The 114,139-nt window shown below is 71.3% G+C and carries 97 protein-coding genes, 1 other RNA gene and 2 pseudogenes (2 of these 100 only partly in view); 48 read left to right on the plus strand and 52 right to left on the minus strand.

Annotated features, from left to right (window positions below):
* On the plus strand, positions 1-872 hold the 3' portion of the coding sequence (locus AC07F3_RS08245) for an ATP-binding cassette domain-containing protein (RefSeq protein ID WP_479111628.1). It extends 784 nt beyond the left edge of the window; the window shows 872 of its 1,656 coding nt (coding positions 785-1,656); its start codon lies off the left edge, out of view; the stop codon is at positions 870-872.
* A pseudogene (locus tag AC07F3_RS08250) lies at positions 872-2,254 on the plus strand (ATP-binding cassette domain-containing protein); the annotation flags it as partial. The gene AC07F3_RS08245 and the pseudogene AC07F3_RS08250, both read left to right, overlap by 1 nt.
* A gap of 213 nt (positions 2,255-2,467) precedes the next feature.
* Here the strand turns inward: AC07F3_RS08250 and AC07F3_RS08255 are convergent.
* Both AC07F3_RS08255 and AC07F3_RS08260 read right to left on the minus strand, forming a co-directional pair.
* Entirely contained in the window at positions 2,468-3,076 is a 609-nt protein-coding gene (locus AC07F3_RS08255) for a response regulator transcription factor (protein WP_479111630.1), read from the minus strand.
* A gap of 440 nt (positions 3,077-3,516) precedes the next feature.
* Entirely contained in the window at positions 3,517-4,131 is a 615-nt protein-coding gene (locus tag AC07F3_RS08260; protein WP_479111632.1) for a TetR family transcriptional regulator, read from the minus strand.
* 245 nt (positions 4,132-4,376) lie between these two features.
* On the opposite strand from AC07F3_RS08260, the gene AC07F3_RS08265 reads away from it, so the two are divergent.
* The 4 genes from AC07F3_RS08265 to AC07F3_RS08280 all read left to right on the plus strand — a co-directional run bounded on the left by AC07F3_RS08265 (position 4,377) and on the right by AC07F3_RS08280 (position 8,696).
* Positions 4,377-5,699, plus strand: a complete 1,323-nt coding sequence (locus AC07F3_RS08265) for a glycosyltransferase family 4 protein (protein ID WP_479111634.1) — start codon at positions 4,377-4,379, stop codon at positions 5,697-5,699.
* A 156-nt stretch (positions 5,700-5,855) separates the two neighbouring features.
* Positions 5,856-6,611, plus strand: a complete 756-nt coding sequence (locus tag AC07F3_RS08270; RefSeq protein ID WP_479111636.1) for a class I SAM-dependent methyltransferase — start codon at positions 5,856-5,858, stop codon at positions 6,609-6,611.
* Positions 6,608-7,684, plus strand: coding sequence for a prenyltransferase (locus tag AC07F3_RS08275; RefSeq protein ID WP_479111637.1), 1,077 nt, complete (start codon positions 6,608-6,610; stop codon positions 7,682-7,684). Before AC07F3_RS08270 ends, AC07F3_RS08275 begins: the two co-directional genes overlap by 4 nt.
* A 442-nt stretch (positions 7,685-8,126) precedes the next feature.
* Positions 8,127-8,696, plus strand: coding sequence for a hypothetical protein (locus AC07F3_RS08280; protein WP_479111639.1), 570 nt, complete (start codon positions 8,127-8,129; stop codon positions 8,694-8,696).
* A gap of 39 nt (positions 8,697-8,735) precedes the next feature.
* Here AC07F3_RS08280 and AC07F3_RS08285 read toward each other — a convergent pair whose 3' ends face one another.
* The 4 genes from AC07F3_RS08285 to AC07F3_RS08300 form a co-directional block, all read right to left on the minus strand.
* Positions 8,736-9,746 (minus strand): LLM class F420-dependent oxidoreductase, encoded by a 1,011-nt coding sequence (locus AC07F3_RS08285; protein WP_479111641.1) that lies wholly within the window; start codon positions 9,744-9,746, stop codon positions 8,736-8,738.
* Positions 9,747-9,846: 100 nt separating this feature from the next.
* Positions 9,847-10,698, minus strand: coding sequence for a hypothetical protein (locus tag AC07F3_RS08290; protein WP_479111643.1), 852 nt, complete (start codon positions 10,696-10,698; stop codon positions 9,847-9,849).
* 144 nt (positions 10,699-10,842) lie between these two features.
* Entirely contained in the window at positions 10,843-11,829 is a 987-nt protein-coding gene (locus tag AC07F3_RS08295; RefSeq protein WP_479111645.1) for an N-acetylmuramoyl-L-alanine amidase, read from the minus strand.
* 104 nt (positions 11,830-11,933) lie between these two features.
* On the minus strand, positions 11,934-12,527 hold the full coding sequence (locus AC07F3_RS08300; protein WP_479111938.1) for a class I SAM-dependent methyltransferase: 594 nt from the start codon (positions 12,525-12,527) through the stop codon (positions 11,934-11,936).
* Positions 12,528-12,750: 223 nt separating this feature from the next.
* Here AC07F3_RS08300 and AC07F3_RS08305 point away from each other — a divergent pair, with 223 nt between their 5' ends.
* The 3 genes from AC07F3_RS08305 (at position 12,751) to AC07F3_RS08315 (ending at position 17,697) form a co-directional block, all read left to right on the plus strand.
* Positions 12,751-14,910 carry an acyl-CoA dehydrogenase gene (locus AC07F3_RS08305; protein ID WP_479111647.1) on the plus strand — a complete coding sequence of 720 codons (2,160 nt, stop codon included), beginning with the start codon at positions 12,751-12,753 and terminating at the stop codon, positions 14,908-14,910.
* A gap of 14 nt (positions 14,911-14,924) precedes the next feature.
* Positions 14,925-16,112 carry a lipid-transfer protein gene (locus AC07F3_RS08310; RefSeq protein WP_479111649.1) on the plus strand — a complete coding sequence of 396 codons (1,188 nt, stop codon included), beginning with the start codon at positions 14,925-14,927 and terminating at the stop codon, positions 16,110-16,112.
* 154 nt (positions 16,113-16,266) lie between these two features.
* Positions 16,267-17,697 (plus strand): MFS transporter, encoded by a 1,431-nt coding sequence (locus AC07F3_RS08315; protein ID WP_479111650.1) that lies wholly within the window; start codon positions 16,267-16,269, stop codon positions 17,695-17,697.
* Between the two features lie 3 nt (positions 17,698-17,700).
* On the opposite strand, the gene AC07F3_RS08320 is transcribed toward AC07F3_RS08315, so the two are convergent.
* Genes AC07F3_RS08320 through AC07F3_RS08335 form a run of 4 tightly spaced genes read right to left on the minus strand, consistent with a single transcriptional unit; the run spans position 17,701 to position 21,256 of the window.
* Positions 17,701-18,333, minus strand: coding sequence for a response regulator (locus AC07F3_RS08320; protein ID WP_479111940.1), 633 nt, complete (start codon positions 18,331-18,333; stop codon positions 17,701-17,703).
* A 35-nt stretch (positions 18,334-18,368) separates the two neighbouring features.
* On the minus strand, positions 18,369-19,571 hold the full coding sequence (locus AC07F3_RS08325) for a histidine kinase (RefSeq protein ID WP_479111652.1): 1,203 nt from the start codon (positions 19,569-19,571) through the stop codon (positions 18,369-18,371).
* A 54-nt stretch (positions 19,572-19,625) separates the two neighbouring features.
* Entirely contained in the window at positions 19,626-20,351 is a 726-nt protein-coding gene (locus AC07F3_RS08330; RefSeq protein ID WP_479111654.1) for an ABC transporter permease, read from the minus strand.
* Complete coding sequence (locus tag AC07F3_RS08335; RefSeq protein WP_479111942.1) at positions 20,351-21,256, minus strand: ABC transporter ATP-binding protein; 906 nt, start codon at positions 21,254-21,256, stop codon at positions 20,351-20,353. The genes AC07F3_RS08330 and AC07F3_RS08335 overlap by 1 nt, the downstream gene beginning before the upstream one ends.
* A 321-nt stretch (positions 21,257-21,577) precedes the next feature.
* Here AC07F3_RS08335 and AC07F3_RS08340 point away from each other — a divergent pair, with 321 nt between their 5' ends.
* Genes AC07F3_RS08340 through AC07F3_RS08350 form a run of 3 tightly spaced genes read left to right on the plus strand, consistent with a single transcriptional unit; the run spans position 21,578 to position 24,530 of the window.
* On the plus strand, positions 21,578-22,432 hold the full coding sequence (locus tag AC07F3_RS08340) for a MaoC/PaaZ C-terminal domain-containing protein (RefSeq protein WP_479111656.1): 855 nt from the start codon (positions 21,578-21,580) through the stop codon (positions 22,430-22,432).
* Between the two features lie 34 nt (positions 22,433-22,466).
* Positions 22,467-23,543 (plus strand): Zn-dependent alcohol dehydrogenase, encoded by a 1,077-nt coding sequence (locus AC07F3_RS08345; protein WP_479111657.1) that lies wholly within the window; start codon positions 22,467-22,469, stop codon positions 23,541-23,543.
* Positions 23,544-23,585: 42 nt separating this feature from the next.
* Complete coding sequence (locus tag AC07F3_RS08350) at positions 23,586-24,530, plus strand: 3-oxoacyl-ACP reductase (protein WP_479111659.1); 945 nt, start codon at positions 23,586-23,588, stop codon at positions 24,528-24,530.
* 65 nt (positions 24,531-24,595) lie between these two features.
* On the opposite strand, the gene AC07F3_RS08355 is transcribed toward AC07F3_RS08350, so the two are convergent.
* Positions 24,596-24,739 (minus strand): hypothetical protein, encoded by a 144-nt coding sequence (locus tag AC07F3_RS08355; RefSeq protein ID WP_479111660.1) that lies wholly within the window; start codon positions 24,737-24,739, stop codon positions 24,596-24,598.
* 55 nt (positions 24,740-24,794) lie between these two features.
* On the minus strand, positions 24,795-25,913 hold the full coding sequence (locus tag AC07F3_RS08360) for a hypothetical protein (RefSeq protein ID WP_479111662.1): 1,119 nt from the start codon (positions 25,911-25,913) through the stop codon (positions 24,795-24,797).
* Between the two features lie 226 nt (positions 25,914-26,139).
* Here AC07F3_RS08360 and AC07F3_RS08365 point away from each other — a divergent pair, with 226 nt between their 5' ends.
* The 4 genes from AC07F3_RS08365 to AC07F3_RS08380 are packed head-to-tail and all read left to right on the plus strand — an operon-like array spanning position 26,140 to position 30,146.
* A complete protein-coding gene (locus AC07F3_RS08365; protein WP_479111664.1) occupies positions 26,140-27,201 on the plus strand; it encodes an ABC transporter substrate-binding protein in 1,062 nt (353 codons plus the stop codon).
* 48 nt (positions 27,202-27,249) lie between these two features.
* A complete protein-coding gene (locus AC07F3_RS08370; protein WP_479111666.1) occupies positions 27,250-28,098 on the plus strand; it encodes a Nif3-like dinuclear metal center hexameric protein in 849 nt (282 codons plus the stop codon).
* Positions 28,095-28,838 carry a zinc ribbon domain-containing protein gene (locus tag AC07F3_RS08375; RefSeq protein WP_479111944.1) on the plus strand — a complete coding sequence of 248 codons (744 nt, stop codon included), beginning with the start codon at positions 28,095-28,097 and terminating at the stop codon, positions 28,836-28,838. Before AC07F3_RS08370 ends, AC07F3_RS08375 begins: the two co-directional genes overlap by 4 nt.
* Positions 28,839-30,146, plus strand: a complete 1,308-nt coding sequence (locus AC07F3_RS08380) for a bifunctional RNase H/acid phosphatase (protein WP_479111668.1) — start codon at positions 28,839-28,841, stop codon at positions 30,144-30,146.
* Between the two features lie 312 nt (positions 30,147-30,458).
* Here the strand turns inward: AC07F3_RS08380 and eda are convergent, their stop codons facing one another.
* Positions 30,459-31,106, minus strand: a complete 648-nt coding sequence (eda, locus tag AC07F3_RS08385) for a bifunctional 4-hydroxy-2-oxoglutarate aldolase/2-dehydro-3-deoxy-phosphogluconate aldolase (RefSeq protein ID WP_479111670.1) — start codon at positions 31,104-31,106, stop codon at positions 30,459-30,461.
* A gap of 71 nt (positions 31,107-31,177) precedes the next feature.
* Positions 31,178-31,978: a peroxide stress protein YaaA gene (gene yaaA, locus AC07F3_RS08390; protein WP_479111672.1), complete on the minus strand. Its 801-nt coding sequence runs from the start codon at positions 31,976-31,978 to the stop codon at positions 31,178-31,180.
* 190 nt (positions 31,979-32,168) lie between these two features.
* Here yaaA and AC07F3_RS08395 point away from each other — a divergent pair, with 190 nt between their 5' ends.
* The gene (locus AC07F3_RS08395) at positions 32,169-33,611 is read left to right on the plus strand and encodes an RNB domain-containing ribonuclease (RefSeq protein ID WP_479111674.1); all 1,443 of its coding nucleotides are present in this window, start codon (positions 32,169-32,171) and stop codon (positions 33,609-33,611) included.
* 13 nt (positions 33,612-33,624) lie between these two features.
* Here AC07F3_RS08395 and AC07F3_RS08400 read toward each other — a convergent pair whose 3' ends face one another.
* Both AC07F3_RS08400 and AC07F3_RS08405 read right to left on the minus strand, forming a co-directional pair.
* Positions 33,625-34,233 (minus strand): hypothetical protein, encoded by a 609-nt coding sequence (locus AC07F3_RS08400; protein ID WP_479111676.1) that lies wholly within the window; start codon positions 34,231-34,233, stop codon positions 33,625-33,627.
* Positions 34,230-35,009: a MerR family transcriptional regulator gene (locus AC07F3_RS08405; RefSeq protein ID WP_479111677.1), complete on the minus strand. Its 780-nt coding sequence runs from the start codon at positions 35,007-35,009 to the stop codon at positions 34,230-34,232. Before AC07F3_RS08405 ends, AC07F3_RS08400 begins: the two co-directional genes overlap by 4 nt.
* A 108-nt stretch (positions 35,010-35,117) precedes the next feature.
* Here AC07F3_RS08405 and rnpB point away from each other — a divergent pair.
* Positions 35,118-35,517: RNase P RNA component class A (gene rnpB / locus AC07F3_RS08410), an RNA gene on the plus strand.
* 407 nt (positions 35,518-35,924) lie between these two features.
* Here rnpB and AC07F3_RS08415 read toward each other — a convergent pair.
* The 6 genes from AC07F3_RS08415 to AC07F3_RS08440 all read right to left on the minus strand — a co-directional run bounded on the left by AC07F3_RS08415 (position 35,925) and on the right by AC07F3_RS08440 (position 46,230).
* Positions 35,925-37,103: a DNA cytosine methyltransferase gene (locus tag AC07F3_RS08415; RefSeq protein ID WP_479111679.1), complete on the minus strand. Its 1,179-nt coding sequence runs from the start codon at positions 37,101-37,103 to the stop codon at positions 35,925-35,927.
* 724 nt (positions 37,104-37,827) lie between these two features.
* A complete protein-coding gene (locus AC07F3_RS08420) occupies positions 37,828-38,145 on the minus strand; it encodes a hypothetical protein (RefSeq protein WP_479111681.1) in 318 nt (105 codons plus the stop codon).
* A 315-nt stretch (positions 38,146-38,460) separates the two neighbouring features.
* On the minus strand, positions 38,461-39,561 hold the full coding sequence (locus AC07F3_RS08425; protein ID WP_479111682.1) for a DEAD/DEAH box helicase: 1,101 nt from the start codon (positions 39,559-39,561) through the stop codon (positions 38,461-38,463).
* Positions 39,558-41,450, minus strand: coding sequence for a DrmB family protein (gene drmB, locus AC07F3_RS08430; RefSeq protein ID WP_479111684.1), 1,893 nt, complete (start codon positions 41,448-41,450; stop codon positions 39,558-39,560). The genes AC07F3_RS08425 and drmB overlap by 4 nt, the downstream gene beginning before the upstream one ends.
* Positions 41,451-41,455: 5 nt before the next feature.
* The gene (locus AC07F3_RS08435) at positions 41,456-44,617 is read right to left on the minus strand and encodes a helicase-related protein (protein ID WP_479111686.1); all 3,162 of its coding nucleotides are present in this window, start codon (positions 44,615-44,617) and stop codon (positions 41,456-41,458) included.
* Complete coding sequence (locus AC07F3_RS08440) at positions 44,614-46,230, minus strand: nuclease-related domain-containing DEAD/DEAH box helicase (protein WP_479111688.1); 1,617 nt, start codon at positions 46,228-46,230, stop codon at positions 44,614-44,616. Before AC07F3_RS08440 ends, AC07F3_RS08435 begins: the two co-directional genes overlap by 4 nt.
* Positions 46,231-46,938: 708 nt before the next feature.
* Here AC07F3_RS08440 and AC07F3_RS08445 point away from each other — a divergent pair.
* From AC07F3_RS08445 to AC07F3_RS08485, 9 genes and pseudogenes are all read left to right on the plus strand, one after another.
* Positions 46,939-47,607: pseudogene (locus AC07F3_RS08445) on the plus strand (sigma-70 family RNA polymerase sigma factor); the annotation flags it as partial.
* A gap of 222 nt (positions 47,608-47,829) precedes the next feature.
* The gene (locus AC07F3_RS08450; protein ID WP_479111946.1) at positions 47,830-49,959 is read left to right on the plus strand and encodes a transcriptional regulator; all 2,130 of its coding nucleotides are present in this window, start codon (positions 47,830-47,832) and stop codon (positions 49,957-49,959) included.
* Positions 49,956-50,948, plus strand: coding sequence for a hypothetical protein (locus AC07F3_RS08455; RefSeq protein WP_479111690.1), 993 nt, complete (start codon positions 49,956-49,958; stop codon positions 50,946-50,948). Before AC07F3_RS08450 ends, AC07F3_RS08455 begins: the two co-directional genes overlap by 4 nt.
* The gene (locus AC07F3_RS08460) at positions 50,945-51,832 is read left to right on the plus strand and encodes a DUF6339 family protein (RefSeq protein WP_479111691.1); all 888 of its coding nucleotides are present in this window, start codon (positions 50,945-50,947) and stop codon (positions 51,830-51,832) included. Before AC07F3_RS08455 ends, AC07F3_RS08460 begins: the two co-directional genes overlap by 4 nt.
* Before the next feature lie 642 nt (positions 51,833-52,474).
* On the plus strand, positions 52,475-52,798 hold the full coding sequence (locus AC07F3_RS08465; RefSeq protein WP_479111693.1) for a hypothetical protein: 324 nt from the start codon (positions 52,475-52,477) through the stop codon (positions 52,796-52,798).
* A gap of 254 nt (positions 52,799-53,052) precedes the next feature.
* Positions 53,053-53,373: a hypothetical protein gene (locus AC07F3_RS08470; RefSeq protein WP_479111695.1), complete on the plus strand. Its 321-nt coding sequence runs from the start codon at positions 53,053-53,055 to the stop codon at positions 53,371-53,373.
* 326 nt (positions 53,374-53,699) lie between these two features.
* Positions 53,700-53,894 (plus strand): hypothetical protein, encoded by a 195-nt coding sequence (locus AC07F3_RS08475; RefSeq protein WP_147267279.1) that lies wholly within the window; start codon positions 53,700-53,702, stop codon positions 53,892-53,894.
* Complete coding sequence (locus tag AC07F3_RS08480; protein WP_479111697.1) at positions 53,887-54,612, plus strand: hypothetical protein; 726 nt, start codon at positions 53,887-53,889, stop codon at positions 54,610-54,612. Before AC07F3_RS08475 ends, AC07F3_RS08480 begins: the two co-directional genes overlap by 8 nt.
* Positions 54,609-55,886: a sensor histidine kinase gene (locus tag AC07F3_RS08485; RefSeq protein ID WP_479111699.1), complete on the plus strand. Its 1,278-nt coding sequence runs from the start codon at positions 54,609-54,611 to the stop codon at positions 55,884-55,886. The genes AC07F3_RS08480 and AC07F3_RS08485 overlap by 4 nt, the downstream gene beginning before the upstream one ends.
* A 12-nt stretch (positions 55,887-55,898) precedes the next feature.
* Here AC07F3_RS08485 and AC07F3_RS08490 read toward each other — a convergent pair whose 3' ends face one another.
* Positions 55,899-56,231, minus strand: coding sequence for a MazG-like family protein (locus tag AC07F3_RS08490; protein WP_479111700.1), 333 nt, complete (start codon positions 56,229-56,231; stop codon positions 55,899-55,901).
* Between the two features lie 136 nt (positions 56,232-56,367).
* Here AC07F3_RS08490 and AC07F3_RS08495 point away from each other — a divergent pair, with 136 nt between their 5' ends.
* Positions 56,368-56,691 (plus strand): nuclear transport factor 2 family protein, encoded by a 324-nt coding sequence (locus tag AC07F3_RS08495; RefSeq protein ID WP_479111702.1) that lies wholly within the window; start codon positions 56,368-56,370, stop codon positions 56,689-56,691.
* Positions 56,692-56,720: 29 nt separating this feature from the next.
* Here the strand turns inward: AC07F3_RS08495 and AC07F3_RS08500 are convergent, their stop codons facing one another.
* Positions 56,721-57,599 (minus strand): PhzF family phenazine biosynthesis protein, encoded by an 879-nt coding sequence (locus tag AC07F3_RS08500; RefSeq protein WP_479111704.1) that lies wholly within the window; start codon positions 57,597-57,599, stop codon positions 56,721-56,723.
* Positions 57,600-57,693: 94 nt separating this feature from the next.
* Positions 57,694-58,455, minus strand: coding sequence for an SDR family oxidoreductase (locus AC07F3_RS08505; protein ID WP_479111706.1), 762 nt, complete (start codon positions 58,453-58,455; stop codon positions 57,694-57,696).
* Positions 58,456-58,641: 186 nt separating this feature from the next.
* Here AC07F3_RS08505 and AC07F3_RS08510 point away from each other — a divergent pair, with 186 nt between their 5' ends.
* Positions 58,642-59,970, plus strand: coding sequence for a Bcr/CflA family multidrug efflux MFS transporter (locus tag AC07F3_RS08510; protein WP_479111708.1), 1,329 nt, complete (start codon positions 58,642-58,644; stop codon positions 59,968-59,970).
* A 9-nt stretch (positions 59,971-59,979) separates the two neighbouring features.
* Positions 59,980-60,999, plus strand: a complete 1,020-nt coding sequence (locus AC07F3_RS08515) for a small ribosomal subunit Rsm22 family protein (protein ID WP_479111710.1) — start codon at positions 59,980-59,982, stop codon at positions 60,997-60,999.
* Between the two features lie 28 nt (positions 61,000-61,027).
* Here AC07F3_RS08515 and ddaH read toward each other — a convergent pair whose 3' ends face one another.
* Positions 61,028-61,927 (minus strand): dimethylargininase, encoded by a 900-nt coding sequence (gene ddaH, locus AC07F3_RS08520; protein ID WP_479111712.1) that lies wholly within the window; start codon positions 61,925-61,927, stop codon positions 61,028-61,030.
* A gap of 344 nt (positions 61,928-62,271) precedes the next feature.
* On the opposite strand from ddaH, the gene AC07F3_RS08525 reads away from it, so the two are divergent.
* On the plus strand, positions 62,272-63,009 hold the full coding sequence (locus AC07F3_RS08525; protein ID WP_479111714.1) for a bifunctional DNA primase/polymerase: 738 nt from the start codon (positions 62,272-62,274) through the stop codon (positions 63,007-63,009).
* A gap of 221 nt (positions 63,010-63,230) precedes the next feature.
* Here the strand turns inward: AC07F3_RS08525 and AC07F3_RS08530 are convergent, their stop codons facing one another.
* Genes AC07F3_RS08530 through efeO form a run of 4 tightly spaced genes read right to left on the minus strand, consistent with a single transcriptional unit; the run spans position 63,231 to position 67,508 of the window.
* Positions 63,231-64,202 (minus strand): SCO2278 family lipoprotein, encoded by a 972-nt coding sequence (locus tag AC07F3_RS08530; protein ID WP_479111948.1) that lies wholly within the window; start codon positions 64,200-64,202, stop codon positions 63,231-63,233.
* Positions 64,090-65,064, minus strand: coding sequence for an iron uptake transporter permease EfeU (gene efeU / locus AC07F3_RS08535; RefSeq protein WP_479111716.1), 975 nt, complete (start codon positions 65,062-65,064; stop codon positions 64,090-64,092). Before efeU ends, AC07F3_RS08530 begins: the two co-directional genes overlap by 113 nt.
* Before the next feature lie 9 nt (positions 65,065-65,073).
* Complete coding sequence (gene efeB / locus AC07F3_RS08540) at positions 65,074-66,336, minus strand: iron uptake transporter deferrochelatase/peroxidase subunit (protein WP_479111717.1); 1,263 nt, start codon at positions 66,334-66,336, stop codon at positions 65,074-65,076.
* Positions 66,337-66,362: 26 nt separating this feature from the next.
* Positions 66,363-67,508, minus strand: a complete 1,146-nt coding sequence (gene efeO, locus AC07F3_RS08545; RefSeq protein WP_479111719.1) for an iron uptake system protein EfeO — start codon at positions 67,506-67,508, stop codon at positions 66,363-66,365.
* A 191-nt stretch (positions 67,509-67,699) separates the two neighbouring features.
* Here efeO and AC07F3_RS08550 point away from each other — a divergent pair, with 191 nt between their 5' ends.
* Positions 67,700-68,404: a PhzF family phenazine biosynthesis protein gene (locus tag AC07F3_RS08550; RefSeq protein ID WP_479111721.1), complete on the plus strand. Its 705-nt coding sequence runs from the start codon at positions 67,700-67,702 to the stop codon at positions 68,402-68,404.
* Here the strand turns inward: AC07F3_RS08550 and AC07F3_RS08555 are convergent.
* A complete protein-coding gene (locus tag AC07F3_RS08555) occupies positions 68,394-69,056 on the minus strand; it encodes a biliverdin-producing heme oxygenase (RefSeq protein WP_479111723.1) in 663 nt (220 codons plus the stop codon). The two genes, AC07F3_RS08550 and AC07F3_RS08555, sit on opposite strands and share 11 nt — an antisense overlap.
* 155 nt (positions 69,057-69,211) lie before the next feature.
* Positions 69,212-70,081: a type I methionyl aminopeptidase gene (gene map / locus AC07F3_RS08560; RefSeq protein WP_479111725.1), complete on the minus strand. Its 870-nt coding sequence runs from the start codon at positions 70,079-70,081 to the stop codon at positions 69,212-69,214.
* 76 nt (positions 70,082-70,157) lie between these two features.
* On the opposite strand from map, the gene AC07F3_RS08565 reads away from it, so the two are divergent.
* Entirely contained in the window at positions 70,158-70,388 is a 231-nt protein-coding gene (locus AC07F3_RS08565) for a hypothetical protein (RefSeq protein ID WP_479111727.1), read from the plus strand.
* A gap of 21 nt (positions 70,389-70,409) precedes the next feature.
* Here AC07F3_RS08565 and AC07F3_RS08570 read toward each other — a convergent pair whose 3' ends face one another.
* Positions 70,410-71,012, minus strand: a complete 603-nt coding sequence (locus tag AC07F3_RS08570; protein ID WP_114035561.1) for a hypothetical protein — start codon at positions 71,010-71,012, stop codon at positions 70,410-70,412.
* Between the two features lie 93 nt (positions 71,013-71,105).
* Between AC07F3_RS08570 and npdG the strand changes: the two genes are divergently transcribed.
* Positions 71,106-71,819, plus strand: coding sequence for an NADPH-dependent F420 reductase (npdG, locus tag AC07F3_RS08575; RefSeq protein ID WP_479111729.1), 714 nt, complete (start codon positions 71,106-71,108; stop codon positions 71,817-71,819).
* Positions 71,820-71,932: 113 nt separating this feature from the next.
* Positions 71,933-72,109: a hypothetical protein gene (locus AC07F3_RS08580; RefSeq protein ID WP_189389198.1), complete on the plus strand. Its 177-nt coding sequence runs from the start codon at positions 71,933-71,935 to the stop codon at positions 72,107-72,109.
* On the opposite strand, the gene AC07F3_RS08585 is transcribed toward AC07F3_RS08580, so the two are convergent.
* Entirely contained in the window at positions 72,093-72,896 is an 804-nt protein-coding gene (locus tag AC07F3_RS08585; protein WP_479111731.1) for a site-2 protease family protein, read from the minus strand. The genes AC07F3_RS08580 and AC07F3_RS08585 overlap by 17 nt on opposite strands.
* 139 nt (positions 72,897-73,035) lie before the next feature.
* On the opposite strand from AC07F3_RS08585, the gene AC07F3_RS08590 reads away from it, so the two are divergent.
* Positions 73,036-76,323, plus strand: a complete 3,288-nt coding sequence (locus AC07F3_RS08590) for an AfsR/SARP family transcriptional regulator (protein ID WP_479111733.1) — start codon at positions 73,036-73,038, stop codon at positions 76,321-76,323.
* Between the two features lie 13 nt (positions 76,324-76,336).
* Here AC07F3_RS08590 and AC07F3_RS08595 read toward each other — a convergent pair whose 3' ends face one another.
* From AC07F3_RS08595 to panB, 3 genes are all read right to left on the minus strand, one after another.
* A complete protein-coding gene (locus AC07F3_RS08595; protein WP_479111735.1) occupies positions 76,337-77,191 on the minus strand; it encodes an ABC transporter permease in 855 nt (284 codons plus the stop codon).
* Complete coding sequence (locus AC07F3_RS08600) at positions 77,188-78,225, minus strand: ATP-binding cassette domain-containing protein (protein ID WP_479111737.1); 1,038 nt, start codon at positions 78,223-78,225, stop codon at positions 77,188-77,190. The genes AC07F3_RS08595 and AC07F3_RS08600 overlap by 4 nt, the downstream gene beginning before the upstream one ends.
* A gap of 174 nt (positions 78,226-78,399) precedes the next feature.
* Positions 78,400-79,278 carry a 3-methyl-2-oxobutanoate hydroxymethyltransferase gene (gene panB, locus AC07F3_RS08605; protein WP_479111739.1) on the minus strand — a complete coding sequence of 293 codons (879 nt, stop codon included), beginning with the start codon at positions 79,276-79,278 and terminating at the stop codon, positions 78,400-78,402.
* Between the two features lie 198 nt (positions 79,279-79,476).
* Between panB and AC07F3_RS08610 the strand changes: the two genes are divergently transcribed.
* From AC07F3_RS08610 to AC07F3_RS08620, 3 genes are all read left to right on the plus strand, one after another.
* Positions 79,477-81,084: an MFS transporter gene (locus tag AC07F3_RS08610; RefSeq protein ID WP_479111741.1), complete on the plus strand. Its 1,608-nt coding sequence runs from the start codon at positions 79,477-79,479 to the stop codon at positions 81,082-81,084.
* 61 nt (positions 81,085-81,145) lie between these two features.
* On the plus strand, positions 81,146-81,757 hold the full coding sequence (locus tag AC07F3_RS08615; protein ID WP_479111950.1) for a TetR/AcrR family transcriptional regulator: 612 nt from the start codon (positions 81,146-81,148) through the stop codon (positions 81,755-81,757).
* Positions 81,758-81,938: 181 nt separating this feature from the next.
* Positions 81,939-82,961, plus strand: coding sequence for an endonuclease/exonuclease/phosphatase family protein (locus tag AC07F3_RS08620; protein WP_479111743.1), 1,023 nt, complete (start codon positions 81,939-81,941; stop codon positions 82,959-82,961).
* 16 nt (positions 82,962-82,977) lie between these two features.
* On the opposite strand, the gene AC07F3_RS08625 is transcribed toward AC07F3_RS08620, so the two are convergent.
* A complete protein-coding gene (locus AC07F3_RS08625) occupies positions 82,978-84,738 on the minus strand; it encodes an NAD+ synthase (protein WP_479111745.1) in 1,761 nt (586 codons plus the stop codon).
* A gap of 77 nt (positions 84,739-84,815) precedes the next feature.
* Complete coding sequence (locus AC07F3_RS08630; RefSeq protein WP_479111747.1) at positions 84,816-85,661, minus strand: DUF4190 domain-containing protein; 846 nt, start codon at positions 85,659-85,661, stop codon at positions 84,816-84,818.
* 84 nt (positions 85,662-85,745) lie between these two features.
* Between AC07F3_RS08630 and gadC the strand changes: the two genes are divergently transcribed.
* The 3 genes from gadC to AC07F3_RS08645 are packed head-to-tail and all read left to right on the plus strand — an operon-like array spanning position 85,746 to position 88,737.
* The gene (gene gadC / locus AC07F3_RS08635) at positions 85,746-87,179 is read left to right on the plus strand and encodes a glutamate/gamma-aminobutyrate antiporter GadC (RefSeq protein WP_479111748.1); all 1,434 of its coding nucleotides are present in this window, start codon (positions 85,746-85,748) and stop codon (positions 87,177-87,179) included.
* 32 nt (positions 87,180-87,211) lie between these two features.
* The gene (locus tag AC07F3_RS08640) at positions 87,212-87,892 is read left to right on the plus strand and encodes a DUF998 domain-containing protein (RefSeq protein WP_479111750.1); all 681 of its coding nucleotides are present in this window, start codon (positions 87,212-87,214) and stop codon (positions 87,890-87,892) included.
* The gene (locus AC07F3_RS08645; protein ID WP_479111752.1) at positions 87,889-88,737 is read left to right on the plus strand and encodes an alpha/beta hydrolase; all 849 of its coding nucleotides are present in this window, start codon (positions 87,889-87,891) and stop codon (positions 88,735-88,737) included. The genes AC07F3_RS08640 and AC07F3_RS08645 overlap by 4 nt, the downstream gene beginning before the upstream one ends.
* Positions 88,738-89,381: 644 nt before the next feature.
* Here the strand turns inward: AC07F3_RS08645 and AC07F3_RS08650 are convergent.
* The 5 genes from AC07F3_RS08650 to AC07F3_RS08670 all read right to left on the minus strand — a co-directional run bounded on the left by AC07F3_RS08650 (position 89,382) and on the right by AC07F3_RS08670 (position 95,280).
* On the minus strand, positions 89,382-91,340 hold the full coding sequence (locus tag AC07F3_RS08650; RefSeq protein WP_479111754.1) for a S53 family peptidase: 1,959 nt from the start codon (positions 91,338-91,340) through the stop codon (positions 89,382-89,384).
* A 137-nt stretch (positions 91,341-91,477) separates the two neighbouring features.
* Positions 91,478-92,119 (minus strand): DUF305 domain-containing protein, encoded by a 642-nt coding sequence (locus AC07F3_RS08655; protein ID WP_479111756.1) that lies wholly within the window; start codon positions 92,117-92,119, stop codon positions 91,478-91,480.
* On the minus strand, positions 92,116-92,802 hold the full coding sequence (locus AC07F3_RS08660; RefSeq protein ID WP_479111757.1) for a DUF3105 domain-containing protein: 687 nt from the start codon (positions 92,800-92,802) through the stop codon (positions 92,116-92,118). The genes AC07F3_RS08655 and AC07F3_RS08660 overlap by 4 nt, the downstream gene beginning before the upstream one ends.
* Positions 92,803-92,866: 64 nt before the next feature.
* Positions 92,867-93,223: a hypothetical protein gene (locus tag AC07F3_RS08665; RefSeq protein ID WP_479111759.1), complete on the minus strand. Its 357-nt coding sequence runs from the start codon at positions 93,221-93,223 to the stop codon at positions 92,867-92,869.
* Positions 93,224-93,303: 80 nt separating this feature from the next.
* Positions 93,304-95,280: an APC family permease gene (locus tag AC07F3_RS08670; protein ID WP_479111761.1), complete on the minus strand. Its 1,977-nt coding sequence runs from the start codon at positions 95,278-95,280 to the stop codon at positions 93,304-93,306.
* 238 nt (positions 95,281-95,518) lie between these two features.
* On the opposite strand from AC07F3_RS08670, the gene AC07F3_RS08675 reads away from it, so the two are divergent.
* On the plus strand, positions 95,519-96,880 hold the full coding sequence (locus AC07F3_RS08675) for a glutamine synthetase family protein (protein WP_114035578.1): 1,362 nt from the start codon (positions 95,519-95,521) through the stop codon (positions 96,878-96,880).
* A gap of 38 nt (positions 96,881-96,918) precedes the next feature.
* On the opposite strand, the gene AC07F3_RS08680 is transcribed toward AC07F3_RS08675, so the two are convergent.
* Entirely contained in the window at positions 96,919-98,181 is a 1,263-nt protein-coding gene (locus AC07F3_RS08680) for a cysteine desulfurase (RefSeq protein WP_479111763.1), read from the minus strand.
* A gap of 86 nt (positions 98,182-98,267) precedes the next feature.
* On the opposite strand from AC07F3_RS08680, the gene AC07F3_RS08685 reads away from it, so the two are divergent.
* Positions 98,268-98,867, plus strand: coding sequence for a CGNR zinc finger domain-containing protein (locus AC07F3_RS08685; protein WP_479111765.1), 600 nt, complete (start codon positions 98,268-98,270; stop codon positions 98,865-98,867).
* Between the two features lie 32 nt (positions 98,868-98,899).
* A complete protein-coding gene (locus tag AC07F3_RS08690; protein WP_479111767.1) occupies positions 98,900-99,259 on the plus strand; it encodes a 5-carboxymethyl-2-hydroxymuconate Delta-isomerase in 360 nt (119 codons plus the stop codon).
* Between the two features lie 50 nt (positions 99,260-99,309).
* Here AC07F3_RS08690 and AC07F3_RS08695 read toward each other — a convergent pair whose 3' ends face one another.
* From AC07F3_RS08695 to AC07F3_RS08705, 3 genes are read right to left on the minus strand one after another with little or no spacing between them, the layout of a single operon-like run.
* Positions 99,310-100,335 (minus strand): TolB-like translocation protein, encoded by a 1,026-nt coding sequence (locus tag AC07F3_RS08695; protein ID WP_479111769.1) that lies wholly within the window; start codon positions 100,333-100,335, stop codon positions 99,310-99,312.
* A complete protein-coding gene (locus tag AC07F3_RS08700; protein WP_479111771.1) occupies positions 100,332-101,600 on the minus strand; it encodes an MFS transporter in 1,269 nt (422 codons plus the stop codon). Before AC07F3_RS08700 ends, AC07F3_RS08695 begins: the two co-directional genes overlap by 4 nt.
* A 1-nt stretch (position 101,601) precedes the next feature.
* The gene (locus tag AC07F3_RS08705) at positions 101,602-102,489 is read right to left on the minus strand and encodes an alkaline phosphatase family protein (protein WP_479111952.1); all 888 of its coding nucleotides are present in this window, start codon (positions 102,487-102,489) and stop codon (positions 101,602-101,604) included.
* Between the two features lie 194 nt (positions 102,490-102,683).
* On the opposite strand from AC07F3_RS08705, the gene AC07F3_RS08710 reads away from it, so the two are divergent.
* A complete protein-coding gene (locus AC07F3_RS08710; protein ID WP_479111773.1) occupies positions 102,684-103,787 on the plus strand; it encodes an acyltransferase family protein in 1,104 nt (367 codons plus the stop codon).
* A 24-nt stretch (positions 103,788-103,811) separates the two neighbouring features.
* On the opposite strand, the gene AC07F3_RS08715 is transcribed toward AC07F3_RS08710, so the two are convergent.
* The gene (locus tag AC07F3_RS08715; RefSeq protein ID WP_479111775.1) at positions 103,812-105,917 is read right to left on the minus strand and encodes a PIG-L family deacetylase; all 2,106 of its coding nucleotides are present in this window, start codon (positions 105,915-105,917) and stop codon (positions 103,812-103,814) included.
* A 570-nt stretch (positions 105,918-106,487) separates the two neighbouring features.
* Between AC07F3_RS08715 and AC07F3_RS08720 the strand changes: the two genes are divergently transcribed.
* Positions 106,488-109,481 carry a bifunctional [glutamine synthetase] adenylyltransferase/[glutamine synthetase]-adenylyl-L-tyrosine phosphorylase gene (locus AC07F3_RS08720; protein ID WP_479111777.1) on the plus strand — a complete coding sequence of 998 codons (2,994 nt, stop codon included), beginning with the start codon at positions 106,488-106,490 and terminating at the stop codon, positions 109,479-109,481.
* A 66-nt stretch (positions 109,482-109,547) separates the two neighbouring features.
* Here AC07F3_RS08720 and AC07F3_RS08725 read toward each other — a convergent pair whose 3' ends face one another.
* The 3 genes from AC07F3_RS08725 to AC07F3_RS08735 all read right to left on the minus strand — a co-directional run bounded on the left by AC07F3_RS08725 (position 109,548) and on the right by AC07F3_RS08735 (position 113,220).
* Positions 109,548-110,459: a phosphatase PAP2 family protein gene (locus AC07F3_RS08725; protein WP_479111779.1), complete on the minus strand. Its 912-nt coding sequence runs from the start codon at positions 110,457-110,459 to the stop codon at positions 109,548-109,550.
* A gap of 102 nt (positions 110,460-110,561) precedes the next feature.
* Positions 110,562-111,590 carry a LacI family DNA-binding transcriptional regulator gene (locus AC07F3_RS08730; protein WP_479111781.1) on the minus strand — a complete coding sequence of 343 codons (1,029 nt, stop codon included), beginning with the start codon at positions 111,588-111,590 and terminating at the stop codon, positions 110,562-110,564.
* Between the two features lie 25 nt (positions 111,591-111,615).
* Positions 111,616-113,220 (minus strand): glycoside hydrolase family 13 protein, encoded by a 1,605-nt coding sequence (locus tag AC07F3_RS08735; RefSeq protein ID WP_479111782.1) that lies wholly within the window; start codon positions 113,218-113,220, stop codon positions 111,616-111,618.
* Positions 113,221-113,508: 288 nt separating this feature from the next.
* On the opposite strand from AC07F3_RS08735, the gene AC07F3_RS08740 reads away from it, so the two are divergent.
* Positions 113,509-114,139, plus strand: the 5' portion of a protein-coding gene (locus AC07F3_RS08740) for an extracellular solute-binding protein (RefSeq protein ID WP_479111784.1). 644 nt of this gene lie beyond the right edge of the window; only the first 631 of its 1,275 coding nucleotides appear in the window; its start codon is at positions 113,509-113,511; its stop codon lies beyond the right edge, outside the window.

Below are 114,139 nucleotides of genomic sequence, written 5' to 3' on the forward strand. Positions count from 1 at the left end.
TGAGCGTCGGCGGCCTCCTCGCCGCCTGGCGCTACGCCGCGCTCGCCACCGGCACCGGAGCCCTGGTCGGCATGGTCAACACCCTGACCCGCGGCCGCACCGCCGTGGCCCGCCTCCAGGACGTCCTGGGCACGCCCATCACGGCGTACGGAAGCACCGAACTTCCGCCTGGAAAAGGCGAGTTGACCTTTCGGGGCGTCACGCACGGGCCCTTGCGCGGGCTCGATCTGACGGTGCCGGGCGGGGCCGTCGTCGCCGTCGTCGGACGGTCCGGCAGCGGCAAGTCCGCGCTCGCGGCCGTCGCGGGCCGGCTCGCCGACCCCGAGTCGGGCACGGTCGCCCTCGACGGCGTACCCCTGCCCTCCCTGGCCCGCGCCGGGCTGCGCCGGGCGGTCGGCTACGCCTTCGCCCGCCCCGCACTGCTCGGCGGCACGGTGGGCGGCACCATCGCGTACGGGGTCGACGACCCGGGCGAGGACGCGGTGCGCGCCGCCGCCCGCGCGGCCTGCGCCGACGCCTTCGTCCGCACGATGCCCGACGGCTATGCGACCCCTTGCGCGAGCGCGCCGCTGTCCGGCGGCGAGGCCCAACGCCTGGGCCTGGCACGGGCGTTCGCGCACCCCGGTCGGCTGCTGATCCTGGACGACGCCACCTCCAGCCTCGACTCCGCCACCGAACTCAAGGTCTCCCAGGCGCTGCTGCACGGCAGCGGCACCCACCTGATCATCGCGCTGCGCGCCTCGACGGCGGCGCGCGCGGACCTCGTGGTGTGGCTGGAGGACGGCCGGGCGCGGGCCGTCGCACCCCACCACGAGCTCTACCGGATCGCGGACTACCGCGCGGTGTTCGGGGAGGTCGAGGCCGCGTGCTGATGAGCCTGCTGTGGCGGCGCAAGCGGGTGCTGCTGCGCCTCGCCGGATGGTCCCTGCTCGAATCCGCCCAGACCTTCCTGCTCGGCTTCGCCCTCGCCCGCGCCCTCGACGACGGCTTCCTCGCGGGCCGCGCCGCCACCGGCACCGGATGGCTCGCGGCGGCCGCCGTCGCCGTGTTCGCCGGAGCCTGGGGAACCCACCGGGTGTACGGGACGGTCGCCGACTTCGTGGAGCCCGTACGGGACGGCCTGGTGCGGGCGGTGGTGACGCGCGGCCTGCGCGAGGCGGACGACGCCGCCCTGTCCCGCCTCACCCAGCAGGTGGAGCTGGCCAGGGACACCCTCGCCGGACTCGTCCTCGTCTCCCGCACCTTCGTCTTCACCGCCGCAGGGGCTCTCTTCGGCCTGTTCGCCCTCGCGCCCGTGCTGCTCGCGGTGGTCGCGGGCCCGCTGGTCGTGGGGCTCGCCCTGTTCGCCGCGACCCTCGGCCCGCTGGCCCGCCGCCAGGAGGACCTCCTGGCCGCCGACGAACGCCTGGCCGCCGAACTCGGCCTGATCGCGGGCGGGTTGAGGGACATCGCGGCATCGGGCGCCCACGAGCGGGCGGCCGCGAGCGCCGGGGAGCGGATCGACGACGAGTACCGCGCGGCCCGCTCGCTCGCCCTCTGGGGCGTGGCCCGGACCTTCGCCGTGGGGATCGGCGGACGCCTGCCCCTGGTGCTGCTCCTGGTCGGCGCGCCCTGGCTGCTGCGCCACGGGGTCACCGCGGGCGGCCTGGCGGGCGCGCTCGCCTACCTCACCCAGTCCCTGCTGCCCGCCCTCCAGGCCCTGGTGCAGGGGCTCGGCACCTCGGGCGCCCGGCTGACGGTCGTGCTGCGCAGGCTGACCGAGGGGGAGGAGGAAGGCCCGGCCCCGGTGCCGTACGGGCCCGACGGGTGGCCGGTGCGGCTGCGCGGGGTCGTCTTCGCCTACGGGCCCGGCGCGGACCCCGTCATCGACCGGCTCGACCTGGCCGTGCCGGCCGGCGAGCGGCTCGCGGTGGCCGGGCCCAGCGGCATCGGCAAGTCCACCCTGCTCGCACTGATCGCCGGGGTGCTCCGGCCGGACGCGGGCGAGGTGATCCGGGGCTGCGACCGGGTGCTCGTGCCGCAGGAGGCGTACGTGTTCACCGGCACCCTCCGCGAGAACCTCGGCTACTTCTGCGACCGGCTCCCGGACGACGAGACCCTGCGGGAGTCGGCCGACGCGGTCGGGGCGGGGCCGCTCCTGGAGCGGCTCGGCGGGCTCGACGCCGTGCTCGATCCCGCCGCCCTGTCCGCCGCCGAGCGCCAGCTCGTCGCGCTGGCGCGGGCCCATGTCTCGCCCGCGCCCCTGGTACTGCTCGACGAGGCGACCTGTCATCTCGACCCGGCGGCCGAGGCGCGCGCGGAGCGGGCGTTCACCGGACGCACCCTCGTGGTGGTCGCCCATCGCACCGGTTCGGCGCGGCGCGCGGACCGCGTACTGCTGATGGACGGGGCCCGCGCGGAACTCGGCACCCACGAGGAACTCCTGGCCCGCTCCGCGTTCTACCGCGACCTCACCGGAACCGGTCCCTCACACCCATCCCTCCCCCTGGGAAATCCGTATCGCGTCGACCCGGTTGCGTGCCCCGGTCTTGCGGGTGATGGCGGCCATGTAATTGCGCACGGTGCCGTTGGAAAGATGCAGTCGGAGCGCGATGTCGGAGACCGAGGCTCCTTCCGCAGCGAGTGAAAGAACGCTCAACTCCCTTTGAGTGAGCGGCATTTCGGCGGCCCTGAGGAAACTGAAGCCGAGAGAGTCGTCGACGAACCGTTTCCCCTCGGCCACCTGTCTGATGGCGAAGATCAGGCGCTCGGGTGTGCCCCCCTTGTCCACATAGCCGCGCGCGTTGGCGTCGGCGGCTCGTTTCAACGGTCCCGGACGGTGCGTGTCGGCCAGCACCAGCAGTCGGCATTTCCCGGTGCCGGGACGGCAGCCGGTGAGTTCGCCGAGCGGGGCGATGCCGTAGGACTCGGAGCAGTCCAGGTCGGCGGCACAGACGTCCGGGCTCAATAATCGCGCCAATGCCGCGGCGCCGCGCCACGGGGCGTGGTGGACCTCCAAGTCCGATTCGCGTGAGAGGCGGTCGGCCAAGGCCGACCGCAACAGACACGCGTCGTGCACGAGAAGTACCCGGATCACGTTTCCAGCTCCTCCCAGGGTCACCGCTACCGGTGCCTTCGTTGGGCACGCAACGATTCTGGGCGGCGGTTACCCCCGTCACGGTCCGGCCGAACGGATCGGTGGGGGGCACTGGGGGCGCGCACCAGCGCACGCGGGGCGCGACACGCGCCGCCGGGGCGCACGAAACGGGGGTGCTCCGGCCCCCGAATCCCCCCGCTGGCCAGGGAGTTGAGCCTGTCATGGCCGGTGCGGAGGGGGGAGCGCGTCGCCCGCTGGGAGGGCCGGTATTCGACCGCGGACCGTGCGTGGCTGGTCGCGCAGTTCCCCGCGCCCCTTGGCGGGGCTGGTCCCGGCGGGGTCTTTTCGGACCCTTCGGTCGGGGAGGGCCGGTATTCGGCCGCGGATCGTGCGTGGCTGGGCGCGCGGTTCCTCGCGGTCCTTGGAGGGGTCGGTGCTGCTTACTCCGGCGGGGCGGTCAGGTCGATCAGTTTGCACACCGTCTCGATGTCGATCTTGACCTGGGCGATGGACGCGCGGCCGGACAGCCAGGTGATCAGGGCCGAGTGCCAGGTGTGCTCGATGACCCGGACCGCGGAGAGCTGCTCCGGGGTCGGGTGGTCCAGGCCCATCGCGTCCAGGATGATCGCCGTGGTCTGCCGCGAGACGGTGTCCACCTCGGGGCTCACCGAGCGGTCCGCGAACGTGAGGGCCCGCACCATCGCGTCCGCCAGGTGCGGCTCGCGCTGGAGTGCGCGGAAGGCGCGCATGAGGGTTTCGGCCACCCGGTCCGCGGACGCCTCGCCGGAGGGTGGATGCTTGCGCAGGGTGCCGTGCAGGTGCTGGAGCTGGTCCTGCATGGTGGCGACCAGGAGGTGGATCTTGGACGGGAAGTAGCGGTACAGGGTGCCGAGCGCGACGCCCGCGGCCTCGGCCACCTCGCGCATCTGGACCGCGTCGAAGCCGCCCCGGCTGGCCAGCTGGGCGCTCGCGTGCAGGATCCGACGGCGCCGGGCCTCCTGGCGCTCCGTCAGGGGCGGGGCGGCCGCGGTGGCCGCCTTGACTTCCGCTGTCATGTGTCCCGTTCCGTTTGTCCGGTTCTCCGGTGTTCTCTGCCACGGTGTTCGGCGGCCCAGCATGGCAGGGGCCCCGTCGTGGCGCGAATCACCTGATCCGGCTCTTACAGTCGCGCTACCTGCCGGTAGATTCGAAGCTCCTTGAGTGATCAAAGAACGCTCAAGAAGGATCAAGTCTGGAACTTGTTCTAGATTAGCGCGAGCGGTTACGCTCCGGCGAAACGCAGTGATGAAGGGGGCCGCGAGTGACCGCTGAGGCCATAGAGGCAAGCCCCCGCACCGGGGACGCGGGCCCTGCGGGCGACCGCCCGCTGCGGATCGCGCTCCTCACCTACAAGGGGAACCCGTTCTGCGGCGGCCAGGGCGTCTACGTGCGCCACCTCTCGCGCGAACTCGCCCGGCTCGGCCACAGCGTCGAGGTCATCGGCGCCCAGCCCTACCCTGTGCTCGACGAGGGCGTGCCCCTCACCGAGCTCGCCAGCATGGACCTCTACCGCTCGCCCGACCCGTTCCGCACGCCCGCCAAGGACGAGTACCGGGACTGGATCGACCGCCTGGAGGTCGCCACCATGCGCACCGGCGGCTTCCCCGAGCCGCTCACCTTCTCGCTGCGCGCCCGGCGCCATCTGGCCGCCCGGCGGGGCGAGTTCGACGTCGTGCACGACAACCAGACCCTCGGGTACGGGCTGCTCGCCGACGTGGGCGCGCCCCTGGTCACCACGATCCACCACCCCATCACCGTGGACCGGCAGCTGGAACTGGACGCGGCCCCCGACTGGAAGCGCCGCGCCTCGGTGCGCCGCTGGTACGGCTTCACCCGCATGCAGAAGCGGGTCGCCCGTCGGCTGCCCTCCGTGCTGACCGTCTCCGGCACCTCCAAGGGCGAGATCGTCGACCACCTCGGGGTGCGCGAGGACCGCATCCAGGTGGTGCACATCGGCGCCGACACCACCCTGTGGTCGCCCGACCCCGCCGTCGCCGAGGTGCCCGGCCGCATCGTCACCACCTCCAGCGCCGACGTGCCGCTCAAGGGCCTGGTCTTCCTCGTCGAGGCGCTCGCCAAGCTGCGCACCGAGCACCCCGAGGCCCACCTCGTCGTGGTCGGCAAACGCGCCGAGGACGGCCCGGTCGCCCAGGCCATCGAGAAGTACGGGCTCGGCGACGCCGTCCAGTTCGTCAAGGGCATCACCGACGCCGAACTGGTCGACCTCGTACGGTCCGCGCAGGTCAGCTGCGTCCCCTCGCTGTACGAGGGCTTCTCGCTGCCCGCCGCCGAAGCCATGGCCACCGCCACCCCGCTGCTCGCCACGACCGGCGGCGCGATCCCGGAGGTCGCCGGCACCGACGGCGAGACCTGCCTCGCGGTGCCGCCCGGGGACGCGGGAGCCCTGGCGGCCGGACTCGCCCGGCTGCTCGGCGACCCGGCGCTGCGGGCCCGGCTCGGCGCGGCCGGCCGCGAACGCGTCCTGGAACGCTTCACCTGGGCCCGCGCCGCCCAGGGCACCGCCGAGCTCTACCGCGAGGCGATCGCCGCCCAGGGCCGCTCGGCCCGGAAGGCAGCCAGGTGACCCGGAGCACGAACCCCGGGCGCCCCGCGCCCGTCCCCCCGGGCCGCCCCGTGCCCCAGACGCCGGGCCGCACCGCGGCCCAAGGGGGTGCCTGGTGACGCGGCACCCCCGACACCCCGGCCGACCCCATCCCCCCGTCCGCGAAAGCAGGCATCCGTGCTGACCGTCGACTTCTCCCGCTTCCCGCTCGCCCCGGGCGACCGCGTGCTCGACCTGGGCTGCGGCGCGGGCCGGCACGCCTTCGAGTGCTACCGGCGCGGCGCCCAGGTCGTGGCCCTCGACCAGAACGGCGAGGAGATCCGCGAGGTCGCCAAGTGGTTCGCCGCGATGAAGGAGGCCGGGGAGGCCCCCGAGGGCGCCACCGCCACCGCCATGGAGGGCGACGCGCTCAACCTGCCGTTCCCCGACGAGTCCTTCGACGTCGTGATCATCTCCGAGGTCATGGAGCACATCCCCGACGACAAGGGCGTGCTCGCCGAGATGGTCCGCGTCCTGAGGCCCGGCGGCCGCATCGCGGTCACCGTGCCGCGGTACGGGCCGGAGAAGGTGTGCTGGGCGCTGTCCGACGAGTACCACGAGGTCGAGGGCGGCCACATCCGCATCTACAAGGCGGACGAGCTCATCGGCAAGATGAAGCAGGCGGGCCTCAAGCCGTACGGCACCCACCACGCGCACGCGCTGCACTCGCCGTACTGGTGGCTCAAGTGCGCCTTCGGGGTCGACAACGACAAGGCGCTGCCGGTCAAGGCGTACCACCAGCTGCTGGTCTGGGACATCATGAAGACGCCCGGCATCAGCACGCTCACCCGGCTCGCCGAGCGGGCGCTCAACCCGGTCGTCGGCAAGAGCTTCGTGGCGTACGCGACCAAGCCGCACCTGCCCGTGCTGCCGGGAAAGAGCGCTGCCAAGTGACCTCGCCGGAGCGCACCGAACACCTCGTGCTGCCCGGGGTGCTCACCGCCGGGCAGGCCGGACGGACGGTCACCGCCCTGCTCACCGCGCAGCGCGACGACGGAGCCATCCCCTGGTTCCGCGGCCACCACCTCGACCCCTGGGACCACACCGAGGCCGCGATGGCGCTGGACGCGGCGGGCGAACACGCCGCCGCCGAGCGCGCCTACGACTGGCTCGCCCGGCACCAGAACGAGGACGGCTCCTGGTACGCCGCCTACCACGACGGCGAGCACGACAACGTCACCGACCGCGGCCGCGAGTCCAACTTCGTCGCCTATGTCGCGGTCGGCGTCTGGCACCACTACCTGGCCACCGGCGACGACACCTTCCTCGACCGCATGTGGCCCACGGTCTACGCGGCCGTCGAATGGGTCCTCGCCCTCCAGCAGAGCGGCGGGCAGATCGGCTGGAAGCGCGAGGAGGACGGCGCGGCCGTCGCCGACGCGCTGCTCACCGGCAGCTCCTCCGTGCACCACGCCCTGCGCTGCGCGCTCGCCATCGCCGAACAGCGCGAAGAGCCGCAGCCCGACTGGGAGTTGGCGACCGGCGCGCTCGCCCACGCCATCCAGCACCATCCCGAGCGCTTCCTCGACAAGTCCCGCTACTCGATGGACTGGTACTACCCGGTGCTCGGCGGCGCCCTCACCGGCGCGGCCGCCAAGGCCCGCATCGAGTCGATGTGGGACGACTTCGTGGTGCCCGGCCTCGGAGTGCGCTGCGTGCTGCCCAACCCGTGGGTCACCGGCGGCGAGAGCTGCGAACTGGCCCTCGCGCTCTGGGCGATGGGGGAGTCCGACCGGGCGCTCGACATCCTCCAGTCCATCCGGCACCTGCGCGACGAGGCGACGGGCATGTACTGGACGGGCTACGTCTTCGAGGGCAACCGCGCGGTGTGGCCCGAGGAGCTCACGACGTGGACAGCGGGCTCACTGCTCCTCGCGGTGGCCGCCCTGGGCGGCGACGAGGCCACCACCGCGGTCTTCGGCGCCACCCACCTCCCCCGAGGCCTCCCCCCTTCCTGCTGCGAATAGCCCACTGCACGGATGCGGTCACCGCATGCTGCCAGGGGCGCGGGCTTCTCCACGCGGATGGGATCACCGCATGCCGCCAAGGGGCGCGGGGAACTGCGCGAGCAACTGGCCACGGCCCGCAGCCGAAGGGGCCAGGGTGCGGGGGCTCACCACCCGGATGGGTGGAGCTGCACGCTGCCAAGGGGCGCGGGGAACTGCGCGAGCAACCGGGCACGGTCCGCAGCCGAAGGGGCCAGGGTGCGGGGGCTCACCACGCGGATGGGGGGAGCTGCACGCTGCCAAGGGGCGCGGGGAACTGCGCGACAGGCCCCCACCGGCCCGCGGGTGAAGCCCCCCACCCCCCAGCCCCGCGGAAGCGACCCGTACGGAGTCGCCCGGGTGGCGCAGCGCGGTGGGCCGGGTGAGGCTGCCGGGGAGGCCGAAACATCCCCCGGAGGTCATCGTGCCCAGTACGTTCCCCATCCGCCGCATAGTCGTGGCGGTCGTCCTTTCCTGCGCCGTCCTGGTGTCGACGACCGCCTGCGGAGGAGAGACCAAGTCCACTCAGGCCGCCGCGCTGACCGTGGCCGAGAGCAACCCGTCGCCGACCGCGTCGGCCGAGCGGCAGAAGCTGGCCAAGACGCGCTTCGTCGCCAACGCGGGCCTCGCGGCCGGCGCCGCCTACCAGTGGATCGTGAAGCCGTTCAAGGCGGGCAAGTTCAAGAAGGGCGCCAAGGGCCGCACCTTCGCCCTCGTCAAGGCGGGTCTGGCGGGCGCGTTCACGTACAACCGCCTGAAGGCCGCCACCGAGAACGCCAAGGGCGACCCGCTGCTCTCCAAGGCCCTCGCCCCGCTGTCCTCGGGCATCGAGTCCCTCAAGGACCTGCCCGCCAAGCTGCGCAAGGGCGACGCGAGCGACGCCGACGTCGGCAAGTTCGAGAACGTGATCGGCGGCGTGAAGGACGCGGGCCAGAGCGCCGGAGCGCCGGTCAAGGACCAGGTCCCCTCCGCCGGACAGCTCTCCGGAGGCTGAGCCCGCGTCAGGGCGGGCCCGCGTCCTCGACGGCCGGTACTAGGCGTTGAGGTCGGCCAGGGTCCGCAGAGTCGCGAGGTCCGGTGACGTGACCAGCAGGTCCGTCACCGGGCCCTTGCGCCACAACTCCAGCCGTTCCGCGATGCGTTGGCGGGGCCCCACCAGGGAGATCTCGTCGGCGAAGGCGTCCGGCACGGCGCGCACCGCCTCGTCCCGGCGGCCCGCCAGGAACAGGCTCTGGATGTGGCGGGCCTCGTCGCCGTACCCCATGCGGGCCATCAGGTCGGCGTGGAAGTTGCGGGCCGCGTGGCCCATGCCGCCGATGTAGAAGCCCAGCATCGCCTTCACCGGGAGCAGCCCCTCGGCGACGTCGTCGCACACGTGGGCCCGCACCATGGGGGCGACCAGGAAGTCGTCCCGCAGCCCGGCCAGCGCGGCGGCGTAGGCGTCCGTGCGGGTCGGCGACCAGTACAGCGGGAGCCAGCCGTCCGCGATGCGGGTCGTCTGCGCGATGTTCTTGGGGCCCTCGGCGCCCAGCAATACGGGGAGATCCGGGCGCAGGGGGTGGGTGATCGCCTTGAGGGGCTTCCCGAGGCCCGTGCCGTCCGCGCCGTTGTAGGGGTGCGGGTGGAAGCGGCCGTCGCGTTCGACCGGGGCCTCGCGGCGCAGCACCTGGCGGATGACGTCGACGTACTCGCGGGTCGCGGTGAGCGGGCTAGACGGGAAGGGGCGGCCGTACCAGCCCTCGACGACCTGCGGCCCCGAGAGCCCGAGGCCCAGCATCATCCGGCCGCCCGAGAGGTGGTCCAGGGTGAGGGCGTGCATGGCGGTGGCGGTGGGGGTGCGCGCGGCCATCTGCGCGACCGCGGTGCCGAGCCGGATGCGGGAGGTGTGCGCCGCGATCCAGGTCAGGGGGGTGAACGCGTCGGAACCCCAGGCTTCCGCCGTCCACACCGAGTGGTAGCCGAACTCCTCGGCCGCGCGGGCCAGTTCGAGGTGGGCGGGGTTCGGTCCGCGCCCCCAGTAGCCGAGTGCGAGTCCCAGGCGCATGTGGCGTCCCCTCCCAGCGATCTGACGAACCGTCAGGGGACTGTAGGGCAACGGCCCCCCGCCCGGAAGGGGGCGGGGGGCCGTCGAGGCGCCGGGGCGGTCAGCCGCGCTGGATGCCCGTGGTGTCCTGGAGGACGCCGCGGCGGCCGTCCTGCGTCTGGGCGACCAGACCGGGACCGCGCTGGTCGACGGCCAGGTACCAGGTGCCGGGGGCGAGTTCGGCGATCGGGGTGGGCGATCCGTCCTCCGCGTACAGCGGGCGGGCGACGGGGACCGCGAACCAGAACGGGGCGAAGTCACCGGCCGGGGCGGCCGACGCGGCCGGGGCCTGGCTGTCCTTGTTCAGGTCGGCGGCCGGAGCCTGCGCGCCGAACGGCTGGGCCTGGGCCTGCGGCTGGCCGCCGAAGCTCGGGTCGCCCGGCTGGGCGCCGTAGGGCTGGGCCGCGCCGGGGTAGCCGTAGCCACCGGCCGGCTGGGCCGCGCCCGGGTAGCCGTAGGGCTGCGGGGCGGCCGGGCTCGGGGCGCCCATCAGCGGCGCCTTGAGGGCGGCGACCAGCGGCGAGGCCACGGCGGCCGCGGCGAGCACCAGCGTGGCGATCAGGCCGAGGATCATGCCGGCGCCGGAGCCGTGCGCGTCGATGATCGTCCAGAACGCGGTCCAGGCGGCGAAGATCGTGAACGCCACGCCGAACTGGGTGAGGTCCAGGCCCGCGACCTTCTTGGGCTGCGGCAGCGAACGGCCGACGACCACGAGCACCGCACCGATGATGCCGGCCAGGAACATGCTCATCAGGAGCGAGAGCGAGTCCCAGGCGTTCGGCGCCTCGACACTCGGGCAGAACTGGCCGGAGCAGCTCGGCGCGGACGTGAGATTCAGGAACGAGGCGATGAACAGCACCACCGCTGCACCGATCACCACGCCGTCGCCTCGTGTGAGGGAGCGGATGTTCACGTAAAAGTCCTCTTTTATGTCGTCTCGTCGGGGCGGTCATCGCTGCCGCCGGTGTACGTGCACACGGCGTGAAGCTCTAGGTGGTTCCCCCTGTGCGGAAGAATCTATCGTCTGGATCTGTGGGCCGTACGGCGGGTCGGGAGCCTACCCGCCCAGGAACGCCATAATGCCGTCGGCGATCCCCTGAGCCGCCTTCTGGTGCCACTCCGCACTCTTCAGGAGCTCCGAATCCCGGGAATCCCGCATGTTGCCGCACTCGATGAACACCTTGGGAACCGTCGACAGGTTGAGTCCGCCGAGGTCGCTGCGGACGTCCAGGGCGGTGCCGTCGCCCACGTAGTTGGAGGCGTTCATCCCCGTGTCCAGGACGAACTTCCCCGCGATCCGCACACCGAGTTCACGCGAAGGCCCCACGATCGGCGCGGTGTCGGCGGCGCCGCCCTTCACCGTCGCGGGCAGGATCACGTGGAAGCCGCGCTGGCCCTGGTTCGCGCCGTCCGCGTGCACCGACACGACGGCGTCGGCATGCGCCTGATTACCGATCCGGGCCCGCTCGTCCACGCACGGGCCGAATGTCCGGTCGCCGTTCTGGGTGAACACGACCTTCGCGCCCTGCTTTTCCAGGATCGCCCTGATCCGGTGCGACACATCGAGGGTGAACTCGGCTTCCGTATAACCGTCGTTGGTCTCGGTACCGGTGGTGTCGCATTCCTTCTTGTTCGTGCCGATGTCGACGGGCTCGTTGATCTCTTTCGTGTGCTGGAAATTATTCGGATTGTGACCTGGGTCGATGACGACGGTCTTTCCGGAGAGCGGCCCGGCGGCGGTCCCGCTCTTCGGCGACCCGGGTGCGGGTGCGGACGCCGACGAGGAGGGGGCGGCAGGGGAGGGGGTGGCCGTCACGGTCACCGTCGCGGCGCCCGCGCCGGGGCGGGTCGACTGCACGGTGCGGCTCGGCAGGGGGAGCACCTTCGGCGGCTTGTCGTCCTGGCCGCCGGGTCCGCTCATCGCCTGCCAGACGAGCCAGCCCGCGAGGGCGGTCGGCGCGAGGGCGGCGAGAGCGACGAGGGCCCGGCCGCGCACACGGCGCGACCGGCTGTCCGGGTTCGATGACTCGCTGTCGTACGACACGCTGCGATGCTAGGGCCTGGCCGGGTGATCCCGCCGGGGACGCGGCGACCCGCTACCCCCGTCGGAGGCGCCGAGGGCCGGGCCCCGGCCCGCGGCGCCCGGCGTCACAGCGCGGCGGCCGTCCGGCGCAGCACGCGCAGCGAGTCGGTCGCCGAGACCTCGGTGAACGCGCCCGACGCGAGCGCCCGCAGATAGACGCGGTACGGCGCCTGGCCGGTGAACTCGTCGACCGGGTCGGGGAAGACGTCGTGGATGGCCAGGATGCCGCCCTCGGCGAGCTTGGGCGCCCAGCCCTCGTAGTCGGCGCTCGCGTGCTCGTCGGTGTGGCCGCCGTCGATGAAGACGAAGCCGAGCCGTCCGCCCCACACCCGCGCCACCTGCGGGGAGTGCCCCACCACCGCGATGACGTGGTCCTCCAGACCGGCCGCGTGCAGGGTGCGCCGGAAGGTGGGCAGCGTGTCCATCCGCCCCACCTCCGGGTCGACCACGGTCGGGTCGTGGTACTCCCAGCCGGCCTGCTGCTCCTCGCTGCCGCGGTGGTGGTCGACGGTGACCGCGACCGTGCCGCTCTCCCGGGCGGCCTCGGCGAGCAGGATCGTGGAGCGCCCGCAGTAGGTGCCGACCTCCAGGAGCGGCAGCCCGAGCGCCCCCGCGGAGGCCGCCGCCTCGTACAGCGCCAGGCCTTCCCGTACCGGCATGAAGCCCTTGGCCGCCTCGAAGGCGGCCAGGATCTGAGGCTGGGGAGTGGCCACGGCCCGGCTCCTCTGTGTCGTACGTGTGTGAGCGGTCCATGCTGCCGTACGCCCGCCGGGCGCCTTCGGGCGGGCGGGGCTCGAAGGTCTCGCACAGCTGACCTTCCGTCAGATTGAAACGTGTTCTACTCTTGCGCCGTTCCGGGACCGGCGACGGGTGAGGGCGTCCATGGGCATCGCGATCACGCAAGAACACCGGGAGCTCGCCGAGGCGGTGCGCGGCCGGCTGGCGCGGGCCGCGCCCGTCGAGGAGGTGCGCAAACTCCTGGACGCGCCCGAGGCCGCCCGGTCCCGGCCGCCGTTCTGGGACGGGCTCGCCGAACAGGGCCTGCTCGGCATCCACCTCGGCGAGGAGTTCGGCGGGGGCGGCCTGCCCGAGCTCGCCGTCGTCCTGGAGGAGGCCGGGCGCGCACTGCTGCCGGGCCCCTACCTCCCCGGCGCGCTCGCCGCCGAGCTGCTGCGCCGCGCGGGGCACGACGCCCTGGTCGCCGACATCGCTTCGGGACGCAGGACCGCGGCCGTGGCGTTCGGCGCGGGGACGCTCACCGCCGTGGGCCGCGGGGGCGGTCTGCTCCTCGACGGGACCGCGCCTCCCGTACTGGCCGCGGGCCAGGCCGACGTGGTGGTCCTCGCGGCGCGGGAGGACCACCGGACGCTGTGGTGCGCGGTGGACGCCGAGGCGCTGCGGATCCGTCCGCACGAGAGCGCCGACCCGACCCGGCCCACCGCCGAGGTGCGGGCCGAGGGCGTGGTGGTCGACGCGGACCGGGTCCTGGACGTGGACAGCGCCCTCGTCCACGACCTCGCCTGCCTGCTGCTCGCCGCCGAGTCGTGCGGCACGGCGGACCGGGCCCTGGAGATCGCGGCCGGGCACGCCAAGGTCAGGGAGCAGTTCGGCCGCCCCATCGGACAGTTCCAGGCCGTCAAGCACCTCTGCGCCGACATGCTCGTACGCCTGGAACAGGCCCGCGCCCTGGTGTGGGACGCGGCCCGCGCCATGGACGAGCCCGCCGGGGTGCGGGGCCTGGCCGCCTCGCTCGCCGCGGCCACGGCCCTCGACGCGGCCTGCTCCTGCGCCAAGGACTGCGTCCAGATCCTCGGCGGCATCGGCTTCACCTGGGAGCACGACGCCCATCTGTATCTGCGCCGTGCTCTCGTCGCCCGCCAACTGCTCGGCGCCGGGGACACCCACCGGCTGCGGGCCGTGCGGCTGGCCGGGGAAGGGGCCCGCCGGGAGCTCTGCATGGAGCTGCCGCCCGAGGCCGAGGACTTCCGCGGGGCCGCCCGCGCCGTGATCGAGGGCGTACGGGGCCTGGACCCGGGTGCGGTGCGCCGGGCCCTCGCGCCCACCGGATACGCGGCCCCGCACCTGCCCGCCCCCTACGGGCTCGGCGCCGGGCCCGTCCAACAACTGGTCATCCAGGAGGAGTTGAGGCGGGCCGGGGTCAAGGTGAGCGACCTCGGCATCGCCACCTGGGTGGTGCCCTCGCTCCTCGCCCACGGCTCCGGCCCCCAGCGGGACCGCTTCCTCGCCCCGACCCTGCGCGGCGAACTCCTGTGGTGCCAGCTCTTCTCCGAGCCCGGCGCCGGCTCCGACCTCGCATCCCTGCGCACCAGGGCCGAGCGCACCGAGGACGGCCGCTGGCGCGTCACCGGACAGAAGGTGTGGACGAGCGCCGCGCAGTGGGCCGACTACGGCATCCTGCTCGCCCGCACCGACCCTGCGGCCCCCAAGCACAAGGGACTCACCTACTTCCTCGTCGACATGAAGCGGACCGAGGGCATCGACATCCGTCCGCTGAAGGAGATCACCGGGGACTCCCTCTTCAACGAGGTCTACCTCGACGGGGCGCTGCTGCCCGCCGACGCCGTCGTCGGCGAGGTCGACGACGGCTGGCGGGTCGCCCGCAACACCCTGGGCAACGAACGCGTCCACATGGCCGACCAGGTGGCCTTCGACACCGGGCTCGAAGCGCTGATCGCCCGCGCCGGTGAGCTCGACGGGGCGTACCGGGCGCGGATCGGCGCGCTGGCCGCCGAGGCGCACGCGCTCGCCTGCATCGGGCTGCGCACCACCCTGCGGCAGGTCTCGGGCCTGGAACCCGGCGCCGGGGCCAGTGTCCGCAAGCTCGTCCAGACCCCGCACCAGCAGAAGGTCGCCGAGCTGGCCCTCGAACTCCTCGGCCCCGAGGGCGCGGTCGCCGAAGGGGCGGGGGAGCGGGCCGTGCACGGCTTCCTCATGTCCCGCTGCCTGACCATCGCGGGCGGCACCACCCAGGTCCAGCTCAACGTCGTCGCCGAGCGCATCCTCGGCCTGCCCCGAGACTGAAGGGTTCCCCTGCCGTGAAGAGTTACATCGTCGGTGTCGGCATGACCAGGTTCGAGAAGCCCGAGTCCCGGGACTGGCAGTACTGGGACATGGCCAAGGAGGCCGGGAGCGCGGCGCTGGCCGACGCGGGCATCGCGTACGACGAGGTCGAACAGGTCCCCGTCGGCTACTGCTTCCAGCCCTCGACGGCGGGCCAACGCGCCGTGTACGAACTGGGGTTGACCGGGATACCGGTCTACAACGTCAACAACAACTGCGCGACCGGGGCGAGCGCGCTGATGCTGGCCCGGCAGTTCGTGGAGGGCGGGGTGAGCGACTGCGTGCTCGCGCTCGGCTTCGAGAAGATGAAGCGGGGCGCGCTGGGCGGGGGCTCGGACGGCGGGGACTTCACGACCTCGCCGGTGGCCCGGCACTACGGCGTCATGGCCGCCCGCCACGGCTTCGAGATGACGCCGCCCACCGCGCAGATCTTCGGCAACGCGGCGCGCGAACACATGGAGCGGTACGGGACCACCGCGGCGCAGCTCGCCGCGGTGGGCGCCAAGAACCACCGGCACTCGGTGAACAACCCCAACGCCCAGTTCCAGCAGGCGTATGCGGTGGAGGAGGTGCTGGGAGCGAAGACCATCCACCGGCCGCTGACGAAGCTCCAGTGCTCGCCCACGTCGGACGGGTCGGCGGCGGCGGTGGTCGTCTCGGAACGGTTCGTGGACGGCAAGGGGCTGGGGGACCGTGCGGTCGAGATCGCGGGCCAGGCGATGGCCACGGACACCGAGGAGTCGTTCGCCTCGGGGAGCTGCATCGACGCGGTGGGCGCGCCGATGTCGCGCGCGGCCGGCCGCGAGGCCTTCGCCCGGGCGGGCCTGGCCATCGAGGACGTCGACGTGATCGAGCTGCACGACTGCTTCTCGATCAACGAGCTGCTCACCTACGAGGCGCTGGGGATGTGCGGGGCGGGGGAGTCCGGGAAGCTGGTCGAGTCCGGGGCGACGACGTACGGGGGCCGCTGGGTGGTCAACCCCTCCGGGGGTCTGATCTCGAAGGGGCATCCGCTGGGGGCGACGGGTCTCGCGCAGGCGGCGGAGCTGGTGTGGCAGGTGCGCGGGGAGGCGGGGGCCCGGCAGGTGCCGGGCGCGCGGGTGGGCCTCGCCCACAACATCGGTCTGGGCGGCGCGGCGGTGGTGACCCTGCTGCGCCGGTAGCCCATTCCCCGCCCCGCCCCTTTCCCGAGACGCTCCGGGGGGCGTCGGTTCGCCTGCGGGCCGCACGTGGCTGGTCGCGCGGTTCCCCGCGTCCCTCAACGGGTCAGGGAAAGGGGGGTGTAACAGGCACCCACCCCGTGCGAGCATGACTCGCATGGCCCACACGTCCGCTGACACCCACATATCCACCCCCACCCGAACCCCCCGCACCTGGCCCGTCGTCCTCGCCGCCTGCGCGGGCCAGTTCCTCGTCGTGCTGGACGTGTCCGTCGTCAACGTGGCCCTCCCCTCCATGCGCACCGGCCTCGGCATGAGCGCCGGCGGCTTGCAGTGGGTGGTCAACGCGTACGCCATCGCCTTCGCCGGGTTCATGCTGCTCGGCGGGCGCGCGGGCGACCTCTACGGGCGCAAGCGGATGTTCCTCGTGGGGCTCGGCCTGTTCACCGCGGCCAGCCTCGGCGGCGGGCTCGCCCAGGAGGGCTGGCAACTGCTCGCGGCCCGGGCCGCCCAGGGCCTGGGGGCCGCGGTCCTCGCGCCGGCCACCCTCACCATCCTGACCGCCGCGGTCCCGGAGGGCGCCGCCCGCACCCGGGCGATCGGCACCTGGGCCGCGGTCGGCGCGGGCGGTGGCGCGGCGGGCGGGCTCGTCGGCGGCGTGCTCACCGACGCCCTGTCGTGGCGCTGGGTGCTGCTCATCAACGTGCCCGTCGGCGCGCTCGTCCTGCTCGGCGCCGCGCTGTGGATCACCGAGTCGCGGGCCGGGCAGCGCCACCGGCTCGACCTGCCCGGCGCCGTCCTCGTCACGGCCGGGCTCGCGACCCTCTCGTACGGCATCGTGCAGACCGAGCAGGGCGGTTGGGGCGCGGTGGGGACGCTCGTCCCGCTCCTTGGCGGGGTGGGTCTCCTCGTCGCGTTCCTCGTGGTCGAGGGCCGCACCGCCGCGCCGCTCATGCCGCTGAGGCTCTTCCGGCTGCGAGCCGTCTCCGCCGCGAACGCGGTGATGTTCGTGTGCGGCTCCGCGATGTTCTGCACCTGGTTCTTCATGACCCTGTACGCCCAGAACGTGCTCGGCTACAGCCCCTTGGGCGCCGGTCTCGCGCTCATCCCCAGCTCGCTCAGCGTCGTCCTCGGCTCGAAGCTGGCGCCGCGCATCATGCCGCGGACCGGCGCCCGGAACCTGACGGTGCTGGGTGTCCTGGTGACCGCGGCCGGGTTCGGCTGGCAGTCCACGATGCGCGCGGACGACCCGTACTGGCTGTCGATCCTGGTGCCCGGCATCCTCATGATGACCGGCGCCGGGCTCGCCACCACACCGCTCGCGGCGCTGGCCACGTCGGGGGCCGCGCCGAGCGAGGCCGGACTGGTGTCGGGCCTGATCAACACGTCCCGGACGATGGGCGGCGCGCTGGGCCTGGCCGTCCTCTCCACGGTGGCGGCCTCCCGCACCGGGGTGGTCCAGAGCGCCGAGAACCTCACCGCCGGGTACGCGCTCGCCTTCCGCGTCGGCGGCGTCGTGCTGCTCGGCAGTGTGCTGCTCGCCCTGCTGTGGCTGCCCCGGGCGGCGGGCCCCGCCACCCGGGCCTGAGCCCTACAGCCAGCCCTGCTGACGGGCCGAGCGCACCGCCTCCATGCGGTTGCGGGTGCCCGTCTTGCCGATGGCGGACGACAGGTAGTTGCGTACGGTCGACTCCGACAGGTGCAGCTTGCCCGCGATGTCGGAGACCGTCGCGCCGTCCACCGAGGCGTTCAGGACGTCGCGTTCGCGGGCGGTCAGCGGGCTCGGGCCCGCGCTGAGGGCGGCCGCGGCGAGCGCCGGGTCGATCACCGTCTCGCCGCGCAGGACCCGGCGGATCGCCTCCGCGAGGTCCTCGACCGGGCCGTCCTTCACGAGGAATCCGGCCGCCCCCGCCTCCATCGCGCGGCGCAGATAGCCGGGCCGGCCGAACGTGGTGAGGATAAGCACCCGGCACTCCGGGACCTCCTCGCGCAGGTCCGCGGCCGCGTCCAGGCCGCTCCTGCCCGGCAGTTCGATGTCGAGGAGCGCCACGTCGGGGCGCGAGACGAGGGCCTCGGGGACGATCTTGTCGCCCGCCGAGACCTGCGCCACGACCTCCATGTCCTCTTCGAGGCCGAGCAGCAGGGCGAGCGCGCCGCGCATCATCCCCTGGTCCTCGGCGAGCAGTACGCGCACGGATTTGGCGGGTCGGTGATCCTGGGGCATCTCGTCCACGGGGAAAGGGTATGCGCGGCCGGGCGTCAGTGGTGGCCGGGGGCGGTGGTCAGTTCGGCGTCGAGGGCCGTGTCCTCGGGGTCCACCGGGAGTTCGGCCCGCACCTGGAAGCCGGTGCGGGGCGCGGGGCCCGCGGTCAGGGAGCCGCCCGCCGCGGCGAGGCGCTCGGTCAGGCCCTTGAGGCCGTTGCCGCCCGTCCGGGGCCCCGGCGCGGGCGCGGCGGGCGCGCCCCTGCCGTTGTCGGTGACCGTCAGGGTCACCCGCTCCGGGGTGCCCTCGACGACGATCTCGCAGCGGGTCGCGGCGCTGTGGCGCACGACGTTGGTGACCGCCTCGCGCACCACCCAGCCGAGCAGTGCCTCGGCCTGCGCGGGCAGCGGCGGCCCCGACTGGCGTACCACCGGCTCGACTTCGGCGGCGCTCAGCGCCGAGCGGGCCCGGTCGAGCTCGGTGGCGAGACTGCCCTCGCGGTAGCCGGTGACGGCCTCGCGTATCTCGGTGAGGGCCTGGCGGCCGACCGACTCGATGTCGGCGACCTGGCCGAGGGCCGCGTCCAGGTCGCGCGGGGCGATCCGGCGGGCGGCCTCGGACTTCACCACGATCACGGACAGGGTGTGGCCGAGCAGGTCGTGCAGATCGCGGGAGAAGCGCAGGCGCTCCTTCTCGACCGCGGTACGGGCCAACTCCTGCCGGGTGTCGCGCAGTTCGCGGACCGTCTCGGAGAGCGAGAGCAGCGCCGAGATCACCAGACCGGACAGGAACGTGCCGTACGCGATGGTCATGTTGTCCCAGGGGTCGCCGGTCTTGACCCCCGAGATCACCCCCACCGAACCGGCGAGCACGATGAGCACCACGCCCAGGCGCCGGTCCCGCACCGCCGCGCCGCAGGCCAGCGAGAGCAGCGGGAAGAAGAGGAGCCAGACGCCGCCGTAGCCGATGCCGACGGCGTAGGTGACGGCGGCGAGCCCGGCGAGCAGGACGAGCGTGGCCCGCTCCCCGCGCCGCTCCTTGTCCAGGGCGCGGAAGGCGACGTGCGCGTACAGGACGGCGAAGGCGACGACGCCGAGTCCGCCGAGCCAGGGTTCGGCGACCTTGCCCTTGGCCACCTCGACCGCCGCGCCGCTGCCCATCAGGAGCCACGGCAGGAAGGTGTAGCCGTTGGCGGGCGGGCCCGGGAACTCCTCGGCCTTCTCGCCGGGCGGAGGCAGCTTCGGCAGCAGTGATGGCATGGTCTTCTCCCCGTACTGGTGACTCATGAGCTCACCGGCCTCGTCGTCCGGCACTCACGCGGTCCGTGCGGACCGACGGTAGGAGACCACGGCGTACGCACCGAAGACCACCAGCCAGGCTGCCATCAGTGCGATGGTCGCCGCACCCGGGGCATGACCCTGCGAGGTGGCCCAGCCGAGGTCGGCGAAGCGGTGGGTCGGAGTGTACTCGGCGATCTTCCGCAGCCAGCAGGGGAAGGCCGAGACCGGGAACCACAGGCCGCCGAGGATCGCGAGCCCCATCAGGCAGGCCACGTTGACCACGCCGGTGGCCTGTGCGGACAGCCGGTAGCCGTTGCCGAGGCCGAGCATCGTGAACGGCAGCGCCCCGATCCACAGGAGCAGGGTGAGCGCGGCCCACTGCCAGGCGTCCAGGCGCACCCCGTTGATCAGCGCGCCGGACAGCAGCACCGCGAGGATGCCGGGCAGCACGGTCACCGAGCCGCTGATCGCGCGGCCGGTCACCACCCGCGTCGGCGGCAGCGGCGCGATCCGCAGCTGCCGCAGCCAGCCGATCGACTTGTCGGAGGCCACGCCGGTGCCGGTGCCGAGCGCCGCACCCAGCGCCCCGTAGGCCGCCATCCCGACCATGGAGGAGACCTTCCAGCCGGCGTCGCCGCTCTGGCCCCCGCCGATGTTGGTGAAGAGCAGGTACATCAGCACCGGCATGCCGATGCCGAAGGTCACGAAGGAGGCGTCACGGAGCGTGCGCCGCATCTCCAGCTTGATGTACTCGAACATCAGACGGTCTCGCTTTCGCGTGCGGTGAGGGAGAGGAAGGCGTCCTCCAGGCTTGCGGGGGCGACTTCAAGGCGGCGTACGGCGCCCATCGCGGCGAGCGCGACCACGGTCGCGTCCGAGTCGTCGCTGCGCAGCCGGGCCCGGTCGCCGTGCACCTCGACCGCGGCCACGCCCGGCAGCAGGGCGAGCCCCTCGGTCGGCATGCCCGCGAGGTCGAAGGAGACCAGGCTGCCGCCCGCCGCGCGCTTGATGGTCTCGCCGGGCCCGTCGGCGACGATCCGGCCCCGGTCGATGACGACGATGCGGTCGGCGTTGTCGTCGGCCTCTTCGAGGTAGTGGGTGGAGAACATCACCGTGTTGCCCCGGTCGGCGTACGTGCGCATCGACTCCCAGAACGCGCGCCGTGCCTCCACGTCGAGCGCGGCCGTCGGCTCGTCGAGCAGCAGCAGTTCGGGGTTGCCGACCAGCGCCATGGCGAACCGCACCCGCTGACTCTGGCCGCCGGAGAGCTTGTCGACCCGGCGGTCCGCGAACTCGGTGAGTCCCGCCAGCGCCAGCGCCTCGGCGACCGGCATCGGCTTCGGGTACATGCTGCCGATGAAGAACACCAGCTCGCGCACGGTCACCCGGGGGATCGGGCTGCCCTCCTGGAGCATCGCCCCGACCAGGCCCTCGCGCACCGCCCGTTCCGGGGTGCGGCCGAAGATCCGCACCTCGCCCGCGTCGGGCTCGTTCAGGCCGAGCAGCAGGCTGATGGTGGTGGACTTGCCGGCCCCGTTGCGGCCGAGCAGCGCCACGGTCTCGCCGCGCCCGATGGTCAGCTCGGCCCCGTCCACCGCGCGGAGCGCCCCGTAGGACTTGACCACCCCGCCGAAGCGGACCGCGGCGGCGCTCTGTGTCGTCATCTGCGTCATGCCCACCACGCTACGGAGCCGGACGGGCCCGCCCCAGATGCGGTTGTACGGAGCTGAGCAGGACAAATGTCCTGGGGTACCCCCGCCGAAAGTGTCATGGGGCGCCCCCTTCCGGTAATCTGACGTAGCGTCAGGAGCCTTCACAACGGCGGGGGTGTGCGCTATACCTGGGGGCCATCGGCCTAGAACGCGTTCTAGAAGGCGGACGGGTCCTCGGTCCGGTCCAGTACGACCTCGGTGCGGCCGACGGTGCGGACGGCCGCACCGAGGTCTTTTCCCGTGCCCGCACAACGCTCAAGGAGCAGCATCCTCATGCCCATTGATGCCGCGAAGGCGGTCGCCGCCGAGCCCCGGTCCACCGAGATCGCCTGGGACCACAAGGACGTACAGCTCTACCACCTGGGGCTCGGGGCGGGGCTCCCGGCCACCGACCCGGACGAGCTGCGCTACACCCTGGAGTCCCGGCTGCACGTGCTGCCCTCCTTCGCCACCGTCGCGGGCGCCGGCATGGGCGTGGTCGGCGGGCTCTCCGCGCCCGGCGTCGACGTGGACCTCGCTGCGGTGCTGCACGGCGGGCAGGCCATCACCCTGCACCGGCCGATCCCCGTACGGGGCAGGGCCACCTCGACCTCCAAGGTGGCCGCCGTCTACGACAAGGGCAAGGCCGCCATCCTGGTCCTGCGCACCGAGGCCGCCGACCAGGACGGCCCGTTGTGGACCAGTGACGCGCAGATCTTCGTGCGCGGCGAGGGCGGCTTCGGCGGGGACCGGGGGCCCTCCGCCCGTCCCGAGCGGCCCGACCGGGACGCGGACCACGTGGTCGAGCGCCCGGTGCGCGAGGAACAGGCGCTGCTCTACCGGCTCTCGGGGGACTGGAACCCGCTGCACGCCGACCCCGACTTCGCCAAGCTGGCCGGCTTCGACCGGCCGATCCTGCACGGCCTGTGCACGTACGGGATGACGCTCAAGGCCGTCGTGGACACCCTGCTCGGCGGCGACGTGACCCGGGTGCGCTCCTACGCCACCCGCTTCACCGGGGTCGTCTTCCCGGGCGAGACTCTGCGCATCCGGATGTGGTCGGACCCCGGCCGCGTCCAGGTGGCGGTGACGGCGGTGGAGCGGGACGAGGCGCCGGTCCTGGCCGACACGATCGTGGAACACAACTGAGCCTTCTTTTCCGGCACTTGAGGGGAGCCGCACCATGCGCGCAGCCGTACTGCACGAGATCGGCCAGGACAAGCTCGACGTGCTCGACGACGTGGAGGCGACCGGCTTCGGGCCGGGGAAGGTCAAGCTCCGCGTCCGCGCGACCGGGCTCTGTCACTCCGACCTCTCGGCGATGAGCGGCGTGCTGCCGCAGCCCGCGCCGTTCGTCCCCGGCCACGAGGGGGCCGGGGAGGTCATCGACGTCGGCGACGGAGTGACGGACCTCAAGCAGGGCGACCGGGTCCTGATGTGCTGGCTGCCCGCGTGCGGGACGTGCCCGTCCTGCAAGCGCGGCCAGACCCAGCTCTGCCTGGCGGGCTTCATGAACGCCGGGACCCCCAACTTCCGGCGGGCCGGCGGCGAGGTGTTCGGCTTCGCGGGCACCGGCACCTTCGCCGAGGAGGTCGTCGTCGCGGCGGGCTGCGCGGTGCCGATCCCCGACGACGTGCCGTACGAGATCGCCGCCCTGATCGGCTGCGGGGTGACCACCGGGCTCGGCGCGGCCATCAACACCGCCAAGGTGGAGGCGGGTTCGTCGGTCGCGGTCATCGGCTGCGGCGGGGTCGGCATCTCCACCATCCAGGGCGCCCGGGTGCAGGGCGCGGCGCAGATCGTCGCCGTCGACCCGGTCGCCTCGCGCCGTGAGGCGGCGCTCAGGTTCGGCGCCACGGAGGCGGTTGCGCCCGACGGGTTCGCCGACGCCAAGCAGCGCGTCACGGGGGGCGAGGGCTTCGACTACGTCTTCGAGGTGGTCGGCCGTTCCGTGACCGCCCGCACCGCGTACGAGAACACCCGGCGCGGCGGCACCCTGTGCGTGGTCGGCGCGGGCGCCATGGACGACTTCTTCCAGGTCAACATGTTCGAGCTGTTCTTCGACGAGAAGCGCATCCTGCCGTCCATGTACGGCGGCGGCGACGTCCTGCGCTCCTACGAACGGGCCATCGCGCTGTGGCGGGCGGGCCGCATCGACCTGGAGGGCCTGATCACCCACCGGGTGCGGCTCGCCGGGATCAACGACGCCCTCGACCAGATGCGCAGCGGCGAGGCCCTGCGCACCTGCATCGAGATCTGACCCGACCCGTCCGCACACCCCCTTGCGAGAGGATCAACCGGCATGGCAGCACTGCCACTTGAAGGCCTGTCCGCGATCGTCACCGGGGCCGGGCGCGGGCTCGGCCGGGCCGAGGCGCTCGAACTCGCCCGGCTCGGCGCGGCGGTCGTCGTCAACGACTTCGGGCAGCCCGGGCGCGACGGCTCCGGCCAGGCGTCGACGGGCCCCGCCGAGGAGGTCGCCGCCGAGATCAGGGCCGCGGGCGGGCAGGCCGTCGCCCACACCGGGGACGTGGCCGACCACCAGCAGGCCGGCGAACTGGTCCGGTTGGCGGTCGAGACCTACGGCAAGCTCGACATCCTGGTCAACAACGCGGGCATCCTGCGGGACCGGATGATCTTCTCGATGAGCGAGGCCGAGTGGGACTCGGTGATCCATGTGCACCTCAAGGGGCACTTCAACACCACCCACTTCGCCGCCGCGCACTGGCGCGAGCGCTCCAAGGCGGCGGGCGGCCCGGTGTACGGCCGGATCGTCAACACCTCGTCGGAGGCCTTCCTGGCCGGTTCGGCGGGCCAGCCCAACTACGCGGCGGCCAAGGGCGGCATTGTCGGCCTGACCACCTCCACCGCGCTCGCGCTCGGCAAGTACGGGGTCACCGCCAACGCGATCTGCCCGCGGGCCCGCACCCGCATGACCGAGGACGTCTTCCAGGGGTTCCAGGAGCCGGGGGAGGGGGAGCTCGACCCGCTGGCGCCCGAGCACGTCTCGCCCCTGGTCGGCTATCTGGCCTCGCCCGCCGCCGCCCGGGTCAACGGGCAGCTCCTGGTGGTGCACGGCGGCATGGTCGCGATCGTCGAACGGCCCAGGGTGGCCGCCCAGTTCGACACCGCGAAGGAGGTCTTCTCGTACCAGGAGCTCGACGAGCTGCTCTCCCCCTACTACGCGGACCGGCCCGCGGGCGAGACCTTCGCCGCGGCCGAGGTGCTCGGGCTCAAGCACGGCTGACCGCGGCCCGCGCACGACCGAGGCCCCCGGGGTGACCACCCCGGGGGCCTCGGCCCGTACGGCTGTCAGGCGTTGCTGCCCGCCGTCTCCTCGCGCCGGTGGCGTCCGTGGGCCGGCGCCGCCGTGTCCTCGGAGGCCGCGCCGCCCCGGTGCCTGCCGGCGCTGTCGGTCCCCGTCTCCTGCGGACGGGTGTCGGTCTGGTTGGACATGAGCTGTGGTCACCCCGTAGTCGTCTTCACGTGTCCCTCGTACAGGGCGCCGATTCTAACGATCTCCTGACAGCCGTCGACGGCCGGTCAGGGGTGCCTGCCCGAGCGGTACGGGCTTGGCCGCGGCGGGCCTGGCGGGCGGCGGCGGTGCGGCGGGCGGGTCCGGCGGCGCGGGCAGGTCGAGCACCGCGCACGGGCTCGCCTGCGTGACGTACGGAAGCCGCAGCACCCCCTCCGGGCGCCACACGCCCGCGCCCGTCAACCAGCCCTGCGGGGCGGCCAGTTGGTGCAGATGGCGGCCCGCCGGGCGCCAGACGCCGACCCAGGTGCCGCCCTCCGCGTCGATGCGCAGGGCCACAGCGCAGGACTCCGGCATCAGGACCTGGCCCGGCTGGATGGCGAACGGCGTCAGGGCCGCGTCCGCCAGGCGCAGGCATTCGGGGAAGCGCACCGGGAGCGCCGAGCCGAGCACGCCCCAGCCGAGCCGGTCCTGGCCCGGCGCGTTCGAGCGGATCATCAGCAGCCCGCTGTCGGCGTCCGCGAGCAGCAGCCGGTCGTCGCTGTCCTCGGTGATCTGGAGCAGCTCGGTGACCTCCCCGCCGCGCTCCAGGTCGACGGCCACCGCCTTGGTGCGGCCGTCCAGCTCCCGGTCGAGCGCGAGCATCCGGCCGGTCCGGTCCAGCCACACCCCGCCTGAGCAGCGCCCCTTGAGCCGGGCCACCAGCTCGGGCCCGAACGCGCCGCCCGCCACCAGCCACAGCGCCGTGCCGTCCGGGCCCGCCGCGAGCGCGTAGGCGCAGCTGCCGTCCGGGGACGGCGGAAGCAGGGTGAGCTCGCCCGCCGCCGCGTCGACGGCGCCCAGCTGCAGCTCGCCGGTCGCGGGGCCGGTGGGGTAGAGCAGCGCGAAGGAGTGCCGGTCGGCGATCCTGCGGTGGATGAGCACCCTGCCGTCCGCCATGGGCAGCACCCCCGCGTCCGGCTCCTCCGGCTGGTTGCCGGGCAGCGGCACCGCGTAGGGCTCGGGGCCGTCGAGCGTCCAGCGCTCCGGGAACCAGGCCCCCGCATCCGCGTCGCGCACCAGCCTCGCGGCGTACGAACCATTCGCGGTGATCGCGAACCCCGTACCTCTGACCGCGCCGTCCTCGGCAGCGGTCTCGATGGCCAAAGCCGTCATCAGATGGCTCACCTCCGGCCACCGAAGCTAGTTTTCGCACTTCCAGCCGAACAACACGAGACCACTCGCTTCACACCAAAGGGTGGCTGTCGGGCGATTCGCCTGTGTGCGGGGAGACGGGTGTGCAGGAACGGTTTATGTAAGGTTAGGCGTACCTAAGTCGCGCTGGCCGGATTCATCCGGCCGCCGCGCCCGCCGTCCGATTCCCGCTGTACAGGAGCCCCTGATGTCCCTACGCCGCCGCGGCACCGCCGCCGTAGCCCTCGCCGTGGCCGCCGGACTCTCCCTCGCGGCGTGCGGAAGCGGCGACGGCGGGAACGCCGGAGACACAGCCTCCGCCCCGGCCTCGGGGAAGGCGGACGCGGGCGGCAAGAAGTCCGTCGCCCAGGGCGGCAAGGACTTCGCGGCCGCCGCCGAGAAGACCGCGGCCCTGGGGACCGACGCCCGGGCCGGCCAGTTCCCGCGCACCGTGCGGCACGCCATGGGTGCCACCGAGATCAAGGCCCGGCCCGAGCGCGTCGTCGTCCTGGACGTCGGCGAGTTCGACAACGCCGTCTCGCTCGGCGTGCAGCCGGTCGGCTACGCCCCCACCGAGGGCGACGAGGGCATCCCCAGCTACCTCGAGAAGGGCGCGGGCGACCCGAAGAACGTCGGCACGATCAACAGCCTCAACCTGGAGGCCATCGCCGCGCTGAAGCCGGACCTGATCCTGGGCAGCCAGCTGCGCGCCGCCGACAAGTACAAGGAACTCTCCAAGATCGCCCCCACGGTCTTCTCGATCCGCCCCGGCTTCCCGTGGAAGCAGAACTACCTGCTGAACGCCGCCGCCCTGGACAAGACCGCCGAGGCGAAGGCGAAGCTCGCCGCGTACGAGACCAAGGCGAAGCGGCTCGGAGGCGACCTCGGCGCGAACAGGCCGACCGTCACGATGCTCCGCTACATGCCGGGCAAGGTCCGCCTGTACGCGAAGGCCTCCTTCATCGGCACGATCCTGGACGACGCCGGCATCCCGCGACCCAAGAACCAGCATGCCGTCGACCTGGCGACCGAGGTCGGCCCGGAGACCATCGACCGGGCCGACGCCGACTGGATCTTCACCGGGGTCTACGGCGACCCGAAGAAGTCCAAGCGGGACAGCGCCGAGTCGAACCCGCTGTGGAAGAACCTGAAGGCCGTCAAGGCCGGGCAGGCCAGGGACGTCAAGGACGAGACCTGGTACCTGGGGCTCGGCGTCACCGCCGCCGACTCCGTCCTGGACGACCTGCGCGGCTTCCTCGTCAAGAAGTAGCCCCCGGCGGCCGACCGGCGGGGTGCGCGGCGCAGGTAACCTGTCTCCGTGCCCCGTCTGTCTGAAGTCATCGCCGAGCTCGACGCCCTCTGGCCGCCCGAGCGGGCCGAGGGGTGGGACGCCGTAGGCACCGTCTGCGGCGACCCGGACGCCGAGGTGCACCGGGTCCTGTTCGCCGTCGACCCCGTCCAGGAGATCGCCGACGAGGCGCTGAAACTGGGCGCCGACCTGATCGTCACCCACCACCCCCTCTACCTGCGCGGCACCACCACGGTCGCCGCCGGGCACTTCAAGGGCCGCGTGGTGCACACCCTGATCAAGCACGACATCGCGCTGCACGTCGCGCACACCAACGCCGACACCGCCGACCCGGGGGTGAGCGACGCCCTCGCGGGCGCGCTCGACCTCCGCGTCGTCGGGCCCCTGGTGCCCGACGCCACCGACCCGACGGGCCGCCGTGGCCTCGGCCGGGTCTGCGAGCTCGACCACCCGATGACGCTGCGCGCGTTCGGCGCGCACGCCGCCGCCCGGCTGCCCGCCACCTCGCAGGGCGTCCGCGTCGCGGGCGACCCCGACGCGCTGGTCAGCACCGTCGCGGTCAGCGGCGGCTCCGGCGACAGCCTCTTCGACGCCGTACGCGCCTCGGGGGCCGACGCCTTCCTCACCGCCGACCTGCGCCACCACCCGGTGTCGGAGGCCGTGCAGCACTCGCCGCTGGGTCTGGTCGACGCCGCGCACTGGGCCACCGAGTGGCCCTGGTGCGAGCAGGCCGCCGCCCAGCTCGACGAGATCTCCGACCGCCACGGCTGGGACCTCAGGGTCCACGTCTCGAAGACGGTCACCGACCCGTGGTCCGCCCACCACACCTCCCCTTCTATTGATGGAGCCCCCAACTGAACGCCGCGCCCGCCGACCAGATCCGACTCCTCGACGTACAGGCGCTGGACGTCCGCCTGTCGCAGCTCGCCCACCGGCGGAAGTCGCTGCCCGAGCACGCCGAGATCGAATCGCTCAACAAGGACCTCGTCCAGCTGCGTGACCTCCTGGTCGCCTCGCAGACCGAGGAGAGCGACACCGCCCGCGAGCAGACCAAGGCCGAGCAGGACGTGGACCAGGTGCGCCAGCGCGCCGCCCGCGACCAGCAGCGCCTCGACTCCGGCGCCGTCTCCTCGCCCAAGGACCTGGAGAGCCTTCAGCGCGAGATCGCCTCGCTCGCCAAGCGCCAGGCCGACCTGGAGGACGTCGTCCTGGAGGTCATGGAGCGCCGCGAGTCCGCGCAGGAGCGCGCCGCCGAGCTGACCGAGCGCGTCTCCTCCGTGCAGGCCAAGGCCGACGACGCCACCGCCCGCCGCGACGCCGCGCTCGCCGAGCTCGACGCCGAGGCCGCCTCGGTGACCAAGGAGCGCGAGATCGTCGCCGGGTCCGTCCCGGCCGACCTCCTCAAGCTCTACGACAAGCTGCGCGAGCAGCAGGGCGGCGTGGGAGCGGCCCGCCTCTACCAGCGCCGCTGCGAGGGCTGCCGCCTGGAGCTCAACATCACCGAGGTCAATGAGGTCAAGGCGGCCGCTCCCGACACGGTCCTGCGCTGCGAGAACTGCCGCCGCATCCTGGTGCGCACCTCGGAATCGGGTCTGTAAGTGCCGTCCGCTGGGCGCCAGTTCGTCGTCGAGGCCGACGGCGGCTCCCGGGGCAACCCGGGTCCCGCCGGTTACGGAGCGGTCGTCCTCGACCCGGTGACCGGCGAGACGCTCGCCGAGACCGCCGAGTTCATCGGCGTCGCCACCAACAACGTCGCCGAGTACAAGGGGCTGATCGCGGGCCTGCGGGCCGCGCGGGAGCTCGACCCGGCGGCGCGGGTGCGGGTCCGCATGGACTCCAAGCTCGTCGTCGAGCAGATGTCGGGCCGCTGGAGGATCAAGCACCCCGACATGAGGCCGCTCGCGGCCGAGGCGGCGCGCGTCCTGCCGTCCGCGCAGGTGTCGTACGAGTGGATCCCGCGCGAGCGCAACAAGCATGCCGACCGGCTCGCCAACGAGGCGATGGACGCGGGCGGGCGGGGCCGGCGCTGGGAGCCCTCGGCGTCCACGGCCGACCTCTCCGCCTCGGCCGACGCGACTGCGGCCCGGGTCGTCGGGGACCACGCGGCGGGCGCGGCCAGGGCGCGGGCGGCGCTCGCGGGCGCGGCGGCGTCGAGCGCTCCGGCTGCCGCGGGCGTGTCGGTCGCGGCCTCGGCGGCCCCGACCCCTTCGGCGTCAACTCCCGTACCGGGCAAGCCGGTTGAGGACGCGCCGACCGTCGGCTGGGGGGCGTCCGCAGATCTGGGGGCGCCCGCCACGTTCGTGCTGCTCCGGCACGGCGAGACGGCGCTCACGCCTCAGAAGCGGTTCTCCGGCAGCGGCGGATCCGACCCCGAGCTGTCGGCCGTCGGGCGCGGCCAGGCCGAGCGGGCCGCCGCCGCCCTCGCCGAGCGCGGCACCGTCGAGGCCGTCGTCTCGTCCCCGCTGCGGCGGTGCCGCGAGACCGCCGCGACCGTGGCGGCCCGCCTCGGGCTCGACGTCCACATCGAAGAGGGCCTGCGCGAGACGGACTTCGGGGCGTGGGAGGGGCTCACCTTCGCCGAGGTGCGCGAGCGGTACGCGGACGACCTGGACGCCTGGCTCGGCTCCGCGAAGGCGGCTCCGACGGGGGGTGGCGAGAGCTTCGCGACGGTGGCCCGCCGGGTCGCGGCGGCCCGCGACCGGCTGATCACCGCGTACCCCCGGCGCACGGTGCTCGCGGTGACCCATGTGACCCCGATCAAGACCCTGGTCAGGCTGGCCCTGGGGGCGCCGCCGGAGTCCCTGTTCCGGATGGAGCTCTCCGCCGCGTCGATGTCGGTGGTGGCGTATTACGGGGACGGGAATGCGTCTGTGCGGGGTTTGAACGATACGGGGCACCTGCGGTAGCTCTGGGGGCTTCGGGGTGCGGGGCGGTTGTGCTTGTGCGCAGTTCCCCGCGCCCCTTCAACCCGCTTTCGCCTGCGGGTTGTTGGTGGCTGGTCGCGCAGTTCCCCGCGCCCCTTAACCCTCTTGTGTCTGCGGGTCGTGCGTGGTTGGTCGCGCAGTTCCTCGCGCCCCTGACCCCCTTGTGTCTGCGGGTTGGTGGTGGCTGGTTGCGCAGTTCCTCGCGCCCCTGACCCCCTTGTGTCTGCGGGTTGGTGGTGGCTGGTTGCGCAGTTCCTCGCGCCCCTGACCCGTTGCGTGGTTCCTCGGGTTTCTTCAAGGGGTTCGCAGGGTTGAGGCCTTGCGGGCCAGGGATTTTATTCTTGGCCAGTCCCGGGTGGCCAGGGCGTCCGGGGGGAGCATCCAGGTGCCGCCCACGCAGGCCACGTTCGGCAGGGCCAGGTAGGCGGGGGCCGAGGTCGGGGAGATGCCGCCGGTCGGGCAGAAGCGGGCCGCGGGCAGCGGCGACGCGAGGGACTTGAGGTAGGCCGTGCCGCCCGCCGCCTCGGCCGGGAAGAACTTCATCTCGCTGACGCCCTCTTCGAGCAGCGCCACGACTTCCGACGCCGTCGAGACCCCCGGCAGGAACGGCACGCCCGACGCCTTCATCGCGGCGAGCAGGTCGCGGGTCCAGCCGGGGCTCACCAGGAAGCGGGCCCCCGCGTCCACCGCGTCGGCGACATGGCCCGGCGATATCACCGTGCCCGCCCCGATCACCGCGTCCGGCACCTGCGCCGCCACGGCCCGGATCGCGTCCAGGGCGGCGGGCGTGCGCAGGGTGACCTCGATCGCCGGGAGTCCGCCCGCCACCAGCGCCCGCGCGAGCGGCACGGCGTCGGCGGCGTCGTCGAGGACCACGACGGGGATCACGGGGGCGAGATCCAGGACGGAGGCGGCAGGGGAGGGCGCGGCGGCGGGCGTCATGCGCCCATCCTGCCGGGGGTGTGTGGAGTGTGCAACGCCCGTTGCGCATGCTGCAACAGGGATGCTCCGGGTCAGTGGATCTGGGTCACGACCACGTCCAGCGCCCAGGCGCGGCCCGGCTTGGCGGGGGCCTCGGCCTCCACGACGTACCCGAGGCCGCGCAGGGCCTCGACCAGTTCGGCCGGGTCGGCGGGGACGGCGCCGGCGGTGAGCAGGTCGCGCACGATGCGGCCCTTCGTCGCCTTGTTGAAGTGGCTGACGACCGAGCGCTTCTCCACGCCGTCGACGATCTGCGCGTGCAGCACCCGGACCGTCGCCGTCCGGCCCGCGACGGCGCCCTTCGGCTTCCAGGCGGCGGCGTACGCGGCGGAGCGCAGGTCGAGGACGAGGCCCTCGCCCGCGGCCTCGGTCATGACCGGGTCCATCACACCCCGCCAGTACGGCCCGAGCGCCCCGAGGCCCGGCAGCTTCACGCCCATCGAGCAGCGGTAGGAGGGAATCCGGTCGCCGGTGCGGACGGCGCCCCACAGCCCCGAGAAGACGAGCAGCGACTTCGCGGCACGGCGCTTGGCGGCCGCGTCGAGGGAGGCGAGGTCGAGGGCGTCGTACAGCACGCCGGTGTAGATCTCCCCGGCCGGGCGGGTGCCCGCGGTCCGCAGCTCGACGTTCTTGGCGACCTCGCCGCGCAGCCCCTCGCTGAGCCCGAGCACCTCGCGGGCCTTCTCCTCGTCCGCGGCGCACAGCTCGACGAGCTCGTCGAGGACGGCCGCGCGTGCCGCGGCGAGCCCGGGCAGGGACAGCGACTCCGCCTTCAGGGGCGCCCCGCGCCCCGACGCGGCCTTTCCTTCGGAGGGCGGCAACAGCACCAGCACGGCGATTCTCCTTCTTGTACGTACGGGGAGGGGGTGCGGCCCCTCGCGCCAGCGTACGGGGTGGCCGGGGGCGATCCCGCCGGTGCTCGTGCGCCCGGGAGCCGGAACCGGCCGCGCTCCGGGCGCCCGGGGGCGGGAGCCGGGCAGCCACGACATGCCCCGCCCCCGGCCCGCCCCTAGGCTCGATGGCATGCCCCGCCGCCACCTCCACGTGACCGGCGCAGCACAGGCCCCGCTGCGCGCCGCGCTCACCGCACTGCGTACGACGCTGGACGTCCCCGGCGACTTCCCGGCCGACGTGCTCGCCGAGGCGGAGCGCGCCGCACGCGATCCGCGCCTGCCCGCGTACGACGCGACCGGCATCGAGCTCTTCACCATCGACCCGCCCGCCTCCACCGACCTCGACCAGGCGATGCACCTCGAACGCCGGGCGGGCGGGGGATACCGGGTGCACTACGCCATCGCGGACGTCGCCGCGTTCGTCACCCCCGGCGGCGCCCTGGACGCCGAGGCCCACCGCCGCGTGACCACCCTCTACTTCCCGGACGAGAAGAGTCCGCTGCATCCCGCGCAGCTCTCCGAAGGCGCCGCGAGCCTGCTGCCCGACCGGACCCGCCCCGCCCTGCTCTGGCGGATCGACCTGGACGCGGACGGCGTGACGACGGCCACCGACGTGCGCCGCGCCCTGGTCCGCAGCCGCGCCAAACTCGACTACGAGGGCGTCCAGAAGCAGATCGACACCGGCACCGCGCCCGAGTCCCTCGCCCTGCTCCGCGACATCGGCACCCTGCGCGAGCGGCAGGAGGTCGCCCGCGGCGGCATCTCGCTCAACGTCCCCGAGCAGGAGATCGTCGAGCACGACCACCGCTACGACCTCACCTACCGGGCCCCGACGGCCGCCGACGGCTGGAACGCCCAGATCTCCCTCCTCACCGGCATGGCCGGAGCCCAGCTGATGCTGGCGTCCGGCACCGGCATCCTGCGCACCCTGCCCAGCGCCCCGGACGGCGCGGTCGCCCGGCTGCGCCGCTCGGCCCGCGCACTGGGCATCGACTGGCCCCACCACGTCCCGTACGCGGCGGTCGTGCGCTCGCTCGACCCGCGCGAGCCGCACCACGCGGCCTTCCTCCAGGAGTGCACGACGCTGCTGCGCGGCGCCGGATACACCGTGTTCACCGGCGGCGCCGCGCCCGAACTCGCCGTGCACGCCGCGGTGGCCGCCCCCTACACGCACTGCACGGCGCCGCTGCGCCGCCTCGTGGACCGGTACGCCGGTGAGCTGTGCCTGGCGGCGGTCGCCGGCCAGGACCCGCCCGACTGGGTGGCGGCCGCGCTCGAAGAGCTCCCCAAGGAGATGGCTCAGGGCACGAGCCGGGCCAACACCGTGGAGCGCGAGTGCGTGGACATCGTGGAGGCGGCGCTGCTCAAGGACCGCGTGGGCGAGCTCTTCGACGCGACGGTCGTCGACGTGAAGGAGCGGCAACCGGCCGTCGGCACCGTCCACTTGACCGACCCCGCGGTGGTGGCCCGTGTCGAGGGCGGCACGGAGCCGCTCCCGCTCGGCGAGCGCGTGCGGGTCCGTCTCACGCGGGCCGACCCCGGCACCGCCAAGGTCCTGTTCGCGCCCGCGTGAGACGGCCCGGCCGCTACGGGCGGGTGAGCGCCGCCGTCAGCGCTCTGGCCAGGTCCCCCGACGCGTCCGCGTGGAAGCGTACGACCGTCACCTCGCGCCGCTGTCCCAGGAGCGGTACGTGGGTGACGGGTGCGGTCAGCTCCACCGTCAGGGAGGTCTGGGAGCCGACGGCCAGTTCCAGGACCTCCCGCGGCCCCGCTCCGCCCGCGCCCTGGAATTTCAGCTCCCGCCGGACGCGGGCGATCCGGTCCAGCGGGACGACCAGGTCCACCCGCACGCCCTGGCGCAGCCGCAGCGCGTCAGGGGTCAGCACGTGCGGCCGGGTCACGGCCGTGGCCTGCATGCCGAGGATCCAGACGACCGTGTACAGATCGAGGACCAGCAGCACCGCGTGCACCACCGGCCAGTCGCGGACCAGGAAGGACACCCCGACCGTCTCCACGACGCAGACGAACGCGAGCCCGTACACCGTCGCCGCCTGCGGGCCCGCGTACCCGAACGCCCGGTCCAGAGGCCCCACTTGATGCCTTCGCCGGGTCAGCCACAGCCCGAAGCAGGCGAGCACCCGGGCCTCGTGCGCGAGCAGGCGGCGCGCCACGCCCGGCCGGAGCTCGTGCGTCATCGCTCAGCACCGCCCTTCTCGGCGGCCCGCAGCATCGCCCGCCGCACCGCCTCCGCCTGCGCGGGCGCGAAGTCGGCGAAGAAGGCCTTGAGGAAACCCTGGTCCGGCGGCGCCGGGTGCGCCGCGATCTCCGCGGTCAGCTCGGGCGGAAGGCAGTCGGCGAGCGCCCGCGCCGCCGTGTCCACGCGGGGGTCGGCGAGGTCGGCGTCCACCAGGTCGTCGAGCAGCGCGTACACCTCGTGGGCGCGCTCGGCGGCGCCCGGCGCCGCGGCCACGGCCCGTACGGCCGCCCTCAGCCGGGCCCGCTCCTCGGGGGCCGCGGCGGTCTCCAGGAGGCCGAGCAGCTCGCGGTCCTTGGCGGCCATCGCGGAGGCGGCCGGTGGCGTCCCCAACTCCGCGAAGAGATCGGCCAGTTCCGGCGAGAGCTCGTCGTCGGTGGTCAGGCGGCCGTCCCGGGCCCGCGCCAGCAGCGTGCCCAGACGGGCCCGCCGGGCCCGGATCTCCGCCTCCTGGCGGGCCAGGTCCGTGTCCAACTCGGCCAGCACTTCGGCCAGTTCGTGCCCGGCGTCGTCGGCGATCACGTCCCGCACCTCGTCGAGGCCGAGCCCCAGCTCGGTCAGGCGCCGGATCCGGGCGAGCGCGACGGCGTCCCGCACCGTGTACTGCCGGTAGCCGTTGGCCAGCCGGGCCGGTTCGGGCAGCAGGCCGAGGTGGTGGTAGTGCCGGACGGCCCGCGTGGTCACCCCTACCAGCGCGGCGATCTCCGAGATCCGCATGGCGTTCATTAGAAACGTTGACGCCGCGGCAGGGTCAAGCCGAGCTCCGGGCCCGGGGCCTCGGCCCTTCCGGCATCGCGCGCCGGGTAGCATGGTCAGCACGGCAGACGAGCCGGGCGGACGGCCGCGTGGAGATCCATCGGATCTTCCCGAGGAACGTCCGGGCTCCACAAGGCAGGGTGGTGGCTAACGGCCACCCGGGGTGACCCGCGGGACAGTGCCACAGAAAACAGACCGCCGGGGACCTCGGTCCTCGGTAAGGGTGAAACGGTGGTGTAAGAGACCACCAGCGCCTGAGGTGACTCAGGCGGCTAGGTAAACCCCACCCGGAGCAAGGTCAAGAGGGAGCACCTCGGTGCTTCTGCGCGGACGTTCGAGGGCAGCCTGCCCGAGTCCGCGGGTAGACCGCACGAGGCCGGCGGCAACGCCGGTCCTAGATGGATGGCCGTCGCCCCGACGACCGCGAGGTCCCGGGGCACAGAACCCGGCGTACAGCCCGACTCGTCTGCCCTCGGGGCCCTGACCAGGCAAAAACCACCTGGTCGGGGCCTTGGTGCGTCTGGCTGGAGTGCCCGCCTGTACCTGCGGTTTCCTGGGAGTTTCCGGGTGATTGTGCACGGGGTGTGCACGCTGGCCGGTGCGCGGGCTTTGCCCTCGGGCTCTACATGCCTCGCCTGGTAGGAGTCCTCGGCCGGGCCGCCCGAGCGGGAGGCACCCCAGTTGGACCAGGACGCCAACCCCGCCGGGCACATCTACGTGAGCACGGACAACCTGGTCCTCGCACAACAGCGTGTTCACTTGGCCGATGGCCAGGAGGCCTGTTTCGGATCCGGAGTGAATCCGAGGGCGTCCACGGCCCAGCGGCATGCGTCTTCATGCAATGCCCCTGTGGGGAGCCTGGCCCCTACATCGCACTCAGCTCAATACCGGCTCCCCGACGGGCGCGGCCACCTGAATTGGGAACAGTCCCTGCACTCCCACCCCGTTGCTCCCGTGCCCGGCTGGCAATGGCGCCGATTCCGGTGCTGCCGCACGACAGACGACGGCCTTTTTTACGGCGGCGTCGCGGGCTTCGTTCCCGAGGTGCAGTGCGGCGGCGAGGATATGGACGCCGAGCAAGGGCGGGACGGCGTTGCCGATCTGTTGGGGAATGTCTTTCCCCCGCCACGGATAGTCTTTGGGAAAGGTCTGCAGCTGACCGGCCTCGGGGTCCTCGAAACGGGGGTAGATGTCGGGGAGGTCCGGAAGCCCTACTTTGTTTCTGCGGATTCTTCCGGTGACGGTGAAGGCTGGCTCATCGTGTTGCCGCTTGCCGCGTGCCTTGGGATCCCCTCCGGTGCCATAGTTGGAGATGACTTCGAAGGGTGCCAGACGATCAAGCACGTCGACCATCGTCACGTAGGGTCGCCTGTTCTCCTCTTCCGGTGTGAGTTTTTTGCGGAACGGGCGATGAGTCTTCTCCGGCAGCATGGCTGGCCCTGTGCCTTTCAACCGGGCGATCAAGACCGCTCGTTTGCGGGTTTGCGGTACCCCGTACTCCTCCGCACGCAACACACCGGTGACGGCCGTATAGCCCTTGCGCTTCAGGATCTCGGCATAGGCTTCCCACAACGGCCTCACGGTGGTGACCTGTTCGAGCACGATTGCTTCGTACGGCCGCTCTTCCTCCAGGGCGGTCAGCACCCACCGAAGCGGTTCGAGTACCAGGCCAGTACGGCCCTTGTCTCCCGGGGTCCTTGCGAGCCTGTCCAGCTCGGCTTCGACCTTTTCCTTCTTGTTCTTGCCGCCGTCGGCCATGAGATTGGCCAGCTCGAGTACCTGCTTGAGTGCCCGGCGTCCGGCGCCTCCGTCGCGCCCACCCGCGACCGTGTAGGTCTGACAGGGAGGACCGCCAGCCAGAACCCTCGCCTCTGGAAAGTCGACCGGACTGAAATTCTTCACGTCGCCGGATTCGGTGGCCATACCCGCCGCTTTGCGCGTTGCGCAGGCGTCGGTGTCCAATTCGATGCCGATGGAGGGGATCCCTAGCCAGCCAGCAGCCACGTCTAGTCCGCCGGGACCGGCGAAGAGATCCACAATCTGGCGGTCGTGCACGTAGTCTCCAGGCGGTCTGTGGTCTGCGGTGGCGGTCACAAGGGGGTCGCGAACGTGGCTGCCCCGCTGCCTACCTCCAAGGGATCACCGTCGTCGATCCGACAGGATAACCCCTGCCAGGTTGCTAGCCACCTGGCAGGGGAGGCGATGCCGAGCCGACACAAGTACCCGGCGGTGATATGCCGTCCGGCTCCGGAGCTTCACAAGCAGGCAAAGCGAGCGGTCGCCGAGGTCAGCTCAGATATGAACGCCCACCTCATCGGGTTTTTGCGATGGCTCGTCGGGAAAACTGACGAACCGTCCTCGCGTCCGGCGACCCACGAGAAGCGCCGACCGCCGACTGAGGCCCCTGCGCGAGCTCCAGGTCCGGATGGCGGCTGAGGGCATCAGGAGGTTGGCACGTGATCATGCCAACCTCCCCTTCTCGATCAGGTCGCGCATGGCATCCTCGGCGCGTCGCAGCACGATGCCGCCGTCGCCATGGCTGGCCACCACCGAGGTTCAGGAGAGAGTTCGGCTTCGGCGAGAAGCCCAAGGGGGAGCTCGACACGGCCGTGCTCGTCGATCTTGATTTGTGCCGGTTCGCGAACCATACCGCACAGTCTGTCAGGCCTGGCCGTCGAGCGAGGTTGAACCATCAGGAGCGGCGTGGGCGCCGAGGCGGCGAGCACTCCTGCGCTCAGCTTGGGCGTTCTCGATCTCTTGGCTCAGCCGGTCGTAGACTTCACATACTCGTCGTGCGGCGGCGATCGCGCCGGCGATTCGTCTCGACTTTGTCCGCCCAGTAGGTTTTGTTGGTAGACGCCAGGGTGTGGTGTTCCGGGCAGCCGTGCCAGTAACAGCCGTCCATAAAAACATCCAGCCGAACCCGGGTGAAGACCAGGTCGGCGGTGCGCCTGACTTTCGGCAGCGGTCGTGTCGACACCTTGTATCGAAGGCCCAAGGCGTGGACGGCGCTCCGGAGGGCCCGCTCGGGTTTCGTGTCTTGTCGGACCGCATCATCGCCTGCGTCGCGGGCGATGATGCCCAGGACGCTTGCCATCTTTGCGAAGCGTTGGACTCTTGCGCATGACTCTTGGGAGGAGTGGTGGGACGGGGTGGCACCGGCTGAGTTCGACTAGTGCGTTTGTAGCGGTGCCGGTACACGAGGATACTCGTTCGAGTCGGTGAACGCAGATGCGAGTCGGTGGCGGGCTTCGTAAATCTACCGGAGGTAGGTGTGTCGCGGAATCCCAGCCACTGTCGCTTCGGATTCGCTTGGTGATCTCTTTGAAAAATTCCTAAGCAGCCGAATATCCGATCTTCCTGGAGGCGGGGAGCCGCGGCTTGTGCCGAAATAGGAGGTGGCACGGTTCGATCAACCAGTGTGGCGTACCAACAAGGATTTTGGGATATTCGACAGAATTGTGGGTTCTTCGGGGCCACGGTAGGCGAGGTGAAGATCCTCGCGGGCGCGTGTACACAGCACGAAAAGTTGAAGGCGAGCGCCCACGCTAGTCGGATCCTCTGAATATGCGTCCAAGTCCGGAACGAAGACACTGTCGAACTCCAAGCCCTTCATGCTGGCCGTGGTCACAATCCGGATCGGACGGGTTGAGAAGTTGATAGTGTCCCGGTAGCGATCGTCGTGGGCATATGCCTGGGTGTACTTCGCCAGACCGAGGCGTGTGAGTCTGCTCTGGACGTCCCGCAGTAGTCTTGTCGACTTGCAAATGATGCCGATGCTTCGCTCCGGGTGGTTTTTGAAGCATTCGGCCACCCCGGCGAGGACGTGTTCCACGCATTCGACCTTCAGGACGGTGGGAGTGGGACCGACGCGCGTCGGCAAGGGCATCGTTTCCCGCAGCTCCTTTCGAAATTCTGCCGCCAAGAGCGCAATCTGCCGACTGCACCGACGGTTCTCCCGCAGCACGAGCAAATCGTCCTGTACGCCCAGGAATCTTCCTATCTCGGACAGGCTGCTCTCTTCGTCGTCGATCCGCTGGTTCTCGTCTGCGAACACGGTGACGCCGACGCCGAGGATGTGACACAACTGGTAGAAGGCGACGGGCAGATTCTGACCCTCGTCGATCACCAGGTGCGCGTTCGATCTCACCCTCTGCCTGACGCAGTCTCGCTGCATTCCGATCCAGTCGTAGCTCCAAGCATCTTCGCCAGTAAGCGGGGGATCCGTCCGGAAACGCCTGTGCCAGAAGCCCCTGATCCATCGATGGTAGGTGGTGACGTTTAGGGCCTCCGTGAGTTCTGGTGCCAATTGTGCAAGGTACTGATGCAGCAGATTGGAGCGCGTGAAGAGAGATACGTCGCGCCCGGCAACTGTCAACGCCCAGGCTCGGTAGACGGCCATCACAGTCTTTCCGGCGCCAGGTGCCCCAGTAACGACGCGGCTTCCGTGGAACGGAAGGTCGACGACTGCCCCTTGCTCGGTTTCGAGGTCGAGGAGAGAAGGGATCTTCATGGCACATCGATGGCTCTGGCCGACTCCTCGAGTGCTGCTTGAACGACTCCGCGAAAGAACCCTGGTACCTCGCCGTCGCCAATCAACAGTGTTCTGTCCAAGAGGGAGTTGTCGATCTCGCAGCACGTCTCGGGAAGAAGCGTGCAGGCATGGCAGGCGGCACGGTTGAGGTTGGCCAGAGACCTGCCGGTCGAGTCGGCGCACAGTGGGTCCTGGGAGCACCACTGAGCAGATTCGAGTAGCCGGATCAAAGTCTCGGTTAGGTTCGGCGGCTGCCCTTGGCGTACGAGTCCACCCAGCGTCCCCTCGGCGTCCCCGGCGGCAGTGTAGATGAACACGCCAGCCTGCGGCGGAAGTTCGCTGCCCTGCGGGTGACTTCGAGCGTACACACGTTCTCGTAGGGAGGCTGTGTTATACCCGCTGTCATATGACAGTTGGCGGATGAATTGATGGGCCAGCGTGTGCAGCATCACGAATCTCGGGAGCAGGTTCGGACCCGTCTTTTCCCTGAGGCGGTCGGCCTTGAAGGAGGCATCCATGTTGCGCATGATGCGTCGTGTCCAGCCACGCACTGACTCGAGCCTCTCCCAGGCGCTGAGGTGTTGCTCGTCGACGGCGATGAAGATTCCTTCGCCGTAGGTCTCGATGGCAGGCAGCCATCGGGCCCGGGTCTGTGTGTTGACCGACACGACGCGCCCGCCCTCGCCCTCTTCGTCGTCACCTGAGCTGGGCTCGTACCGTGAGAATCCCTGGAGCGCACGCACCTCGCGTACCCGGTCGGCGACGACCACGCCGGTTATCCTCGCGGCCAGCTCTTGCATGGAGCCGGGGTCGCCGTGGCCGATCCCGAGTTGGGTCCGGCGCACGGAGAACGTCTCGGAATCGGCGACGGATTCCGGTGCGGAGAATGCCGCCCACTCGGCGATACTGAGATCCTCGTCCGGATCGGCAACAGATGACATCGACGCTGCTTCGTCGGCATGGCGGTGTCGCACAGTCTCCACGAACTCCTCTGTGACCCCACACTGGTTGGCGATCACAGCTCTGTAGGAGTCGGAGATCGGGCTGCCGTACTCGTTGTTGAAGTCTGGCCACAGAGAGTGGTTGACGAGCTTCTGGGTCGACTCATCTTCCTCGGACAGGCCCGCCGGCGCCGGGATGTCGATCGCTGAGTGGGTGATAGGGAAGTACACGTTGGAAGCCCCTCGCTGTACCGCTTGTGGTGTTTCCTCGCAGGGATCCACTTCGTCGGTCTCGTATTGCCAGGGGTGCGTTCCCGCGCACTCCACGCCTGTCTGCTTGAGGATGTTCTTCTGGCTGATTCCTGCCAGATTTCGACCGGCTCGGCAAACGGCACAGACGACCCGCAGCGCCTCCAACCCTGACGACTCGGGAGTGGCGAGGAACCGGAGCCGGCGAACCTGGCATTGGCGCTGAGCGTGGCCCTCGCTCCTGGAGTGGGCCCATCTACGCCAGTCGATGTCGGCCATGTGGCCTGCCCTGCACACCTGAATGAAACGCATCGGGGCCAGCTGAGGCTTTCCGGCGCAGCGCCCGCAGGTCGGCTGCTTGTCCCGTAGCTCGCGATCCAGGCGCCAGAACTCCATTTCCCTGCACTGAGGGCAGAACAGCCACTTGGGAAACCGTACATAGGAGGGCCCGCTGCGGCTTGCGTAGGCGGCCTTCCCGGAGGGGATGACGGGGGCCGACCGGAAGCCTTCGACCCCCAACTTCCTCGCGAGCCGTGGTGAATCCACCCGCTCGGCGTTCGCTGCCCAACTACGGATGTCGGCGGCTACGAACGATTCGCCCCGCAGATCGAGGATTCCACCGACGCCGAACGGGACGATGGTCTGCGACCTTCGAACCTTGCGACGAATGTCCTTCACGGCCCTCATGTTCCTTTCACGCTGACGAGGCACTCGCGGTCGACGTTGCGCATCGACTGCGGCGTCTGCCACAGGCCACCCTGTTTGCCGAAGTCGGTGAGAAGCGACGGGTGCAGTCGTCCCTGGGGCTGGTAGTAGAGACGGCTGCCCTCGCCGCGCGCGATCTCAGCCTCCTGCATCCAGGCTTCGATCAGCGAGTCCAACTGCTCGGCTGCGGCGCTTGCTTCTACCAGATCGGCTCGCTGCGCGTGATCCACCACGAGGTCGCGGATCCGGGCGACTTCATCCGCGTGATCGAGGATGTCTCCGGCCTTGTTCTCCGCGTCCAGCCCGATTCGGTGCCGCACAAGGATGGTCAGCACCGCGTGTAGAGCCCGCTTGCGCGAGGGCATGGACCACGGTGTGACGCTGGTCGGTTCGACATGTCGATAGAGCGAGCGGTGATACACGCCGAACGACTCATAGTGTGATCGGTCACGCGGTTTGGTCGAACGGAAGAGCGTGATGATCAGCCCCGGTACGTGACGACGACCTACGCGGCTTGTGGCTTGGATGTATTCCGAAGTGGTCTTGGGCTGCCCGTTCATGAGCATGAGGCCAAGCCGTGGAACGTCGACGCCTACGGACAGCATGTTGGTCGTGGCGAGGAAGGAAACACTGCCGGCTTCCTTGAAGCTCTTGCCGAGACGCTCGAGCAGTCGTGGTTGAGCGGCGCGCGGAATGTTGCTCGTGAGCTCGACCACCGAGTCGTCGTTCAGCCCGCGGCGCTGAGTATCGTCCTTCGTCAGATGCTCGAGTCGCGCGGGGATGTCGTCCCGCGCGATCGTGACGGTTCGGCCGAGTTCCCGCAGGCTGTTGTGATAAGCGACCGTGGTCCAGTATGCGTCGCGGAGGCTGTCGTCGTCGCAGATTTCCTTCGGGGCCTGCAGCGCGGCAGCCCCCACGTGCACGGTCGACGTCGAGGCGGTGTGGCCCTGTGCCATGACACCCACGTACAAACGTCCAGGCTTGATCTTGTCGGGCGAGGCGAAGTAGGAGTGACCGGCATTGATCCCCGCCGGAGGGAAGAGCTGTGCGGGGCGACCGTAGAGGCTGCGGATCTGGTCCTGTGAGCGTCGGATCGTCGCTGTGGACGCGATGACCTTCGGCACGACTCCGCCGCGGGTGCAGAGTTCGAGGACTGCTGCTTCGTATAGACCGACCGTGGTTCCCAGAGGCCCGGCCAGGAGGTGCAGCTCATCCTGGATGATCAGCGAGGGCGCACGCTTGCCGTTCCCACCGAAGAGGTTGCCTGCATCTGATTCCCAGGCCAATCGCGCGAACTTGTCCACGGTGCCCAGTACGAACGTCGGCGGTTCCTTGTACATCTGCTGGTCCACAACGGATACGGGGAGCAGCTTGTGGAAGACGCAAGTGTCGCGCGGGCAGAAGAACGAGGTGGAGACTCCGTCCGCCCGAATGCCGAAGTCTCTGTCCTGGCCCTGCCGTTCCGGGACGATCTCGGTGCCGCACCAAGGGCAGCGCTCGAGCAGGAAGCGATCATCGGGTGTATTCATCTGCTTCAGGGCGTCCAGTTCGTCCTGCGCGGCAGAGATCTTGTTCGGCGTTGTCTCCTTGCCCACCCAGAGTCCGATGGAAATGGGTTCCTGCCCCAGGTCGTGGGACAACGCTCCGTCGTGCCCTCTCCTGATGTACTCCAGGGCACAGATTGCCGTTGCCGTGCGTTGGAATTGCTGCGTGGTGAGGAGACTCAGCGTGTACCGACTCAGAACGGCCGTGCCGCCACCGGCAGCACCGAACGTCAACCGGCGCCAGAGGATCTCGAAACAGGCGGTGAGGAGATAGGCCTCCGTCTTGCCTCCGCCTGTGGGGAACCAGATGAGGTCGACTGTCATGCGACTCTCATGCTCGGGCTTCATCAGGCCCTCGACCACGAGCAGGAAATAGGCAAGCTGAAAGGGGTGCCACGCATAGTCGCCGTCAGGCTCGGACAGTTCGAGGACTTCGCTGTTTCTGCGGCGACGACTTCCCGCCAGTTCTGAGCGGCTGTGGAGCATCTGGAGCGCCATGGCCCTGTTGGCCAATCTGAAGGCCTCACGTGCCCTGTGCCCTGCGGGGGTTGATGCCGTGAGGGCCTCCACTCCTGAAGTCATGCGATCGACTACCGTCCCGATGCGTTCGAGGATGCGCGCGGTGGGCGCGGCGGCCCATGTGCGCAGGGACTTCGCCTCGGACCGTTGTCTGTCCAGCCAGTTGCGATAGCCCAGGACGAAGGAGTGCAATTCGGCCTTGAGGTCGTCCACAGCGAGATCGGGTCGGGAGAGGCGCGCGAGGTTGAGCACCGGCAGGTCCTTTGGGCCGTCGGGCTTGATGTGCTCGACCACCTGCTGTGGCATGACGTTGCTTCGCACGGTGGTGACGGGGGCGGATTCGTAGTCCCATTCAACGGCACACCCGTGTCCCACGGCCCTGGTCACGATGTGCCGATACTGGACCCGGAGTTCCTGCTCTTCCTCGTCGCGACTGTTGAGACGGGTACTCGGATACTCCAGGATCGACGCCCCGTCGAGTGTCGTCGCCCACAGTTCGGCCTGGAAGAGCATCAGATCGCGATCCTTGCGCGTGCTCTCCTCCTCGTCATGGGCGTTCGCCAGCACGCATGTGATGAGATGCCCGTCGCCGAAAGGGCGCCACCGCACATGGAGAAGACCATGACCGTCCAGGACGCTGATCGGCGCGGTTCGTTCCGCGGACACGGTCTTGGTCGTCGAGAGTCGGGGTTGCCTTTGCCAACTACGACGCCCCCCCTCCCTCAACGTGATGTAGCGGGAGGCCGCGCATGTCACTTCGATGCGGCGAGCGTTGGTGAAGAAGGTGAAGCCGAGCGAGGAGGGAAGCCATGCGTTCGCCTCGGCCACCGGATCGTCGGCGAAGCTGTCCTCCTCTCCGTTTCCCGCCTCCGTCTCGTTGAAGTCCTGTTCGCCGTCGCCCTGTGAGTGCTCCAGCAAGGAGGCACCCCGTGGATACAACGTGCCCATCAGGTAGCGCCGGTCGGGCGGGTCGACGAGAGTCTCGTCCTCGGCGCCTGCCGGTCCGACCAGTTGCTTGCGGAGGTACGCCACGAAGTCGGTGCGGTAGTCCGCGAGTCGAGAAGTGGAGTCGTTCACTTGCGATGTCCTTCCCGCATGAGCACGCTCATACCCAGCTCCTTGAGCGCACGGCGGGTACCGGGGCGGCAAGCGACCCAAAGCTGGGCGCGAGCCCTGGTCAGGGCTACGTACAGTGCGTCAAGTCGGCCCCCGAGATGCTCGGGCTCGAGATCGATCAGGCAGACCACATGGTTTTCGTGACCCTTGAAGTCGGTGACAGAGGACCAGGTGAGACGGTGCTTCGTACGGTCGGTTCCGACTACGTCGGAGAATCGCTCGATCTTCGAGGCTCGCTGTGTCAGACGGGCCGAGCTCGATTCCCACTCTCCTGCGGCGGACAGCAGCGTGATGTCACGGAGTGAGACACCTTCCCGCACGAGCTCATTGACATAGGCGTCGAGGATCTCCGCCTCCTCGCGAACGTCTTGTGCGTCGGCGTAGCGGACCGGCTCGCCTTCGCCCGCGGACGCGACTCCCAGGTCGGCTCCCGTGTAATGGTGGACTTGCTTGACGATCTGCACAGTATTGCGGCAGTTGCGCTTCATGGGGCCGTACACGAGGCCAAGGGGGCTCAGGTAGTCCCAGGCCTCGGAGTCGAACGAATCGGGGGCCAGTACCTGGTTGTTCTGATCGAGCATGAAGAGCCAGTGGCCTTCGCCGAGGCCGCCCGCGAGGATTTCATCCAAGGTGTCCAGATGCTCGAAAGTCATCAGGTCCTGCGCCTCGTCCACGATCAGCTGGTCGAAGGTGCGACCTCGAACTTCGTCCAGACGGTCGAAGGGCAGGACCGTGATCGAGTCGGCCCTCAGGATCCGGTCCATGTGGGCAGCCAGCGTAGCGCTCGCACAGGTGAACAGGACACTGCCGGCGACGGACTTGCGGCGCGCCGCCTCGGCGGCGAGGAAGGTCTTGCCGGTGCCGGCGCCCCCGGTCCAGATGAGGCGAGCGTTGGACTCCAACTCGTCGAGCCTGTCGATCTGCTCGCTGGTGAGGCGTTCGAAGACCACGTCGAGATGCGTCAGCCGGGACTGCAGATTGGGCACGCGGTCGAAATCCGGGCGGACGGCCTCGAGCATCTTTTTGCGCAGGGGGGCAGAGACGGGGGTACGAGCCCACCTGTTCCGAGCCAGCCAGAAGAGGGTGGCTCGTTCGATGCCCTGTGCAAGACCGCGCCCTCCGTCGTACGCGCCTCCGCCCAGATACTGCTGGGGCTCGAACTCGGTCGTACGTGGGATGTCGACGTCCGTGGTGATCACGAGATATCCGCTGGGGACGCCGTGGTCCCTCAAGTCCCCAACCAAGGCGCCGAGCTCTCGCTCGAACTCGTGCATGCCGCCGCTCGCCTGGGCAAAGGGGCTCTCCTTGGGGCCTTCTTCGCGACCGGGCGGCCCGTAGTACCACTTTCCGTCGCGGTGGTGGACCCTACCGCCCTTGACCTCGATGAAGAGCAGGATGTCGGGCATGATGACGACGAAGTCGATCTCACCGAGGCGCTTCTTGTGGTGCTTGGGGAGATGGACTGTGTGCAGGGCGACGCTCTGGTCATCAGGGATCGCCTTGAGCGCCGCGAACACACTGCGCTCGGCTTGGCTCCTCGTGCTGCTCGAGATCTCGCTTGGAATGATTCGCATCAACTCTCCCCATAGTCACGTCCACACGCCCTCAAAAATACCGATCGACCGATCCTCGGCGCGCGGCCCCTGGTCGGGAAGCGCTGGCAGTGACGGCCCTGTGAGTGATGGACTACGACGGAGCAGCAACGAAGTAGGGGCGTGGGGGGCGCGATGACCACAGAGCGGGGCGATGCATCAGGGGTCCGGCTGGATCAATCCGGTCGGGATCTGCTCGTCGGGCTCATACGCCGATTCACGGACGAACGGGTCGAACGCGGTGCAGCCCTGCTACAAGTGATCAGGGCTGCCCGGCTTGAGGCGCAAGAGTCCCAGGCCTTGTACGAAGCCGTGGCGGCGGCACAGGAGGAAGTCGAACACGGAGCAGACGCACCGGACGTCACGGAGCCCCCAACCCCCGAGGGGAACGGTCTCGACGAGGTGGTCGACGACTCGGATTCTTTCGACGAAGGAGATGGGGCCCCAGACCTCGAGTCTCTTCGAGGGACGGTGCGTGTCGGCGACATGGAAGCGGCCCGACGCGCCGCTCGCGTCCTGCTCGAGGCCGATCGACGGCGAGTGAACCCGCACCGGCGCCTGCTGAGCGCTGAGGAAGAGGTGGGACTCTGCCTTCTATTCCGAGGAACAAGGAATTCCTCGGATGAGTTGCCCGATGGCTACTTGGCGACACTCCCGCGAGACAGTGAGGCTTACAGAGCCGCCTCTGCCATGGTAATTCACAATCAGCGGCTCGTGTATAAGATGCTTCGCGGAATGGGGCGCTGGATTGGTGATCCCATGTATGAGGACCTTGCGCAGCACGGTATGGTAGGACTCATTCGAGCCGTGGAGAAATTCGACGTCTCCATGGGGTGCAAGTTTTCCACTTATGCCACTTGGTGGGTTCGGCAACGCATCACGAGAGCCGTGATCAACGAAGAGGCAGCGATTCGGCTTCCGGTTCACGTCTGGACCGACGTGGAGAAGGTGCGAAAAAGGGAACGGAACTTTCTCGATCAGGGAAGAATCCCCAGTGTTGATGATCTGTCTTTGGCATGTGAACTCAGTCCCGCGAAGGTGACGGAGTGTCTGAAGTTGGCGCATAGGTCGGTTCTGTCCTTAGATCAACCTGTCGGAGAGAAGTCGTTCCTCGGGGAGCTGGTCGTCGATGAAATTCAGCGTGTCCCGGGTCCTGAGCAGGAGCTATGGTCAGAATTTGAACGGGAGGAACTTCTCCAATTGTTCGATGCGTGCCTGTTCACGGAGAGAACCCGGAATGTTCTTCTGCTGAGATATGGCTTCATCGACGGCATGACCTGGACGTTGGAGGAGATCGGGACGAAGTTCGCGGTAACGCGAGAACGTATACGGCAGATCGAGAAGCGCGCCTTGGAGGAGCTGAGGATTCAGATGGGGCTGGATCCCGACAACCCTGACGCGGAACGCCGCCGGAGGAAGGCTGCCCGGAAGATTGCTCAGGAGGTCGCCGAGAGGTCCAAACGGCAGGGAGGCCTGGCGGCGCGGGCGGCGGCAGGCGCATCAGTACAGAACCATAGTGCGGGCAAGCCGGAGACAGAGAGCGGCTCCGACGTGAGAGAGGGAGCGGTGACCTCGAAAGAGATGGAGTTCGGTGAGTGGTTGACCGATCGGATGCGAGAAAAGGGCACGGACGTAAGTGAACTGGCAAGCCGGCTGGAAGTGACACGGGCACTTGTCGAAGCCTGGCTCGGTGGTCGTTCCATGCCTGACCCCGACCTCTTGGCTGGGGTGCAGACGACTCTTGGAGTCGATACGGAAGGGCGGCAGGGCTTCGCGGGGGGTCCGGAACGATCGGACGCGTCCTCGGAGACATCCCTGGTGTGGTATCACCGGCCCGGACACGACGACGGCGGGCGGGAGTTCGGCAATGCGGCGGCTTTCGCCTTCGAGGCCGATCTTGAGGTCCTGGCTCGTGAGGCGACGCAGAACAGCCTCGACGAGCGCGATAGAAGGAATGATCGCGCAGTGAGGGTCCGCTACACCCTGCACGAACTGACCGGGGACGCCCTGGCACGGTTCCGCACGGCGATCCGTTGGCACGAACTCCAACCGCACTATGAAGCTGCTGCCGCGCAGGAGCAGAAGGTCGGACGGGTCATTAGCACTGGTTTGCGGGAAATGCTTGAGCGGGATCGGCTCGTCCTGCTTCGCATCGACGACTACAACGCCAACGGGCTGACCGGTGACGATTACGATGACGGCCGCTTCGCCGCCGTGGTGCGGCGCCAACTCGAAAGTCGTAAGTCGGATGCGGCGGCTGGCGGTTCGTATGGACTCGGAAAAGCAACGCTCTGGGCAGCCAGCCGATTGGGGCTCGTTCTCATTAATTCCACGCTATCTGAACCCCATGAGGGGCGTACCCGGCGGCGGCTAATTGGACGACTCGATCTGCCTTGGCGTGAAGTGGACGGCAGGAGGTTTGCCGGGCCCGCTTGGTTCGGGCAGCCGGATCCCGGGGCCAGTAACAGTGAGGTCGTCCGCTCCTGGTGGGCTGACGAAGTGATGGCAGAGGAGTTGCATCTCACTCGAGAGGGTGATGACCCTGGCACATCGTTCTTGATCGTCGGAGCGCATGATGTGGCCAGCCTTGCCGGGGCTGGGCAGAGCCTCGAAGGGGATGCGGGTGATGACGAGGACAGCCTGGAGCGAATGCACCAGCGGCTGGTTCGTGCGCTCGGTCGTAATTTCTGGGCCGCCATGACAGCAGGAGGAGACCGTGGGCCTCTGCTGGAGGCATCGGTGCGGACGTTGCGCAACGGAGTGGAATACCTTGAGGAAGAACGAGTCGAGCCGGATGTCCATCAACCCGCGCGCTCACGGGCTCTTAAGGCATTTCTGAGTGGCACCACGGTGGACCGGCTCACCGAGCCCGGTCAAGTAGCCCTCGTTACAGTGCCATTGAAAGTACCTGAGAGGGATGGTTTGGAAGGAACCGCTGGTGAGCACAGGGCTGTACTCCTCGTCACCGAGGCGACAGACGCCGATGGCAAGATCAACCAGGTTACTGCGATGCGTGGCAATCGCATGACGGTCAAGACCAGCTGGGTACCTGGCCTGCCCGTTGGAACCAACCCGTTCCAGGCAGTTCTGCTCGCGGGTCGGGCGGCGGGTGGCGACGCGCCCTTCGCAGCTGAAGCCGAGGAATTTCTTCGATCCTCCGAGCCACCGGAGCACAACAAGTGGGGCCAGACCGAGGAGTTGAGGATGCGCTACTCGCCTTCGGCCCATCGGCGGATCGCAGCGTTGACGTCGGAGACCAACAAGGCTGTGCACGAACTCGTGGCGGTCGCCAAGGAAAAGAAGTCCGGCAGCCCGAGTAGGGTGAGTAAACGCCTCAGGATCTCGGGCAAACCCGCCGGCAAGGTCAGGGGGACGGTGATGCCTCCGAAGCTGGATGATCTGGAGGCAATGGTTGACCACTCGGGTGCGTGGCAGATCACTGCCGAGGTCAAGGTGCCGGCTGGTGGAGACCTTTGGAAAATGATCCCCGTTGCCAAGCTGGAGGTTCGCTCCGGTCCTCGTCCAGTGGTCAAATGGGCGGAACTGGTTGCAGTCAGCAATTGCGAAGTGGTGGACGGCGTAGTGCATTTCCCGCCTGGGAGCCGTCGTGCGGTATTTCGGGGTGTCACCGACGTGTCCACACACCCAGTGAGGGCTGGCCTGAGTGGTCTCGTCGTCGAACTCTACGAGGGCAAAGGGGGCCTTGCGTGAGGGTCTACCCGTATCCCCGGCTGACCGGAGCTGTGACGGCTCGCGTCACGGCCGTCCGGTTGCGCGGTCCCGGAGACATTCGGGGGCAGTTGGAATCCAAGGGGTGCTCTGTCGTCGAGCAGGTCGTGGCGCTCGGCATGGCAGAGCGCCACGACTGGGAGACCGCACGGCTCGCTCTGACGGCGACCGTGCCCGCCCGAGAGATCGAGGTGAAGGGCCACTGGTCCGACATCGAGGTTGTCGCCGTTCTGACGGAGGGAGCCACCAACGCACGCACGTTCATCCCGTTGACGCGCGGTTCGGAAGGTGGCAGGGAGTGGACAGGCGAGATCGAGTTCGACCGGGAGGACCATCTGGACCGCGCTTCGCTGGCTGTGCACGTGGTGGCCACAGTCGAGGACACGCCGGGTCGGATCATCGGCTCGACCGATCAGGAGTGGGTGATAGATATCACGTCTGACGCCCCGCTCAGGGATCGCCAGCTGGACGTCAGCACGGTCAGTTTCGCCCGCGGCGCCGAGTGGTTGCGCAGTTTCCGGGACGCACCCTGGGTAGTGGACACTTCGGGGCGAATGCCTACCGTCCGTCTTAATTCTGACTTCGAGGGCTTTGTGGCACTGGTGGAGGGTCGGGGCTCCAAGGTGGAAGGCGTGGTGGGAGAGATGCTGCTGGCCCAGATGTGCGTCGATGTATGGACAGCTGTATTCCACACTGCCATCGGCGACCTGGAGATCGAGGACGACGGGACGCCGCTCTTCCCGCCCGACTGGCGAGGCGCGGTGCTGCGGGACATGCTTCCGGACATTGTCCCCGGTCGGTCGGTGGAGGACGCTCTCCGAGAGGTGCATCTCCGGCGCACCGGCGAGGGGAGTTGGGCGGATCTGCAGCCTCGTATCCAGTATGCCGCCGCACGTCGTGCCGAGGTTCCCAAAGTGTTGGCCAATACTGTCCGTGACATCGAACGAATTGACCAGGAGACCCTCGCGTGACTTCCCGTCCCGAGCACCTGCCGGAACGGCTTGCTCTGATCTCCGATGTGCAGGCTGCCGAGTTCATTTCCACAGGACTGCTCGAGGGGCGCGAGGACGTCCCCTCCATCGCGCTGAACAAGATTGTCGACCGACTGCCGGGCGTCGACACCCGCCTGCGACTGGATCGAGTCCGGGATCTGATCGACCATGCGCTGGGCAGATTCGGGGATGAACGTCCCACGGCCGCGGACGCGTGGCTGGCACCGCGTCTGCACGAGACTCTTAGACTCACACGTCGGGAAGCGGCCGAAAAGGGGTTCTGGACATATCTGGCCCTTGGAGTGGCACCGGACTACGTAGTGTGGCGGCATCTGTCCGAACAGAAGGCGGATGGATCGCCCGGGCGCGTGGCTCGCGACAGGTTCGTCGGCCCCCACTACAAGCAGGCGTTCGCTCGGCTCTGGTGGGCAGCAGAACTCTTCCGTGACGGCGTGGACTACCGACCCGTCGTTGTGGCCTGTGGAAACCAGGACATGCTCAACTCTGCCCTTCGGCTCGACGTCATCGACCACCGTCCTACCGCCCTTGCCCTTGTCAGGCTCATGGAACGGGGCACTGTGCGCACCGGTCGAGAAGTCAACGCCTTGACGTCTGCAGTCAATGCTGCTGCAGCGACCTTGATGTACGACGTCATCGCTCCCGATGTAAAAAGTGACCGGGAGCCGCTGCGCGAATGGATCGCGGCCGCCGAGTCATCACTTCCATCGCCCAGGAATGAGCTGCCCCAAGGTCCGGAGGAGGAGAGGGTTCCAGAGGAGGCGATTGAGAGACTGATCGTCCACTTCGAGGAGCTGTTTGCATACGCGCAAGTCAGGGGGAAGATTTCCGACGAGAGCAAGTGACTTCGTATGCATCCACATCCATGGGGGAGCCCTTCGGTCTGCTCGCCGAGGCTATCCGTCGCGTAGACCGGCACGAGGTGCCCGACACGTCCCGGCAATGAAGAAATCCAGAATATGGGCGTTCACCCCGGACACTGGTCCGAAGCGCATCTACGGAGGCGGCAGGGCCCACCCGGTCACATCCACCAGCTGGGGTGACCCGTCGAAACACGAGCTGACCGTCAACCGCGACACGTGCTTTCCCTCGACACGAGGGTGATTCGCGACAATCGAACCCTTCCGACATCGTGATACAAGCGCTGGAGGGACAGGGACGGCCTGCAGCGGTCCAGGAATTTCCCCGAGAGCAGGAAGACGGCGGCCCTGGCCTTCCAGCGGAGCCAGCGCGCGGCTGTCGAGGAAGGTAGGAACCCCTCCCTCCACCGGGCCCGGAGCACCACGAGCACGACACCGAAGATCAGCGACTACGTCGAGAAGTTCCTGTCACGGCGTGAAGGCCGTCAGGGAACCGTCGAGTCCTATGGCTACCGTTGGATACCGTCTGAGAGGGCACGTTGTTCCGGAACTCGGCTCAAGGCCGGTCGGCGAGGTGAAGCGGGGAGAGCACTGGGATTTCTTCACGGCCTTGAAGAGCCGGGGGGAATGTCCGACACCACCTGTTCCGGCGTGAAGAAGGCACTGTCGGCCATGCTCTCCACGGCCGTGGAGGACGGGTATCTGGAGGGCAACCCGGTCCCGGGTATCCGGTTGCCAAAGGGAACCGGCCGAGGCGTGCGGCTGACCTGGCAGTACGTGGTCGCTCTGGCCGATGAGATCGTTCCCCGGTACCAGATCCAGATCTGGTTCGGCTCTCTGCAAGCTCTGCGTGCCATGGAAGCCGCCGGAGTCCGCCGTACCGACATGGAGACGGTTCCAGGACACCAACTGATCGAAGAACAACGGCAGCACGGAAAGGCCGTCCGCTGAAGACCGACGCGAGCCGTGCGCCACTCGCCGTCGGTTCCTTCCTGCGCGACGAGGACGAGAGGCATCTCGCGCGATGGAGAGCACCCTTGCGGCCCGCAGCCCTGCGTAGGCGCGAGCGGCGGGGGCTGCCACCGATCCCGGCGGAGTGCAGCGACCTGGTCACAGTGACCCGTTACTGGACGCCCGTGCGGGAGAGCGCCTTGTGCCGGGAGTTCGACCTGGCCAAGCAATGAGCCCGCGCACGGGGGATTTCGGTGCCGGAGAACGCGACCCTCAGGGACCTGCGTCACTTCGCCGACGCCGTGCTGGTGGCGTCGGGGCTGGAGCCGCGCAAGGTACAGGCACGCATGCGGCACGCCCGGCTCGCCGAGACCCTGGAAACCTACGGCTACCTGGTATGGGAGGTGGACTGGGAGCACGCACCGGCCTCCTTCGAGGAGCTGTTCGGCATCACCGCACCTCCCGGTCTGCCGGAGGCCGCCCTGAAGCCCAGAGCCGAACGGGTGACTCATGGCGCGAGCGCACCCGGGTCTGAACGGCATCCACAGCCCAGCGTGTACACCGACTGTCAGTGACATTGCCAGGCCGGGCCTTCGGGGTAGTGCACGCGTTGTGCATCGCGGTCCTCCCAACCTGACATATGTGTAGGTCATCGGGATCTCGACAGAGCACTCGACAGTCCCCGGCGTACAGCCCGACTCGTCTGCCCCACCCCCTTCCCCTGGCCGCCAACCCGGTCTGACCTGCCAGTATCACTCCAGGTGTCCGCTCGCTCATCCTCCGTGTGGCGCAACGCGCCCGGCGGTCGTAGCGTGATTCGCGGTACCGAACGCAGGACCGTGCTCCATCGAGACGGCCGCGGTGCCGCACACGTCGACTCGGGGACACGAGGTGAAACGCCGTGCCTTCCCTTCACTTTCCCGTGATGCTGGCGCTCGCAGCGGGCGCCTTCTTCCTCTGCCACAAAGGTGGCACCAAGCTGTCCCACGCGCTGGTCTGCGCCGGGTTCGGCTTCTATCTCGCCGATACGGCGGTCGCCCCCTCGCTGCACACCGCGCTCAACTCGGTCACCGGCATGCTCGGACAGCTTGGCTGAGCACGCGGGCTCCCGCCGCCCCGCCCGGTGGCTCCTCCTGGCCGGCTGCCTCGTCGCCGCACTGACGGGCTGCGCGGACACGGAGGGGCTGCACCGGGACGGGGTGGCGGCGAGCGTCGCCCCGCCGGAGCCGCTGTGGCCCGACGCCGTCCCTTCACCGCCCGGCCCCGAGCAGCAGCGCGGCCGGCCCTTCGCCGTGCCCGGTGTGGCCCGGGTGGGCTCCGGCGACATGCGGGACGCCGATCCGCTCGCCGTGGTCAAGGCCGACCTCACCGCCACCGAGCGCGAGGACCAGGGCACCGGCCGCCTGGTGGACCGCCGGGCCGCCGAGCGGGTCGCCCACTGCGCGCGGGCCGCCGACTGCGGGATGCGCGAGCCGGTGCTGCGGGACCTGACCGGCGACGGCCGCGCCGAGCTGATCACCGCCGTCGACATCGACGGCCGCGCCAGTGAGATGCGGGTCTACCACGTGGTCGACTCCGTGGTCACCCGGGTGTTCTCGCGGCGCGCCGTCCTCGAAGGCGTCGAACTCGCCGCAGGCCACCTCGCCATCCGCGAACCCACCTCCAACGACCGCTTCGTGTACGTCTCGCACTACGGCTGGGACGGCCGCATGATGGCGCTCATCGAGCTCAAGCTCGACACCTGCCGCGCCCTCAAGCAGACCTCCGGCATCCCCTGCCTGCCGCCGTCGCCCACGCCGGGCGGCCGCTCGTGACCGGCCGGTTCGAGCGGGTGCGGCCGGGCTGGACGTACGGCCTGCGCTGCAAGATCGTGCTCACCGTGGCCGGGGTGGCCTGCGCGGTCGCCGCGATCCTCGGGGTCCTGGTGCACAACGTGCTGACCCGGCAGCGGGTGGAGGAGGTCCGCAAGGAGGCGCGGCAGAGTCTGGACGGCGCGCTCAAGGAGTACGCGTACGGCACCGAGACCACCGACGGGCACGGCGCCGTCCTCGACCCGGTCGAACTCCCGCCCCCGCTGCGGAAGTTGGCGCTCGGCGGCGAGCGCGGGCTGATGGTGGGCGAGCAGGGCGGCGGCGCGGTCATGTGGGCGGCGGCCCCGGCAGGCGGGCGGGTGCTCGCCGTGTCCGTCCCGTACGCGAGCACCCGGGACCACCTGCGCCAGATGGACACCGCCATCCTCGGCTCCGCGCTCCTCGCGGCGGGCAGCGTCACGCTCGCCGGTACGTATTTCGCCGGGCGGATCAGCCGCAGGCTGCGCCGTACCGCCACCGTGGCGCGCCGGATCACCGACGGCGACCTCGATGTGCGCACCGGCATCCCGCCCGGCGGCAAGGCCGCCGAACACGACGCGGTGACGGCGGTCGCGGTCGCCCTGGACTCGATGGCCGCCTCCCTGCAACGGCGGCTGGAGTCGGAGAAGCGGTTCACCGCCGACGTCGCGCACGAACTGCGCACCCCGCTGACCGGCATGCTCGCCGCCGCCGGGCTGCTGCCCGAGGGCCGCCCCAAAGAGATGATCAACGACCGGCTCAAGGCGCTGCACACCCTCACCGAGGACCTCCTGGAGATCTCCCGGCTCGACGCGGGAGCCGAACAACCGGACCTCGCCGACCACGAGTTGGGCCCACTGGCGCAGCGCGCGGTACGCGCCACCGGCCTCGACTGCGCGGTACGCGTCCTGCGCGACGCCACCGTGCGCACCGACCGGCGGCGCCTCGACCGGATCATCGCCAACCTCGTCGTCAACGCCCACCGGCACGGCGCGCCCCCGGTGGACCTCACCGTGGACGGCCCCGTCGTGGAGCTCCGCGACCACGGTCCCGGCTACCCCGCCGACCTCATCGACCGCGGCCCCCAGCGCTTCCGCACCGGCGATCCGGGGCGCGGCAAGGGGCACGGGCTCGGCCTCACGATCGCGGTGGGCCAGGCCGAGGTGCTCGGCATCGACCTGCGCCTCTCCAATGCCGCGACGGGCGGGGCGGTCACGACGCTGCGGCTGCCCGCGGCCGGGGCGGGCCCGGCGCCTTGACGGGCCGCGGGATCAGCCGCCGCCGAGTGAGCGCCGGGCCACCTTGGTGAGATGGTCGTCGAAGACGCGGCCCGCGTCCGGGGTCAGGGTGGTCAGCGCGACCATCGCCGTCACGATCACGTCGCACAGCTCGGACTGGACGTCCTGCCAGCTGTGCGAGACGCCCTTGCGGGGGTTCTGGCCGGTCGCCCCGATGACGGCCTCGGCGACCTCGCCCACCTCCTCCGACAGCTTGAGCATCCGGAGCAGGGTCTGCTGCTCGGGCGGCAGGGGGCTCCGCTCGGTCAGCCAGGCGTGCAGGGCGGTGACCGTGGGCCAGGGGGAGTTCCAGGAGGTGTCGTCCATGGGCCCACCGTGCCATCCGGCAGCGCCCCGGTGGCGGCCCGGGTCCGGCTGGGGTGTCCTGGGGGATGAATCGTTCGTACGCTCCGGGCCGACCCGCGCGAGACGGACCGGCCCGCACCGACCGGGAGACAAGACCGTGACCATCGCCCTCGACAAGCTGACCGAACCGGCCGTCCGCGCCTTCGTCGGCGCCCTCAACTCCGGTGACCGCGACGCCTTCGCCGCCGCCCTGGCCCCCGGGGCCACGATGTCCGACGACGGTTCGGACCGCGATGTCGCCGACTGGACCGAGCGCGAGATCTTCTCCTCGGGCGGCCACATGGACATCGAGAAGCAGACGCACGACGGCCTCGGTCTGGTCGCCAACTACCGCAACGACACCTGGGGCGAGATGCGCACCTCCTGGCGCTTCACCGTCGACGGCGGCAAGGTCAGCCGCTTCGAGACCGGGCAGGCCTGACCCCCGGGTGAACCCGCCCGGTCACCGGGTCACGCCGGGATGCGGGCCCCCGCGCCGCTCACCCGCACCCGGGCGTCGCCCGCGCGCAGCGTCACGGTGAGCACCCCGGGGCGGCCGAGGTCCTCGCCCTGGTGGAGGGTCAGCACCGACTCGGCGGGCACCAGGCCGAGTTCCCGCGCGTACGCGCCGAACGCGGCCGCCGCGGCTCCCGTCGCCGGGTCCTCCACGACCCCGCCGACCGGGAACGGGTCGCGGACGTGGAAGACCGACTCCGAGGCCCGCCAAACCAGTTGGACGGTGATGAGGTCGAGCCGCCGCATCAGCGCCGTGAGCCGGTCGAAGTCGTAGGAGAGGCGGGCCAGGCGCTCGCGGGTGGCCGCGCCGAGCACGAGGTGGCGGGCCCCGGCGAAGGCGATCCCCGGCACGATCGCGGCGTCGAGGTCTCCGGCGGACCAGTCCAGGGCGGCCAGCGCCTCGGCGAGGTCCTTCTCGCCGACGGGCTCGGAGTGCGGCTCGACGCTGGTCAGGGTGGCGCGCAGGCCGCCGCTCGCCGGGTCCTCTGCGACGGTCACCGGGACGGTGCCCGCCCGGGTCGCGAAGACCAGCTCCCCGGTGCCGATCCGCTCGCCGAGCGCGATCGCCGTCGCCACGGTGGCGTGCCCGCAGAACGGCACCTCCGCCTTCGGGCTGAAGTACCGCAGCGTGAACGCCCGCCCCGGCTCGCCGAGCCCCTCCGGCGGCGCGGTCAGGAACGCCGACTCGCTGTAGTTGAGTTCGGCGGCGATCGCCAGCATGGCCGCGTCGTCGAGTCCCGAGGCGTCCAGGACGACGCCGGCCGGATTGCCCCCCAGGGGGTCGGCCGAGAAGGCGGTGTAGCGGAGGACCTCGGGCTGCGCGTCGTTCGTCATGATCGCCTCAACTCCCGCCCCGGTCGGGCTATTCCGGGCGGGGGAGCGGCCCGGCGGCCCGGCGGTCCGTCGGGGCTGCGAAGGCGGCCGGGGGTCAGCCCCGCCCGATGTACGGCATCGTCGTGGCCAGCACCGTGGCGAACTGGACGTTCGCCTCCAGCGGGAGCTCCGCCATGTGCAGCACCGTGCGCGCCACGTCCCGCGCGTCCATCACCGGCTCCACCGCCAACTCGCCGTTGGCCTGCGGGATTCCGGTCCGCATCCGCTGCGTCATGTCGGTCGCCGCGTTGCCGATGTCGATCTGCCCGACGGCGATCCGGTACGGCCGCCCGTCCAGGGACAGCGACTTGGTGAGCCCGGTCATCGCGTGCTTCGTCGCCGTGTAGGCCACCGAGTCGGGCCGCGGCGCGTGCGCCGAGATGGACCCGTTGTTGATGATCCGGCCGCCCTGCGGCGCCTGCTCCTTCATGGTCCGGTACGCGGCCTGCGCGCACAGGAACGCGCCGGTCAGGTTCACGTCGACCACCGAGCGCCACGCCTCGTACGACAGGTCCTCGACCGGCACCCCGCCCGGCCCGAACGTCCCCGCGTTGTTGAACAGCAGGTCCACCCGGCCGTGTGCGGAGCGCGCCGCGGCGAACAGCGCGGCCACCTCGTCGGGGGAGGTCACGTCCGTGGGCACGCACAGCACGCGGGCCTGCGCCCCGGCCAGTGCCGCGGTCTCCTCCAGGGCCCCGGCGCGGCGCCCGGCCAGGGTCACCGACCAGCCCGCGTCGGCCAGCTCCAGCGCCACGGAACGGCCGATGCCGGACCCGGCACCGGTCACGACGGCAGACTTCTGCGAGGTGATGTCCATGAGCCCGGAGCGTACGGGAGCGGCCAGTGCGTGAGACGGCCCGTCCGCGATGTGGGAGCCGCGTGCCGCCCGCGGGCCGTGTCCCGGTGTGACCCGTTCCTCCTTTCCCGTTCCTCCCGAGTGGTCCCGTCGGCGGGGTCCGACTGAGAACATGGTTCTTCGATTCAACTTTCAGGAGAGAAACCGATGGCGGAGCGCGGCGGCCAGGACACCCAGGGCCCCATATCGACCACGGCCGGCGCGACGGCCTCGCGCGCGGTGGCCACCGCCGCCGTCCGGCGCACCAGCCTCCTGGTCACGCTCGTGCTCGGCGGGCTCACCGCGCTCCCGCCGCTCTCCATGGACATGTACCTCCCGGCCCTGCCCGAGGTCACCGACGCGCTGCGCTCGCCCGCCGCGACCGTCCAGCTCACCCTCACCGCGTGCCTGGCCGGGATGGCGCTCGGCCAGCTCGTGGTCGGGCCGATGAGCGACAAGTGGGGACGCCGCCGCCCCCTCCTCGTCGGCATGGTCGTGTACGTCCTGGCCACCGCGGTCTGCGCCTTCGCGCCGAACGTCGAACTCCTCATCGGCTTCCGGCTGTTGCAGGGCCTGGCCGGGGCCGCGGGCATCGTGATCGCCCGCGCCGTGGTGCGCGATCTGTACGACGGCGTGGAGATGGCCCGCTTCTTCTCCACCCTGATGCTGATCTCGGGGGTCGCCCCGGTGGTGGCCCCGCTCATCGGCGGACAGGTGCTGCGGCTGACCGACTGGCGCGGCGTCTTCGCCGTGCTGACCGTGATCGGCGTGCTGCTCACCGCGGTGGTGTGGAAGTTCCTGCACGAGACGCTCCCGGCGGAGCGCCGCCACGCGGGCGGCGTCGGGGAGGCCCTGCGCACCATGGGCGGCCTGCTCAAGGACCGGGTCTTCACCGGCTACATGCTCGCGGGCGGCCTCGCCTTCGCCGCGCTGTTCGCCTACATTTCGGCGTCGCCCTTCGTGGTGCAGGAGATCTACGGGGCCTCACCCCAGACGTTCTCCCTGCTGTTCGGGCTGAACTCCGTCGGCCTGGTCGTCGTCGGCCAGATCAACGGCAAGCTCCTCATCGGCCGGGTCAGCCTGGACAAGGCGCTCGGCTTCGGCCTGGCCGTCATCACGCTGGCGGCGACGGCGCTGCTGCTCATGACGTCCGGCGTGTTCGGCGAGGTGGGCCTCGCGCCCGTCGCGGCCGGTCTCTTCGTGCTGATGTCGGCGATGGGCCTCGCCATGCCCAACACCAACGCCCAGGCCCTGATGCGCACCCCGAACGCCGCGGGCTCCGCCTCCGCGCTGCTCGGCACGTCCTCCTTCCTGGTCGGCGCGGTCGCCTCCCCGCTGGTCGGCATCGCCGGGGAGGCCACCGCCGTGCCCATGGCCGTGGTGCAGCTCGCCTCGGCCGTCGCCGCCCTGCTCTGCTTCCTGCTCCTGTGCCGGCCCTGGCAGCGCGCGGCCGGGCCCGCCACGGCGGCGGCCGGTGCGGCGGCGCGGCAAAAGTAGACTCCCCCGGTGAACCACTCCCTCCCCACCCCGGACGTCCTGCGCTCGGCCCTGGCCGGACTGCTCGACGGGCTGCCGCCCTCACAGGCCGCGGGAGCCGTCGAGCGGCTGATCAGCCACTACCGCGGCGTCGTCCCCACCCACGCCCCGGTGCTGCGCGACCGCTCCGACGTCGCCGCCTACGCCGCGTACCGGATGCCCGCCACCTTCGAGGCGGTGCGCTCCGCGCTCGGCGCGTTCCGGGACGCGGCCGGGGCCTGGACTCCCGCCACCCACACCGACATCGGCGGCGGCACGGGCGCCGCAAGCTGGGCGGTCGCCGAGGCCTGGGAGGACGCCGGGACCCCCGTCGCCACCACCGTCCTGGACTGGGCGGAGCCCGCGCTCGCCGTCGGCCGCGAACTCGCCGAGGCCTCCGGGCTCCCCGGCCTGCGCGCCGCCCGCTGGGAGCGCGCCCGCATCGGTACGGCCCTCGCCCTGGAGGACGCCGACCTCGTCACCGTCAGTTACGTCCTGAACGAGCTCACCCCCGAGGACCGGCGCTCCCTGGTGGACGCGGCGGCCCGCGCCGCGACCGGCGCCGTCGTCATCGTGGAGCCCGGCACCCCCGACGGCTACGCCCGGATCATCGAGGCCCGCGACCGGCTCGTCGCGGCCGGACTGCGCATCGCCGCGCCCTGCCCGCACAGCGCCGCCTGCCCCATCGAGCCCGGCACCGACTGGTGCCACTTCTCGGCCCGGGTCAGCCGCTCCTCGCTGCACCGCCAGGTCAAGGGCGGCTCACTGGCGTACGAGGACGAGAAGTTCAGCTACGTCGTCGCCACGCGCTTCCTCCCCGAGCCCGCGGGAGCCCGGGTCGTCCGGAAGCCGCAGATCCGCAAGGGGCTGGTGCTGCTCGACCTGTGCACCGCCGAGGAGCAGCTGCGCCGCGAGACGGTCAGCAAACGGCACGGCGCGCTGTACCGGGCGGCCCGGGACGCCGAATGGGGCGACCCCTGGCCGCCCCACCCCGCCGCGCCCATCTCCTAGTCGGCGACTCCTGACCAGGGACTCCTGGTCAGGGACGCAGCTCCTGGGTGCAGCACTTCACGCTGCCGCCTCCCTTGAGCAGCTCGCCCAGGTCCATGCCGATCGGCTCGTAGCCACGGGACCGCAGCGGGTCGAACAGGCCGACGGCGCCCTGCGGGAGCAGCACGTGGCGTCCGTCGCTGACCGCGTTGAGCCCGAGGGCGGCCGCGTCCGGCTCCTCGGCGATCAGCGCGTGCGGAAACAGCCGGGACAGCACCGCCCGGCTGCCGGGGGAGAAGGCCGCCGGGTAGTACATGATCTCGTCGGCCGCGTCGTCCAGGACGCACAGCGCGGTGTCCAGGTGGTAGTAGCGGGGGTCGACCAGATCGAGGCCGATGACCGGGCGGCCGAAGAACTCCTGGGCCTCGTCGTGCGACAGCGGGCTGGACCGGAAGCCGCGACCGGCCAGCACGTACGAGTGCGTGACCGCGAAGTCGCCCTCGCCCTCGTTGATGTGCGAGGGCTCGTGCACGGTGTCGAAGCCGTGCGTACGGAACCAGTCGAGGTGGACCTCCGCCTCCGCCGCGCGTTCGGGGTGGGCGAAGCGGGCGCCGAGCACCCGGCCGTCGATCACGGTGGCGCCGTTGGCGGCGAAGACCATGTCCGGCAGGTCGGGGCGGGGGTCGAGCAGCTCGACGGTGTGGCCGAGCGAGCGGTAGCGGTCGCGCAGGTCCTCCCACTGGGCCAGGGCCAGCGGCAGGTCGACCGGCTTCTCGGGGTCCATCCACGGATTGATGGAGTACGTGACCTTGAAGTGTGCCGGTGGGCACATCAGATAGCGCCGGGGTCGGGCGGTTCTCGGGGTACGGAGGTCACGGGCTTCACGAGGCAATGAGGGCTCCTCACGGGCGACTTGGGCTGCGCGGGCGCACAACCGAGTGCAGCCCATGGTCCGCCGTGCGGGGCGTCCGCGCAGTGAACCGTCCGGGTGTTTTTCGGCTGGCTCGTTCGGTTCATGTGTGCGCCCCCGCCCCTTCCGCCCCCGTACGCCACCGCGTCGGCTCACGCACCGGCCCGCCCGTCCGTGCCGCCCGGCACCGCCCGGAGCCGGTGCGCGACCGCCTCGCACCGGTCACCCGGAGGCCCCCCGTTGGTCATGGGCGGGTCATGTCACACACCCCGGATGTCCGGTGCGGTCACCCGGGGAGCAGGATGGTGGGACGATGTTCCTCGTGGACACGAGTCCCTTGTGGCGACGAGTCCCTCGGGGTCGACGGTGAGGTGAGGGGATAGATGGGCGCTGAGTTCGGCCGTTCCCGCGGCGAGGAGAGCAAACTGTCCCGCTGGCTGCGCAGGCGGCCCAAGGACGCTCCGGGCGCGGACCAGGGCCGGCTCGGGCTGCTCCTGGCCGTGGCCGCGGCGGGCCTGCCCCTCGCGCCCGCCGCCCACCCCGTCGGCTACCGGTGTTCCTGTGAGCGCGTCGGGTGTCCCACGCCCGCCCGCCACCCCGTCTCCTTCGCCTGGCAGACGCAGTCGACCACCGACCGCGCGCAGATCGAGCGCTGGGCGCTCGGGCAGCCGGAGGCCAACTTCATCACCGCGACCGGCATGGTCCACGACGTGCTCGACGTGCCGCTCGAAGCGGGCCGCGAGGCGCTGGCCCGGCTGCTGTCCGAGGGCGTCGAGATCGGCCCCGTCGCCGAGGCCGCCGGGGACGGGGACCACGGGCGGATGCTGTTCTTCACCGCGACCCGGGGTACGCCCGAGGACGAGGACGAGTGGTGGCCCTGCGAGCTGGACTGCCACCCCGAGACGATGGACGAGCACCCGGGGCTGCGCTGGCACTGCCGGGGAAGCTACGTCCTCGTGCCGCCCGCGCGGCTGCCGGGGGAGCTGGAGGTCGGCTGGGTGCGGGGTCCGGAGCACGCGCTTCCCGATCCGCTCACGCTCCTTGAGGCGCTGACGGACGCGTGTGCGCGGTACGCGGGCGAGACGGGCTCCCACGCGGTGGCCTGGCCCCTGGGCCGCTAGCCCCCCACCCCCTGGGGCTCCGCCCCAGACCCCGTTCGCGCCTGAACGGCGCTCGTCCTCAAACTCCCCCAAGGCCTTAAGGGCCAGGGGGGACCCCCATGACGGGCTGAAGATGCCCATGCAGGCCAGCCCCAATGCCGCCAAGGGGCGCGGGGAACTGCGCGATCGGCCACGGACGGCGTGCAGACGAAGGGCGCGCTCCGGGAGGGCCGGGGGTGGGGCTATTCGCCCTTCAGCCCCACGAGGCCCTGCACACGGTTCGCCACCACGACCCGCCCCTGCGCAGGCACCAGCGCCAGCTCGTTGGAGATCCACTCCCTGGTCAGGGAGGACTTCACCTCGCCGGACATCAGGGCCTTCTCGTCGGGCGAGATGTCCAGACGGACCCCCTTCGCCGCGGTCTGGCGCTCGAAGTGGCGGGCCGCGAAGAAGACCAGCGCGCGGTTGTCGGCGGTACGCAGGCCCAGCGGGGCGAAGTCGCCCTCGTTCAGGGGCTGGTCGAGGAACTGGCTGATCCGGCCGGACCGTACCGCGTTCTTCTGGCGGGCCTCGCGCCAGCCACTGGTGTGCTCCCCGTCCGCGAACACGGGCGGTCTGCCGTCCTGGAGGTAGGAGGCGTAGTCCGCGCTCAGGTCCTTGGGGGCGACCGCGAGCGAGGGGTCGTCGGGGCGCACCGGCTCGGCCCAGCCGTCCTTGTCCGTCTTGAAGGCCGGGACGTCCTTGACGCCCAGGATCGAGAGGTACGCCAGCTTCCACCCCTGCTGCGGGCCGCCGCGTATGAAGAGCAGCAGCCAGCGGGTGTCGTTCGGGCCCTTGTCGTCCTGGTCGCGGTTGGAGTCGGTGTCGGCGACGAACCAGCGCGGCCAGCCGGCCTGCCTGGGGATCGTGTACTTGGCGTCGGTCAGGGTCAGGTCCGAGTGCCGCGGGTTGCCGCCCGGGCTCGTCACATGGCGGGCGGTGAACCCCGCCTGGGTGGTGGCGCCGAACGCGCCGGTGACCCGGCCCGCGTCGAGGGCCGGGTCGTACGCCTTGTCGGCCTTGTTGTAGGCGTCGGTGAACGCGGTGAGCGCCTCGGCGGCCTCAGCCTTCGTCGCCGACGGTACGACTTCCCGCTCCCCGTGCACCGTCACGCAGCCGCTTGCGGTCACCGTCAGTACGGTCGCCGTCGCGAGCCCCGCCGTCAGCCGACTCACCCTGCTCATGAACCGCCTTCTGCCCCTCGACCCTCGTAGCCCCCACGGACTTCCGGAACCCTACCGGGGCGAAGAAGAACACGAGCGTGGGGACCAGGTACAGGGCCCAGACCACGACCTGGACGACGGTCGGGTCGGGCTGGAAGTTGAAGACGCCCTTGAGGAGCGTGCCGTACCAGCTGTCCGGCGGGATGGCCGAACTGATGTCGAACGCCAGGGAGTTGATGCCCGGCAGGAAGTCGGCCTCCTGGAGGTCGTGCACCCCGTAGGCGAGGACGCCGGCCGCGACGACCACCAGCATGCCGCCGGTCCACGTGAAGAACTTCGCCAGGTTGATCTTCAGGGCGCCGCGGTAGAACAGCCAGCCGAGGAACACCGCGGTGGCGAGGCCGAGCAGGGCGCCGATCATCGGCTGGAAGGTGCCGTTCTCGGAACCGGCCGCGTGCACCGAGGTCCACACGAACAGCGCGGTCTCCAGGCCCTCCCGGCCGACCGCGAGGAACGCCGTGGCCACCAGCGCGCCGGTGCCCATCCGCAGGGCGGAGTCGAGCTTGCCCTGGAGCTCGGTCTTCAGGTGCCGCGCGGTGCGCCGCATCCAGAACACCATCCAGGTGACCAGGCCGACGGCGATGATCGACAGCGAACCGCCGAGCGCCTCCTGGGCCTTGAAGGTCATCTCCTGGGAGCCGAACTCCAGGCCCGCGCCGAACGCGAACGCCACGCCGACGGCCACCGCCACGCCGATCCACACCGGCTTGAGGGCGTCCCGGCGGCCGGTCTTCACCAGGTACGCGACCAGGATGCACACGACCAGGCTGGCTTCGAGCCCCTCGCGCAGGCCGATCAGATAGTTGGCGAACATGTCTTCCTCTCAGCCGAAGAGTCCCCGGCCCCACCAGTCGTCCTTGTCCCGGACGCCCGGCGGGACCGCGAAAATCGCCGAACCCACGTGCTGGATGTATTCGTTGAGCGCGTCGTGGCGGGCCAGGGCGCGCTGGATCGGCAGGAAGCCCTTGCGGACGTCCCGCTGGTAGGCCAGGAAGAACAGGCCCGCGTCCAGGCGGCCGAGGCCGTCCGTGCCGTCCGTGAAGGAGTAGCCGCGGCGCAGGATCCGGGCCCCGCCGTTGGAGTCGGGGTGCGCGAGGCGGACGTGGGCGGTCGGCTTCATCGCCTTCAGGAACGGCTCGTCGCGCTCCTTGGCCTTGCCGACCGGGGCGCCCTCGCCCTTGTCGCGGCCGAACACGTCCTCCTGCTCCTGGAGCGAGGTGCGGTCCCAGGTCTCGATGTGCATCCGGATGCGGCGGGCCACCAGGTAGGAGCCGCCCGTCATCCAGTCGCCGCCGTCCTTGGCGCCGACCCACACGTGCTCGTCGAGGGCCTTGTCGTCGGTGCCCGAGACGTTCCGGGTGCCGTCCTTGAAGCCCATCATGTTGCGCGGGGTCTGCGCGTCCGGCGTCGTCGAGGACGTCTTGCCGAAGCCGAGCTGGGACCAGCGGATGGCGACCTTGCCCATGCCGATGCGGGCCAGGTTGCGGATCGCGTGCACCGCGACCTGCGGGTCGTCCGCGCAGGCCTGCACGCACAGGTCGCCGCCGCTGCGCGCCGGGTCGAGGTTGTCGCCGGGGAACTGCTCGATGTCGACCAGCGCCTCGGGCCGCCTGGACTCCAGGCCGAAGCGGTCCTTGGCGAAGAGCGAGGGGCCGACGCCGAAGGTCAGGGTGAGCCGGGACGGCTTGAGGCCGAGCGCCTCGCCGGTGTCGTCCGGCGGCGCCTCGGCGAGACCGCCGTAGGCGCCCTCGCCGACCGGCTTGCCCTCGGTCATCGCGGCGGCGGCCGCCGTCCAGTCCTTGAGGAGCCGGACGAGTTCGGCCCGGTCCTTCGTCGTCACGTCGAACGCGGCGAAGTGCAGCCGGTCCTGGACGGCGGTGGCGATGCCGGCCTGGTGGGCGCCGTGGAAGGGCACTGCCGCCCCCGAGTCGGCGGCGGGCACCGCGTCGCCCCCGCCGCCCTTGACGACGGCCACGGCGCCGCCGGCCGCGGCCGCGCCCAGCGCGAGCCCCGCGCCGCCCCAGCCGAGCAGCGCCCGGCGCGAGGGGGACCGGCCGGGTTCGGTGACCTCGGTCGTTTCGCTCATGACGGATCTCCTCCTGGCTCCGGCCGTTACTTCGTGACCGCGGCGGCGAGCTTCGACAGCGGCTCGGCGAGCGCGTTCACCGTGTCGGAGAGCTGCTTGCGGTCGCCCGCGCCGACCTTGTCGTACGCGGTGAAGTCGTAGGAGTTCTTGTCCGTGCGGTACTTGTCGAGCAGCGTGTTCAGGGCCGCGAACTGCTTGTCCAGCTCGCTGGCGAGGGCCGGGTCGTTCTTCGAGGCGACCGGCTTGAGCAGCTCGTACGCCTTCTGCGCGCCCTCGACGTTGCCCTTGAAGTCGGACAGGTCGGTGTGGCTGTAGCGGTCCTCCTCACCGGTGATCTTCCCGGTGGCGACCTCGTCGAGGAGCTCCTTGGCGCCGTTGGCCATCGAGGTCGGGGTGATCTCGGCGGTGCCGACCCGCTTCTGCCAGTCGGCCAGGTCCTTGTCCAGCTCGGTGGCGAGGTCCTTCTCGTCCTGGCCGATCTTCCCGTCGGTCCAGAGCGACTTCTCCAGGCGGTGCCAGCCGGTCCACTTCTGGCCCTTCTCCAGGCCGTCCTCGCGGGTGTCGGTCTTCGGGTCGATGTCGCCGAAGGACTCCGCGACCGGCTCGGTGCGCTCCCAGCCCAGGCGCGAGGGCGCGAACGCCTTCTTCGCCGCCTCCACGTCGCCGGCCCGCACCGCGTCGGTGAAGACCTTGACCTTGGGCAGCGTCTCGTCGGCCTGCTCCTGCGCGTACTTGCGGTACTCGGCGACGGCCGTGTCGAGCTGCGGGTTGCGCTGGGCGGCGGTGCCGCCGGTGACGGTGACCTTCTGGCGGATGCCGTCGCCCTTCATGCCCGGCTTGCAGGCGACCTCGTACGAACCGGCCTTGACCTCGGCGGTCAGCTGCTGCTTGAGGCCGGGGCCGATGTTCTCGCGCTCGGCGACGATGCGGTCGTCGGGGAAGAGGACGTAGACCTCGGTGACCTTGGAGCCCTTGTTCTCGATGTCGAACTTGACGTGCCCGGCGGGGAACTCGGTCTTCGACAGCTTGCAGGTGCTGTCGGTGGCGGTCACCTGGACCGCGTCCCCGGCGCCGCCGGACTTGGCGCCGCTCTTCTCGGCGCAGCCCGTGACGGCGGTCAGGGCCGCCACGGCAGCGGCGGCGGTGACTACGGAGGTACGGACGGGTCGCATGCGGGCTCCACGCTGGGTCAGGGTCGAACGGGTCGACTGAGGCGAACCTAACTTAACCGAGCCTTACCTCACCGATACCCGCGGGGTGCGTGATTCAGCTCTCACCGGTCACGGCCGGATCACGGATCGCGCCGGGCGGGGGTCGCACCCCGGCCCCGGATCCCGGCCCGGTCTGCTGCTTCAATGCGTGCGTGAGTGAACTCGACGTACTGATCGACGTCCTCCGGGTCTTCTGCGGACCCGACGGCGGGCACGGCAACGCCCTCGGGGTGGTGCGCGAAGGAACGGCCGTGCCCGACGGGGCGGCCCGGCAGGAGCTCGCGCGTCGACTCGGCTTCAGCGAGACCGTGTTCGTGGACGACCCCGAGCGCGGCACCGTCGAGATCTACACCCCCGGGCTGCGCCTCCCGTTCGCCGGGCACCCCTTGGTCGGCACCTCCTGGCTGCTCGACCTGGACGTCCTCGAACTGCCGGTGGGAGACGTCTTCGCCCGCCAGGACGGCGAGTTCAGCTGGATCACCGCCCGCGCCGCGTGGGCGCCGCCGCGCACCCTGCGGCAGTACGCCTCGGCCGCCGAGGTCGAGGCGCTCGCGGTCCCGGAGCCGGGGGAGTGGGTGTACGCGTGGGGCTGGGAGGACGAGGCGGCCGGGCGGGTGCGGGCGCGGGGCTTCCCCGGGCGCGGCGACGGCATCGACGAGGACGAGGCCACCGGAGCCGCCGCCCTGCTGCTCACCCACCAGCTGGGCCGGGCCCTGAACATCACCCAGGGCAGGGGCTCCCAGCTCCTGACGGCGCCCGGCCCCGACGACACGATCGAGCTCGGGGGCAGGGTGCGGCTGGAACGCTGTCTGACCGGGGGCGGCCGCCCGGGCCTCACGGGCGGCGTCAGGCGCTGAGCGGGAACTCTTCGCCCAGCTCCCTGAACACGGCCGTGTTCAGGGCGAAGGCCCGCTTGCACTCGTCGACGATCCGCTGCTTCTCCAGGTCGTCCGCGCGCACCCGGTCGAGCAGGTCGCGGTAACTCCGCTTGAACGTGGCCGGGTTGGGGATCTGCTCGAAGACGTAGAAGCGGACGCCGTCGCCCTTGCGCGCGAAGCCCCAGGTGCGCTCCGCCTTGTCGCGGATGATCTGGCCGCCCGACAGGTCGCCCAGATAGCGCGTGTAGTGGTGCGCCACGTATCCGCCGGGCCAGGTGCGGGCGCATTCGGTGACGCGTGCGGCGTACGCGGCCGTCGAGGGCAGCGGGGTGGCGGCGCGTCGCCAGTCGGCGCCGCGCAGATGGGCCAGGTCCCGCTCCAGCGCGGCGGTGCGCATCAGCTCCGGCCGGATGAACGCCCCCGCCAGAGGGTCCTGGGCGAGCGCCGAAGCGCCCTCCTCCAGGGCCCGGTAGACGAACCAGAGCTGCTCGGTGTAGCGGGCGTACGCCTCCACCCCGAGCCGGCCGCCGAGCAGGTCGCCCATGAACGTCGTCGTCTCCGCCTCCGTGTGCTGCTCGTGCGAGGCCGTGCGGATGAGGGTGGAGAACGGCGTGGTCGCGGTCGTCGTCAAGGCGTGCCTCCGGGGACCGAGGGGTGCGGGAACCAGCGGGATCGTCTCAACTTAGGTATACCTAAGTCAACTGGTTCCCGACGTCCTGTCGGTAAAAACGTACCCGCTGGGCCTCGGCGGGACACGTGTTCCGGGAAAACGCCGCCCGGGCGCGGTCACGGCAGGGTGAGGATCTCCGCGCCCGTCTCCGTGACCACCAGCGTGTGCTCGAACTGGGCCGTGCGCCTGCGGTCCTTGGTGACGACCGTCCAGCCGTCCTCCCACAGGTCGTACTCGTGGGTGCCCAGGGTCAGCATGGGCTCGATCGTGAAGGTCATCCCCGGCTTGATCACGGTGGTCGCGTGCGGAGCGTCGTAGTGCGGCACGATCAGGCCGGAGTGGAAGGCCGTGCTGATCCCGTGGCCCGTGAAGTCGCGGACGACGCCGTAGCCGAAGCGCTTGGCGTACGACTCGATGACCCGGCCGATGATGTTGATCTGGCGGCCCGGCCGGACCGCCTTGATCGCGCGGTTCAGGGACTCCCGGGTCCGCTCGACGAGCAGCTTCGACTCCTCGTCGACGTCGCCGCAGAAGTAGGTGGCGTTGTTGTCGCCGTGCACGCCGCCGATGTACGCCGTGACGTCCAGGTTCACGATGTCGCCGTCCTTGAGGACGGTCGAGTCGGGGATGCCGTGGCAGATGACCTCGTTGACCGAGGAGCACAGCGACTTGGGGAAGCCGCGGTAGCCGAGCGTCGAGGGGTAGGCGCCGTGGTCGCACATGAACTCGTGGGCGACCCGGTCGAGCTCGTCCGTGGTCACCCCCGGCGCGATGTGCTTGGCCGCCTCCTCCATCGCCTGCGCCGCGATCCGCCCCGCGATCCGCATCAGCTCGATGGTTTCGGCGGACTGCACCTCGGGGCCGGTGTACGGCGTGGGCATGGGCTTCCCGACGTACTCGGGGCGCGGGATGCGACCCGGTACGGAACGGGCCGGAGAGATCTCCCCGGGCACGAGCAGGGACTGCGACTTCGGCTGGCCAGACATGCCGGCGAGTCTATCGAGCGGGTGTGGGGCAGCATGGCCTTGAGGCCCCGGCCATCGTCCCAGGGAAGAGGCACACATGGCTCTGTTCAAGAAGCGCACGGTCGGCAAACCCGGTGAGTGGTTCTACTGCCTGGTCCACCACAAGGTCGAGGAGGGCCCCGAGTGCCCGGCCAAGGACCGCTTCGGCCCGTACGCGACCCGTGAGGAGGCCGAGCACGCGATGCAGAGCGCGCAGGAGCGGAACCTGGAGTGGGAGAACGACCCGAAGTGGCACGACAAGTCCGCCCGCGCGGACGGCGAGGAGTGAGCAGCGGCCGCCCCCGGGCGGCTACCAGCGGCCCGGCGGCGGCGCCGTCAGCTGGTCGGCGAGCCGGCCGAGCCGGTCGCGGAAGCGGCGCGGGCCGCGCTGCGGGGGCAGGGTGTTCTCGCCCGCGGCGGCGCTGACCAGGTGCTGCACGGTGTCCAGGTCGAGTTCCGCGTCCGGCGGCACGGTCAGCGACTCGTGGACCAGGCCCCGCACCTCGCGGTCGCCGCCGTCCAGGGCGAGCACCGTGGCCCCCGCCCGGCGCGCGTCGTGGACGCGTTCGAGCAGGCCGTCGGCGGGCCGCTCCGGCGCCACCACGAGCAGGGTCTCGCCGCGCCGCGCCGCCTCCAGGCGGCCGAGCCCGACCGACAGGTGCGGCGGCCCGCCCGGCTCGGTGCGGTGCCGCACCAGGGTCGGGCTCAGCTCCGGCAGCCCCGACCAGGCCGCCTCGTCGGTGAGGTGGGCGGCCAGGTGCCACGGCTCGTAGCGCTCGGTGCCGACCAGGAGCAGCCCGCCGCCGTGCGGCACGACGGAGGAGCGCAGCACCCCCGCGAAACGGCGGGTGGCCCGCAGCCACTCCGTCCCGGCGAGCACTTCCCGCAGCAGCGCGACCCGTACGGCGTCCATGCCCGCAGGGTGCCCCACGGCGCGCCGGGCCGGGGGCGGAACCGGGCTTCGTCATCCGAACGAAGGCCCGCTACGGCCGAGTAAGGTCGGGCCATGACTTCCACTGACAACGCCGGTACCGCTGCCAAGCCCGCCGCGAAGGACCCCTGGGAGCTTCCGGACGTCTCCGGTCTCGTCGTCGGCGTGCTCGGCGGCACCGGGGACCAGGGCCGCGGCCTCGCCTACCGGCTCGCCCGGGCGGGCCAGAAGGTGATCATCGGCTCGCGGGCCGCGGAGCGGGCCCGGACCGCCGCCGAGGAGCTCGGCCTCGGCGTCGAGGGCGCCGACAACGCCGAGTGCGCGCGGCGCAGCGACATCGTGATCGTGGCGGTGCCGTGGGACGGCCACGCCAAGACGCTGGAGTCGCTGCGCGAGGAGCTGGCCGGAAAGCTCGTCGTCGACTGCGTCAACCCGCTCGGCTTCGACAAGCAGGGCGCCTATGCCCTCAAGCCCGAGGAGGGCAGCGCCGCCCAGCAGGCCGCCGCCCTGCTGCCGGACTCCCGGGTGACGGCGGCCTTCCACCACCTCTCGGCGGTGCTGCTCCAGGACGCCTCGGTCGAGGAGATCGACACCGACGTGATGGTGCTCGGCGAGGCCCGCGCCGACACCGACCTCGTCCAGGCGCTGGCCGGGCGGATCCCCGGCATGCGGGGCGTCTTCGCCGGGCGGCTGCGCAATGCTCACCAGGTGGAGTCGCTCGTCGCCAACCTCATCTCGGTGAACCGCCGCTACAAGGCCCACGCGGGGCTGCGCGTCACCGACGTCTGAGGACGCCCGGGCATGGTGGACACTGGACGGGCGGGCGCCGCGGCGCCCGCCCGTCCGCACCCGTGCGGCAGCAGCACCGAAGCAGCCGAAGTACCCGACAGGAGCCGACCTCCATGCCCCGCCTCGCTCTGTACGCCCTCGTCGTCTGTGTCCTCGCCGTCGTCGCGGCCGTGGTCTCCTTCGTCCAGGGCAGCTGGCTCGGAATCGTCTGGGTGCTGCTCGTCGGGCTCTCGTCCAACATGACCTGGTACTACCTGCGCAGGGGCCGCGCCGCTAGCCCTGCGGAGTGAGCGAGAGGCTCGGCAGGTCCGGCCAGAACTGGTAGAGGCTGCGGCCGGTGGCCGCGTCCACGTCGGACACCCCGAGCGCGTCCAGAAGCACGTAGATCAGCCGGAAGAACTCCTGGTTGATCTGCGGGACCCAGAGCAGCGCGAACACCGCGAGCAGGCCGAACTGCGCGAACGGCTCGACCTGGCGCCGCGCCGAGTGCGACAGCCACGGCTCGATGATCCCGTACCCGTCAAGACCCGGCACCGGCAGGAAGTTCAGGACCGCCGCCGTCACCTGGAGCAGGGCCAGGAAGGCCAGCGCGTGGCGGAAGTCGTCGGGCACGCCGTCGAGCGCGTGCAGCCAGAACGGGGCCGTGCACACGAGCCCGAACAGGACGTTCGTGAGCGGGCCCGCCGCCGAGATCAGGCTGTGCTTCCAGCGGCCCCGGATCCGGCCCCGCTCGATGAAGACGGCGCCGCCGGGCAGGCCGATGCCGCCCAGGATCACGAAGATCACCGGCAGCACGATCGACAGCAGCGCGTGGGTGTACTTCAGCGGGTTCAGCGTGAGGTAGCCCTTGGCGCCGACCGTGATGTCCCCGCCGTGCAGCGCGGTGCGGGCGTGCGCGTACTCGTGCAGGCACAGCGAGACGACCCACGCGGACGTCACGAACAGGAACACCGCGAGGCCGCGCGACGAGGCGTAACTCGTCCACACCGCCCACCCGGAGACCGCCATGACGGCGACGATCCCGAGGAAGACCGGGCTGATCCGCCGGTCGTGGTGGCGGGAGGTCGCTGTGGTCATGCCGTGGGCTCCAGTGCTGGTGGGACGGTGGTGCGGGACGCGCCCGACCGTACAGGGGCTGAGCGTCAAACGTCTCGGCAACCGGCGGGAGTTCCGGGGCCCGGGCCCCGGCCCGCGCCGCGTCGATGAGAATGGGGGCGTGCGCTACCGGATTCTCGGCAACACCCAGGTCCACCACCTCGACGGCGGCCCCGTCGCCCTCGGCGGTGCGCGGCTGCGCGCGCTCCTGACGGTGCTGGCGCTGCGGCCGGGCCGGGCCGCCCCCGTGAGCGTGCTCGTCGACGACGTGTGGGGGGACGAACCACCCGCCGACGCCCCGGCCGCGCTCCAGGCCCTGGTCGGCCGGCTGCGCCGGGCGCTCGGCCACGACGCGGTGTTCTCCGCGGAGAGCGGCGGATACGGGCTCGCCGCCGAGGCCGACGACATCGACCTGCACCGCTTCGAGCGGCTCACCGCCGACGGCGCACGTGCCCTGGAGGAGGGCGACCCGGCCAAGGCGGCCGCCCTGCTCGACGACGCGCTCGGGCTGTGGGCGGGACCGGCCCTCGCGGACCTGCCCGACCCCGGCCCCCGCGCCGCCCGCGCCGAGGCCCGCAGGCTCGACGCCCGGCGGCTCCGGCTCGCCGCCGCCGTCGCGCTCGGCCGCGCCGAGGAGACCCTGGCCGAGCTGGGCGCGCTGTGCGCGAGCCATCCGCTCGACGAGCCGCTGCACGCCCTGCGCATCCGCGCGCTGCGGGCCGCGGGCCGCCCGGCCGAGGCGCTGGCCGCGTACGAGAGCGTACGCACCACGCTCGCCGAGGAGCTCGGCGCCGACCCCGGGCCCGAACTCCGCGCCATCCACGCCGAGTTGCTGAACCCCGTCCCGCCGCCCGCGCCCGTGCGGGGCAATCTGCGGGCCCGCCTCACCTCCTTCGTCGGGCGCACCGCCGAGCTCGCGGACATCCGGGCCGACCTCGAAACGGCCCGTCTCGTCACCCTGCTCGGGCCCGGCGGGGCCGGCAAGACCCGGCTCTCGCAGGAGGCAGCCGAGGGCGTCGCGCCGAACTGGCCGGACGGGGTGTGGCTGGCCGAACTCGCGCCCGTGGACGACCCGGCCGGGGTGCCCGCCGCCGTGCTCACCGCCGTCGGCGCCCGCAAGACCGTGCTGCACGCGGCCGGCGCCGAGGAGCTCAGGGCCGCCGACCCGCGCGCGGGCGACCCCGTGGTCCGGCTCGCCGAACACTGCGCGCCGCGCCGCATGCTGCTGCTCCTGGACAACTGCGAGCACGTGATCGGCGCCGCCGCCGAACTCGCCGAGTACCTCCTGGCCCGCTGCCCGGGACTGGTCGTCCTCGCCACCAGCCGCGAACCCCTGGGCGTGCCGGGCGAGTTGGTCCGCCCCGTGGAACCGCTGCCCGCCCCCTTCGCGCTGCGGCTGCTCGCCGAGCGGGGCGCCGCGGCCCGGCCCGGGTTCCGCGTCGAGGACGACCCGGAGGCCGCCGCCGAGATCTGCCGCCGCCTGGACGGGCTCCCGCTCGCCATCGAACTGGCCGCGGCCCGCCTGCGCATGCTGACGCCACGTCAGATCGCGGACCGCCTGGACGACCGCTTCCGCCTCCTCACCAGCGGGAGCCGCACCGTACTGCCCCGCCAGCAGACCCTGCGGGCCGTCGTCGACTGGTCCTGGGAGCTCCTGGAGGAGCCCGAACGCGCGGTGCTCGGACGGCTCTCCGTCTTCGCGGGCGGCTGCGACCTGGCGGCGGCCGAGGAGGTGTGCGCCGAGGAGGGCGCGTCCGGGGGAGTGGGGGCCGCGGAAGTCGCCGGCGTCCTCGGCTCGCTCGTCGACAAGTCGCTGGTGGTGGCCGCGCCCGACACCGGCGGCGAGATGCGCTACCGGCTGCTCGAAACCGTCTCCGAGTACGCCATGGAGCGGCTCGACGACGCGGGGGACCGGGCCGCCGCCGAGCGGCGCCACCTCACCCACTACCGCGAACTCGCCCGCCGCACCGACGCCGATCTGCGCGGCCCCCGGCAGCGGGCCGCGATCGACACCTTCGAGCGGGAGTCCGAGAACCTGCGCACCGCGCTGCGCCGCTGTGTGGCGCTCCGCGACGAGCAGGAGGCGCTCTGCCTGGTGCACGCGCTGCTCTGGTACTGGAACATGCGCGACCTGCGGGCCGAGTCGCGGTACTGGGCCTACGAGGCCGCGGCCCTGGGGCCCGACCCGTTCGCGGAGCCCGTGGTGCCCGCGCCCCCGGTCTTCACCCGCTGCACGGACACCCCGCCGCCGCTCGACCCGGAGGTGCTCCAGGAGGCGCGGCGCGGGGTGCGGCTGGTCCAACTGGCCTCCATGGACCACGAGATGGACCAGTGGACCACCCCCGAGGCCCTCGAACGGCTCCGCGCGATCGCCTCCGCCTACCGCCCGGGCCTGCCGCAGACCTGCCGGATGCCGGGCTCGCTCTGGTTCTTCCCGGTGGTGCTCACCGGGGACCACGCCCGTTTGCAGGAGGTCCTCGACGTGACCGTGCGGACCTGCGAGGAGCTCGGTGACGAGTGGGAGCTGGCCGCCGCGCTCCAGATGCGCGCCAACATCCTGGCCAACCGGACCGAATGGGCCGGTGACGCGAGGGCCGACGCGGACGCCAGCCTCCTGCTGTTCCAGCGCCTCGGGGACGCCTGGGGCGCGGCCGAGGCGCTGGGGGCCAGGGGCGAGGCGCGGGAGAAGCGGGGCGAGTTCGGCCTGGCCGCGGAGGACTTCACCACCGCCCTCCAGTACGCCGAGCAGCTCGGCGCCCAGGCCCAGGTGACGCTGTTGCGGGCGAGGCTGGCCGCCATGCTGCTGGAGATGGGGGAGGCCGAGCGGGGTGAGGCCATGCTGCGCGAGGTCCTTGCCCAGGGGAACCGGGAGGGCATCGAGGCGCGGCCCGCGGCCCGGCTCTTCCTCACCATGTGGCTGGGCCGCACCGGCCGGATCGACGAGGCGCGCGAGCAGGTCGAGATGATGCTGGCCGAGTTCACCGCCGCCAACCTCGTCCTGTTCGAGGGGTTCGCCCTGGGCGTGCGCGCCTGGCTGGACAACGAGCAGGGCCGCTTCGCGGAGGGGCTCGCCGGGGCGCGGATCGCGGTCGACCGGGCCCAGGCGCCGGTCTCGAAGATGGTCGCGCCCGAGATGTTCGCCGTGCACATGCTCACCGCGGCCCGCGCGATCGCCGGACTCGGCGGCGAGGAGAACCTCCTGGACGCGGCCCGGCTGGTCGGCGCCCACGACGCGCTGCTCCCGGCGGGCCACTTCATGGCGCCCGTCCAGGCCGCCGAACGGACCGAGGCCGAGCTGGCCCTGCGCGCAGCGCTCGACGACGCGGCGTACGAGGCCGCGTACGCGGAGGGCGGTGGCCTCCGGGTCGAGGAGGCCACCGCCCTCGTGCGGCGCGATCGCAAGAGCTGACGAGTCGTCAGGATCAGGTGCGCTTGCGGAACTTGGCGACGGCCAGCGGGGCCATCACCACGGTGATCCCCGCCGACCAGGCCAGCGTCATCAGCGCGGAGTGGGCGACCGGGCCGCCGATCATCAGGCCGCGGGCCGCGTCGGCCAGGTTGGACAGCGGGTTGTAGTCGGTGAAGGACTGCAACCAGCCCGGCATGGTGGTCGGCTTGGCGAAGATGGACGAGCCGAACTGCAGCGGCATCAGCACGAGCATGGCCACTCCCTGGACGGCCTGGGCCGTCTTCATGGTGAGTCCCAGCAGGATGAAGATCCACATCAGCGAGGCGCCGAACAGGAGCGACAGGCCGATGGCGGCGAACAGGGCGAGCACCGAGGTGTGGATGGTGAGGCCGAGGATGAACCCCATGGTCAGCAGGATGGTGACGGCGACCAGCATGCGGCCGACCTCGACCAGCATCTTGGCGATGAGGACGGAGGACCGGGCGATCGGCATCGTCCGGAAGCGGTCCATCACCCCCTTCTTGAAGTCGTCGTTGACGCCGGTCCCGACCGCCATGGCGATGTTCAGGCCCATCATCGCCATCAGGCCGGGGATCAGGTAGTCGACGTAGGCGCCCTGGTTGCCGCTGCCGAACATCGCGCCGCCGAAGACGTACACGAACAGCAGCGTGAAGATGATCGGCATCAGGACGGCGTCGAACATCGACTCCGGGTCGGCCTTGATCTGGAGCATGTTGCGGCGCGCCAGCGCGCCGATGTGGCGCAGGTTCGCGCGCAGCCCGATCCGTACGTCGTCGGACCCGGCGGGCGGCCGCGGGCGCGAAGGGGACGGCTGCACGGGCGCGTCGACAGTGGTGGTGGTGCTCATGCCGCGACCTCCTCGGTCTCACGGTGGGCGTCCTGGGCGTCGGCGGTCTTCTGGCCGGTGATGGCCAGGAACACCTCGTCCAGGCTGGGCAGATGGGTGCCTATGTGGGCGATGCCGAAGCCGCGCGCCCCCAACAGGCCGACCACGGCGGTCAGTTGCTCGTCGCTGAGGATCGGCACGTTGAGCACGCCCTCGTCGGGGACGACCTGGGTGCCGGACACGCCGTCCAGGCCCGCCTCGGTGACGGCCCGCGCCATGGCGCCCAGCTGGTCCGCGTCGGCCGGGCGGATCTGGAGCGTGCGGCCGCCGACCTTCGCCTTCAGCTCGTTGACCCCGCCGTTGGCGATGACCTTGCCGCGGTCGACGACCGTCAGCTCGCCCGCCAGCTGCTCGGCCTCCTCCATGTACTGCGTGGTGAGCAGCACCGTGGCGCCCTCGGCGACCATCCGGCGCACCTCGTCCCACACCTCGTTGCGGGTGCGCGGGTCCAGGCCCGTGGTCGGCTCGTCCAGGTAGAGGACCGCGGGGTGGCCGATCATGGAGGCGGCCAGGTCGAGCCGGCGGCGCATGCCGCCCGAGTAGGTCATCGCGGGCCGCTTGGCGGCGTCCGTGAGCGAGAACCGCTCCAGGAGCTCGTCGGCGCGCCCCCGGGCGTCCTTGCGGGACAGGTCGAGCAGCCGGCCGATCATGTACAGGTTCTCGCGGCCGGAGAGCTTCTCGTCGACCGAGGCGTACTGCCCGGTCAGGCCGATGGTGCGGCGCAGCTGGCGGGGCTGCTTCACCACGTCGTAACCGGCGACGGTGGCGGTGCCCGCGTCCGGCACGAGCAGGGTGGACAGGCAGCGTACGAGTGTGGTCTTGCCGGCGCCGTTCGGTCCGAGGACACCGAGCACGGTGCCTTCGCGGACGTCCAGGTCGACGCCGTCCAGCGCCTTGGTGTCGCCGAAGTGCTTCACCAGCCCCCGTACGGAGACGGCGATTCCGGCGGCCGCGCCGGTCCTGCCGCTCATGGGGTTCTTGTCGATTCGCGTCATGGACACCAAGGTGCCAGGGGCCACCGACAATCCACCGACAGAGCACCGACAGGGCGGGGACGGGCCGCGGGCGGGCCGCCGACAGCCTGTCGGCAGCCCGGGGCACGGGGCCCGCAGACGACAGACAGCCCGCCGATGGGGGAAGTCGGCGGACTGTCGTCGTGACCGCAGTGGCTAGTGGAAGGTGTGCTCCTCGGCGGGGAACGACCCGCCGACGACCTCGCCCGCGAACGCCTTGGCGGCGTCCCCGAGCGACTCCCGCAGGTTCATGTACTGCTTGGTGAAGCGCGGCGTCTTGCCGGGGGTCAGGCCCACCATGTCGGTGTAGACGAGCACCTGCGCGTCGCACTCCGCGCCCGCGCCGATGCCGACGGTCGGGATGTGCAGGGTGCGGGTGACCTCGGCGGCGAGCTCGGCCGGGACCAGCTCCAGGACGATGGCGAAGGCGCCCGCGTCCTGGACCGCCTTGGCGTCGCGCAGGAGCTGGTGCGCCGCCTCGTCGCCGCGGCCCTGCACCCGGTAGCCCAGGGTGTTCACGGACTGCGGGGTGAGGCCGATGTGGCCCATGACCGGGATGCCGGACTCGACCAGCAGCCTGATCTGCTCGTGGCTGCGCTCGCCGCCCTCCAGCTTGATCGCGCCGACGCCCGCGTCCTTGACCAGGCGCATGGCGCTGCGCAGCGCCTGCACCGGGCCCTCCTGGTAGGAGCCGAAGGGCAGGTCGGCCACGATGAGGGCGCGTGAGGTGCCTCGTACGACGGCGGCGGAGAGCATGGTGATCTCGTCCAGGGTGACCGGGACGGTCGTCTCGTAGCCGAGGTGGCAGTTGCCCATGGAGTCGCCCACCAGCAGGACCGGGATCCCGGCCTCGTCGAAGACCGAGGCGGTCATCGCGTCGTAGGCGGTGAGCATGGGCCACTTCTCGCCGCGCGCCTTGGCGGCGGCGATGTCGTGCACGGTGATGCGCCGGGTGCCCTTGCCTCCGTACAGCGCCTTGGGGTTGCTGCTGTCGGATGCCTTCGGGTTCTGGGCAGCCTGAAGTTGTTGCGTCATCGCAACGGCTCCTGTTCGTCATCTCGAAGCGCCCTTACGGCGTCTCCGGACCACATCCATGGTGGCATCCCGTGCCCCGTGCGGGGAAGTGGGTGTCTCCGGAAGGTAAATCGGCCACGAACACGAACCGGTGTCCGAAAAGTAAAGACCTTCCTATACGAGACGGTCCCGTATCGAAATTGTTCTAGGCTGAGGGGCATGTCAACCTCGCCTGCCGCGTCCGGTGCCCCGGCCGCGCCCCGGATACCCGAAGCCGTCCACCGCCGACGCTGGGCGATCCTCGCCGTCCTGATGCTCAGCCTGCTGATCGTCGTCCTGGACAACTCGATCCTGAACGTCGCCGTCAAGACGATCGCGAGCCCCGCCCCCACCGGCCTGGGCGCCACCCAGAGCGAGCTGGAGTGGGCGATCAACGCCTACACGCTCGTCTTCGCCGGCTTGCTCTTCACCTCGGGCCTGCTCGGCGACCGGCTCGGCCGCAAGAAGATCCTGCTGTTCGGCATCACGGTCTTCGGCCTCGGCTCGGTGCTCGCCGCGTTCTCGAACTCCCCGGACCAACTCATCGCGTTCCGCGCCCTGATGGGCCTCGGCGGCGCCTTCGTGATGCCGTCCACCCTCGCCGTCCTCATGAACGTCTTCGAGCGCGAGGAGCAGCCCAAGGCCATCGGCATCTGGGCCGGCGGCGTGGGCCTCGCCATCGCGATCGGCCCGATCACCGGCGGCGTCCTGCTCCAGCACTACTGGTGGGGCTCGGTCTTCCTGGTCAACGTGCCGGTCGTGATCATCGCGCTGATCGCCATGGTGGTCCTCGTGCCGGACTCCAAGGACCCGAGCCCCGGCAAGCTCGACCCGGTGGGCGTGCTGCTGTCCGTCGTGGGCCTCGTCCTGCTCGTGTACGGCATCATCCACGGCGGCGAGCTGGCGGACTTCACCGATACGACCGTGCTCGCCACGATCCTCTCGGGCATCGCCGTCCTCGTCGGCTTCGTGCTCTACGAGAAGCGCGTCGACCACCCCGCCATCGACATCGGCTACTTCAAGAAGCCCGCTTTCTCGGCCGCCGTCGTCGCCATCGCGCTGACCTTCTTCGCGCTGATGGGCGTGACCTTCTTCTCGGTCTTCTACATGCAGAGCGTGCGCGGCTACAGCGCGCTCCAGTCCGGGCTGCTCATCCTGCCGCTCGCCGCGGCCCAGATGATCTTCGCGCCGCGGGCCCGGCTGGTCGTCGACCGGTTCGGCGCCCGGGCCGTCTGCACCGCCGGGCTCATCCTGGTGGCGATCGGCCTCGCCGCGTTCGCCCTGTTCGGCGCGGACACCCCGATCTGGCTCATGGAGGTCGTCTTCTTCGTGCAGGGCGCCGGAATGGCCCACATCATGCCGCCCGTCACCGTCTCGATCATGCAGGCGCTGCCGCGCGAGAAGGCCGGTTCGGGCTCGGCCGTCAACAACACCTTCCGCCAGGTCGGCGGCGCGCTCGGCGTCGCCGTGCTCGGCTCGGTGCTCTCCACCGTCTACCGCGGCGACATCGAGGGCCACCTCGACGCGGTCCCCGCCGGGGCGCGCAAGGCGGCGGGCGAATCCATCGAGGCGACCCTCGGCATCGCCGAGCGGATGGGCCCCGCGGGCAAGGCCCTGATCGGCCCGGCCGACGACGCGTTCCTGCACGCCATGCACGTCACCGCGCTGGCCTCGTCCGGAGTGGCCCTGCTCGGCGCGCTCGTAGTCGCCCTGTTCCTGCCGCCCAAGCCGCCCGCGGCGGGCGCGCCCGCGGCACAGGACCGGCCCACCGAGGCCGCCCGCGGCTAGGGCGCGGACCTCCGGGACAATCAGCGGGTCGGCAAGAGGAAGCGGAGCGGGCGTGACCCAGATGGACGAGCAGCACAAGGACGGCGAACCCCGGCGCGGGCGGCCCCGCTCCGAGGCCGCGGACCGGCAGATCCTGGAAGCCGTGGTCAAGCTCCTGGAGGAAGGCGTGTCGCTCGCCGACCTCTCCATCGAACGCATCGCCCGCACCGCGGGAGTCGGCAAGGCCACCATCTACCGGCGCTGGTCCGGCAAGGAGGAGCTGTACGTCGAGGTCGTCCAGTCCATGGAGTCGCCGGCCCCGCCGCTGCCCGGCCACTCGCTCCGCGACGACCTCGTCGCCATGGTCGAGAACGTGCGCCTGCGCAGCCTCGCCAAGCAGTCCTCCGCCCTGCTGCACAACGTCTTCGCCCAGATGCAGAGCTATCCCAAGCTCTGGGCCAGGTACCACAGCCTGGTCATAGACCCCCGCCGCGCACTCCTCGACGAGGTGCTGCGGCGGGGCGTCGAGAACGGCGAGCTGCGCGCCGGGCTCGACCTCGACATGGCGGGCGACCTCTTCGTCGCCCCGATGCTGGTGCGCACCATGCTGCGGCCCGGCTCCGAGCTGTCCGGGCCCGAGCTCGCCGAGCGCATCGTCGACGCCGTCCTCGAAGGGCTGCGCCCGGCCCGCTGAATATGCGCGTTGTGTCACAGGGCCCCGCCGGGGGCCCAGGCCTGGAACCCGGCGCCGCGCCCGGTCGTCCTGCTGGCCGTACGGATGTCGTACGAACGGTGCGACGGCAGGGAATCCCACCCGGTTTCGCCTAGGGTCGAACGGCGGGGACGGTGTGCGGAACAGCAGTGAGGACAGCGGTATGGCGCGGGCGTACATGACGGAGACGGGCGACGGCAGCGCGGAGGCCGAGCGCTCCCGGTCCCGGTTCCGGCGCCTGGCCGAGCGATGGCGGACCGACCGCGGCATCTGGCGCCGCGGCCTGGTCCTCGCGGGCCTCGCCGTCCTGATCGCCCTCGTGATGCTCCTGCACGCGCGCATCCCCAACTCGATCGGCAACCTCGGCTCGCTCTCCGAGACCTTCCTGCCCTGGCTCGGGGTGTTCGTGCCGGTCCTGCTCGGCCTCGCCCTGTGGCGCCGCTCGGCGACCGCGCTCATCGCCCTGCTGCTCCCCACGATCGTCTGGCTCAACATGTTCGGCGGGCTCCTCACCGACAAGCAGGGCTCCGGCGGCAACCTGATCGTGGCGACCCACAACGTGAACGCCGAGAACCCCGACCCGGCCGGCACCGCCCGCCAGGTCGCCGCCTCCGGCGCGCAGGTCCTGGCCCTCGAGGAGGTCCCGGGCGACGAGGTCGCAACGTACAAGAAGGCGCTCGCCGGCCTCTACCCGTACCACTCGGTCCAGGGCACGGTCGGCCTGTGGTCCAAGTACCCGCTGAGCGACAGCCGGCCCGTCGACATCAAGATCGGCTGGACCCGGGCGATGCGCTCCACCGTGAAGACCCCGAGCGGCGACATCGCGGTGTACGTCGCCCACATGCCCTCGGTACGGGTCAAGCTGAAGGCCGGGTTCACCGCCAACCAGCGTGACAACAGCGCCTACACGCTGGGCGAGGCAATCTCCGCGGAGCCGCTCAAGAAGGTGGTCCTCCTCGGCGACCTCAACGGCACCATGAACGACCGCTCCCTGACCAACATCACCTCCCAGATGCGCTCCACCCAGGGCGCCGCGGGCAACGGCTTCGGCTTCAGCTGGCCGGCCGGGTTCCCGATGGCCCGCATCGACCAGATCATGGTCAAGGGCATCGAGCCCAAGTCGTCCTGGACGCTGCCCGAGACGCAGAGCGACCACCTGCCGATCGCGGCGCGCCTGCAGATCTGAGGACCCCGGCCCGGGGTCAGCGCCCCAGGCCCTCCTCGCGCCAGCGGTTGGTGATGGGTAGCCGACGGTCCTTGCCGAAGCCCTTCGCCGAGATCTTCGTACCCGGCGGGTACTGGCGGCGCTTGTACTCCGCCGTGTCCACCATCCGCAGCGTCTTGGCCACCAGCTCCGGGTCGTACCCGGCCGCCACGATCGCCTCCGCGCCCTGGTCCCGGTCCACGTACATCGCCAGGATCGCGTCCAGGACCGGGTAGTCGGGCAGCGAGTCGGTGTCGACCTGGCCCGGGCGGAGCTCGGCGCTGGGGGGCTTGGTGATGGAGTTCTCCGGGATCGGCGGGGTCTGACCGCGCTCGGCCGCCGCCCGGTTGCGCCACTCGGCGAGCCGGAACACCGAGGACTTGTAGACGTCCTTGATCGGCCCGTACGCGCCCACCGAGTCGCCGTACAGCGTCGAATAGCCCACCGCCAGCTCGGACTTGTTGCCCGGCGCGAGGACGATGTGGCCCTCCTGGTTGGAGAGCGCCATCAGCATCGTGCCGCGCAGCCGCGACTGGAGGTTCTCCTCGGCCAGCCCGGTCAGGCCGAGCGAGCCCATGTACGCGTCGAACATCGGCTCGATGGGCACGGTGCGGAAGTTCAGGCCGGTGCGCCGGGCCAGCTCGGCCGCGTCGCCCCGGGAGTGGTCCGAGGAGTACTTCGACGGCATCGACACGCCGTAGACGTTGGCCGCGCCCAGCGCGTCGCAGGCGATGGCGGCCACCAGCGCCGAGTCGATGCCGCCGGACAGGCCGATCACGACCGACCGGAAGCCGTTCTTCGCGGCGTACGCGCGCAGGCCCACGACCAGCGCCGAGTAGACCTCCTCGTCGTCCTCCAGGCGCTCGGCGTAGCCGCCCGTCAACTCCGGCTCGTACGGCGGGACCTGGTCCTCGGAGATCACCACGTGATCAATGCGGAGACCGTCGTCGACGACCCCGGAGGGGGCGGGGCCCGCGGCCGGGAGCTCCAGGTCGAGGACGACCGAGCCCTCGGAGAACTGCGGGGCCCGGGCGACGACTTCGCCGTCCGCGCCGACCACGATCGAGTCGCCGTCGAAGACCAGCTCGTCCTGGCCGCCGATGGTCGCGACGTACGCCAGCGTGCAGCCCGCCTCCTGGGCCCGCTTGCGGACGAGGTCGAGCCGGGAGTCGTCCTTGTTCTGCTCGTACGGCGAGGCGTTGATGGAGATGAGGAGCCCGGCCCCGGCCGAGCGCGTGGCCGGCACGCGGCCGCCGTCCTGCCAGAGGTCCTCGCAGATGGCGAGGGCCACGTCGATGCCGCGCACCCGCACCACGGGCAGCGTGTCGCCCGGCACGAAGTAGCGGAACTCGTCGAAGACGCCGTAGTTGGGCAGGTGGTGCTTGGCGAAGGCCAGCACCACCCGGCCGCCGTGCAGCACCGCCGCCGCGTTCTGCGGGGCGCCGGCCGGCTGGCCGAGCCGGGGGCTCGCGACCGCGGAGCGGTCCAGGTAGCCGACGACCACGGGGATCTCCCCGAAGCCCTCCCGCTCCAGGCGCGCGGCGAGCGTGGTCAGCGCCTGCCGGGACGCCTCGACGAACGAGGATCTGAGGGCCAGGTCCTCGACGGGGTAGCCGGTCAGCACCATCTCGGGGAACGCGATGAGATGCGCCCCCTGCTCGGCGGCGTGCCGTGTCCAGTGCACGATCGCCTCGGCGTTGCCGGAGATGTCCCCGACGGTCGAGTCGATCTGATTCAGGGCGAGACGTAGTTGAGGCACCCGCCCAGTGTAATCGTCAATGCGACGCGATGGGGGGTCATCGGCGCCGCGCGGGGCGCCCCGCCGAGCGGCCGGGGTCAGCCCGTGACCGGTCCGCGCCACACCGTCTCGTCGTACCTCAGCGTCTGCGGGCCGATCTGGAAGTCCACCGTCCGCGAGTCCGGCGGCACCGAGAAGGCGAACCCGCCGGTGGCGCGGTCGCCCGGCGCCAGGCTGCCCGCGAACATCGCGGTGGCGTGCGCGTCGTCGTAGATCGCCTCGACCTCGATGCCGTCCGCGCCGCGCACGGTCGGCACCGCCGAGGTGATGTCGATCGACTCGTCGCTGTCGTTCACGATGGTGACGGTGAACCGGACCGCCCGGTTGCCCTTGCGGTGGCCGGAGGCGGACGCGTCCGGCGTGTAGGGGGCCGGGCGCGAGACCGTGACCTTCACCCCGTCCCGATAGGTGTGCGTCGCCCCGAACGGCTGCGGCTTCGCGGTGGGCGGGGCGCTCGGCGAGGGCTTCTTCGAGGGCGCTGGGGACGACGCCGCCCGCGAGGGCGTCGTCGATATCGCGCCGTTGCGGCCCTGGGTCGCGTCCTTCACGAACACCACCGTGAGCAGCAGCCCGGCGACGGCGAGCACGGTCGCTGCGGCGCCGAGGACCGCGCCGCCAAGGGCCACCCCCTTGTTGGTCGCCCACCCCTTGCGCGCCCGGGCGTGTCCGACGAGACCCAGTGCCACGGCGGCCACCCCGAGCGCGCCCGAGAGCCAGAAGAGGAAGGGGACGAGGCCGAAGGCCACCCCGAGGACGCCGAGGACCAGCGCGGCGGCGCCGGCACCGTTGCGGGCCCGCCGCGCCGGGGGCGGCGGCGACGCCGGACGGCCGGGCGGAACGGGCCCCCACTGCGGCTGGCCGGGGGAGTTGACGGGCACGGTCATGGGGGAGTCCTTCGGTGATCCATTTTTTCCGCCCACCCTACGGCCCGACATGCGGGAGGCGGCCGCCGCGCCGATCATGGGCGCATGACGACCACGGACGCCTCCGATGAAGAACTCGTCGCGGACGAAGGGACGAAACGGCAGTACGTCTCCTGGGTGACCCTCGGCCTGATGACGACGGCATCCGTCGCCAGCCTGCGCCCCTCGCCGTCCATGGCCATCTACGGCCTCGCCGCGGTCTTCCTCTACCTGCTGCCCGCCGTCGTCTTCCTGCTCCCCACCGCCCTGGTCGGCGCCGAGCTGGCCTCCGGCTGGACCGGCGGCATCTACCGCTGGGTCAGCGAGGCGCTCGGCAAACCGCTCGGGTTCCTCGCCGTCTGGTGCCAGTTCGCCATGACGATCGCGTACTACCCGAGCCTGCTCGCGTACGTCGCCTCGACCTTCGCCTACGTCATCAACCCGAGGCTGGCCGAGAACGGCCTCTACGTCGCCGTCGTCATCGTCGTCATCTACTGGACCGGCGTCTGGATCTCCTCGCGCGGCACCAAGACCGTCGCCGGACTCAGCTCGCTCGGGCTCGTCATCGGCACGCTGGTGCCCGGGGTGCTCCTCGTCGCCCTCGGCATCGTCTTCCTCGGGCAGGGCAACCCGTCCCAGGCGCCGATGAACGCCTCGCACTGGCTGCCGCCGTGGACCGGGCTCGCCAGTCTGGTCCTGATCGTCAACAACTTCCTGTCGTACGCGGGCATGGAGATGAACGGCGTCCACGTGTCCTCGCTGCGCCACCCCAAGCGCGAGTACCCGAAGTCGATGTTCCTGGCCACCGGCCTGGTCCTGCTGATCTTCATCCTTCCGGCCCTGGCCATCTCCTGGGTCATGCCGTCGTCGGAGCTGAGCCTGACGGCCGGTCTGATGCAGGCCTTCCAGGCCTTCTTCGACCACTTCCACATCGGCTGGATGACCAAGGTCGTCGGCGTGATGCTGGTGGCCGCCGCACTCGGCGGCATGCTGACCTGGCTCGCGGGACCGGCCAAGGGGCTGGTGCTGCTGTCGCGGCAGGAGGGCTATCTCCCGCCGGTCCTCCAGCGGTTGAACAAGTACGGCACCCCGCGCAACGTCATGGTCGCGCAGGGCGTCGTCACCACCCTGATCGGCATCCTGTACGCCTTCAGCGGCGACGTGTCGAGCGCGTACTGGATGTTCTCCGTCATCACCGTGCAGATCTATCTCATCGCCTACCTGCTGATGTTCGTGGCGGTGGTCCGGCTGCGCAGGACGCGGCCCGAAGTGGAACGCGGCTTCCGGGTGCCCGCGGTCGCCTGGGTCGCGGGCGTCGGGTTCGTGGCATCGGTGGCCGCGCTGTGCATCGGGTTCGTGCCGCCCGACCAGTTCGGCAACCAGCCGCTCTGGCGCTATCTGCTGATCGTCGGCGGCGGGCTGCTCGCCCTCGGCATCCTCGCGCCGGTCGCCCTGCTGACCTTCCGCAAGCCGGGGTGGGTGCATCCGGACCACCGGTGAACCGCGGTCACCCCCGTACCATTGGCCCCACTATGTCCCGCAGTGGTGTGCACCCCCGGCCCGTGGCCGCCCTGCTCGCGCTGGGCGCCCTCGCCTACACGGCCTGGGTCCTGGAACTCGTCTTCCAGACCGGACTCGACCCCATCCAGGCGTACGTCAGTGAACTCGCCGCCGCCGACCAGCCGCTCGGCGGGCTCTTCCGCGCCACCGACCTGACCGCGGGGCTGCTGGTCCTGGCCGCGGCCGCGTGCGCGCTCTGGCGCTGCGACCGGCGGCGCTGGTCCCTGGCGGGCTGGTCGGGCCTCGCGCTCTTCGGCGCCGCCACGGCGGTCGACTCCCGCCTCCCGCTGAGCTGCGCCCCCACCGCCGACCCGGTCTGCGCGGCCCGCGAGACGGCGGGCCTGGTCCCGGCCACGCACACCGCCCACGCGGTGAGCAGCAGCCTCGCGATGGTGGGTGCGGTGGCGGGCGTCGTCGCCCTGACGGTCGCGGCCCGCCGCTACGGCTGGTGGCCGCCGCTCGCCGCCCTGCCCGGCACGGTGCTGGTCGGCCTGGAACTCCTCGCCACCGCCTGGACGTTGACCTCGGTGGCCGCCTTCCAGGCGGGCCGGGGCACCTGGGCGCTCGGCGCGGGCCAGCGGCTCCAGGTGCTGCTGGTGGCGGTGTGGCTGGGGGTGCTCGCGGTGTGCGTGGCGCGGGAGAGGCGGGCATGAGGTTTCTGCGGGTGGCCGGGGTCGCGCACCACGTGGTGGTCGAGGGGGCCGGGCCGGTGGTGGTGCTCAGCGCGGGCCTCGGCATGAGCTGGTTCGACTGGGACGAGGTGGCTCGGCTGCTGGCCCCGGACCACACGGTCGTACGGTTCGACCGGCCCGGGCACGGCCTGTCCGGACCGGCCCTCGCGCCGCCGACCGCCGCGGGGGAGGCCCACCGCATCGCGGGGCTCCTCGACGCGCTGGGTCTGACGGGGGCGGTGACGGTGGTCGGCCACTCCATCGCCGGGTTCCACGCGGAGGCCTTCGCGCGGCTGTACCCCGCCCGTACGGCGGGGCTCGTCCTGGTTGACTCCAGCGTCGAGGAGCACGCGCGTCCTCCGGCGGCCCCGGGGGCGCGGCTCGCTCTCGCACGGGCGGTCGGGGCGGGGCTGTGCGCCGCGGGCGCCCCCGCCGCGCTGGGCCCCGCGGCCCGTCGCGCCCTGGTGCGGGCCGCCCGTACCGGGGGCGGTGATCCGGCGCCGCCCGATCTCGTACGCCGCTGTTACCGCACGTCCCGGGTGCTGCGCGGAATGATTCTGGAGAACGCGTGCTATGCGGCGGTGGCGGCCGAACTCCTCTCCCTGCGCCGGGAGTCCGGGCTGCCGCGCGTGCCGGTGACCGTGCTGGCGGGTGGGGCGGGGGGTGTGGCCTGGGTGCGTCGCCAGCGTGCCCTGGCGGTGGCCCTGTCCGCGGACTTCCAACTGGTTGTCGGTTCGGGGCACTTGGTGATGCTGGACAGTGCGGGGGCGGTGGCGCAGGCGGTGACTTCCCCCACCCCGCCCCTTCCCGAGACCCTCCGGGGGTGAAGGACGTTCCTGGGGGCTCCGCCCCCAGCCCCCCGTTCGCGCCTGAACGGCGCTCGTCCTCAAACGCCGGACAGGCTGAGATGCCCATGCAGGCCAGCACCGTCCTGCCCAGGGGCGCGGGGAATTGCGTGAGAAGCGAGCACGGCCCGCAGCGGAATGGGGGTTTGGGGGCGCAGGGAACTGCGCGAGCAACCGTGCACGGTCGGCGGACGAGGTCAGGCAGAGGCCGCCAGGGGGCGCGGGGCTGTGACATTGTGCGGCTCCGCCGCGTGGGCGCGAGGGAACCTCGCACGGCCGACGGGCGAAGTCGGGCAGAGGCCCCCCAGGGGCGCGGGGCTGTGACATTGTGCGGCTCCGCCGCGTGGGCGCGAGCAACCGTGCATGGTCGGCGGGCGAAGTCGGGTAGAGGTCCCCCAGGGGCGCGAGGAACTGCGCGAGCAACCGTGCACGGTCGGCGGGCGAAGTCAGGCAGAGGCGCCCCAGGGGCGCGGGGAACTGCGCGAGGGGCCGCCCGCGGGCCGCGGCGGGAGCAGCCCCCGGGGGGTTTCGGGAAGGGGCGGGGTGGGGAACAAAAAGGCCCCACCCCCACCCCGCGGTGAACCGCAGGGCAGAGGCGGGGCCGGGGGTGACCCCGGTTCAGGGGGTCAGCGGCGGAACGGGAAACCGTACGACGCCACGTAACCCGGCGCGGGCGAACCCACACCCGTCACGTCGTCGTACCCCTTCGTCGCGGCCAGCGAACTGTCCTTGCCGAGCGAGCGCACGGACGTCAGCAGACCACCCGACGCGTCCACGCCGTTGGCGAAGTCGACACGGGCCACCGCGAGGTCACGGTGCGCACCCAGCGGGTGGTCCGTCACGTCGTGGTACAGCGGCGAGTCGAACCGGGCGTAGATGCCCGGGTTCGCGAACCCGATCGGGAAGTGGCGCGCCTGCTGGGCGAGCGCCTGGACACCCGCGATGACCGGCGCGGCCAGCGAGGTGCCGCCGATGCGGTACTCGTCGTACTTCACCGACCCGTCGGGCCACGACTGCGTCTGACCCACCAGGAACCCGGTGTTGGGGTCGGCCACGGCCGCGATGTCCGGAACCGTACGCATCCGGGCCGCGCCGTTCGCCTTCGCCAGCGAGTCCGGCACGATGCCGCGCTGGTAGAACGGCTGCTTCACGGTGGAGCTGGTGCCGCCGCCCGCGCCGCTGGTGTACGCGCCGGGGAAGTTGGTCCAGCTCTTGCCGTCCGCGGACAGCGACGCCTTCTCGGTGCCCCAGCCGGTCTCGAACTGGTACTTGTCGTTCTTGCCGACCGCCAGCGAGGTGCCGCCGACCGCCGTCACCCAGGCCGAGTTGGCGGGGGTGTCGACCTGCTTCTTGCCGGTGTTGGCGACCTCGTCGCCGTTGTCGCCGGAGGAGAAGTAGAAGCCGATGCCCTCGATCGCGCCGAGCTTGAACGTCTGGTCGTACGCGGCCGCGATGTCCGGGGTCTCGTTGGCCTCGACGTCGCCCCACGAGTTGGAGACGATGTCGGCCAGACGCTGGTCGACGACCTTGTTGAGGGCGTCGAGCAGATCCGGGTCGTTGCAGGACGCGGCGCCCACGTACGTGATGTTCGCGTCGGGCGCGAGCGCGTGCACGGCCTCGACGTCCAGGGACTCCTCGCCGTACCAGCCGGACGCCTTGCAGGCGTCCACGCTGTTGTAGGCCGCCGGGAGGACCTCGGTGTACTGGCCCTTCTTGTAGGCCGCGTCACCGTTGCGCTTGGCGTAGTTCGCGGCGTCCGCCGCCATGGTCGGCGAGGCGTACGCGTCGGTGATCGCGACGGTCACGCCCTTGCCGGTGTACTTGCCCGCGCCGTACGCGGCCCGCAGCTGCTTGCCGGTGTAGCCGTGCACGGCGTACGGAACCTTGGTGCCGTACGCGTCGGGCAGCGTCTTGGCGATGTTCTGGCCGAAGTACGACGAGGACGGCCCGGAGTTGCGGAAGCCCGCGCCCGGACCCGGAAGGGTGTCCTCGTGCGTCGACTGGTGCGGCGCGTTGTCCAGGCCCGCGACCGTCAGGACGGCCCCCGCGAGCGCGCTCGGCGCCGACGCGACCATGGACGGGGCGTGGTAAGTGCGGCCGTCCTTGCGGTAGTTGCGCAGCTGCGTGGCGAACGCCTTCTGCGCGGCAGCGACGTCGCCGGACACCGCGATGTAGTGCTGGGTGGAGCCCGTGATGGTCAGTCCGGACGACTTCAGCCACTGGGTGACCGCGTCGATCTGCTCCTGGGTCGCGCCGAAGCGCTGCTGCGCCTCTGCGGCGCTCAGGTACTTGCCGTACGTCGCCGACTGCGGGTCGGACACGGCCGCGGCGTACGCGTCGAGGCCCTTCGCGTCCCGGCCGGCGAGGTACACCCGGGCGTTGACCTTCGTGGATGCGGCCGTGGCGCCCTGGTCGGCGGAGCCGGTGGCCCAGGCGGGCTGGGTGCCCGCGAGGGCCGCCCGTCCGCTGGGGACCGGGTCGGCCGCCTGGGCGGACGGTATGCCGAGGGCGAGCGCGCCGGCGAGCAGTGGCAGTGTCGCTGCCATGCTCACACCGGCGCGCCGCCTGGCGCGGCTGGTTCTCATGTAACCCCCTGCGTGAGGTCTTCGCATGCTGTACAAGCGCTGTCTGATGCGCGCATGTAATGCGTCACTCTTGTCAGGAACAGTTCATGCGGGGGGCATGTGATCACCAAGAAACGCCAAAGAGCGTTTACCGATGGTCAGTTGGTGCGCGGGGCGGCGCCCCTTTTCTTCAGCATTTGTGCCATGAGGTCGATTTCCGACTGCTGGGAGTCGACCATGCCCTGTGCCAACTGCTTCTCCGGGCCCACCGCGCAGCGCTGGACGCAGCCCTCGGCCATGTGGATGCCGCCCTTGTGGTGCTCGGTCATGAGCTGGAGGTAGAGCACCTCGGCGTCCCTGCCGCTGAGCGTGCGCAGCCGGTTCAGCTCGGTGTTGGTGGCCATGCCCGGCATCAGCGCGCCGTCGGCCCCGGGCGCCATGCCCATCCCCATCCACGCCATCGGCCGCTGGGCCGCCTCGTTCTTCGGCAGCCCCCACAGATCCAGCCAGCCGAGCATCATGCCGCGCTGGTTGGCCTGCGTGTTGGCGATGTCGTAGGCGAGGCGGCGCACCTCCTCGTCCGAGGTGCGGTCGCGCACGACGAACGACATCTCCACCGCCTGCTGGTGGTGGGTCGACATGTCGCGGGCGAACCCGGCGTCGGCCGAAGTCGCCAGCGGAGTACGGGACTTGGGCTCCGCGGTGGCGCCCTGCCCGCCGGACGCGACGAGCACCGCGGCCGCCGCGCACACCAGCGCGAGCGCGAGCGCCGCGGCGAGCCCCCAGTACCGCCGGTTCACTGCGCGTCCAGCCCACCGGTGCACGCGGCACCCGGCTCGGGCGTCTGCGGACCCTGGACGTACCGGGTGAAGAACTGGTCGACCCGGGGGTCGTCCGCGCTGTTCACGGTGAGCTGCTTGCCCCAGGCGCTCAGCATGATCGTCCCGGCCTGGTCCTTGTACGGGCTCATCAGCGAGTACGGCGTGGTGGACACCTTGGCGGCGAGCTTCTTCACATCGGCGGCGGAGGCCTTGTCCGTGTACGTCACCCAGACCGCGCCGTGTTCCAGCGAGTGCACGGCGTTCATGTCCGGGACCTGACGCGGGTAGACCACGCCGCCGCAGTTCATCCACACCTGGTCGTGGTCGCCGCCCACCGGCGGCTTCATCGGGTAACTGACCTTCGTGGTCACGTGGTTGCGGGTCAGTTTCTTGGGATCCCAGTCCTTCTCGCCCGCGATCGGCCCCTTCGCGCCGGCCCCTGTCTGGGCCTGCGCATCGGTCTGCGTCGCGCCGGAGCCGCCGTCCTTCGACCGGCCGAACTCGTACACACCGAATCCGACCAGACCCGCGATCACCACGGTGGCCGCGGTGACCGAGGAGATCACCACGATCCGGCCGCGCCGACGGCGGGCCTGCTCGGCCCGGCGCAGCTCGTCCATGTGTGCTCTGCGGGAGGTACTGGGGTCGCTCTGCGTGGTCATGTGTGCGTAACGTCCTTCTGCTGAGGGGGAGTCGGGGCGGAGCGGCCGTGGGCCGCGGGGCCCGCTAGGTCCGCAGCACCTGAAGGACGTGCAGGTCGGGAGCGCGCGGCCGGGCCCCGAACCGTACGGCGGCGGCCCCCGCGCGGGGCGTCACGGGACGTGTCCCGTGGACGGCGGCCGGGGTCGGCGCGTCCGTCGGGGGCGTGGTGAGCACGGCCGGGACGGACTGCGCGTGGAGCCCGCAGCCGCCCTGGTCCAAGGGGCAGCTGTACTGGGCGGGGCCGTCGGCCCGCGGGTCGGGGTGGCCGGCCGGGTGTCCGGCGCCGCCCGCGAGGCAGATGAAGAGCGCGGCGAGCAGCGTCGCCATGGCGCTCAGCAGCGCCACGGGACGCGTGATGCGCGTGAGCCGCACTCCCCCCATGGGCGCAGATGGTAGGGGAGGGAGTGCGGCTCACGGCAGGCCGGGTGCCTCATCGGCCGGAAAGCGCGGGCACCGGGGGCTCAGCCCACGTGGACCCGGGGCCGGCGGCGCAGGTCCGGCTCGGCCCGGCGCAGCACCTCGCGGGTGACCGGCGCGACCTCGCCGTCGCCGAACACCAAAAAGCGCAGCAGGTGGCTGAGCGGGTGGCCCTCGGTCCAGTTGAAGTAGGCGTGCGGGACCTCGCCGGTGCGGTCGCGCAGCTCCATCATCACGGCCGCGATGGTGTTGGGCACGACCGCGCCCTCGACGCGCAGCCTGCGCACGCCGTGCTTCTCGTCGCCGTGGACGGTGAGCTCGGTGGTGAAGTCGGAGGAGTTCTGGACGAAGACCTCCAGGAACAGCACGGGCCGACCGTCCGGGATGTGGGTCTCCTCGCGCTGGCTGTACTCCTTGGCGCGGTACTCCCGGGTCGAGTGCTCCTGCGGCTCGTTGGCGATGATCCGCAGCGGTCCGCTCCGCGCGGCCTCGTCGACGAACCGGGCGGCGCACTCGTCGAACGTGACCGCCGTGGCCCGCAGTTCGAAGGCGCGGTGCACCCGCGAGGCGAACGACGACACCACGATGCCCACGATGAACAGCAGCGCGATCTTGATGCCGTCCGGCCGCTCGATCACGTTCGTGACCAGGGTGTACGCGAAGACGGCGGTGACCACGCCGAAGCCCAGGGCGGCGGCCCGCTTGCCGCGCCGGTGCACGGCGACCGTCGAGGCGAAGGAGGCCGAGAGCATGAGCACCAGCACCCCGGTGGCGTAGGCACCGCTCTGCGCGTCGACGTCGGCGTCGAACCACCAGGTGATGAAGAAGGCGATGGCCATGAAGATCAGGACCAGCGGCCGCACCGCCCGCGTCCACTCGGGCGCCATGCCGTAGCGCGGCAGGTAGCGCGGTACGAGGTTGAGCAGACCCGCCGTCGCCGAGGCCCCGGCGAACCAGAGGATGGCGATGGTCGAGATGTCGTACACCGTCCCGAAGCCCTCGCCCAGGCGCTGGTGGGCGAGGAAGGCGAGGGCGCGGCCGTTGGCGCCGCCGCCCGCCTTGAACTCGGACTCCGGGATCAGGATGGTGGTCGCGAGGCTGGAGACGAGCAGGAAGCCGCTCATGATGAGCGCGGCCGTGGTCAGCAGCTTGCGGGTGTCGCGGACGCGGCCGAGGGGCTTGTCGTACGTGTCCGAGGCGTCGCCCTGGATCTGCGGCATGACCGCCACGCCCGTCTCGAAGCCGGACATGCCGAGCGCGAGCTTCGGGAAGACGAGCAGGGACACCCCGATCATCGCGAGCGGCGAGGAGTGCTCGGCCGTCATCGCGTCCCACCAGTTGCCGATGACGACCGGCTCGGTGCAGATCTTCCAGACGGCGGTGGCGAGCACCACGAGGTTCAGCGCCAGGTAGACGCCGACCAGCGCCACCGCGATCCCGATGGCCTCCTTGAACCCCTTGAGGAAGACCGCGCCGAGCGCCGCCACGAGGGCGAGCGTGATCCAGAGGTTGGAGCCGTGCAGGAAGCTCGGGGTGAAAGGATTCTCCACGACGTGCGCGGAGGCGTCCGCCGCCGACAGGGTGATCGTGATCATGAAGTCGGTGGCGGCGAAGCCGAGCAGCACCAGGACGAAGATCTTCCCCGCCCACCAGGGCAGCAGCCGCTCCAGCATGGCGATGGAGCCCTCGCCGTTCGGCGACTCCCTCGCGACCCGCCGGTACACCGGCAGCGCGCCCCCGAGCGTCAGCGCGATGAGCACCAGCGTCGCGAGCGGGGAGAGCAGCCCGGCGGCGAGCGCCGCGATGCCGGGCTGGTAGCCGAGGGTGGAGAAGTAGTCGACGCCGGTCAGGCACATGACCCGCCACCAGCGGTGGCCCCGGTGCTCGGCGGGCACGGTGCCGTGCGGGCCGGGGTGGCGGGCGGAGCGCTCGCTCAGCCCGTCGAGCAGCCAGCCGCGCCAGTGGCGCCGGGCGGGGGGTGCGACGGCGGTATCCGGAGGATCCACCTGGGTGCCGGTCATGCGAGGTTCTCCTAGAGCCATGGTGGCGGGCGGTTCTGCGGGCAACGAGGAGCGAGTATCCACCACTTTCCCAGCCACGCGCCCCGCAGGGGCACCCACGGGGAGGGGACGTGCCGCAGGTCATACCGGGTGCGTAATGTGGAGGTAATCCAGCGCCTCGATACTGAGGATTCCCCCGCCGTGCCCGGCGCTGCCGGGGTAGCGGTGCACAGGCCGTCTGAACTGCAAGGATGTGGCTATGGACAAGCAGCAGGAGTTCGTGCTCCGGACTCTCGAGGAGCGCGACATCCGGTTCGTGCGCCTGTGGTTCACCGATGTGCTGGGCTTCCTCAAGTCGGTGGCGGTCGCCCCGGCCGAGCTGGAGCAGGCCTTCGACGAGGGAATCGGCTTCGACGGGTCGGCCATCGAGGGCTTCGCCCGCGTCTACGAGTCCGACATGATCGCCCGTCCGGACCCGTCCACCTTCCAGATCCTGCCGTGGCGCGCGGAGGCCCCCGGCACGGCCCGGATGTTCTGCGACATCCGCATGCCGGACGGCTCCCCGTCCTTCGCGGACCCGCGCTTCGTCCTCAAGCGCATCCTCGCCAAGACCTCCGACCTCGGGTTCACCTTCTACACGCACCCCGAGATCGAGTTCTTCCTCCTGAAGGACAAGCCGCTCGACGGCACCCGCCCCGTCCCGGCCGACAACTCGGGCTACTTCGACCACACCCCGCAGAACGTCGGCATGGACTTCCGCCGCCAGGCGATCACCATGCTCGAATCGATGGGCATCTCGGTCGAGTTCAGCCACCACGAGGGCGCGCCGGGCCAGCAGGAGATCGACCTGCGGTACGCGGACGCGCTCTCCACGGCGGACAACATCATGACCTTCCGCCTGGTCATGAAGCAGGTGGCCCTGGAGCAGGGCGTCCAGGCCACCTTCATGCCGAAGCCGTTCTCGGAGTACCCGGGCTCGGGCATGCACACCCACCTCTCCCTCTTCGAGGGCGACCGCAACGCGTTCTACGAGTCCGGCGCCGAGTACCAGCTCTCGAAGGTGGGCCGCTCCTTCATCGCGGGCCTCCTCAAGCACGCCGCCGAGATCGCCGCGGTCACCAACCAGTGGGTCAACTCCTACAAGCGCATCTGGGGCGGCTCGGAGCGCACCGCGGGAGCGGGCGGCGAGGCCCCCTCGTACATCTGCTGGGGCCACAACAACCGCTCCGCCCTCATCCGCGTCCCGATGTACAAGCCCGGCAAGACCGGCTCCTCCCGCATCGAGGTCCGCTCCCTCGACTCGGGCTGCAACCCGTACCTGGCCTACGCCCTCCTGCTGGCGGCGGGCCTCAAGGGCATCGAGGAGGGCTACGAACTCCCGGCGGGCGCCGACGACGACGTCTGGGCCCTCACCGACGCCGAACGCCGAGCGATGGGCATCGAACCCCTCCCGCAGAACCTCGGCGAGGCCATCACCCTGATGGAACGCAGCGAACTGGTCGCCGAGACGCTGGGCGAGCACGTCTTCGACTTCTTCCTGCGCAACAAGAAGCAGGAGTGGGAGGAGTACCGCAGCGAGGTCACCGCCTTCGAGCTGCGGAAGAACCTGCCGGTGCTGTAGGAGAGTTGGCGGGGTGAGGGGGCCTTCGGGCCCCCGGGTCAGGCGAAGTACTTCTGGGCGGCTCGGACCCCCTCCGCCAGGGCCCGTACCTCGGCCTCCGTGTTGTACACGTAGAAGCTCGCCCTCGTCGTGGCCGCGAGGCCGTAGCGGCGGGTCAGGGGGCGGGCGCAGTGGTGGCCCGTGCGGACGGCCACTCCCCGGTCGTCCAGGATCTGGCCCACGTCGTGGGGGTGGACGTCCTCGACCACGAAGGACACCGCCGAGCCCCGGTCGGCCGGGTCGGTGGGGCCGATGATCCGGACTCCCGGGAGCTCGCCCAGGAGGTCGAGGGCCAGGGCGGTCAGGGTGTCCTCGTGGGCCGCCACGGCGTCCATGCCCAGGGCCTCCAGGTAGTCGACGGCGGCCGCGAGGCCCACCGCCTGGGCGGTCATCGGCACGCCGGCCTCGAAGCGCTGCGGCGGCGGGAGGAACGTCGAGCGCTCCATCTCGACCACCTCGATCATCGAGCCGCCCGTCAGGAACGGCGGCAGCGACTCCAGCAGCGCGGCCCGGCCCCACAGGACGCCGACGCCGCTCGGACCCAGCATCTTGTGGCCCGAGAAGGCGAGGAAGTCCGCGCCCAACTCCCTTACGTCCACCGGACGGTGGGGGACCGACTGGGCTCCGTCCACCACCACGAGCGCGCCCACCGCGTGGGCCCGGTCCGCGATCGCGCGGACCGGGTTGAGCGTGCCCAGGACGTTCGACTGGTGGGTCAGGGCGACGACCTTCGTCGTGTCGTCCACCAGGTCGTCGAGGGCGTCCAGGTCGAGCCGGCCCTCGTCGGTGAGGCCGAACCAGTCGAGCGTCGCGCCGGTCCGCTCGGCGAGCTGCTGCCAGGGCACCAGGTTCGCGTGGTGCTCCATCTCGGTCACCACGATCCGGTCGCCCGGGCCCAGGGTGCCCGCGTTCCCGAGGGCGTACGCCACCAGGTTGATGCCCTCGGTGGTGTTCTTGGTGAAGACGATCTCGTCCTCGGCCGCGCCGACGAAGGACGCGATCCTGCGCCGGGCACCCTCGTACGCGTCCGTCGCCTCGACCGACAGCTGGTGGGCGCCGCGGTGCACGGCCGCGTTGTGGTTCAGGTAGAAGTCCCGCTCCGCGTCCAGGACCTGGAGCGGCTTCTGGGTCGTGGCCCCGGAGTCCAGATAGACCAGCCGGGCCCCGCTGTCGAGCGTCCGGCCCAGGATCGGGAAGTCCGCCCGGACCCGCTCCACGTCGATGCCCGTCCTGGTCCCGGAACCGTCCCTCGTCGTGCTCATCCTCCGGCCACCCCTGTCTCACGCGTAAAGATGCTGTTTGCCGTTAGAGACCGTAGAGCTTCTCACGGGGAACGGCAAGCGTTAGCATGAGACACGTGGATCATGACGCCCCGCACTACCTCCATCAGCCGCCGGTCCCCGGCGAGGAGCGCTTCCTCTCCCTCGCCCTGGTGAACACCCGGTTCGCGCTCAGCCACGGCGAGGTGGACCTCCTGGAGGACACCGGCGCCGCCCGGCTGTGGCTCGTGCGTCATGAACTCCTGCCGGACCGCACGGTGCTGAGTGGGCGTCAAGCCGGTCGGCTGCGCGCGCTGCGCGAGGCCGTGCGGGACCTCTTCACGGCCCGGGCCGAGGGGGCCGCGCCGCCCGCGCCGAGCCTGGACGCGCTCAACGCCGCGCTGGCCGCCGCGCCCCCCACGCCCCGGCTGGTCTGGGTCGGCCGTGAACCGCACCGCGCCGACGAGCCCGACACGGCGAACCCGGTCGGCGCCGCGCTCTGCGCGCTCGCCGAGGACGGCGCCGACCTGCTCACCGGGGCCGACGCGGGCCAGCTCGCCCCCTGCGGCGCGCCGGGCTGCACCCGCTGGTTCCTGCGCTCGCACGCGGCCCGCCGCTGGTGCACCACCAAGTGCGGCAACCGGGTGCGGGCCGCCCGCCACTACGCCGCCCGCAAGACCTCCGTCTGATCAACTCATCGGCTACGCAAGGGAATCGGTCCATGCCATTCGTCACCGTCGAATACTCCGAGCGGCTCGCCGCCACCTTCGACCGGCGGGCCTTCGCCCGTGAGGTCCACGAGGTGGCGCCCGCGTCGGTCAACGCCTCCACGGAGGCCTTCAAGACCCGGTTCCGGCGCATCGAGGAGTCGTACTTCGGCGCCGCCGAGGACGACATCGACGCCGTCTTCGTCCAGGTCGCGATCCTCTCCGGACGCACCCCGAAGGCGATCGAGACGCTGACCGAGACCGTCCTGGAGATCGCCCGCAAGCATGTGACGGCCATCGACGGACGGCGCCTGCACGTCATGGTCGAGACCCGCGAGATGGAGCGGGACTACTACCGCGCCCACAAGGGGTAGGGCCACGGCGCCCCCAGCTGCCGCGCCAGCGAGGAGCGGCGGGGCAGAGGTCAGCCCAGGTAGGCCGGTGCCAGCCCCGCCGTCAGCAGCCGGCGGGGCTTTCCCGTGCCGTCGGCCGGGACGGTGTACAGGTCGCTGCCGTAGTCACCGGCCAGCGCGTAGGCGACCGTGTGGTCGTCCTGCCAGACCGCCTGGTCGTCCACGCTCCTCGGTTCCGCGAGCGGGGTCTCGTGCATCGTCGCCAGGTCCAGGGCGTACAGCCGCCAGGGCGCGTCGGCGGGCAGGTCCGGAACGCGCTTCTTGTAGACGATCCGGGTGCCGTCGGGGGAGAGCGAGGGGCACTCGACGTTCGTGTGCAGGGAGGTCACCGTGCGCGCCGCGAGATCGCCCCGCACGAGATGGGTGTGGCCGCCGGTCGCCATCGTCGCGTAGAAGTGCTGGTCGTCGGCGGCGAAGGTGACGCCCCAGAAGTTGGTGTCGGCGGCGTGGTGCTCCGTGCCGTCGAGGTAGGCCTTGAAGTCCTCGAGGGACGGGGTGAGCCGGCCCGTCCTGGTGTCGAGGACGGCCGTGCGGGTGGAGAAGTTCGTGCCCGCGTAGCTGTCGCCGCCGACGAACACCGTCCACGCCACCCAGCGGCCGCTCGGCGAGACCCTGGCGCGGGTCGGGATGCCGGGCAGGCCGTAGTGCGCGCGCTCCTTGAGCGACGCGTCGAGGACCACCGCGCGGTAGGAGTCCGTCATCGCGCCGCGGTCGGCCTGGAGGCAGATGCCCGTGCCCGCCGCCGCGTAGAAGCGCAGGCACTTCACGCCGGAGGCCGTGCGCGGGCCCGCCGGGTCACCGGCCGCGACCGTGCTCAGCTCGTCGCGGTGCGGCCCCCACGCCATGTTGCGGAACACGATCCTCGGGGTGGCGCCGGGCGCCAGCGAGACGGTTCCGGCGGCCACCGGGGGGCCGCCCGCCTGCGTCTGGTTCTTGCGGTCCGCCCGGCCCGCCGCGTGCAGCACGGACGCGGCGGCGACGCCGGCCAGGACCGCGAGGGCCGCCACGAGCACCAGGATCTTGTTGCGGAGGGTCAAGGCCGGGCTTCCTTCGTGGAGTTCGAGGGGCGGAGCAGGAAGGCGCCCACGGCGCAGGCCGTGAGGACCGCCGCCGCCGTGCCCAGCGCGGTCCGGTCGCCCCACGCCGTCCAGGCCGCGCCGAACGCGATCGAGCAGACGAAGCGGGCCAGGGCCTGGCCGGTCTGGATCAACGCGAGCCCGGAGGAGCGGAGTTCCGCCGGGACCGAGCCGGCGGCGGCCGCCATCAGGACGCCGTCGGTCGCGGCGTAGAACCCGCCGTGCAGGGCGAGCGTCAGGAAAGGGAGCGCCGGGCTCTGCCAGCCGGTCAGGAGCAGGGCGTACGCCGTCAGGAGGGCCAGGTGGCCGCCGAGGAACACCTGCCAGCGGCCCACCTTGTCGGCCAGCCGCCCGAGCGGCACGGCGAGCAGCAGGAACGCCGCCGCCGTGCCGAGCGGCAGCAGCGCGAACCAGCGGTCGGGCACGCCGAGCCGGTGCTGGAGCAGCAGGTAGATGAAGGAGTCGCTCACCGTGGCCAGGCCCAACAGGAGGGCGGCGAGCGTGAGTTGGCGCACGGTCCGCACGCGCAGGAGCGCCAGGGCCGCCTTGAGGGAGGCGCGCGGGGCGCCCTCGGGGAGGGCGGCCGCGGGCACGCGGGAGGGCACGAACAGGAGCAGGACGAGGACGCCGACGGCCGCCACGCAGAAGCTCACCGTGAACACCGCGTCGTATCCGTCGGCCGCCTGACGCAGGATCAGGAAGGCCGTCAGCGGGCCGAGCAGGGCGCCCGCCGTGTCCATCGCCCGGTGCACCCCGAAGGCCCGGCCGCGGGACTCGGGGGCGGACGCGAGGGAGATCAGCGCGTCGCGCGGCGCGGTGCGCAGCCCCTTGCCGGTGCGGTCGGCGGCCAGGACCGCGCCGATCACCGGCAGCGAACCCGCCACCAGGAGCAGGGGTTTGCACAGCGCGGAGAGCCCGTAGCCGAGCACCGCGACCGTCTTGTGCCGGCCGCCCCGGTCGGCGAGGTGGCCGCCGACGAGCCGGACCAGCGCGCTGAAGCCGTTGTAGACCCCGTCGAGCAGGCCGAAGCCGAGCGGGGACAGGCCCAGGCCCGTCACCAGGTACAGCGGGAGGACGGCGGTGACCATCTCCGAGGAGACGTCCGTGATGAGACTGACCGTGCCGAGCGCGAACACGGTGGGGGCGACGGCCGAACGCCGCCCGGAGGTGGTCCGGGCGGCGTCGGCGGATGCGGCCGGGGTGCCGCGACTGTCCGCTACGTACACGTCAGCCGGCCCAGATCCCCGCGATGTCGGTGGCGTCGGCGGCCTGTCCGGCGTGCGAGGTGCCGTACATGTCCTCAATCGTGCGCAGCACGTCGTAGTGGTTGTACGTCGTCGAGGAGGAGGAGCCCGGGATCACCGGCTGGCCGTAGAGGACGGTCGGGATCCTGTTCCCGGCGAGCCGGTTGTCCTCGTCGAAGGTGACGACGAGCAGGCTGTTGTGGGTCGTGGCCCAGGTCGCGTACGCGCCCAGGTGGCTCTTCAGCCAGGTGTCGCCCGTGGAGACCGAGCAGTCGTGCATGTCGCTGCACAGGTTCGGCGTGACGTACGAGACCTGCGGCAGCTGGGTGTAGTCGGTCGGGAACTGGGCGAAGGTGTACGCCGAGGAGGTCGGCACGTTGGAGAAGCCGAACCACGGGTTGTGCTTCTGGGCGTACTTGCCGCTGGAGCAGGTGGTGGAGCCCTGGCTGGGCAGCGACTCGTTGTAGCTCGCCCACGTCTTGCCCGCCGCGATCAGCTCGGAGGCGAGGTTGGGCGCGTCGGAGAAGCCCGGGGTGACACAGCTGTCGTCGGTGATGCCCTGGGTGTCGCCGGAGAACATGGCGTAGTAGTTCGGCTGGCTCGGGTGGGTCTCGGCGTACGAGGCCGTGAGGTTGGCGCCGCCGGCCTTCAGGGAGTTGATGTACGGGGCGCTGGAGCTGCCGATGACCTGGTTGTACGCGTGGTTCTCCATGACCACGACGACCACGTGGTCCGGGGTGGGGACGCTCGCCGCGGACGCCGCGGAGGACGTGCCGCTGAGGCCGGCCCACAGGCCGGCGGACGCGGCCGCGAGGCCCAGGGCGGTGAAGAGGGCGGTGCGAGTGCGGCGTGGTGTGGGCTCGCCGGACACGGCTACCTCCGGATTGAGGGGGGAATGGCTCACCCGCGTTCGGGTACAGCCATGGAACGGGTGGCGGTGCACCCAGAGATTAGGGGTGTCCATGTCAACCCGGAAGGTGAAAGCGGGTGAAGACCCGGGGAACGTCCAGTGCCCAACGCGGTAGCGGCCACATGAACCACCTCCGTCCCTCTAGATTGGGGCCAATGACCAGCTCCATCCCCCACCCCGGCTCCCTGGCTCCATCCACCCCCGACCGAAGGCCCTTCTTCGACAACGCCAAGTTCCTGCTGATTGTTCTGGTCGCGCTCGGCCACAGCTGGGAGCAGGTGTTCACCCCGCACACCGAGGGCCTCAGAGCCCTGCACAACCTGGTCTACGGCTTTCACATGCCGGCCTTCATCCTGCTCTCCGGCTACTTCTCGCGCAGCTTCACCGGCCGCCCCGACCAGATCCGCCGGCTCCTCACCGGAGTCCTCGCGCCCTATCTGATCTTCGAGACGATCTACACCTTCGTGTACCACTGGGTGCGCGGCACGGAGCTCGCGGTCACCCCGACCTCGCCGACGTATCTGCTGTGGTTCCTCATCGCCCTGTTCGTGTGGCGGCTGACCACCCCGATCTGGAACGCCGTGCGGTATCCGGTCGCCCTCTCGGTCGTGGTCTCGCTCGCCGCGGGCACCACCGTGATCGGCGAGGACCTGGCGCTGCCGAGGGTGCTGATGTTCCTGCCGTGGTTCGTCCTGGGGCTCAGGCTGACGCCCGAGCACTTCGCCCGGCTGCGCACCCGCACGGCCCGCCGCATCGCGGTGCCGGTCTTCCTGGGCGCCTTCGCGCTCGCCTACCGGCTCTCTCCCGACCCGAGCGACGACTGGCTGTCGATGGACGTCGGCGACGGCGCCCTGCACGTCTCGCCCGTGCGCTACCTGCTGCTCAGGCTGGCCCTGTTCGCGGTGAGCGCGCTCCTGGTGGGCTCGTTCCTCGCACTGGTGCCGGGCCGCCGGATGTGGATCACGGCCCTTGGCGCGGTCACCCTCTACCCGTATCTGCTGCACGGGATCGCGATCCGGGTCGCCGAGCACTACGGGTTCTTCCGCGTCGTACGGGAGTCGGGCCTGGCCGGGCAGCTGGTGCTCAGCGGGCTCGCCGTGGGGGTGGTCGTCCTGCTGTCGACGCCGCCGGTGCGGGCGCTGGCCCGGCCCCTGGTGGAGCCGCGCCTTCCGCGGATGCTGGTGCCGCGGGCCCAGGTGCCCGTGCCCGCGACGGCTCCGACGGCCGCCGCCGAGCGCGAGAAGACCCTCGCGCGCTGAGCGTCGGCGGGCCCGTCGCGGCGGTCAGTTCGCGGCGGGCTTCCAGGGCGAGGCCGGGCCGTCGGCGCCCGCGGTCCGCGTCCAGTACAGCCGGCCGTCCAGGCCGATCGCGGCGGCCGCGGTGTCCCCGTCGTTCTCGACCGCCGAGGGCGCGCCGGTGAACAGGATGGTGCCGTCGGACTTCCACCGCGGGTCGTCGGTGCCCGGCTCCAGGCTGGCGAGCGCGCCGGACGCGGTGCGGCCGGCCAGGAGCGGTCCGGCCGCGCCGACCATGCCGTAGCCGGAGGTGTCGCCGAGGTCGGTGACCGCCGAGGGGGTCACGCCGGTGAACAGCACGCTCTGGACGTTGCCCGAGTCCACCTTGCGGTAGTACACGCGGACCCCGTCGCCCTCCGGCCGGGCCGACAGGCCCGTGGTGTTCGGCGGCAGCTTCGTCTCGACCGCGCGCGCCGGCATCGGAGCCCCCGCCTTCGGCTGGGCCCAGGTCAGCACGGTCTTCGGGGTGCTGGAGAAGACGTGGACGCGGCCCGCGCCGTCGGTGGTGGCGACCGGGTCGCCGGCCATGTTGACGCCGCCGAGGACGGTCCACGGGCCCCAGGAGCCGTTCGCGTCCTGCGTCGCGGAGTACAGCTGGCGGTCGTCGCCGCGCAGGAACACGGAGAGCTTCCCGGTGCCGTCCACGGCCGCGGTCGGGGTCGACATGTCGAAGACGCCGTTGGTGCCGCTGTGGTCGGGCGAGCCGAGCGAACGCCACGGCCCGAAGTCCCCGCCCGGGGCGGTCTGCACCGCGGCCACCGCCTCGCGGCGGTAGTCGGTGAGCCCGGCACCGAACAGGGTGCGGGTGCCGAACACGGCGAGCCGGCCGTCCGGCAGGCGCGTCGCGCTCACCCCGGAGTCCATGCCGTCACCGGGCAGCAGCCTGGGCTCGCCCCAGGCGCCGTCCGCGCCGGGCGCCTTGTGCCACACCGCGAGGCGCTGGTCGAGCACGCCGAAGGCCCACAGGCTCCCGTCCTTGCCGGACTGGAGCCAGGAGGTGGAGTTGGTGCGGCTGTAACGGACCGACTGGGCCCAGTTGTTGCCGTACGGGCGGACCGACACCTTGCGGTCGCCGCAGCCGGCGGTGCTGGCGCAGTAGTTGTCGTCCGGGTTCATCCAGGCGTACGTCTTGACGATGTCGGCCTTGGCGTCGGCGGCCGGCTTGGCGAAGGTGTGCGGCAGGTAGCTGGTGTTGTAGCCGAAGTACGTCTGCACGCTGAAGTTCGGGTGGTTCACGGACTTCGCGTACAGCTGCAGCGCGGCCTGCGCGAAGCGGGCGCTGTAGATGTGGTCCTGGTGATCGATGATCTTGTGCAGCTTGCCCTCCTTGCCCGGGGTCGGGTCGAGGGTGCGCACGTGTGTGGGCCTGAAGCGCTCCATCAGACCGGCGAGCGTCTTGACGACCTGGTCCTTCGTGTACGTGAAGGCCTTGGCCGGGCTGCCGGAGGCGATCTGCGAGGCGAGCTCGGAGACCTGGCCGTTCCACAGGCCGCGCAGGCTGTGCGGCTGGTTGCCGTTGATGGAGCCCGCCTCGCGCAGCTGCACCCACACCAGGTGGATGTCGGGGTGCGCGTTGAGCGTGTCGACCTCGGCGGTGCCACCGCCGGAGGTGGGTATGGAGGCGCGCGTCCACGAGCTGGCCCGGTCGCCCGTGGCCATCTGCGCGTACGCCCCGCGTATGCCGTTCTGGCGGGCCTCGGCGTACTTCGCCTTGTCGACCAGCGGCTTGGGGCCGCCCGGCTTCTTCGGCGGCGGGGCGTTCACGCCGTCCGCCTCGCCGGCCGTGACGTACACCGACGTCATGGGGCGGCCCGAGCGCAGCGACTGGCCGGTGTCCGGGTTCATGAAGAACAGGTCGTCGTCGGGGTGGGCGATGACCTGCATCACCGAGCCGCTCTCGGGCCGCACCGGCCCCGACGCCACCGCGGCCGGAGCGCCCGAGGCGTGACCGCCCGGGGTGTCCTGTCCCTCGGTGTCGGAGATGGCGAGTTCGGCGAAGACGCCGCCCGTGATGAGCACGGCGGCGAGCGCGGAGCCGGCGACGGCGCCACGGCGGGAGAGCAGCGCGGAACGCAGCGGCAGCCTGGACTTCATGGGTACGGTCTTTCGGTACGGGCGGCCTGGGTGGCCGGGGTCAGTGCGTGAGCACGTCCTCGCCGAGCCCGGTCGTGAGTGCTCGATCAGGTCTGGTCAGAACCTGATCGGCATGGAAGACGAAAGGTCCAAGAATCGGGTTCATTCGGACTCGATGGCAAATCGTGTGGCCTTGATCACCCCGAATTCGCCCTAAATCCCTCCAAGTCCGGCATGAAATGCCGCGAAGTGGACACCACGGGGCGGTAGTTCACCTTCCGTATGTCCGGAAAGTCGCCGAATGTCGAGCGGCCGTCACCGGCCGTGAAGGGTTCCCTCCGGCTCTTTCGGGTCTTTCGGGTAGAGGGTCCCGGGCCCGTCGGCCCCCGCCCGTGGTGCCGGTCGGCCCTTTGGGCGGCCCGTGCGCGTCCCCGGCCGGGACGGTCCGGGACCGGCCGCCCGGGGGCACCTCGCCGGGCCCCGCGGCCCCTACTGCGGCTAGGCTCGGAATCCGGGTCTTGATCGGGTGGGCCGGTTCCGGGAACCCCCGACCGGGCGTGCGGGCGTACGTACGAGGTGGGAGGCGGCCAGATGACCGTGCCGGGGCGCAGGAGCAGCACCTTCACACGGCTGCTGCGGCATGGCTTCACCGATCCCTCGGCCGCCGAGCGCCTTCTGGAGAGCCCCGAACTCGCACCCGTACGGTCCGACCCGGTGCTCCTGGACGCGCTGGGCGCCACCGCCGACCCCGATCTGGCCCTCCTCGGCCTCGTCCGTCTCGTGGAGGCGCAGGACGCCGACGAGCGGCGCGCGCTCCTGGACACCCTCGCCGGCGCGAAACCGCTGCGCGACCGGCTGCTCGGTGTGCTCGGCGCCTCCGAGGCGCTCGGCGACCACCTGGCCCGCCACCCCCGCGACTGGCACGCCCTGGTCACCTACGAGGCGGCGGACCTGCACCCCGGGGTCGCCGAGTTCGAGCGGGGCCTCGCCGGCGCCGTCGACCCGGTGACGCTGCGGGTCGCCTACCGGCGGTGCCTGCTGGCCATAGCCGCCCGCGACGTGTGCGGAACCACCGACGTGGCGCAGACCGCCGCCGAGCTGGCCGACCTCGCGACCGCCACCCTGCGCGCCGCCCTCGCCATCGCCCGCACCGCGGCCCCCGCCGACGCCGCCCAGTGCCGGCTCGCGGTGATCGCGATGGGCAAGTGCGGCGGACACGAGCTCAACTACGTCTCCGACGTGGACGTGATCTTCGTCGCCGAACCGGCCGACGGCGCCGACGAGGGCAAGGCGATGCAGGCCGCGTCCCGGCTCGCGGCCCACCTCATGCGGATCTGCTCGGAGACCACCGTCGAGGGCGTCATCTGGCCCGTCGACGCCAACCTGCGCCCCGAGGGCCGCAACGGCCCGCTGGTGCGCACGCTCTCCAGCCACCTCGCCTACTACCAGCGCTGGGCCAAGACCTGGGAGTTCCAGGCGCTGCTCAAGGCCCGGCCGGTGGCGGGCGACCCCGAGCTCGGCCAGGACTACCTCGACGCCGTCTCCCCGCTCGTGTGGCAGGCCGCCGAGCGGGACAACTTCGTCGCCGACGTCCAGAAGATGCGGCGCAGAGTCGTCGACAACATCCCCGCCGCCCAGGTCGAGCGCGAGCTCAAGCTCGGCCCCGGCGGCCTGCGCGACGTCGAATTCGCCGTACAGCTGCTCCAGTTGGTGCACGGGCGCAGTGACGCCACCCTGCACAGCGGCACCACCCTGGACGCCCTCGCGGCGCTCGCGGCCGGAGGCTACGTGGGCCGGGCGGACGCCGCCCAGCTCGACGAGGCGTACCGCTTCCTGCGCGCCATGGAGCACCGCATACAGCTCTACCGGCTGCGCCGCACCCACCTGGTGCCGGAGGACGAGGCCGATCTGCGCCGGCTCGGCCGCTCGCTCGGGCTGCGCACCGAGCCCGTGGTCAGCCTCAACAAGGAGTGGAAGCGGCACGCCTCGGTGGTGCGCCGACTGCACGAGAAGCTCTTCTACCGGCCGCTCCTGGACGCGGTCGCCCAGCTCGCCCCCGGCGAGACCCGGCTCAGCGCCCGCGCCGCCGCCCACCGCCTCGAAGCCCTCGGCTACGCCGACCCGGCGGCCGCCCTGCGCCACCTGGAGGCGCTGTCCTCGGGCGTGAGCCGCAAGGCCGCCATCCAACGCACCCTGCTGCCCGTCCTGTTGGGCTGGTTCGCCGACTCGGCCGACCCGGACGCGGGACTGCTGGGCTTCCGCAAGGTCTCCGACGCGCTCGGCAAGACCCCCTGGTACCTGCGGCTGCTGCGCGACGAGGGCGCCGCCGCCGAGAACCTGGCCCGGGTCCTCTCGGCCGGCCGGCTCGCCCCCGACCTGCTGCTTCGCGCACCCGAGGCGGTCGCCATCCTGGGCGACCCGGACGGGCTCGCCCCGCGCGGCCGGGACCACCTGGAACAGGAGGTGCTCGCCGCCGTCGGCCGCGCCGAGACCGCCGAGGGCGCGGTCGCCGCCGCCCGTGGGGTGCGCCGCCGCGAACTGTTCCGCACCACCGCCGGCGACCTCATCGGCTCGTACGGGACCGAGGACAGCCCCGCCGAGGAGGACCCGGGCGCGCTCGTCGACCGGGTCGGCAACGCGGTCACCGACCTGAACGCGGCCACCATCGCGGGCGCGCTGCGCGCCGCGGTGCGGGCCGAGTGGGGCGACACCCTGCCCACCCGCTTCGCGGTCATCGGCATGGGCCGCTTCGGCGGCCACGAGCTGAGCTACGGCTCCGACGCGGACGTCCTGTTCGTGCACGAGCCCCGCGAGGGCGTGGACGAGCAGGAGGCCGCCCGGGCCGCCAACCGGGTCGTCGCCGAGATGCGCAGGCTCCTCCAACTCCCCACCGCCGACCCGCCGTTGCTGATAGACGCCGATCTGCGGCCGGAGGGCAAGTCGGGCCCCATGGTGCGCACCCTCAAGTCGTACGAGGCGTACTACCGGCGCTGGTCGCTGGTCTGGGAGAGCCAGGCGCTGCTGCGCGCGGAGGTGATGGCGGGCGACGCCGACCTCGGGGCCCGCTTCATCGAGCTGATCGACCCGCTGCGGTACCCGGTGGAGGGCCTCGGGGACGAGGCGGTGCGCGAGATCCGGCGCCTGAAGGCCCGCATGGAGTCCGAGCGGATGCCGCGCGGCGCCGACCCCACCCTGCACGCCAAGCTCGGCCGGGGCGGCCTGTCCGACGTCGAGTGGACGGTGCAGCTGCTTCAGATGCGGCACGGCTGGGAGCTGCCGGGCCTGCGCACCACGCGGACCCGCCACGCGCTGTCCGCCGCCCACGCGGCCGGGCTCATCAACACCGAGGACGCCTCGATACTGGACGAGGCGTGGGTGCTGGCGACGCGGGTGCGCAACGGGGTCATGCTGGTCCGCGGCCGGGCCGGGGACACCTTCCCGTCCGACGGGCGGGAGCTGGCCGCGGTCGGGCGGTACCTGGGGTACGAGCCCGGGCACGTCGGGGACATGCTGGAGGACTACCGGCGCCTCACGCGCAGGGCGCGGGCCGTCGTCGAGGAGCTGTTCTACGGGGCCCACCTGTAGCCCGCGGCGCGGCGGGGCTGGGCTCGCGGAGCCCCTGGGGCTCTGCCCCAGACCCCGTTTCGCTCCTTATGGGCGCTCGTCCTCGAACGCCGGACGGGCCGAAGGCGCGGGCCGGCGCCGAGAGGGAGCGCCGTCCACCAGCTTCGGGAGGTGGTGGGGGAGGCTGCCGTACCACGCGCGGGAGACCAGGACGCCGAAGCTCAGGCACAGCAGCCCGCCCACCGCGTCCAGCCAGAAGTGGTTCGCCGTGGAGACGATCACGACCAGGGTGGCCGCCGGGTACAGCAGGCCGAGGATCCTCGCCCAGGGCGCGGACGCGAGCGCGAAGATCGTCAGGCCGCACCAGGTCGACCACCCGATGTGCATGGACGGCATCGCCGCGTACTGGTTCGACATGTTCTTCAGGTCGCCCGAGGCCATGGAGCCCCAGGTGTGGTGGACCAGGACCGTGTCGATGAAGCCGCCGCCGTTCATCAGGCGCGGCGGCGCCAGCGGGAAGAAGTAGTAGCCGACCAGGGCGACGCCAGTAGTCGCGAAGAGGGCAAGCCGTGACGCCGCGTAGCGGCCGGGGTGACTACGGAACAGCCACACCAGGACACCGATGGTGATGATGAAGTGCAGCGTGGCGTAGTAGTAGTTCATGCCGACGATGAGCCATGTCACCGAATCCACGGCATGGTTGACCGACCGCTCCACGGCGATGCCGAGGTGGTGCTCGACGCTCCAGATCCAGTCGGCGTTCTTGAGCGCCTGCGCCTTCTGCTCCGGCACCGCGTTGCGGATCAGTGAGTACACCCAGTAACTCACCGCGATCAGAAGCACTTCGAACCAGATGCGTGGGCGGCACGGCATGCGCACGCCTCTGAGCCGGGCGAAAAAGCCGGTACGTCCCGGTTCGGAAGGGGTGGGTGAGGCCGACGGCTCGTCCGGTGGAGCGGCCGTCCGGCCTTCCAGAGTCTTCACGGTCATTTCACCCATGGGAAGAGAGTCTGCCAGATGCACATACCCCCCGCCGATCATCCTCCGGTCGGGTTCGCTCCGCACCTGCTACTCCCCAAGGACGAGGTTTCCCGGTGTACGTCAGGGTCGGCTTCGGGGCCTGGCTCCCGAGGTTGAACCGCGTACGACCAGCTCGGGCATGAACACGAACTCGCTGTGCGGGGCGGGGGTGCCCCCGACCTCCTCCAGGAGGGCGCGGACCGCCGCCTGGCCCATCGCCGTCACCGGCTTGCGGATGGTGGTCAGCGGTGGATCGGTGAACGCTATCAGCGGAGAGTCGTCGAACCCCACCACAGAGACATCACGCGGCACCTCCAGGCCCGCCTGGCGCGCGGCCCGGATCGCGCCGAGCGCCATCATGTCGCTGGCGCACACCACCGCGGTGCAGCCCTGCGCGATCAGCGCGGCGGCGGCGGCCTGGCCGCCCTCCAGGGTGTACAGCGAGTGCTGGATCAGCGACTCCGCCTCGGTGAGGCTCAGCCCGAGCCGGTCCTGCATGCCGGCCGTGAAGCCCTCGATCTTGCGCAGCACCGGCACGAAGCGCTTGGGGCCCACGGCCAGGCCGATCCTGGTGTGGCCGAGCGCGGCGAGGTGGGTTACCGCCAGGCGCATCGCGGCCCGGTCGTCGGGCGAGATGAAGGGCGCCTGCACCTTCGGCGAGAAGCCGTCCACCAGCACGTACGGGACGCCCTGGGCGCGCAGCTGCTCGTAGCGCTCCATGTCGGCGGTGGTGTCCGCGTGCAGTCCGGAGACGAAGATGATCCCGGAGACGCCCCGGTCCACCAGCATCTCGGTGAGCTCGTCCTCGGTGGAGCCGCCGGGCGTCTGGGTCGCGAGCACCGGGGTGTATCCCTGCCGGGTCAGCGACTGGCCGATGACCTGGGCGAGGGCGGGAAAGATCGGGTTCTCCAGCTCCGGCGTTATCAGGCCGACGAGCCCCGCGCTGCGGCGGCGCAGTCGTACGGGCCGCTCGTAGCCCAGCACGTCGAGTGCGGCGAGAACGGATTCGCGGGTGCCCGCGGCCACACCGGGCTTGCCGTTGAGCACGCGGCTGACTGTGGCTTCGCTGACCCCCGCCTGGGCTGCGATGTCGGCGAGCCGTGCGGTCACGGGATTGGACTGTACCGGTCGCACGTCAGATTGCCCACCAGACCGCGGATTCGGCCGGGAGCAGGACGCTCGACGGGCCGAACTCGACGGCGCCGCTGGTGAGCAGCGGCCGTCCCGGGAGCGGGAGTTGGACCGCGTGGTCCAGGGTGTTGAGGGTGCACGCGAAGCCGGGCCGGGCGAAGGCGAGCACCCCCTCGGGCGCCGGGAGCCAGTCCATCGTGCCGTCGCCCAGGCCCGGCAGCTCGCGGCGCAGGGCGAGCGCCGCGCGGTAGAGCTCCAGGGTCGAGTGCGGGTCGCCCGACTGGGAGGCGACGCTGAGCGCGCGCCACGAGTCGGGCTGCGGCAGCCAGGCCGCGGACGGCCCGAACCCCTGGCTCGGGCCGTCCGCGGTCCACGGGATCGGCACCCGGCAGCCGTCGCGGAAGCCGTCCTGGCCCGCGGCGCGGTGGAAGGCCGGGTCCTGGCGCAGCTCGTCGGGCAGGTCGGTGACCTCGGGCAGGCCCAGCTCCTCGCCCTGGTAGAGGTAGGCGGAGCCGGGCAGGGCCAGGGTGAACAGGGTCGCGGCGCGGGCCCGGCGCAGGCCCCGCTCGCCGCCGCCGTAGCGGGTCACATGGCGTACGACGTCGTGGTTGGAGAGCACCCAGGTGGTGGGGGCGCCGACCGCGGCGGTCGCGGCGAGCGAGGCGTCGACGGTCGCGCGCATCTGCTCGGCGTCCCAACCGCACGTCAGGAACTGGAAGTTGAAGGCCTGGTGCAGTTCGTCGGGGCGTACGTACAGGGCGAGGCGCTCGGGGGAGGGGGCCCAGGCCTCGGCGACCGCGACGCGCTCGCCGTCGTAGCCGTCCAGCAGCGCGCGCCAGGCCCGGTGGATCTCGTGGACGCCGTCCTGGTCGAAGAAGGGGAGCACCTGGTTCCCGATGAGCTTGGCCTGCTCGCTCGCGCCGATGTCGGGCAGGCCCGCCGCCTTGACCATGCCGTGGGCCACGTCGATGCGGAAGCCGTCGACGCCGAGGTCCAGCCAGAAGCGGAGCACGGAGTCGAACTCGGCGCGCACCGCCGGATGGTCCCAGTCGAGGTCGGGCTGCTCGGGGGCGAACAGGTGCAGGTACCAGTCGCCGTCCGGGACGCGGGTCCAGGCGGGGCCGCCGAACACCGACTCCCAGTCGTTGGGCGGGAGTTGACCGTGCTCGCCCTTTCCGGGGCGGAAGTGGTAGCGCTCGCGCTCGGGACCGCCGGCCAGCGCCGCGCGGAACCAGGGGTGCTGGTCGGAGGTGTGGTTGGGGACGACGTCGACGATGACGCGCAGGCCGAGCCGGTGGGCCTCGCGCACCAGGTCGTCCGCGTCGGACAGAGAACCGAAGAGCGGGTCCACCGTCCGGTAGTCGGCCACGTCGTAGCCGCCGTCGGCCTGCGGGGACGCGTAGAAGGGGGTGAGCCAGACCGCGTCGGCCCCGAGGTCCTTCACATGGGGCAGCCGGGCCCGGATGCCGGGCAGGTCGCCGATGCCGTCTCCGTCGCCGTCCGCGAAGGAGCGGACGTACACCTGGTAGATCACGGCGTCGCGCCACCAGCCGGTCCGGGGGCCGGGGCGGGCGTGGGTGACGGCGGCGGTCGTCAGCTCCTGCGTCATGTGTGGTCCCTCTCGAAAACCCTGCGTCTACCCGATCAACGCCGATGGCCCTCGAAAGTAACAGTCCTGCAAGGTCTTGCGGAAGTCTTGCAGGGCCTCCGCAGGCGCATATGGACCAGCCGCACCGGCTTTGACAAGGCGCACAACGGCAACCGTGCGGACACGCTGACGTAACGATCAGCGGCCCTTGCAGAAATTCTTCGCAAGGTCTTTCGGACTCCTTTCATCCTTGTTACGTTCCTGGCGATCCGGCGCCGTGATGGAGCGGCACCCAGTGAAGGAGTTCTCATGCGACGTGGCATAGCGGCCACCGCGATCGCGGCGACCCTGGCGCTCGCGGCGACGGCCTGCGGTGGCAGCGACAGTGACGGCGGCAAGGCGGACGGCCCCGTCACCATCACCTGGTGGGACACCTCGAACGCCACGAACGAGGCGCCGACCTACCAGGCGCTGGTCACGGAGTTCGAGAAGGCGAACCCGACGATCAAGGTGAAGTACGTCAACGTCCCCTTCGACCAGGCGCAGAACAAGTTCGACACCGCCGCCGGCGCCAAGGGCGCCCCGGACGTGCTGCGCGCCGAGGTCGGCTGGACGCCCGCGTTCGCGAAGAAGGGCTACTTCCTGCCGCTCGACGGCACCGACGCCCTCACCGACCAGGCCAAGTTCCGGCCCAACCTGATCAAGCAGGCCCAGTTCCAGGGCAAGACCTACGGCGTCCCGCTGGTCACCGACACCCTGGCGCTCGTCTACAACAAGGCCCTGTTCGCCAAGGCCGGCATCACCAAGGCCCCCGCCACCTGGAACGAGCTGAAGGCGGACGCCGCGCTCGTCAAGGAGAAGGCCGGCGTCGACGGCTACTGGGGCTCCACCGCCGGGTACTACGCGCAGCCGTTCCTGTACGGCGAGGGCACCGACACCG

This window comes from Streptomyces sp. NPDC045846 (assembly GCF_056431605.1).

Coding starts and splice junctions, on each gene's coding strand:
- AC07F3_RS08325 (WP_479111652.1), bottom strand. CDS start 19,571: ATGCCATCACTGCTGCCGAAGCTGCCTCCGCCCGGCGAGAAGGCCGAG.
- AC07F3_RS08510 (WP_479111708.1), top strand. CDS start 58,642: ATGGCGGAGCGCGGCGGCCAGGACACCCAGGGCCCCATATCGACCACG.
- AC07F3_RS08620 (WP_479111743.1), top strand. CDS start 81,939: ATGGCGCGGGCGTACATGACGGAGACGGGCGACGGCAGCGCGGAGGCC.
- AC07F3_RS08305 (WP_479111647.1), top strand. CDS start 12,751: ATGGGCATCGCGATCACGCAAGAACACCGGGAGCTCGCCGAGGCGGTG.
- ddaH (WP_479111712.1), bottom strand. CDS start 61,927: ATGGGCTGCACTCGGTTGTGCGCCCGCGCAGCCCAAGTCGCCCGTGAG.
- efeO (WP_479111719.1), bottom strand. CDS start 67,508: ATGCGACCCGTCCGTACCTCCGTAGTCACCGCCGCCGCTGCCGTGGCG.
- AC07F3_RS08720 (WP_479111777.1), top strand. CDS start 106,488: ATGACCGTGCCGGGGCGCAGGAGCAGCACCTTCACACGGCTGCTGCGG.
- AC07F3_RS08525 (WP_479111714.1), top strand. CDS start 62,272: ATGGGCGCTGAGTTCGGCCGTTCCCGCGGCGAGGAGAGCAAACTGTCC.
- AC07F3_RS08340 (WP_479111656.1), top strand. CDS start 21,578: ATGCCCATTGATGCCGCGAAGGCGGTCGCCGCCGAGCCCCGGTCCACC.
- AC07F3_RS08585 (WP_479111731.1), bottom strand. CDS start 72,896: ATGACCACAGCGACCTCCCGCCACCACGACCGGCGGATCAGCCCGGTC.
- AC07F3_RS08660 (WP_479111757.1), bottom strand. CDS start 92,802: ATGACCACGCAGAGCGACCCCAGTACCTCCCGCAGAGCACACATGGAC.
- AC07F3_RS08350 (WP_479111659.1), top strand. CDS start 23,586: ATGGCAGCACTGCCACTTGAAGGCCTGTCCGCGATCGTCACCGGGGCC.
- panB (WP_479111739.1), bottom strand. CDS start 79,278: ATGACGCAACAACTTCAGGCTGCCCAGAACCCGAAGGCATCCGACAGC.
- AC07F3_RS08420 (WP_479111681.1), bottom strand. CDS start 38,145: ATGGCAAGCGTCCTGGGCATCATCGCCCGCGACGCAGGCGATGATGCG.
- AC07F3_RS08600 (WP_479111737.1), bottom strand. CDS start 78,225: ATGACGCGAATCGACAAGAACCCCATGAGCGGCAGGACCGGCGCGGCC.
- AC07F3_RS08580 (WP_189389198.1), top strand. CDS start 71,933: ATGCCCCGCCTCGCTCTGTACGCCCTCGTCGTCTGTGTCCTCGCCGTC.
- AC07F3_RS08610 (WP_479111741.1), top strand. CDS start 79,477: ATGTCAACCTCGCCTGCCGCGTCCGGTGCCCCGGCCGCGCCCCGGATA.
- AC07F3_RS08320 (WP_479111940.1), bottom strand. CDS start 18,333: ATGCCCCAGGATCACCGACCCGCCAAATCCGTGCGCGTACTGCTCGCC.
- AC07F3_RS08595 (WP_479111735.1), bottom strand. CDS start 77,191: ATGAGCACCACCACCACTGTCGACGCGCCCGTGCAGCCGTCCCCTTCG.
- AC07F3_RS08315 (WP_479111650.1), top strand. CDS start 16,267: ATGGCCCACACGTCCGCTGACACCCACATATCCACCCCCACCCGAACC.
- AC07F3_RS08640 (WP_479111750.1), top strand. CDS start 87,212: ATGTCCCGCAGTGGTGTGCACCCCCGGCCCGTGGCCGCCCTGCTCGCG.
- eda (WP_479111670.1), bottom strand. CDS start 31,106: ATGACGCCCGCCGCCGCGCCCTCCCCTGCCGCCTCCGTCCTGGATCTC.
- AC07F3_RS08615 (WP_479111950.1), top strand. CDS start 81,146: ATGGACGAGCAGCACAAGGACGGCGAACCCCGGCGCGGGCGGCCCCGC.
- AC07F3_RS08570 (WP_114035561.1), bottom strand. CDS start 71,012: ATGGACGCCGTACGGGTCGCGCTGCTGCGGGAAGTGCTCGCCGGGACG.
- AC07F3_RS08735 (WP_479111782.1), bottom strand. CDS start 113,220: ATGACGCAGGAGCTGACGACCGCCGCCGTCACCCACGCCCGCCCCGGC.
- AC07F3_RS08260 (WP_479111632.1), bottom strand. CDS start 4,131: ATGACAGCGGAAGTCAAGGCGGCCACCGCGGCCGCCCCGCCCCTGACG.
- AC07F3_RS08360 (WP_479111662.1), bottom strand. CDS start 25,913: ATGACGGCTTTGGCCATCGAGACCGCTGCCGAGGACGGCGCGGTCAGA.
- AC07F3_RS08330 (WP_479111654.1), bottom strand. CDS start 20,351: ATGTTCGAGTACATCAAGCTGGAGATGCGGCGCACGCTCCGTGACGCC.
- AC07F3_RS08650 (WP_479111754.1), bottom strand. CDS start 91,340: ATGAGAACCAGCCGCGCCAGGCGGCGCGCCGGTGTGAGCATGGCAGCG.
- efeU (WP_479111716.1), bottom strand. CDS start 65,064: ATGTTCGCCAACTATCTGATCGGCCTGCGCGAGGGGCTCGAAGCCAGC.
- AC07F3_RS08285 (WP_479111641.1), bottom strand. CDS start 9,746: ATGCGCCTGGGACTCGCACTCGGCTACTGGGGGCGCGGACCGAACCCC.
- AC07F3_RS08355 (WP_479111660.1), bottom strand. CDS start 24,739: ATGTCCAACCAGACCGACACCCGTCCGCAGGAGACGGGGACCGACAGC.
- AC07F3_RS08715 (WP_479111775.1), bottom strand. CDS start 105,917: ATGAAGTCCAGGCTGCCGCTGCGTTCCGCGCTGCTCTCCCGCCGTGGC.
- AC07F3_RS08335 (WP_479111942.1), bottom strand. CDS start 21,256: ATGACGACACAGAGCGCCGCCGCGGTCCGCTTCGGCGGGGTGGTCAAG.
- AC07F3_RS08400 (WP_479111676.1), bottom strand. CDS start 34,233: ATGACGCACGAGCTCCGGCCGGGCGTGGCGCGCCGCCTGCTCGCGCAC.
- AC07F3_RS08365 (WP_479111664.1), top strand. CDS start 26,140: ATGTCCCTACGCCGCCGCGGCACCGCCGCCGTAGCCCTCGCCGTGGCC.
- AC07F3_RS08675 (WP_114035578.1), top strand. CDS start 95,519: ATGGACAAGCAGCAGGAGTTCGTGCTCCGGACTCTCGAGGAGCGCGAC.
- AC07F3_RS08680 (WP_479111763.1), bottom strand. CDS start 98,181: ATGAGCACGACGAGGGACGGTTCCGGGACCAGGACGGGCATCGACGTG.
- AC07F3_RS08405 (WP_479111677.1), bottom strand. CDS start 35,009: ATGCGGATCTCGGAGATCGCCGCGCTGGTAGGGGTGACCACGCGGGCC.
- AC07F3_RS08395 (WP_479111674.1), top strand. CDS start 32,169: ATGCCCCGCCGCCACCTCCACGTGACCGGCGCAGCACAGGCCCCGCTG.
- AC07F3_RS08450 (WP_479111946.1), top strand. CDS start 47,830: ATGGAGTTCGGTGAGTGGTTGACCGATCGGATGCGAGAAAAGGGCACG.
- AC07F3_RS08725 (WP_479111779.1), bottom strand. CDS start 110,459: ATGGGTGAAATGACCGTGAAGACTCTGGAAGGCCGGACGGCCGCTCCA.
- AC07F3_RS08500 (WP_479111704.1), bottom strand. CDS start 57,599: ATGACGAACGACGCGCAGCCCGAGGTCCTCCGCTACACCGCCTTCTCG.
- AC07F3_RS08465 (WP_479111693.1), top strand. CDS start 52,475: ATGTCCGACACCACCTGTTCCGGCGTGAAGAAGGCACTGTCGGCCATG.
- npdG (WP_479111729.1), top strand. CDS start 71,106: ATGACTTCCACTGACAACGCCGGTACCGCTGCCAAGCCCGCCGCGAAG.
- AC07F3_RS08565 (WP_479111727.1), top strand. CDS start 70,158: ATGGCTCTGTTCAAGAAGCGCACGGTCGGCAAACCCGGTGAGTGGTTC.
- AC07F3_RS08425 (WP_479111682.1), bottom strand. CDS start 39,561: ATGAAGATCCCTTCTCTCCTCGACCTCGAAACCGAGCAAGGGGCAGTC.
- AC07F3_RS08440 (WP_479111688.1), bottom strand. CDS start 46,230: ATGCGAATCATTCCAAGCGAGATCTCGAGCAGCACGAGGAGCCAAGCC.
- AC07F3_RS08670 (WP_479111761.1), bottom strand. CDS start 95,280: ATGACCGGCACCCAGGTGGATCCTCCGGATACCGCCGTCGCACCCCCC.
- efeB (WP_479111717.1), bottom strand. CDS start 66,336: ATGAGCGAAACGACCGAGGTCACCGAACCCGGCCGGTCCCCCTCGCGC.
- AC07F3_RS08645 (WP_479111752.1), top strand. CDS start 87,889: ATGAGGTTTCTGCGGGTGGCCGGGGTCGCGCACCACGTGGTGGTCGAG.
- AC07F3_RS08685 (WP_479111765.1), top strand. CDS start 98,268: ATGAGACACGTGGATCATGACGCCCCGCACTACCTCCATCAGCCGCCG.
- map (WP_479111725.1), bottom strand. CDS start 70,081: ATGTCTGGCCAGCCGAAGTCGCAGTCCCTGCTCGTGCCCGGGGAGATC.
- gadC (WP_479111748.1), top strand. CDS start 85,746: ATGACGACCACGGACGCCTCCGATGAAGAACTCGTCGCGGACGAAGGG.
- AC07F3_RS08710 (WP_479111773.1), top strand. CDS start 102,684: ATGACCAGCTCCATCCCCCACCCCGGCTCCCTGGCTCCATCCACCCCC.
- AC07F3_RS08690 (WP_479111767.1), top strand. CDS start 98,900: ATGCCATTCGTCACCGTCGAATACTCCGAGCGGCTCGCCGCCACCTTC.
- AC07F3_RS08665 (WP_479111759.1), bottom strand. CDS start 93,223: ATGGGGGGAGTGCGGCTCACGCGCATCACGCGTCCCGTGGCGCTGCTG.
- AC07F3_RS08490 (WP_479111700.1), bottom strand. CDS start 56,231: ATGGACGACACCTCCTGGAACTCCCCCTGGCCCACGGTCACCGCCCTG.
- AC07F3_RS08505 (WP_479111706.1), bottom strand. CDS start 58,455: ATGGACATCACCTCGCAGAAGTCTGCCGTCGTGACCGGTGCCGGGTCC.
- AC07F3_RS08345 (WP_479111657.1), top strand. CDS start 22,467: ATGCGCGCAGCCGTACTGCACGAGATCGGCCAGGACAAGCTCGACGTG.
- AC07F3_RS08300 (WP_479111938.1), bottom strand. CDS start 12,527: ATGCCGGTACGGGAAGGCCTGGCGCTGTACGAGGCGGCGGCCTCCGCG.
- AC07F3_RS08630 (WP_479111747.1), bottom strand. CDS start 85,661: ATGACCGTGCCCGTCAACTCCCCCGGCCAGCCGCAGTGGGGGCCCGTT.